The sequence below is a fragment of the Rhizobium sp. BK491 genome, assembly GCF_014194925.1.
Taxonomy (GTDB): Bacteria; Pseudomonadota; Alphaproteobacteria; order Rhizobiales; family Rhizobiaceae; genus Rhizobium.
Genome location: NZ_JACIAR010000002.1, coordinates 952,966 through 1,065,886, shown reverse-complemented (window position 1 = coordinate 1,065,886; position 112,921 = coordinate 952,966). Strand labels below are relative to the sequence as shown.

109 protein-coding genes and 1 tRNA gene (1 of these 110 cut by a window edge) are annotated in these 112,921 nt (G+C 60.2%); 65 read left to right on the top strand and 45 right to left on the bottom strand.

Annotated elements, in window-relative coordinates; genetic code table 11:
* Nucleotides 1–224: 224 nt before the first annotated feature.
* Both FHX05_RS13100 and FHX05_RS13095 read right to left on the bottom strand, forming a co-directional pair.
* Nucleotides 225–704 carry an SRPBCC family protein gene (locus tag FHX05_RS13100; RefSeq protein WP_112414729.1) on the bottom strand — a complete coding sequence of 160 codons (480 nt, stop codon included), beginning with the start codon at nt 702–704 and terminating at the stop codon, nt 225–227.
* A gap of 4 nt (nt 705–708) precedes the next feature.
* Nucleotides 709–1,044 carry a metalloregulator ArsR/SmtB family transcription factor gene (locus tag FHX05_RS13095; RefSeq protein ID WP_015339343.1) on the bottom strand — a complete coding sequence of 112 codons (336 nt, stop codon included), beginning with the start codon at nt 1,042–1,044 and terminating at the stop codon, nt 709–711.
* 148 nt (nt 1,045–1,192) lie between these two features.
* Between FHX05_RS13095 and FHX05_RS13090 the strand changes: the two genes are divergently transcribed.
* The 3 genes from FHX05_RS13090 to alr all read left to right on the top strand — a co-directional run bounded on the left by FHX05_RS13090 (nt 1,193) and on the right by alr (nt 4,039).
* Nucleotides 1,193–1,834 carry a dihydrofolate reductase family protein gene (locus FHX05_RS13090; RefSeq protein WP_183872117.1) on the top strand — a complete coding sequence of 214 codons (642 nt, stop codon included), beginning with the start codon at nt 1,193–1,195 and terminating at the stop codon, nt 1,832–1,834.
* A 221-nt stretch (nt 1,835–2,055) separates the two neighbouring features.
* Nucleotides 2,056–2,556, top strand: coding sequence for a GFA family protein (locus tag FHX05_RS13085; RefSeq protein ID WP_112337931.1), 501 nt, complete (start codon nt 2,056–2,058; stop codon nt 2,554–2,556).
* A gap of 319 nt (nt 2,557–2,875) precedes the next feature.
* On the top strand, nt 2,876–4,039 hold the full coding sequence (gene alr, locus FHX05_RS13080) for an alanine racemase (RefSeq protein WP_183872114.1): 1,164 nt from the start codon (nt 2,876–2,878) through the stop codon (nt 4,037–4,039).
* 21 nt (nt 4,040–4,060) lie between these two features.
* Here alr and FHX05_RS13075 read toward each other — a convergent pair whose 3' ends face one another.
* Nucleotides 4,061–4,696, bottom strand: a complete 636-nt coding sequence (locus tag FHX05_RS13075) for a LysE family translocator (protein WP_183872112.1) — start codon at nt 4,694–4,696, stop codon at nt 4,061–4,063.
* A gap of 153 nt (nt 4,697–4,849) precedes the next feature.
* Between FHX05_RS13075 and radA the strand changes: the two genes are divergently transcribed.
* The 10 genes from radA (at nt 4,850) to rarD (ending at nt 15,749) form a co-directional block, all read left to right on the top strand.
* The gene (gene radA, locus FHX05_RS13070; RefSeq protein ID WP_112337934.1) at nt 4,850–6,253 is read left to right on the top strand and encodes a DNA repair protein RadA; all 1,404 of its coding nucleotides are present in this window, start codon (nt 4,850–4,852) and stop codon (nt 6,251–6,253) included.
* Between the two features lie 91 nt (nt 6,254–6,344).
* Nucleotides 6,345–6,950, top strand: a complete 606-nt coding sequence (locus tag FHX05_RS13065; RefSeq protein ID WP_112337935.1) for a CvpA family protein — start codon at nt 6,345–6,347, stop codon at nt 6,948–6,950.
* 164 nt (nt 6,951–7,114) lie between these two features.
* Nucleotides 7,115–8,599 (top strand): amidophosphoribosyltransferase, encoded by a 1,485-nt coding sequence (gene purF, locus FHX05_RS13060; RefSeq protein ID WP_183872110.1) that lies wholly within the window; start codon nt 7,115–7,117, stop codon nt 8,597–8,599.
* 71 nt (nt 8,600–8,670) lie between these two features.
* On the top strand, nt 8,671–9,411 hold the full coding sequence (locus FHX05_RS13055; RefSeq protein ID WP_183872108.1) for an SDR family NAD(P)-dependent oxidoreductase: 741 nt from the start codon (nt 8,671–8,673) through the stop codon (nt 9,409–9,411).
* Between the two features lie 222 nt (nt 9,412–9,633).
* Nucleotides 9,634–11,025: a cysteine--tRNA ligase gene (cysS, locus tag FHX05_RS13050; protein WP_183872107.1), complete on the top strand. Its 1,392-nt coding sequence runs from the start codon at nt 9,634–9,636 to the stop codon at nt 11,023–11,025.
* Between the two features lie 2 nt (nt 11,026–11,027).
* Complete coding sequence (locus FHX05_RS13045; protein WP_183872456.1) at nt 11,028–11,504, top strand: GFA family protein; 477 nt, start codon at nt 11,028–11,030, stop codon at nt 11,502–11,504.
* On the top strand, nt 11,497–11,973 hold the full coding sequence (locus tag FHX05_RS13040) for a GFA family protein (RefSeq protein WP_183710516.1): 477 nt from the start codon (nt 11,497–11,499) through the stop codon (nt 11,971–11,973). Before FHX05_RS13045 ends, FHX05_RS13040 begins: the two co-directional genes overlap by 8 nt.
* Nucleotides 11,970–12,938 (top strand): prolyl aminopeptidase, encoded by a 969-nt coding sequence (gene pip, locus FHX05_RS13035; RefSeq protein WP_183710518.1) that lies wholly within the window; start codon nt 11,970–11,972, stop codon nt 12,936–12,938. Before FHX05_RS13040 ends, pip begins: the two co-directional genes overlap by 4 nt.
* Before the next feature lie 174 nt (nt 12,939–13,112).
* Complete coding sequence (gene cimA / locus FHX05_RS13030) at nt 13,113–14,729, top strand: citramalate synthase (RefSeq protein WP_183872105.1); 1,617 nt, start codon at nt 13,113–13,115, stop codon at nt 14,727–14,729.
* Nucleotides 14,730–14,837: 108 nt separating this feature from the next.
* Nucleotides 14,838–15,749 (top strand): EamA family transporter RarD, encoded by a 912-nt coding sequence (rarD, locus tag FHX05_RS13025; protein ID WP_183872103.1) that lies wholly within the window; start codon nt 14,838–14,840, stop codon nt 15,747–15,749.
* Nucleotides 15,750–15,777: 28 nt separating this feature from the next.
* Here rarD and FHX05_RS13020 read toward each other — a convergent pair whose 3' ends face one another.
* A complete protein-coding gene (locus FHX05_RS13020; protein ID WP_015339326.1) occupies nt 15,778–16,401 on the bottom strand; it encodes a TIGR00730 family Rossman fold protein in 624 nt (207 codons plus the stop codon).
* A 155-nt stretch (nt 16,402–16,556) separates the two neighbouring features.
* On the opposite strand from FHX05_RS13020, the gene FHX05_RS13015 reads away from it, so the two are divergent.
* The 7 genes from FHX05_RS13015 to FHX05_RS12985 all read left to right on the top strand — a co-directional run bounded on the left by FHX05_RS13015 (nt 16,557) and on the right by FHX05_RS12985 (nt 24,592).
* Complete coding sequence (locus tag FHX05_RS13015; RefSeq protein ID WP_183872101.1) at nt 16,557–18,602, top strand: LysM peptidoglycan-binding domain-containing protein; 2,046 nt, start codon at nt 16,557–16,559, stop codon at nt 18,600–18,602.
* A 203-nt stretch (nt 18,603–18,805) separates the two neighbouring features.
* Nucleotides 18,806–20,692 (top strand): ABC transporter ATP-binding protein/permease, encoded by a 1,887-nt coding sequence (locus FHX05_RS13010; RefSeq protein ID WP_183872099.1) that lies wholly within the window; start codon nt 18,806–18,808, stop codon nt 20,690–20,692.
* A 128-nt stretch (nt 20,693–20,820) separates the two neighbouring features.
* On the top strand, nt 20,821–21,519 hold the full coding sequence (locus tag FHX05_RS13005) for a phosphatase PAP2 family protein (RefSeq protein WP_112607353.1): 699 nt from the start codon (nt 20,821–20,823) through the stop codon (nt 21,517–21,519).
* A gap of 177 nt (nt 21,520–21,696) precedes the next feature.
* Nucleotides 21,697–22,242 carry an orotate phosphoribosyltransferase gene (gene pyrE, locus FHX05_RS13000; RefSeq protein WP_246698905.1) on the top strand — a complete coding sequence of 182 codons (546 nt, stop codon included), beginning with the start codon at nt 21,697–21,699 and terminating at the stop codon, nt 22,240–22,242.
* 203 nt (nt 22,243–22,445) lie between these two features.
* Nucleotides 22,446–23,144: a phosphatidylserine decarboxylase gene (locus FHX05_RS12995; protein WP_183872097.1), complete on the top strand. Its 699-nt coding sequence runs from the start codon at nt 22,446–22,448 to the stop codon at nt 23,142–23,144.
* A gap of 121 nt (nt 23,145–23,265) precedes the next feature.
* Nucleotides 23,266–24,126 carry a CDP-diacylglycerol--serine O-phosphatidyltransferase gene (gene pssA / locus FHX05_RS12990; RefSeq protein WP_112337946.1) on the top strand — a complete coding sequence of 287 codons (861 nt, stop codon included), beginning with the start codon at nt 23,266–23,268 and terminating at the stop codon, nt 24,124–24,126.
* Between the two features lie 325 nt (nt 24,127–24,451).
* Nucleotides 24,452–24,592, top strand: coding sequence for a hypothetical protein (locus FHX05_RS12985; protein WP_015339320.1), 141 nt, complete (start codon nt 24,452–24,454; stop codon nt 24,590–24,592).
* 75 nt (nt 24,593–24,667) lie between these two features.
* Here FHX05_RS12985 and FHX05_RS12980 read toward each other — a convergent pair whose 3' ends face one another.
* Both FHX05_RS12980 and FHX05_RS12975 read right to left on the bottom strand, forming a co-directional pair.
* Nucleotides 24,668–25,432 carry an SOS response-associated peptidase gene (locus FHX05_RS12980; RefSeq protein WP_183872095.1) on the bottom strand — a complete coding sequence of 255 codons (765 nt, stop codon included), beginning with the start codon at nt 25,430–25,432 and terminating at the stop codon, nt 24,668–24,670.
* Between the two features lie 43 nt (nt 25,433–25,475).
* On the bottom strand, nt 25,476–25,796 hold the full coding sequence (locus FHX05_RS12975; RefSeq protein WP_112414602.1) for a YnfA family protein: 321 nt from the start codon (nt 25,794–25,796) through the stop codon (nt 25,476–25,478).
* 164 nt (nt 25,797–25,960) lie between these two features.
* On the opposite strand from FHX05_RS12975, the gene FHX05_RS12970 reads away from it, so the two are divergent.
* The 7 genes from FHX05_RS12970 (at nt 25,961) to FHX05_RS12940 (ending at nt 30,192) form a co-directional block, all read left to right on the top strand.
* Nucleotides 25,961–26,380, top strand: coding sequence for an NUDIX domain-containing protein (locus tag FHX05_RS12970; RefSeq protein WP_183872093.1), 420 nt, complete (start codon nt 25,961–25,963; stop codon nt 26,378–26,380).
* A 94-nt stretch (nt 26,381–26,474) separates the two neighbouring features.
* Entirely contained in the window at nt 26,475–26,909 is a 435-nt protein-coding gene (locus tag FHX05_RS12965) for a TIGR02301 family protein (RefSeq protein ID WP_183872091.1), read from the top strand.
* Between the two features lie 104 nt (nt 26,910–27,013).
* Nucleotides 27,014–27,271 (top strand): hypothetical protein, encoded by a 258-nt coding sequence (locus FHX05_RS12960; protein ID WP_015339315.1) that lies wholly within the window; start codon nt 27,014–27,016, stop codon nt 27,269–27,271.
* A 16-nt stretch (nt 27,272–27,287) separates the two neighbouring features.
* The gene (locus FHX05_RS12955) at nt 27,288–28,046 is read left to right on the top strand and encodes a hypothetical protein (RefSeq protein WP_183872089.1); all 759 of its coding nucleotides are present in this window, start codon (nt 27,288–27,290) and stop codon (nt 28,044–28,046) included.
* 177 nt (nt 28,047–28,223) lie between these two features.
* Nucleotides 28,224–29,063: a folate-binding protein YgfZ gene (locus tag FHX05_RS12950; protein WP_183872087.1), complete on the top strand. Its 840-nt coding sequence runs from the start codon at nt 28,224–28,226 to the stop codon at nt 29,061–29,063.
* Nucleotides 29,060–29,677 (top strand): HD family hydrolase, encoded by a 618-nt coding sequence (locus FHX05_RS12945; protein ID WP_112337952.1) that lies wholly within the window; start codon nt 29,060–29,062, stop codon nt 29,675–29,677. Before FHX05_RS12950 ends, FHX05_RS12945 begins: the two co-directional genes overlap by 4 nt.
* A complete protein-coding gene (locus FHX05_RS12940; protein WP_183872085.1) occupies nt 29,674–30,192 on the top strand; it encodes a tyrosine phosphatase family protein in 519 nt (172 codons plus the stop codon). Before FHX05_RS12945 ends, FHX05_RS12940 begins: the two co-directional genes overlap by 4 nt.
* Before the next feature lie 115 nt (nt 30,193–30,307).
* Here the strand turns inward: FHX05_RS12940 and FHX05_RS12935 are convergent, their stop codons facing one another.
* Nucleotides 30,308–30,820: a superoxide dismutase family protein gene (locus FHX05_RS12935; RefSeq protein WP_015339310.1), complete on the bottom strand. Its 513-nt coding sequence runs from the start codon at nt 30,818–30,820 to the stop codon at nt 30,308–30,310.
* 149 nt (nt 30,821–30,969) lie between these two features.
* Entirely contained in the window at nt 30,970–31,308 is a 339-nt protein-coding gene (locus FHX05_RS12930) for a hypothetical protein (RefSeq protein ID WP_112414598.1), read from the bottom strand.
* A 291-nt stretch (nt 31,309–31,599) separates the two neighbouring features.
* Here FHX05_RS12930 and FHX05_RS12925 point away from each other — a divergent pair, with 291 nt between their 5' ends.
* The 3 genes from FHX05_RS12925 (at nt 31,600) to FHX05_RS12915 (ending at nt 35,929) form a co-directional block, all read left to right on the top strand.
* Nucleotides 31,600–34,347 (top strand): DUF2339 domain-containing protein, encoded by a 2,748-nt coding sequence (locus tag FHX05_RS12925; RefSeq protein ID WP_246698904.1) that lies wholly within the window; start codon nt 31,600–31,602, stop codon nt 34,345–34,347.
* An 85-nt stretch (nt 34,348–34,432) separates the two neighbouring features.
* Nucleotides 34,433–35,071, top strand: coding sequence for an HD domain-containing protein (locus tag FHX05_RS12920; RefSeq protein ID WP_183872450.1), 639 nt, complete (start codon nt 34,433–34,435; stop codon nt 35,069–35,071).
* A gap of 9 nt (nt 35,072–35,080) precedes the next feature.
* A complete protein-coding gene (locus tag FHX05_RS12915; protein WP_183872083.1) occupies nt 35,081–35,929 on the top strand; it encodes an MOSC domain-containing protein in 849 nt (282 codons plus the stop codon).
* 29 nt (nt 35,930–35,958) lie between these two features.
* Here the strand turns inward: FHX05_RS12915 and recO are convergent, their stop codons facing one another.
* The 11 genes from recO to rpoZ all read right to left on the bottom strand — a co-directional run bounded on the left by recO (nt 35,959) and on the right by rpoZ (nt 45,198).
* Complete coding sequence (gene recO / locus FHX05_RS12910; protein ID WP_183872081.1) at nt 35,959–36,738, bottom strand: DNA repair protein RecO; 780 nt, start codon at nt 36,736–36,738, stop codon at nt 35,959–35,961.
* A gap of 58 nt (nt 36,739–36,796) precedes the next feature.
* A complete protein-coding gene (locus FHX05_RS12905; protein ID WP_015339302.1) occupies nt 36,797–37,168 on the bottom strand; it encodes a response regulator in 372 nt (123 codons plus the stop codon).
* A 329-nt stretch (nt 37,169–37,497) separates the two neighbouring features.
* Nucleotides 37,498–38,253, bottom strand: coding sequence for a Crp/Fnr family transcriptional regulator (locus tag FHX05_RS12900; RefSeq protein ID WP_112607375.1), 756 nt, complete (start codon nt 38,251–38,253; stop codon nt 37,498–37,500).
* Nucleotides 38,254–38,338: 85 nt separating this feature from the next.
* Entirely contained in the window at nt 38,339–39,283 is a 945-nt protein-coding gene (era, locus tag FHX05_RS12895; RefSeq protein ID WP_183872079.1) for a GTPase Era, read from the bottom strand.
* Between the two features lie 20 nt (nt 39,284–39,303).
* Nucleotides 39,304–40,023 (bottom strand): ribonuclease III, encoded by a 720-nt coding sequence (gene rnc / locus FHX05_RS12890; protein WP_112337959.1) that lies wholly within the window; start codon nt 40,021–40,023, stop codon nt 39,304–39,306.
* A complete protein-coding gene (lepB, locus tag FHX05_RS12885; RefSeq protein WP_015339298.1) occupies nt 40,020–40,766 on the bottom strand; it encodes a signal peptidase I in 747 nt (248 codons plus the stop codon). The genes rnc and lepB overlap by 4 nt, the downstream gene beginning before the upstream one ends.
* A gap of 114 nt (nt 40,767–40,880) precedes the next feature.
* Nucleotides 40,881–41,285 carry a holo-ACP synthase gene (gene acpS / locus FHX05_RS12880; protein WP_183710543.1) on the bottom strand — a complete coding sequence of 135 codons (405 nt, stop codon included), beginning with the start codon at nt 41,283–41,285 and terminating at the stop codon, nt 40,881–40,883.
* 41 nt (nt 41,286–41,326) lie between these two features.
* Entirely contained in the window at nt 41,327–41,914 is a 588-nt protein-coding gene (locus FHX05_RS12875) for a DUF2062 domain-containing protein (RefSeq protein ID WP_183872077.1), read from the bottom strand.
* Nucleotides 41,915–42,136: 222 nt separating this feature from the next.
* Complete coding sequence (locus tag FHX05_RS12870) at nt 42,137–42,286, bottom strand: DUF3563 family protein (RefSeq protein WP_015339295.1); 150 nt, start codon at nt 42,284–42,286, stop codon at nt 42,137–42,139.
* Between the two features lie 181 nt (nt 42,287–42,467).
* Nucleotides 42,468–44,699 (bottom strand): bifunctional (p)ppGpp synthetase/guanosine-3',5'-bis(diphosphate) 3'-pyrophosphohydrolase, encoded by a 2,232-nt coding sequence (locus FHX05_RS12865; RefSeq protein ID WP_112337961.1) that lies wholly within the window; start codon nt 44,697–44,699, stop codon nt 42,468–42,470.
* Between the two features lie 100 nt (nt 44,700–44,799).
* A complete protein-coding gene (gene rpoZ / locus FHX05_RS12860; RefSeq protein ID WP_015339293.1) occupies nt 44,800–45,198 on the bottom strand; it encodes a DNA-directed RNA polymerase subunit omega in 399 nt (132 codons plus the stop codon).
* Between the two features lie 311 nt (nt 45,199–45,509).
* Here rpoZ and FHX05_RS12855 point away from each other — a divergent pair, with 311 nt between their 5' ends.
* Entirely contained in the window at nt 45,510–46,094 is a 585-nt protein-coding gene (locus FHX05_RS12855; protein ID WP_112607383.1) for an NYN domain-containing protein, read from the top strand.
* Nucleotides 46,095–46,370: 276 nt separating this feature from the next.
* Here FHX05_RS12855 and smpB read toward each other — a convergent pair whose 3' ends face one another.
* A complete protein-coding gene (gene smpB, locus FHX05_RS12850; RefSeq protein ID WP_015339291.1) occupies nt 46,371–46,850 on the bottom strand; it encodes an SsrA-binding protein SmpB in 480 nt (159 codons plus the stop codon).
* Between the two features lie 132 nt (nt 46,851–46,982).
* Nucleotides 46,983–47,867, bottom strand: a complete 885-nt coding sequence (gene dapA, locus FHX05_RS12845; RefSeq protein WP_183872075.1) for a 4-hydroxy-tetrahydrodipicolinate synthase — start codon at nt 47,865–47,867, stop codon at nt 46,983–46,985.
* A 216-nt stretch (nt 47,868–48,083) separates the two neighbouring features.
* On the opposite strand from dapA, the gene FHX05_RS12840 reads away from it, so the two are divergent.
* Nucleotides 48,084–50,135 (top strand): lytic transglycosylase domain-containing protein, encoded by a 2,052-nt coding sequence (locus tag FHX05_RS12840; protein WP_183872073.1) that lies wholly within the window; start codon nt 48,084–48,086, stop codon nt 50,133–50,135.
* 76 nt (nt 50,136–50,211) lie between these two features.
* Nucleotides 50,212–51,105, top strand: coding sequence for an alpha/beta fold hydrolase (locus tag FHX05_RS12835; protein WP_183872071.1), 894 nt, complete (start codon nt 50,212–50,214; stop codon nt 51,103–51,105).
* 121 nt (nt 51,106–51,226) lie between these two features.
* On the opposite strand, the gene FHX05_RS12830 is transcribed toward FHX05_RS12835, so the two are convergent.
* The 4 genes from FHX05_RS12830 to FHX05_RS12815 all read right to left on the bottom strand — a co-directional run bounded on the left by FHX05_RS12830 (nt 51,227) and on the right by FHX05_RS12815 (nt 55,390).
* Nucleotides 51,227–52,294: a porin gene (locus tag FHX05_RS12830; RefSeq protein WP_112337965.1), complete on the bottom strand. Its 1,068-nt coding sequence runs from the start codon at nt 52,292–52,294 to the stop codon at nt 51,227–51,229.
* A 460-nt stretch (nt 52,295–52,754) separates the two neighbouring features.
* Complete coding sequence (locus tag FHX05_RS12825; RefSeq protein WP_183872069.1) at nt 52,755–53,804, bottom strand: porin; 1,050 nt, start codon at nt 53,802–53,804, stop codon at nt 52,755–52,757.
* A gap of 540 nt (nt 53,805–54,344) precedes the next feature.
* A complete protein-coding gene (locus tag FHX05_RS12820; RefSeq protein ID WP_246698942.1) occupies nt 54,345–54,629 on the bottom strand; it encodes an Atu4866 domain-containing protein in 285 nt (94 codons plus the stop codon).
* 32 nt (nt 54,630–54,661) lie between these two features.
* Complete coding sequence (locus FHX05_RS12815) at nt 54,662–55,390, bottom strand: SDR family oxidoreductase (protein WP_183872065.1); 729 nt, start codon at nt 55,388–55,390, stop codon at nt 54,662–54,664.
* Nucleotides 55,391–55,509: 119 nt separating this feature from the next.
* Here FHX05_RS12815 and FHX05_RS12810 point away from each other — a divergent pair, with 119 nt between their 5' ends.
* A complete protein-coding gene (locus FHX05_RS12810; protein WP_183872063.1) occupies nt 55,510–56,424 on the top strand; it encodes a LysR family transcriptional regulator in 915 nt (304 codons plus the stop codon).
* Between the two features lie 74 nt (nt 56,425–56,498).
* Here FHX05_RS12810 and FHX05_RS12805 read toward each other — a convergent pair.
* From FHX05_RS12805 to FHX05_RS12795, 3 genes are all read right to left on the bottom strand, one after another.
* Nucleotides 56,499–56,588: transfer RNA gene (locus tag FHX05_RS12805), tRNA-Ser, on the bottom strand.
* Between the two features lie 129 nt (nt 56,589–56,717).
* On the bottom strand, nt 56,718–57,935 hold the full coding sequence (locus FHX05_RS12800; RefSeq protein ID WP_183872061.1) for an FAD-dependent oxidoreductase: 1,218 nt from the start codon (nt 57,933–57,935) through the stop codon (nt 56,718–56,720).
* 140 nt (nt 57,936–58,075) lie between these two features.
* On the bottom strand, nt 58,076–59,194 hold the full coding sequence (locus FHX05_RS12795) for a Gfo/Idh/MocA family oxidoreductase (RefSeq protein ID WP_183872059.1): 1,119 nt from the start codon (nt 59,192–59,194) through the stop codon (nt 58,076–58,078).
* A 232-nt stretch (nt 59,195–59,426) separates the two neighbouring features.
* On the opposite strand from FHX05_RS12795, the gene FHX05_RS12790 reads away from it, so the two are divergent.
* The 5 genes from FHX05_RS12790 to iolB all read left to right on the top strand — a co-directional run bounded on the left by FHX05_RS12790 (nt 59,427) and on the right by iolB (nt 66,141).
* Entirely contained in the window at nt 59,427–60,299 is an 873-nt protein-coding gene (locus FHX05_RS12790; RefSeq protein ID WP_183872057.1) for a MurR/RpiR family transcriptional regulator, read from the top strand.
* 179 nt (nt 60,300–60,478) lie between these two features.
* Nucleotides 60,479–62,413: a 5-dehydro-2-deoxygluconokinase gene (gene iolC, locus FHX05_RS12785; protein WP_183872055.1), complete on the top strand. Its 1,935-nt coding sequence runs from the start codon at nt 60,479–60,481 to the stop codon at nt 62,411–62,413.
* A 25-nt stretch (nt 62,414–62,438) separates the two neighbouring features.
* The gene (iolD, locus tag FHX05_RS12780) at nt 62,439–64,289 is read left to right on the top strand and encodes a 3D-(3,5/4)-trihydroxycyclohexane-1,2-dione acylhydrolase (decyclizing) (RefSeq protein ID WP_183872053.1); all 1,851 of its coding nucleotides are present in this window, start codon (nt 62,439–62,441) and stop codon (nt 64,287–64,289) included.
* A gap of 66 nt (nt 64,290–64,355) precedes the next feature.
* Entirely contained in the window at nt 64,356–65,273 is a 918-nt protein-coding gene (iolE, locus tag FHX05_RS12775; RefSeq protein ID WP_183872051.1) for a myo-inosose-2 dehydratase, read from the top strand.
* Between the two features lie 70 nt (nt 65,274–65,343).
* Nucleotides 65,344–66,141, top strand: a complete 798-nt coding sequence (iolB, locus tag FHX05_RS12770; RefSeq protein ID WP_183872049.1) for a 5-deoxy-glucuronate isomerase — start codon at nt 65,344–65,346, stop codon at nt 66,139–66,141.
* Nucleotides 66,142–66,203: 62 nt separating this feature from the next.
* Here the strand turns inward: iolB and FHX05_RS12765 are convergent, their stop codons facing one another.
* A complete protein-coding gene (locus FHX05_RS12765; protein ID WP_183872047.1) occupies nt 66,204–67,571 on the bottom strand; it encodes an MATE family efflux transporter in 1,368 nt (455 codons plus the stop codon).
* Nucleotides 67,572–67,636: 65 nt separating this feature from the next.
* Nucleotides 67,637–68,071, bottom strand: a complete 435-nt coding sequence (locus FHX05_RS12760) for a glyoxalase superfamily protein (RefSeq protein WP_112607435.1) — start codon at nt 68,069–68,071, stop codon at nt 67,637–67,639.
* Nucleotides 68,072–68,381: 310 nt separating this feature from the next.
* Here FHX05_RS12760 and FHX05_RS12755 point away from each other — a divergent pair, with 310 nt between their 5' ends.
* Nucleotides 68,382–68,780 carry a PilZ domain-containing protein gene (locus FHX05_RS12755; RefSeq protein ID WP_183710567.1) on the top strand — a complete coding sequence of 133 codons (399 nt, stop codon included), beginning with the start codon at nt 68,382–68,384 and terminating at the stop codon, nt 68,778–68,780.
* A gap of 16 nt (nt 68,781–68,796) precedes the next feature.
* Here FHX05_RS12755 and FHX05_RS12750 read toward each other — a convergent pair whose 3' ends face one another.
* Nucleotides 68,797–69,705, bottom strand: a complete 909-nt coding sequence (locus tag FHX05_RS12750) for an AraC family transcriptional regulator (RefSeq protein ID WP_183872045.1) — start codon at nt 69,703–69,705, stop codon at nt 68,797–68,799.
* 97 nt (nt 69,706–69,802) lie between these two features.
* Here FHX05_RS12750 and FHX05_RS12745 point away from each other — a divergent pair, with 97 nt between their 5' ends.
* Nucleotides 69,803–70,555, top strand: a complete 753-nt coding sequence (locus FHX05_RS12745) for an SDR family oxidoreductase (protein WP_183872043.1) — start codon at nt 69,803–69,805, stop codon at nt 70,553–70,555.
* Between the two features lie 128 nt (nt 70,556–70,683).
* Here the strand turns inward: FHX05_RS12745 and FHX05_RS12740 are convergent, their stop codons facing one another.
* Nucleotides 70,684–71,139, bottom strand: a complete 456-nt coding sequence (locus tag FHX05_RS12740; RefSeq protein ID WP_246698903.1) for a formyltransferase family protein — start codon at nt 71,137–71,139, stop codon at nt 70,684–70,686.
* Nucleotides 71,084–71,461, bottom strand: coding sequence for a hypothetical protein (locus FHX05_RS30340; RefSeq protein ID WP_246698902.1), 378 nt, complete (start codon nt 71,459–71,461; stop codon nt 71,084–71,086). The genes FHX05_RS12740 and FHX05_RS30340 overlap by 56 nt, the downstream gene beginning before the upstream one ends.
* Here FHX05_RS30340 and FHX05_RS12735 point away from each other — a divergent pair.
* Complete coding sequence (locus tag FHX05_RS12735) at nt 71,460–72,572, top strand: pyridoxal phosphate-dependent aminotransferase (protein WP_183872041.1); 1,113 nt, start codon at nt 71,460–71,462, stop codon at nt 72,570–72,572. The genes FHX05_RS30340 and FHX05_RS12735 overlap by 2 nt on opposite strands.
* A gap of 129 nt (nt 72,573–72,701) precedes the next feature.
* Here FHX05_RS12735 and FHX05_RS12730 read toward each other — a convergent pair whose 3' ends face one another.
* A complete protein-coding gene (locus tag FHX05_RS12730; protein ID WP_015339268.1) occupies nt 72,702–72,965 on the bottom strand; it encodes a sel1 repeat family protein in 264 nt (87 codons plus the stop codon).
* A 464-nt stretch (nt 72,966–73,429) separates the two neighbouring features.
* Here FHX05_RS12730 and FHX05_RS12725 point away from each other — a divergent pair, with 464 nt between their 5' ends.
* The 3 genes from FHX05_RS12725 to FHX05_RS12715 all read left to right on the top strand — a co-directional run bounded on the left by FHX05_RS12725 (nt 73,430) and on the right by FHX05_RS12715 (nt 75,772).
* Complete coding sequence (locus FHX05_RS12725) at nt 73,430–73,768, top strand: DUF2147 domain-containing protein (protein ID WP_112335671.1); 339 nt, start codon at nt 73,430–73,432, stop codon at nt 73,766–73,768.
* A 205-nt stretch (nt 73,769–73,973) separates the two neighbouring features.
* Nucleotides 73,974–74,150 carry a hypothetical protein gene (locus FHX05_RS12720; RefSeq protein ID WP_015339266.1) on the top strand — a complete coding sequence of 59 codons (177 nt, stop codon included), beginning with the start codon at nt 73,974–73,976 and terminating at the stop codon, nt 74,148–74,150.
* A 119-nt stretch (nt 74,151–74,269) separates the two neighbouring features.
* Entirely contained in the window at nt 74,270–75,772 is a 1,503-nt protein-coding gene (locus FHX05_RS12715; RefSeq protein WP_112335670.1) for an AMP nucleosidase, read from the top strand.
* Between the two features lie 32 nt (nt 75,773–75,804).
* Here the strand turns inward: FHX05_RS12715 and FHX05_RS12710 are convergent, their stop codons facing one another.
* Complete coding sequence (locus tag FHX05_RS12710) at nt 75,805–76,035, bottom strand: hypothetical protein (RefSeq protein ID WP_183872039.1); 231 nt, start codon at nt 76,033–76,035, stop codon at nt 75,805–75,807.
* A gap of 156 nt (nt 76,036–76,191) precedes the next feature.
* On the opposite strand from FHX05_RS12710, the gene FHX05_RS12705 reads away from it, so the two are divergent.
* From FHX05_RS12705 to FHX05_RS12690, 4 genes are read left to right on the top strand one after another with little or no spacing between them, the layout of a single operon-like run.
* Complete coding sequence (locus FHX05_RS12705; protein WP_183872037.1) at nt 76,192–76,551, top strand: YciI family protein; 360 nt, start codon at nt 76,192–76,194, stop codon at nt 76,549–76,551.
* A 10-nt stretch (nt 76,552–76,561) separates the two neighbouring features.
* The gene (locus FHX05_RS12700; protein WP_183872035.1) at nt 76,562–76,924 is read left to right on the top strand and encodes a YciI family protein; all 363 of its coding nucleotides are present in this window, start codon (nt 76,562–76,564) and stop codon (nt 76,922–76,924) included.
* A 17-nt stretch (nt 76,925–76,941) separates the two neighbouring features.
* Nucleotides 76,942–77,322, top strand: coding sequence for a YciI family protein (locus FHX05_RS12695; protein ID WP_183872033.1), 381 nt, complete (start codon nt 76,942–76,944; stop codon nt 77,320–77,322).
* A 10-nt stretch (nt 77,323–77,332) separates the two neighbouring features.
* Complete coding sequence (locus tag FHX05_RS12690; protein ID WP_183872448.1) at nt 77,333–78,574, top strand: RNA polymerase sigma factor; 1,242 nt, start codon at nt 77,333–77,335, stop codon at nt 78,572–78,574.
* Nucleotides 78,575–78,588: 14 nt separating this feature from the next.
* Here FHX05_RS12690 and FHX05_RS12685 read toward each other — a convergent pair whose 3' ends face one another.
* On the bottom strand, nt 78,589–79,557 hold the full coding sequence (locus tag FHX05_RS12685; RefSeq protein WP_183872031.1) for a lysylphosphatidylglycerol synthase domain-containing protein: 969 nt from the start codon (nt 79,555–79,557) through the stop codon (nt 78,589–78,591).
* Nucleotides 79,558–79,653: 96 nt separating this feature from the next.
* On the opposite strand from FHX05_RS12685, the gene FHX05_RS12680 reads away from it, so the two are divergent.
* The gene (locus FHX05_RS12680; protein ID WP_183872446.1) at nt 79,654–80,673 is read left to right on the top strand and encodes a glycosyltransferase family 2 protein; all 1,020 of its coding nucleotides are present in this window, start codon (nt 79,654–79,656) and stop codon (nt 80,671–80,673) included.
* Between the two features lie 49 nt (nt 80,674–80,722).
* A complete protein-coding gene (locus tag FHX05_RS12675; protein WP_183872029.1) occupies nt 80,723–81,337 on the top strand; it encodes an NUDIX hydrolase in 615 nt (204 codons plus the stop codon).
* Here the strand turns inward: FHX05_RS12675 and FHX05_RS12670 are convergent, their stop codons facing one another.
* Nucleotides 81,338–82,705: an aspartate aminotransferase family protein gene (locus tag FHX05_RS12670; RefSeq protein ID WP_183872027.1), complete on the bottom strand. Its 1,368-nt coding sequence runs from the start codon at nt 82,703–82,705 to the stop codon at nt 81,338–81,340.
* A gap of 128 nt (nt 82,706–82,833) precedes the next feature.
* Here FHX05_RS12670 and FHX05_RS12665 point away from each other — a divergent pair, with 128 nt between their 5' ends.
* Nucleotides 82,834–84,174 (top strand): glutamine synthetase family protein, encoded by a 1,341-nt coding sequence (locus FHX05_RS12665; protein WP_183872025.1) that lies wholly within the window; start codon nt 82,834–82,836, stop codon nt 84,172–84,174.
* Nucleotides 84,175–84,179: 5 nt separating this feature from the next.
* On the opposite strand, the gene FHX05_RS12660 is transcribed toward FHX05_RS12665, so the two are convergent.
* On the bottom strand, nt 84,180–85,127 hold the full coding sequence (locus FHX05_RS12660; RefSeq protein WP_183872023.1) for a diacylglycerol kinase family protein: 948 nt from the start codon (nt 85,125–85,127) through the stop codon (nt 84,180–84,182).
* A 319-nt stretch (nt 85,128–85,446) separates the two neighbouring features.
* Here FHX05_RS12660 and FHX05_RS12655 point away from each other — a divergent pair, with 319 nt between their 5' ends.
* Nucleotides 85,447–86,664: an MFS transporter gene (locus tag FHX05_RS12655; protein WP_183872021.1), complete on the top strand. Its 1,218-nt coding sequence runs from the start codon at nt 85,447–85,449 to the stop codon at nt 86,662–86,664.
* On the opposite strand, the gene FHX05_RS12650 is transcribed toward FHX05_RS12655, so the two are convergent.
* Complete coding sequence (locus FHX05_RS12650; RefSeq protein WP_183872019.1) at nt 86,629–87,033, bottom strand: helix-turn-helix domain-containing protein; 405 nt, start codon at nt 87,031–87,033, stop codon at nt 86,629–86,631. The two genes, FHX05_RS12655 and FHX05_RS12650, sit on opposite strands and share 36 nt — an antisense overlap.
* A gap of 104 nt (nt 87,034–87,137) precedes the next feature.
* Here FHX05_RS12650 and FHX05_RS12645 point away from each other — a divergent pair, with 104 nt between their 5' ends.
* Both FHX05_RS12645 and mgtE read left to right on the top strand, forming a co-directional pair.
* Nucleotides 87,138–88,151, top strand: coding sequence for a zinc-binding alcohol dehydrogenase family protein (locus tag FHX05_RS12645; protein ID WP_183872017.1), 1,014 nt, complete (start codon nt 87,138–87,140; stop codon nt 88,149–88,151).
* A gap of 354 nt (nt 88,152–88,505) precedes the next feature.
* Nucleotides 88,506–89,879 carry a magnesium transporter gene (gene mgtE / locus FHX05_RS12640; protein WP_183872015.1) on the top strand — a complete coding sequence of 458 codons (1,374 nt, stop codon included), beginning with the start codon at nt 88,506–88,508 and terminating at the stop codon, nt 89,877–89,879.
* A 50-nt stretch (nt 89,880–89,929) separates the two neighbouring features.
* Here the strand turns inward: mgtE and FHX05_RS12635 are convergent, their stop codons facing one another.
* Nucleotides 89,930–90,403 (bottom strand): Lrp/AsnC family transcriptional regulator, encoded by a 474-nt coding sequence (locus tag FHX05_RS12635; protein ID WP_112414572.1) that lies wholly within the window; start codon nt 90,401–90,403, stop codon nt 89,930–89,932.
* Between the two features lie 144 nt (nt 90,404–90,547).
* Between FHX05_RS12635 and FHX05_RS12630 the strand changes: the two genes are divergently transcribed.
* Nucleotides 90,548–91,462: a DMT family transporter gene (locus FHX05_RS12630; protein ID WP_183872010.1), complete on the top strand. Its 915-nt coding sequence runs from the start codon at nt 90,548–90,550 to the stop codon at nt 91,460–91,462.
* A gap of 84 nt (nt 91,463–91,546) precedes the next feature.
* Here the strand turns inward: FHX05_RS12630 and FHX05_RS12625 are convergent, their stop codons facing one another.
* Complete coding sequence (locus tag FHX05_RS12625) at nt 91,547–92,074, bottom strand: GNAT family N-acetyltransferase (RefSeq protein WP_112607475.1); 528 nt, start codon at nt 92,072–92,074, stop codon at nt 91,547–91,549.
* Nucleotides 92,075–92,080: 6 nt separating this feature from the next.
* Complete coding sequence (locus FHX05_RS12620; protein WP_183872008.1) at nt 92,081–93,745, bottom strand: electron transfer flavoprotein-ubiquinone oxidoreductase; 1,665 nt, start codon at nt 93,743–93,745, stop codon at nt 92,081–92,083.
* 291 nt (nt 93,746–94,036) lie between these two features.
* On the opposite strand from FHX05_RS12620, the gene FHX05_RS12615 reads away from it, so the two are divergent.
* The 7 genes from FHX05_RS12615 (at nt 94,037) to FHX05_RS12585 (ending at nt 102,598) form a co-directional block, all read left to right on the top strand.
* Entirely contained in the window at nt 94,037–94,825 is a 789-nt protein-coding gene (locus FHX05_RS12615) for an SDR family oxidoreductase (protein ID WP_183872006.1), read from the top strand.
* A gap of 424 nt (nt 94,826–95,249) precedes the next feature.
* Entirely contained in the window at nt 95,250–96,485 is a 1,236-nt protein-coding gene (locus FHX05_RS12610) for an efflux RND transporter periplasmic adaptor subunit (protein ID WP_112607479.1), read from the top strand.
* Entirely contained in the window at nt 96,482–99,601 is a 3,120-nt protein-coding gene (locus FHX05_RS12605; protein WP_183872004.1) for an efflux RND transporter permease subunit, read from the top strand. Before FHX05_RS12610 ends, FHX05_RS12605 begins: the two co-directional genes overlap by 4 nt.
* A 217-nt stretch (nt 99,602–99,818) precedes the next feature.
* Entirely contained in the window at nt 99,819–101,108 is a 1,290-nt protein-coding gene (locus FHX05_RS12600) for an Hsp70 family protein (protein ID WP_183872002.1), read from the top strand.
* Between the two features lie 54 nt (nt 101,109–101,162).
* Nucleotides 101,163–102,050, top strand: coding sequence for a uracil-DNA glycosylase (locus FHX05_RS12595; protein WP_183872001.1), 888 nt, complete (start codon nt 101,163–101,165; stop codon nt 102,048–102,050).
* Nucleotides 102,051–102,190: 140 nt separating this feature from the next.
* Nucleotides 102,191–102,382 (top strand): hypothetical protein, encoded by a 192-nt coding sequence (locus FHX05_RS12590; protein WP_041677312.1) that lies wholly within the window; start codon nt 102,191–102,193, stop codon nt 102,380–102,382.
* A 60-nt stretch (nt 102,383–102,442) separates the two neighbouring features.
* Nucleotides 102,443–102,598 (top strand): hypothetical protein, encoded by a 156-nt coding sequence (locus FHX05_RS12585; RefSeq protein WP_183710616.1) that lies wholly within the window; start codon nt 102,443–102,445, stop codon nt 102,596–102,598.
* A 9-nt stretch (nt 102,599–102,607) separates the two neighbouring features.
* Here the strand turns inward: FHX05_RS12585 and FHX05_RS12580 are convergent, their stop codons facing one another.
* The gene (locus FHX05_RS12580; RefSeq protein ID WP_112607488.1) at nt 102,608–103,465 is read right to left on the bottom strand and encodes a hypothetical protein; all 858 of its coding nucleotides are present in this window, start codon (nt 103,463–103,465) and stop codon (nt 102,608–102,610) included.
* 470 nt (nt 103,466–103,935) lie between these two features.
* Between FHX05_RS12580 and pepN the strand changes: the two genes are divergently transcribed.
* Nucleotides 103,936–106,584, top strand: coding sequence for an aminopeptidase N (gene pepN / locus FHX05_RS12575; RefSeq protein WP_183871999.1), 2,649 nt, complete (start codon nt 103,936–103,938; stop codon nt 106,582–106,584).
* A gap of 228 nt (nt 106,585–106,812) precedes the next feature.
* Nucleotides 106,813–109,128, top strand: a complete 2,316-nt coding sequence (locus FHX05_RS12570; protein ID WP_183871997.1) for a PAS domain-containing sensor histidine kinase — start codon at nt 106,813–106,815, stop codon at nt 109,126–109,128.
* On the opposite strand, the gene FHX05_RS12565 is transcribed toward FHX05_RS12570, so the two are convergent.
* Both FHX05_RS12565 and FHX05_RS12560 read right to left on the bottom strand, forming a co-directional pair.
* Nucleotides 109,129–112,089 (bottom strand): bifunctional [glutamine synthetase] adenylyltransferase/[glutamine synthetase]-adenylyl-L-tyrosine phosphorylase, encoded by a 2,961-nt coding sequence (locus FHX05_RS12565; protein ID WP_183710629.1) that lies wholly within the window; start codon nt 112,087–112,089, stop codon nt 109,129–109,131. It abuts the gene before it with no gap.
* A gap of 41 nt (nt 112,090–112,130) precedes the next feature.
* Nucleotides 112,131–112,921 carry the 3' portion of an ATP-binding protein gene (locus tag FHX05_RS12560; RefSeq protein WP_183710631.1) on the bottom strand. 625 nt of this gene lie beyond the right edge of the window, so the window shows 791 of its 1,416 coding nt (coding positions 626–1,416); its start codon lies off the right edge, out of view; its stop codon occupies nt 112,131–112,133.

Genomic DNA, 112,921 nt, shown 5'->3' with positions numbered 1-112,921 from the left:
TATGAGAAAGGCTGGTATCCAGCCTTTCCGCGCTTTCTCCTTGCAACAATCCTCTCTACAACTCGCTTCTCATCGCGGCGATTCATGACAGATTTTCCCTCCCCTCCTGAGGCGACGATGCCTTCACTTTCGCGGCCTGATCTCGACGCGCTCGCCGAAACCGGCGCAAGCATGGGCGGTGAAGATTTGCGTAGAGAGACCCCTCTGCTTTGATGGATCACACGTCAGCCGTCCAACCATGCTGCGAGGCCATCCAGCGTCTGTAGCCCGTATTCGACCGCGCCGAAGCCGATGACGAACCGGCGCCGCTCGGGGCTAGGGTGGAGTTGGCGCAGGGTAAGAACCGTCTTGCCGTCGGCTTGCTCATCGAAGGTCACTGTGACGCGGAAACGATCGGGGTCATTGGGCTCCGGCGTGCCATGGTCCATCACAATCCGCTCGTTCGGGACGATCTCCAGAAAGCGCATGAGGTTCGCAAAGCGCTGCTTCCGGCCCTCGAACACGCCCACCATGTCGAACCGCCAGATCCCGCCCTCGCGGATGTCGGCTTCGTGGTTCTCAATTTCAAATCCGGCCGGACCGTACCATTCGGCGAGGGCCTTGGGGTCCATCCACGCGGCAAAGACCTTGTCGCGCGGATGATTCAGCAGTTTCACCAGCACGATTTCCCTATCGAGCGCCCAAGTGTCGAACGGGTTTGCCATGTTCTCAATCATCCTCTTCCTTCTTGTCCAAGTAGACTTCCAGGCGATCCAATCGTTCGGTCCAGCGCCTGCGCTCTGCCTCCATCCAGTCCGCAGCCTCGTCGAAGCGCGCCTGCACCAGTCGGCACCAGCGGCTGCGCCCCCGCTTCTCGCTAGCGATCAGTCCGCAATCCTCCAGCACCTTGAGATGCTGGGCGAAGGAGGGCAGTGCCATGTCGAAAGGTTCGGCAAGGATGCTGACCGGCACCTCGCCCTCAGCCAGCCGCGATACCACCGCGCGGCGGGTCGGGTCGCTGAGAGCATGAAAGGCAAGATCGAGGGGCGTCGAATGGTAAGGCATATGACTCGGTAAAACGTCTTCAACCTTTAGTCAACAACAATAAGGTACTTGCCTTAGTGTCTGCATCTTATATAAAGGCACTTACCTTAGTATTTAGCTCCGGACTGCTGGAGCAGCTATGGTGCAACCACTCGCAAGGAGAGCTCCAGTGGCAATACGTGTCGATCTCATGATTTCGCTCGACGGGTTCGCAACGACGACGGATCAGACACCCGAAACCCCGTTTGGCGAGGACTGGCCGCGTCTCGTCGGCGCATATGTTGCAACGCGAACGTTTCGCGAGCGCGTCCTCAAGGATACCGGCGGAACCGGGACCACAGGTGTCGACGATAATTACGCTAGAGAATACTTCGAGAACGTGGGTGCCGAGATCATGGGCGCCGGCATGTTCGGGCTGCACAACTTCCCCGACGACCCGAATTGGCAGGGCTGGTGGGGCGAAGAACCGCCCTTCCGCGTCCCAGTCTTCGTCCTCACTCATACTCCCAGACCTTCCCTGGAGATGGCTGGCGGCACCGTCTTCCATTTCCTCAGCGCGGCGCCGACCGATGTGCTCCAGCAAGCCGTCAAGGCGGCGGACGGTAAAGACGTAAGGATCGGCGGTGGCCCTACGGTCGTTCGCGACTTTCTGAAGGCGGGCCTTGTCGATCGTCTTCATGTCGCGATCACGCCGATTCTGCTCGGACGAGGCATACGCCTGTGGGACGATCTGCGCGGCCTGGAAGCTGGCTATGCGGTCAAATCAGAAACCGCACCGAGCGGCACTATCCATCTCACCTTCCAACGCTAGCCGCCTGCCTCTGGCCTACCAGCGCGCACCAGAACTTCGCTGCCGCGAGGCCATCCAAACAGTCTCTGCGAACTTCGGCCGCCGCTTATAACCGGTGGCCGAAGCGAAAGTCATAGGTAGACGTCTGAAGGCGTGATCGGATCCGTCGTTCTGCTGGACGATCAAAAGATGAAAACCTAAAAAGCATTAAGCCCAAACCCGCCCTTGAAGGAGGAGAAAAATTGAAGCGCATCGAGATGAAGATAAGCGGCGGCTGCCAGTGTGGTGCTGTGCGCTACCACGCAAGCGCTATGCTCGATAATTCGCATCTCTGCCACTGCCGCATGTGCCAGAAAGCCTCTGGCAACATCTTTGCCGCGCTCGTCGCCGCGCCTAATGATGCGCTCACCTGGACACGCGGCAAGCCGAGCGTCTGGAAGAGCTCGGAGCTTGTCGAGCGCGGCTTCTGTGCCAATTGCGGCACGCCATTGTTTTTCCATCACCTCGAAAACGGCCGCACCAACCTGATGATCGGTTCGCTGGACGATCCGCACGCCTTCCCGCCGCATGCCAATACCTGCACCGAGAACATGGTGGCCTGGTTCAATACGATCACGGGCATAGAAAATACCGGTGCGACCGAAAATAACGGCGCCGATTGGGCTGCGGCGATCAAGACGAGCAACAACCAGCATCCTGATCGCGATACCGCCTCATGGCCGGTGAGATGGCGTGACGACTGAGTCCTATTCCGGCCTTTGCCGGCGGGGTACTGTCCGTTGCCGCTATTGCGAAATAGCCATCATCCCGGAAACTAAAGCCTACGACTGCCTACTTTCAAGATGATGCGCGCTGCGTGCATTAAGGTTGTTCTTCAGCTAATTTGAGCCTCGAAGCAGCCGGTGGTTTCAGGCGCTAAGCCGGAAGCGGTCGTCAGACATGTGGCGGCAGTTTTTGCCTAGTTCCGCATACATGCCTCGCAGCACTTTTTCTTTTCATCGACGACCGGTATCCTGGCTCAAGCCAAATCACCTCCGGCCACTTCCTTATTTAGGGCGCCCCATGACAGATAATTTCAATGACGACGATGCTTTCGCTTCCGCCGGCCTGCGGCTGACGGTGGATCTCGGCGCACTCGTCGAAAACTGGCGCGACCTCGCGCGCCGCTCGGGGAAAGCCCGCACGTCAGCCGTGGTCAAGGCCGATGCCTACGGGCTCGGGATCGAGGATGTAGGCGAAACGCTTTATGGCGCCGGCGCGCGCGATTTCTTCGTTGCGACAGCGGATGAGGGCGCGACCTTGCGGCTCTATGCCCCCGAGGCCCGCATCTTCGTCTTGAGCGGTATCTGGCCGGGCATGGAGCGGCGATTCTTCGAAAACGATCTCGTGCCCGTCATCGCTTCGGAGGAGCAACTGACCTTCTGGATGTCTGTTCTATCCGACTATGGCGACTATCCCTGTGCGCTGCAGGTCGACACTGGCTTCAACCGGCTCGGCCTGCCGATGGACGATGCGATGGCGCTTGCCGATGACGTCTCCCGCCCGGCAAGCTTTGCACCAGTGCTTGTCATGAGTCACCTCGCCTGCGGCGACGATCCTTCCAATGCAATGAACAGGCAGCAGCTCGAGGCCTTTCGCAAGGTCAGCGCTGCCTTCGAAGGCATCGACGCAAGCCTTGCCAATTCGGCCGGCATCTTTCTCGGCGCCGACTATCACTTCGATCTCACCCGTCCAGGCATCGCCACCTACGGCGGCGAGGCGGTGCCCGGCTTGGCCAATACGATGCGCCCGGTGGCAACGGCGGAGGCGCGGATCATCCAGACCCGCTCGGTCAAATCGGGCGAAACCGTAGGCTATGGCCGTGCGCTGCAACTGACCCGCGACAGCCGGCTAGCAATCGTCTCCGCCGGCTACGCCGATGGCTATATGCGCAGCCTATCGAGTGCCGGCGTGCCGCTGCGCGAGACCGGCATTGCAGGCGGTCATGGCTTCATTGCCGGTCATAAGGTGCCCGTTGCCGGCCGCATCACCATGGACTTGACCATCTTTGATATCACCGACCTGCCGGAAAACCTGGTCAGAGCCGGTGACTATGTCGAGCTTTTCGGCAGCAACATCTCGGTCGACGAGGCCGCAAGGGCGGCAGGCACGATCGGCTACGAGATGCTGACCAGCATGGGGCTGCGGCACGAGCGCCGGTATATCTCGGAAGAAACCGAGGAGTAGCCCGGCTACTCCTCAGAATATTTAGCGGGCGCTGATCGCCAACCGGACGCCAAGGGCGACGAACAGCGTGCCGAGACCGCGATCGAGCCACAGGCCGAGGCTCCGATTGCGCCGAAGCGCCTCGCCCAGACGGCCGCCGAGCAGGATGAGCGGCGGCTCGATGAAGGCGGCGACGACAATGATGAGGCTGCCATGCAGAAGAAGCTGCGCCCAGACCGGGCCGGCGCCTTCGACGACGAATTGCGGTAGGAAGGCCAGGAAGAAGATCGCGACCTTCGGATTGAGCAGCGAAACCATGATGCCCTGCCGATAGATGCGGCCAAAGGACAAGGCCTTTCCGGCCTCCTTGATCCATGCCCCCTCGCCCTTCGAGCGCAGGGCCTGGATGCCGAGGCAGATCAGATAGGCGGCACCGATCCATTTGACCGTCGAGAAGGCCAGCGCGGAGGCAGCAAGGATCGCCGAAAGTCCCGCAGCCGCCATCAGCACATGCAGGCACGCGCCGCTCCAGATGCCAAACAGCGCCGCAAAGCCCGAGCGCATGCCGCTTCTGATCGTATGGCCGAGAATGAAAGCGATATCCGGCCCCGGCGACAGATTGAGGAGGGTTGCAGCGGTGAGAAAGGCGATCCAGTGCGCAAGCGAATAGTCAAACATCGGTCATTGTCCATAAAAACCCAGCATAAAAGCTGACACGATCGCCATTGATACGGAAATCATTAGTTTTGATAGGCCGGGAAAGACATTATCTGTCAGCCGATCGCGATTCGTCGCAAAGAGCGAAGCATTTGAACTTGAGAACAGCATCCGATGGCTAAGGCCCGTACACAATTCATCTGCCAGAACTGCGGCACGGTCCACAATCGCTGGGTCGGCAAATGCGACAGTTGCGGCGCATGGAACACCATCGTCGAGGAAGATCCGATGGGCGGGATCGGCGGCGGACCGGCCAAGACACCCCGCAAGGGTAAGCCTGTCACGCTGACGACGCTTTCGGGCGAGATCGAAGAAGCGCCGCGCATCCATACCGGCATATCCGAGCTCGACCGCGCGACAGGCGGCGGTTTCGTGCGCGGCTCGGCCGTCCTTGTCGGCGGCGATCCCGGCATCGGCAAGTCGACTCTGCTGATGCAAGCCGCGGCCGCCCTCGCCCGGCAGGGGCACAAGATCGTCTATGTCTCCGGTGAAGAAGCCGTGGCGCAGGTTCGCCTGCGCGCCCAGAGGCTGAAGGCGGCTGATACGGAAGTGCTGCTGGCCGCAGAGACCAATGTCGAGGACATTCTCGCGACGCTGGCGGAAGGCAAGCGGCCGGATCTCGTCATCATCGATTCCATCCAGACGCTGTGGAGCGAGCTTGCCGAGTCCGCGCCCGGCACGGTGACGCAGGTGCGCACCGGCGTTCAGGCGATGATCCGCTTCGCCAAGCAGACCGGCACGGCGATGGTGCTGGTCGGCCACGTCACCAAGGATGGCCAGATTGCAGGGCCGCGCGTCGTCGAGCATATGGTCGATGCCGTCCTCTATTTCGAAGGCGATCGCGGGCATCATTACCGCATCCTGCGCACGGTGAAGAACCGCTTCGGCCCAACCGACGAGATCGGCGTGTTCGAAATGTCCGACGCCGGGCTTCGCGACGTGCCCAATCCGTCCGAGCTCTTTCTCGGCGAGCGCAACGAAAAATCGCCCGGTGCGGCTGTCTTCGCCGGCATCGAGGGGACACGTCCGGTGCTGGTCGAAGTGCAGGCGCTGGTCGCGCCAACATCGCTCGGCACTCCGCGCCGCGCCATCGTCGGCTGGGATTCTGCGCGCCTTTCTATGATTCTCGCCGTTCTGGAAGCGCATTGTGGCGTGCGGCTCGGCCAGCACGATGTTTACCTCAATATTGCCGGTGGCTACCGCATTTCCGAGCCGGCTGCGGACCTTGCAGTCGCTTCTGCACTGGTTTCCTCCCTAGCCGGTCTTGCTCTGCCCGCCGATTGCGTCTATTTCGGCGAAGTCAGCCTGTCGGGCGCCGTCCGGCCGGTTGCGCACACCGCCCAGCGCCTCAAGGAAGCCGAGAAGCTGGGATTTTCCGGGGCTGTTCTGCCTGCCGCTTCCGCCGATCTGCCGAAGGTCAACGGCGGACGCTGGAGCGAGATCGATAGCCTGCCGGATCTGGTGGCGCGCATTGCCGGATCGAAGGGCGCGCTGAAACGCGCGGAAGATGAAGACTGAGCCTTACTTCAGCCGTTCTTGGCGAAGAAGAGGCTCCTGATTGAGGCCGATGCCGACCAAAAGGTCTGGCAAGTCTTGAAGTGGATTATAAATGCCCATTACGATTTTCGACGGTATTGTTATCGGCGTTATTCTCTTCTCCGCCGTTCTGGCCATGGTCCGTGGCTTCTCGCGCGAAATCCTCTCGATCGTCAGCTGGGGCGGCTCCGCAGTCGCCGCTTATTATCTTTATCCGCTGCTCGTTCCCTATGCCCTGCAATACAAGGCCGACACCAAGATCGCGACGATCGCGTCAGCCGCCGTCATCTTCCTGCTGGCGCTCATCATCATTTCCTTCATTACCATCCGGATTGCCGATTTCATCATCGACAGCCGCATCGGCGCGCTCGACCGCACGCTCGGCTTCCTCTTCGGCGCGGCTCGCGGCCTGCTCCTGATGGTCGTCGTCGTGGCCTTCTGGAACTGGCTGGTGGCACCGGCCGCACGTCCGGACTGGGTCAACAACGCCAAGTCGAAGCCGTTCCTCGATTCGATGGTCGAGAAGCTGACCGCAGCGCTTCCGCAGGACATTCAAGCCAGGCTGCCGGCCGAGATCCTCAACAAGATCGCGCCGAAGCAGCAAGGAAATGGCGATAACGCCGCGCCGAACGACACCGCGCCCTCGGATGACGCGCCGGCGCCGCAGACAAACAATTGACGGTGCGTTTACAGGCTTGACCTGCCGCCCGAGAATCGCCATTTGAGCGGCGTGACAATAGAAGATCCGGCCCGATATTTTTTCCGGCCGGATTTTGAGCTATTTTAATGGTTACTCGTGACGCCGCCCCGATCCGCCCACGTTGAGAGCAAAGGCCCGCAGCCATGAATCATTCCCTTTCCTTCGAGGACGATATCGACGGCGACACGCTGCATGAAGAATGCGGCGTCTTCGGCATTCTGGGGCATCCGGATGCGGCGACGCTGACGGCGCTCGGTCTGCACGCCCTGCAGCATCGCGGCCAGGAAGCGGCCGGCATCGTCTCTTTCGATGGTCAACGCTTCCATTCGGAGCGGCGGATGGGTCTGGTTGGCGACCACTATACCGATCCTGCGACGCTCGCGCGGCTGCCTGGCGACCGTTCGATCGGCCATGTCCGCTATTCGACCACGGGCGAAACGATCCTGCGCAACGTCCAGCCGCTGTTTGCCGAGCTGGAAGTCGGTGGCATCGCCATCGCCCATAACGGCAATTTCACCAACGGCCTGACCATGCGCCGTCAGCTGATCGCCGACGGTGCCATCTGTCAGTCGACCTCGGATACCGAAGTCGTCCTGCATCTCATCGCCCGCTCCAAACAGGCTTCTTCTTCCGATCGCTTCATCGATGCTATCAGGCAGATGGAAGGCGGCTATTCGATGCTCGCCATGACGCGCACGAAGCTGATCGCCGCCCGCGACCCGATCGGCATCCGGCCGCTGGTTATGGGCGAACTCGACGGCAAGCCGATCTTCTGCTCGGAGACTTGTGCTCTCGACATCATCGGCGCGAAATATGTTCGCGACGTCGAAAATGGTGAAGTGATCATCTGCGAGATCCAGCCCGACGGCTCGATCACCATCGACGCCCGCAAGCCGGAAGTTTCGCAGCCCGAGCGTCTCTGCCTCTTCGAATATGTCTATTTCGCCCGTCCCGATTCCGTCGTCGGCGGCCGCAACGTCTATGTTGCCCGCAAGAACATGGGTATCAACCTTGCCAAGGAAGCGCCTGTCGCGGCCGACGTGGTCGTGCCGGTGCCGGACGGCGGCACGCCTGCTGCCATTGGCTTTGCCCAAGCGAGCGGCATTCCCTTCGAACTCGGCATCATCCGCAACCATTATGTCGGCCGCACCTTCATCGAGCCGACGCAGCAGATCCGCGCCTTCGGCGTGAAGCTCAAGCATTCCGCAAACCGCGAGATCATTGCCGGCAAGCGCGTGGTGCTCGTCGACGATTCCATCGTTCGCGGCACGACCTCGGTCAAGATCGTGCAGATGATCCGCGAGGCCGGCGCCAGCGAAGTGCATATCCGCGTCGCCAGCCCGATGATCTTCCATCCGGACTTCTACGGCATCGACACGCCGGACGCCGACAAGCTGCTCGCCAACCAGTATGGCAGCCTGAAGGCCATGTGCGATTTCATCGGCGCGGATTCGCTGGAATTCCTGTCGATCGACGGGCTCTACCGAGCCGTGGGCGGCGAGCCCCGCAACAATGCGCAGCCGCAGTTCACCGACCATTATTTCACCGGTGACTATCCGACGCGCCTGCTCGACAAGGAAAGCACCAGCAACGTGCGCAAGCTTTCCGTTCTCGCCAGCAACGGCTAACACGCCCAAGTAACGGCCGAGAGGGGCATTTCGCTCCTCTCCCTTCCCTTACATATCCGGATCCAGGCAGCATGAGCGTCAATCTCAAGGACAAGATCGCCCTCGTCACCGGCGCATCGCGCGGTATCGGCTATTTCACGGCACTGGAATTGGCCAAGGCTGGCGCGCACGTGATCGCCTGCGCCCGCACGGTTGGCGGGCTTGAAGAGCTTGACGATGCCATCAAGGCTGCCGGCGGCTCGGCAACTCTCGTTCCTTTCGACCTTGCCGACATGAATGCCATCGACGCGCTCGGCGCTTCCATCTACGAGCGGTGGGGCAAACTCGATATTCTGGTCGCCAATGCGGGTGTGCTCGGCGTGATCTCGCCGATCGGCCACGTCGAAGCCAAGGTGTTCGAGAAGGTGATGACGATCAATGTCACCGCCACATGGCGACTGATCCGCTCCGTCGAGCCGCTGCTGATGCGCTCCGATGCCGGTCGCGCCGTCATCCTCTCCTCGGCCGCCGCTCATCGCTGCCGGCCCTTCTGGGGCCCCTACTCTGCGTCCAAAGCCGCCGTCGAAGCACTGGCCCGGACCTGGGCCGGCGAAACGCAGAGCACACCGCTGCGGATTACCAGCGTCGATCCCGGCGCTACCCGCACCGCCATGCGCGCCCAGGCGATGCCCGGCGAAGATCCGGATACGCTGCCGCATCCGCGAGAGATCGCCCAGGCGATCGTCCCACTCACCGGCCCAGACGTCACTGAAACCGGCAAGCTTTTCGTCGTGCGCGAGAACAGGCTCGTCGACTATCGGATGCCGGAATAAAAACATCCCAGGCCTTTGCGCGAGACGCCTTATCCCTACTTGACCAAATTCATCCGGCGCGCGATAAAGCCGCCCATGAAAACGGTTATCTGCATTATCTGCCGGAAGATTATTCGCTAGCGTTTCGCTGGCCTGGCCGTTTTCGTCTCCCAAAATCCAAGATGACAAACGTCCGGCCTGCCGGTGACGGTATTTTTCGGATTTATGCCTTGGGAGAATGATATGGCCGCCGAGCCGCAATTGAAGTTCTACAACACGCTGACGCGCGAAAAGGTCGATTTCCAGCCGATCGACCGCAACAACGTCCGCATGTATGTCTGCGGCCCGACGGTCTATGATTTCGCCCATATCGGCAATGCCCGTCCGGCGATCGTTTTCGATGTGCTGTTCCGGCTGCTGCGGCATGTCTACGGCGAGAGCCGTGTCACCTATGTCCGCAATATCACCGATGTCGACGACAAGATCAACGCGCGAGCGCTACGCGACCATCCTGGCCTGCCGCTGAACGACGCGATCCGCCTGGTGACGGAAAAGACCGAACGGCAGTACCGCGAGGATACGACGGCGCTCGGCTGCCTGGAGCCATCTGTGCAGCCGCGGGCGACTGAAAACATCGCGCAGATGATCGCGATCATCGAAACGCTGATCGCCAAGGGCCATGCCTATCGGGCGGCCGGCGAGGTGCTGTTCGACACCAAGTCGATGGCCGATTACGGTCAGCTTTCGAAGCGCAATCTCGACGAGCAGCAGGCTGGCGCCCGCGTCGCAGTCGACGAACACAAGAAGAGCGCTGGCGATTTCGTGCTGTGGAAGCTCTCCGCTGAGAACGAGCCCGGCTGGGAAAGTCCCTGGGGCCGCGGCCGCCCGGGCTGGCATATCGAGTGCTCGGCCATGAGCGGGCGCTATCTCGGCGATGTCTTCGACATTCATGGCGGCGGGCTCGACCTGATCTTTCCTCATCATGAGAACGAAATCGCCCAATCTCGTTGCGCGCACGGTACGCATGCGATGGCGAACGTCTGGATGCATAACGGCTTCGTACAGGTCGAAGGCCGTAAGATGTCGAAATCGGAGGGTAATTTCGTCACCATCCACGAACTGCTGCAGACGGACAAACTCGGCGGCCGGACGTGGCCGGGTGAGGTGCTGAGGCTTGCGATGCTGATGACGCATTATCGCGAGCCGATCGACTTTTCCGTCAAGCGCCTCGAAGAAGCCGAACGGCTGATCGCCAAATGGCCGGCCGCCGACGTAAGCGGGGCGGCTCCGGATGAAACCGTGCTTGCCGCACTCGGCGACGATCTCAACACCGTCGCCGCCATCCAGGCACTGCATGCTCTGGCGCAAGCTGCCAATGCCGATGCCCGCCTCCTGTCGGTCTTCGCGGCCAGCGCCGATCTTCTCGGCCTGCTGCCGAAGAAGGCGGAGATCGACGAAGCTGTAGCCGCAGAGATCGATGCCAAGGTGCGCCAGCGTCTGGAATTGCTGAAGGCAAAGAACTTCGCCGAGGCTGACAGGCTTCGCGAGGAGCTGACGACAAGAGGTGTTCAGCTCAAGGATGGGAAGGATGCGGCGACGGGTGAGCGCATCACGACTTGGGAGATCAAGCGGTGAGCATGACCTACACCGGCGGCTGTCAGTGCGGCGCGGTTCGCTTTCGGGTGCGAGGCGAGCTGAAGGATGCCTCCATCTGTCATTGCCGCATGTGTCAGAAGGCATTCGGCGCCTATTATGCGCCGCTGGTTTCGGTGCGCGGCGCCGAGCTTACATGGACACGTGGCCAGCGGAAGGCGTTTCAATCCTCGAACTTCGTAAAGCGCGGCTTCTGCGGGAATTGCGGAACGCCGCTGACCTATGAGGCGCCCGATGGCATTGCAATTGCGGCCGGTGCCTTCGACGATCCCTCGCAACTGCCGCCTGTCGTCCAATATGGCACGGAAGCCAAGATCGGCTTCGTCGATCGGCTGCATCTGCTGCCTGGACACCGGACCGAAGAGGACGCCGAGCAGGCGCCTTTCGTGCTTGACATCGTATCCTACCAACATCCCGATTACGACACCCGAAGCTGGCCAGAGGAGAAGCACCATGAGTGAAGCCATCAGAAGCGGAGGATGCCAATGCGGTGCGGTGCGATTTCGCATTCGCGGCGAGCTTGGCCGTCCGTCGATCTGCCATTGCCGCATGTGCCAAAAGCAGTTCGGCAACTTCTTCTCCGCCCTCGTTACGGCACCTGAAGATGGCCTGGAATGGACACGCGGTGAACCGACCTATTTCCAGTCCTCCGTCAACATCGATCGCGGCTTCTGCAAGAATTGCGGCACGCCGCTGACATACCGTCATCCGGGCGGCGTCGAAATCGCCATCGGCGCCTTCGACGAACGCGACGATCTCGCCCCTCAGATCCAGGTCAACCACGCCTATCGTCTGCCCTGGGTGGAGACGATTTTCGAAAAGCCAGTCCATCAGGACCCGGATTTCTACTCGCGACAGGAGCAGATCATATCGTTCCAGCATCCCGACCATGATACGGATGTCTGGCCGGCGGAGGGACTAAAAATATGACCGAAGTCCTGCGCACATTCTATCCGGAAATCGAACCCTATGCTTCCGGTCACCTCGATGTCGGCGACGGGCATGTGATCTATTGGGAACGGGTGGGAACGCCCGGCGCGAAGCCCGCCGTCTTCCTGCATGGCGGTCCGGGCGGCGGCATCTCGCCCAGCCATCGCCGCGTATTCGATCCCAGGCTCTACGACGTGACCCTGTTCGATCAGCGTGGCTGCGGGCGCTCGACGCCGCATGCAGGCCTGGAAGCCAACACGACCTGGCATCTGGTCGATGATATCGAGCGGCTGCGGGTAATGGCCGGTGCGGAAAAATGGCTTGTTTTCGGCGGCTCCTGGGGCTCGACGCTGGCGCTCGCCTATGCCGAAACGCATCCGGAGCGGGTTTCCGAACTGGTCGTGCGCGGCATCTATACCCTGACGAAGGCCGAACTCGACTGGTATTATCAGTTCGGCGTCTCCGAAATGTTTCCCGACAAATGGGAGCGTTTCATCGCCCCTATCCCACCGGAAGAGCGTCATGAAATGATGGCCGCCTACCATCGGCTGCTGACGCACCCTGAAAAGGCTGCGCGCCTCGAGGCCGCCAAAGCGTGGTCGATCTGGGAGGGTGAGACGATCACGCTGCTGCCGGAGCCCACCGTCAGCGCCCAGTTCGAGGATGCGGAATATGCGCATGCCTTCGCCCGTATCGAGAACCATTTCTTCGTCAATGCCGGCTGGCTCGAAGAGGGCCAACTGCTGCGCGACGCCTACAAGCTGAAAGACATTCCCGGCGTCATCGTCCATGGCCGATACGACATGCCCTGCCCGGCCAAATATGCCTGGGCGCTGCACAAAGCCTGGCCGAAGGCGGAATTCCACCTGATCGAAGGCGCGGGCCATGCCTCGTCCGAGCCGGGCATTCTGGACCAGCTCATCCGCGCCACCGACAAGTTCGCAGGCAAGGTATCGGCCACGTAAGGCCCCTCACCCTAGCCCTCTCCCCGCGCGCGGGGAGAGGGAACGACCTCAAAAGCCCTTCGCCCCGTGCAAACGGGGAGAAGGTGGACTCAAACGGTTTAGCAAGGGCGAAACCGAGAGAGGACGGATGAGGGGCACGCCATTATCAAGAACCGGTCCGCCGGAGGAAACAGTATGACACGCGAAAAAATCTATCTCTTCGACACGACGCTCCGCGATGGCCAGCAGACGCCCGGCATCGATTTCTCGGTCGAGGACAAGATTGCGATTGCGACCATGCTGGATGAGTTCGGCCTGGACTACATCGAAGGCGGTTACCCCGGCGCCAATCCGACCGATACGGCCTTCTTCGATGAGAAGCGCACGAGATCGGCCAGCTTCGTCGCCTTTGGCATGACGAAGCGCGCCGGGATCTCCGCCTCCAACGATCCCGGCCTTGCGAGCCTGCTGCAGGCGAAATCCGACGCGATCTGTTTCGTCGCCAAGAGCTGGGATTACCACGTCAAGGTGGCACTCGGCTGTACCAACGAGGAGAACCTCGAAAGCATTGCCGAAAGCGTCAAGGCGGCCATCGCCGCGGGCAAGGAAGCCCTGGTCGATTGCGAGCACTTCTTTGACGGCTACAAGGCCAATCCGACCTATGCGCTGGCATGCGCCAAGACGGCCTATGATGCCGGAGCGCGCTGGGTCGTGCTCTGCGACACCAATGGCGGCACGCAGCCGCCTGAGGTGCGCGCCATCGTCGAGGCCGTCATTGCCTGCGGCGTTCCGGGGAACTGTCTTGGCATCCATGCCCATAACGACACCGGCCAGGCGGTTGCCAATTCGCTTGCCGCAGTCGAAGCCGGAGTGCGGCAGATCCAGGGCACGCTGAACGGCATCGGCGAACGCTGCGGCAATGCCAATCTCATCACGCTGATCCCGACCCTAGCGCTGAAAAGGGCCTATAGCGAACGTTTCGAGACGACGATCGATGCGGAGCGACTCGTCGGGCTGACCGGCCTTTCGCACGCCTTCGACGAGCTGCTGAACCGCTCGCCGGATCATCAGGCGCCTTATGTCGGCGCTTCGGCCTTTGCCACCAAGGCCGGCATCCACGCTTCGGCACTGCTGAAGGATCCGCGCACCTACGAGCATGTGCCGCCGGAAAGCGTCGGCAATTTCCGCAAGGTCATGGTCTCCGATCAGGGGGGCAAGTCGAATTTCATCAATGCGCTGAAACGGCGCGGCATCGAGGTCGGCAAGGATGATCCCAGGCTCGACCAGCTGATCCAGATCGTCAAGGAGCGTGAAGCGACGGGCTATGCTTACGAAGGCGCGGATGCGAGCTTCGAACTTTTGGCGCGCCGCACGCTCGGCACCATCCCGGAATTCTTCGCAATCGATGGTTTCCGCGTCATGGTCGAACGCCGCTTCGATTCCCACGGCCGGGTGAAAATCGTCTCGGAAGCGGTCGTGAAGATCATCATCGATGGCGAGACCATCATGTCGGTTGCCGAGGGCGACGGCCCGGTCAACGCGCTCGACCTGGCGCTGCGCAAGAATTTCGGCAAATACCAGCACGAGATCGACGACCTGGAACTGGCCGACTTCAAGGTGCGTATCCTCAATGGCGGTACGGAGGCCATAACTCGAGTCCTGATCGAATCTACGGATAGCGACGGCGTACGCTGGTGGACTGTCGGCGTGTCCGAGAACATCATCGACGCATCGTTCCAGGCCCTGATGGATTCCGTCATCTACAAGCTGATGAAAAACCGGCACATGGCCGGCAGGATCGCGGCGGAGTGATCCGCCGCCCATCAAAAAGCTTGACGATGCCGTCAATGAAATGAATTAGCCATGCCGCATGCATTGGGGTAATCCCGTCTTAAATAACAGAGAATGACGGGAAAATTCATGGCCACCGACGCGGTCAAACCTGAAATCAAGAACAACGATGCAGTCCGGGGCTTCGGCTTTGCGATGACGGCCTACCTCTTCTGGAGCATACTGCCGCTCTATATGAAGGCGCTGGCGCATATTCCGGCTTTCGAGGTCATCGCCCATCGTATCGTCTGGTCGGTTCCCGTCGCCGGCACAGTGCTTCTGGCGCTAGGACGCATGGGGGACGTGAAGGCGGCGTTTCGCAATCCACGCACAATCGCCATGGCGTCACTGACGGCGACGCTCGTCACCATCAACTGGGGAACCTATGTCTGGGCGATCGGCGCCGGCCATTCGCTCGATGCCGCCCTCGGTTACTTCATCAATCCGCTATTCAGCATTGCGCTCGGCGCCATCCTGCTCAAGGAAAAGCTGGCGCCGACGCAGATCGTCGCGATCTGCCTTGCAGCCGCCGCCGTCATCATTCTGACGGTGAAAGCCGGCACCCTGCCCTGGGTCGCGTTGTCGCTGACCTTCTCCTGGGGCTTCTATGCCTTTTTCCGCAAGACCCTGCCTGTGGGAGCCAATCAGGGCTTCTTCATCGAGGTGCTGCTGCTCTGCATCCCGGCAGCATTTTACATCCTCTATCTGGAAGCGCGCGGGGAGGGCCACTTTTACCAGACCGGCATTTCGGATACCGCGCTTCTGCTCGGCTGCGGGCTCGTGACGGCGCTGCCGCTGATGATCTTCGCCAATGGCGCGAAGCTTCTGAGAATGTCGACCATCGGCATCATGCAATACATCGTGCCGACCATGGTCTTCCTGATCGCCGTCTTTCTGTTCAAGGAACCCTTCGGCACGACGCAGCTCGTTGCATTTTCGCTGATCTGGGCCGGTCTCGTGCTCTACAGCTGGTCGATGCTGCGTCAGAGTAGAGGAGGTTAACCAGCGGGCCTGGTTAGCAGATCCCCAGTCAAAGCTTGGAAATGACGGCCTCTTCGCCGCCGCGATCTCCGGGAACCTCCGCAGCGTGCTTGCGGATAGCCGGGATAATATCGGCGATCTTGTCGATAACCAGCGGCTGGACGCGGTGGGCGGTATGGACGAAGCCCTCTTCCGTCATATGGCGGATGAGTTCCATCATCGGATCCCAGAAACCGTTGATATTGGCGAAGACCATCGGCTTTTCGTGACGGCCGAGCTGACCCCAGGTCATGATCTCCACGATCTCTTCCAAAGTGCCGATGCCGCCCGGCAATGCCACGAAAGCGTCGGCGCGTTCGAACATGCCGTGTTTGCGCGCATGCATGTCAGGCGTTATGATGAGCTCGTCGAGCTGACCGAGCGAATGGCGCGTCGCTTCCATATCGACGAGGAATTCCGGAATGATGCCGGTAACCTGACCGCCGTGCGATAGCACGCCGCTCGCGACAGCGCCCATGATGCCCTTCGTTCCGCCGCCATAGATCAGGCGCAGGCCGTTTTCGGCAATGCTTTTGCCCAGTTCGCGGCCGGCAGCCATGTGGGAGGGATCGCGCCCCGGCCGTGAGCCGCAATAGACGCAAATGGTTCGAATTGGCGTGGAATCGTCGGTCATGGATGCAAACAACTATGCTGCAGATGCTCAGTCAAGATTTTTCAAAGGAAAACTTGTGCCGGGACATGCGAAAATGGCTGAGAAAGCTTGTAAAAGCAGCCGAAATCGCTAGCAATTTCAGGAGTTGCGACGACTTCGCCGCGTGGAGATGAATGATGATGAAGAACCGTGCCGGGTGGCTGGCTCTGTTGGTGTTGGCAATTGCGACCCTCTTGATGGTCTTCTTCGTGATGCCGCGCATCAACGGCGACAAGACCCCGATCGGCGATGCGGTCAATCAAGCCAGCAACACGGTGAAGAACACTATCGACCAAAACGCGCAGAAGGCCGGCGAGACTGCACAGAACGCGACCAAAACCGCGCAGAATGCCGCCAACACCGCAGATCTCACCAAGAAACTGACCGAGCTTACGGGTGCGGCAACCACCTCGCTTGCCGATCTCAAGGCGCTGTTCAAGGATGGCAACACACCGTCCCAGGATACCTTCACGGCCGCAAAGACGAAGGCAACCAACGCCCTGCAATCGATCGTCGGCTTCGCGCTTCCTGAGGGAATCGACGCAGCGACCACGGGGCTTGTGAAGAAGGTACAGGACGGCGCTGGCAAGGCGCTCACCATCATCCAGTCTCTCCCCGACAATGCCGCCGAAGCGAGTGCAGCGATCGACAAGGCTTTCGCAGCGCTGACAGGCCAACAAGCGCCCGAGACCAACGCGGCTGCCAATCCTCGCGTACCCTCATTCGACGTGTTGCGCGTCGAGCCGGATGGCTCGACGGTTATCGCAGGCTCGGCGGAGCCGAATGCCAAGCTGGAAATCGTCGACGGCGAAAAGGTCGTCACCACCACCAATGCCGGCCCGAGCGGCGACTTTGCCGCCGTGCTCGACAATCCGCTGCCGCCTGGGGACCACGAACTGGTACTACGCGCTACCGGCAAGGACGGCAAGGCCGTCAATTCCGAGGAAGTCGCCACTGTCTCCGTGCCGAAAGACAATTCCACCCAGGTCCTCGCGATGGTGTCCAAGCCAGGCGCTGCAAGCCGCATCATCACCGCGCCTTCCGCCAAGCAGGGCCGGGTGACCGCCGGCGAACAGGACGCGTCCGCAGCAGACACTCAGGCCAAAGCGACGGACAAGCCAGCAGCCACGGCAGATGCCAAGCTGCAACAGGATGGTACGGCGATCGCATCCGCCAATCCGGCAGCCGGCACGGCAACGCCGCCGGCAGGAAAGACGGAAGCGGATCAGGACGTCATGGTCAATGCGGTGGAGATCGAAAACGACCATATCTTCGTTGCCGGCACCGCGAAGCCGAATGCCAAGGTCCGCGCCTATGCCGACGACAAGCTCATCGGTGAGAACGTCGCGGGTGCCGACGGCCACTTCGTCGTAGACGGCCCCATGCCTCTGGCCGTCGGCGATCACAAGATCCGCGTCGACGTGCTCGATGGCGCCGGCAAAGTCGTGGTGCGGACCAGCGTCAACTTCACGCGCCCCGAGGGCAATCAGGTGACGGTTGCGGCGCAGACGCCCGCCGCCAATGGTCAAGCGCAAGCGACCACGGCAAACCTGGTACCGCTCGACGAGGGCGAGCTTGCCAAGCTCAAGGAAGGCGCCGGCAAGGCTTTTGCGCTGCTGAAGGGCCTCTTTACCGACGGTAAGCAACCGAATACGGAACAGCTCGCAGCCGCCCGCTCCGGCACGGAAATCGCGTTGAAGTCGCTCTCCGAATTCCGGCCGACCATCAACGCCAGCGCCGCGCTCAAGAAGGCTGCGGCCGATGCCTCCAGCGTGGCCGGCAAGGCGCTAGCTGCTCTCGTCGCCTTGCCGAAGGACCCGAAGTCGGTCGGCGCCGCCCTGCCTGGACTCGAACAGATGATCGCCGTTATCACGGCGCCGGCGCAGACGGCGCCAGCACAGCCGAATGCCGAAGTCTCGTCCAACGAGCCGAAGACGCTCGAGCAGGCGCCGCTCTCGCAGGATAGCAATGCCGTCATCATCCGCCGCGGCGACACGCTGTGGCAGATCTCACGCCGCATATACGGTGCGGGTGTGCGCTATACGACAATCTATCTGGCCAATGAGGACAAGATCAACAATCCGGACCGGATCCTGCCGGGTCAGGTCTTCGGCCTCCCGAAGGATGCATTGCCGAATGCCGAGGAACTCCATCGCAAGCGGCTTTCGGGCGAGCATCTCTAGCAGTAACTATAGTGCATTGAGAACATTGATTGCCGCCAGGCGCATCAACGCCTGGCCGCTGCTTTTATGCGGCACGAAAATAGTATAAGCGTCGCCCAACCCCATAGCCTTCACGCAATGGCCATGTCTTGGCTTCGAAGGCTTGCCAGTCGGCTGTGCAATGCTGTCACACCCGGCTGCCCAATTATTCGCCGGAGACGGACATGGCAGGCCAGAAGAAAACCATATCGGCGGATTCCAGCAATCCGTTGAACACGATCGTCAATCTCTGGCCCTATATGTGGCCAAGCGGGCGCATGGATCTGAAGATGCGGGTGGTCTGGGCGACCGTCTTCCTGCTGGTCTCGAAATTCTTCCTGCTGCTGGTCCCCTACTTCTTCAAATGGTCCGTCGATGCGCTGAACGGCAAGCTCGACATGCAGGGCATTCTGCCTGCCTTCCTCGTCGGCGCTGTCGCCTTGATCATCGCCACGAACGCGACGCGCCTGATCCAGCTCGGCCTCAACCAGCTGCGCGACGCGCTGTTTGCGAGTGTCGGTCAGTATGCGGTGCGCCAGCTCGCCTACCGAACCTTCGTGCACATGCACGAGCTCTCGCTGCGTTTCCATTTGGAGCGCAAGACCGGCGGCCTCTCGCGCATCATCGAGCGCGGCACCAAGGGCATCGAGACGATCGTCCGCTTCACGATCCTCAACACGTTTCCGACCTTCATCGAATTCCTGCTGACCGCCATCATCTTCTGGCGCGGCTATGGCTTTTCCTATCTTGCAGTCACGGCCGTCACGGTCTGGCTCTACATTTGGTTCACCGTCAAGGCGAGCGACTGGCGCATCTCCATCCGCCGCACGATGAACAACAGTGATACCGACGCCAACACCAAGGCGATCGATTCGCTGCTGAATTTCGAGACGGTCAAATATTTCGGCAACGAGGAGATGGAAGCCAAACGCTTCGATCAATCGATGGAGCGATACGAAAAGGCAGCCACCAGCGTCTGGACGTCACTTGGCTGGCTGAACTTCGGTCAGGGACTGATCTTCGGCCTCGGCACGACCGTGATGATGGTCATGTCCGGCTTGTCGGTCCTGAACGGCCAACACACGGTCGGTGACTTCGTCTTCATCAATGCCATGCTGCTGCAGCTTTCCGTGCCGCTCAACTTCATCGGCTTCGTCTATCGCGAAATACGCCAGGGCCTGACCGATATCGAGGAGATGTTCGATCTGCTCGAGGTCGAGCCCGAGGTGGTCGATGCGCCTGACGCCAAGGAACTTGTCATCGGTAATGGCGCGATCGCGTTCAAGGACGTGCATTTCGCCTATGATCCGGCCCGGCCGATCCTGAAGGGCATTTCTTTCGAAGTTCCGGCAGGCAAGACCGTCGCCGTCGTCGGGCCTTCAGGCGCCGGAAAATCAACGTTGTCGCGCCTGCTTTATCGTTTCTACGATGTGCAAAGCGGCACGATCACCATCGACGGCCAGGATCTGCGGACCGTCACGCAGAAGAGCCTGCGTAAGGTCATCGGCATGGTGCCGCAGGATACCGTGCTTTTCAACGACACCATCGCCTACAACGTCCGCTATGGCCGGCCGGGCGCAAGCGAGGCGGACGTGACGGCGGCCGCGGAGATCGCGCAGATCGGTGAGTTCATCCGCAATCTGCCCGAAGGCTTCGAGACCAAGGTCGGCGAACGCGGTCTCAAATTGTCTGGCGGCGAGAAGCAGCGCGTGGCGATCGCGCGCACCGTTCTTAAATCGCCGCCCGTTCTGATCCTCGACGAGGCGACCTCTGCGCTCGATACGACGACCGAACGCGAAATACAGGCCGCCCTCGACGTCGTCTCCAAGAACCGCACGACCCTCGTTATCGCGCACCGCCTGTCGACCGTCATCGGCGCGGACGAGATCATCGTGCTCAAAAGCGGCGTGATCGCCGAGCGCGGCACCCATGCCGATCTGCTGGCTCGAAACGGGCTCTACGCCTCCATGTGGAATCGTCAGCGCGAGGCGACGCAGGCCGAGGAGCATCTGAAGCAGGTGCGCGAGAACGACGACCTGGGCGTTATCGACCGCCTGGCGCCGGCAAGGTGAAAAACTGCGGATGCATTGAATCCTTTCCCCATGGCAGCACCGAGGCGTAGCGGTTATGCACCGATTTTTGTCACGAGACTGAGATGACAGCTTGCTAGGTACGAGGGTCTTTTGAAGGGAGCCCCCAAATGCGTACTTTTGCCAAAGCTTTAAGCCTGTTGCTCGTCGTCGGCCTGGCCTCGCCGGTTTTCGCCGAAGATGCGAAGCCTTTCGCCGATGCCAAGGAGATCAACCTTCTCGATCTGCTGCCGCCGCCACCCGCCAATGATTCCGCGCAGATGAAGGCGGAGCTCGGCGAAATCCTGACGATCCAGGTGACCCGCACGCCGGAAATGGCGGCTCGCGCCGTGGCCGATGCCGAAGAGAACGTCTGGCGCTTCTCCGACGTCATCGACAATCCGAAATTCACCAAGGAAAACCTGCCGAAGTTTTCGGCCTTCTTCGATCGCGTCGTCGAGACCGAAGGCGCCGTCGTCGATCCCGCCAAGGATGTCTGGAAGCGCCCGCGCCCGCATCTCTACAGCGACCTCGTCAAGCCGATCGTTCCGCTCTCCAAGTCCGGCTCGTATCCGTCCGGCCATGCCACTGTCGGCACGCTGATGGGCATCGTGCTCGCGAATATGGTGCCGGAAAAGCGCGCCGCCATCATGGCGCGTGCCTGGGAATACGGCCATAATCGCATCGTCGGCGGCATCCACTACGCCTCCGATATCGAAGCCGCCCATATTGCGGGTACCGTCATCGCCGAAACCATCATGACGCATGACGACTACAAGACCGAGTATGAAGGCGCCAAGGCTGAGCTACGCGCTGCTCTCGGCCTCTGATTTCCAACCTGCAGCGAATGCACGAGCCGCCGGATAGTCTCCGGCGGCTTCCCTTTACTCAGTCCCCGAACCTCCCCAAATCTGCGCTTCACATCGCACCCGCCAAGGGCACTGTGTGGTTTGCGGTCGCACGATTCCCGGCTAATACACGGGAGGCGGTATGACGAAGGAGATTGAATGATGGCAGCTGCGTTAATTCAAACGAAAAGCGATCTTGCTCGGTGCATTGCCGAGGTGGCAATGTTGCAAGGCGAATTTGAACTCCGCTCGGGCCAGATCTCCAACCGATATTTCGACAAATACCGCTTTGAAGGCATGCCTTCACTGCTGAAGCCGCTTGCCAAGGCAATGGCTGAGCTCATCCCCGTTGAAACCGAAATCATTGCCGGCCTGGAACTCGGAGGCATCCCGCTCGTCACAGCGATCTCCCTGGAGACTGGAATTCCGGCCGCGTTCGTCCGCAAACAAGCAAAGGCTTATGGGACCTGTCAAGCAATCGAGGGACAAGACGTTTCCGGCCGCCGTGTAACCTTTATCGAAGATGTGATTTCGACAGGTGGCGCCGTAAAAGGTGCCTATCACCTGGCAATCAGCTCGCAGGCGGAGATTCTTGCCGTCATTTGTGCGATCTGGCGAGGAGATGGCGTACCCGCGGTCCAGGGCCTTCCCCACCTTTCCGTCTTGCCCGTCTTTACGAGAGCAGAGCTGGAAGATGCCCTGTAGGCATCCGCATCGGCCAAGAATAGGATTGCGTTGAAGACGAGCGTGCGAAAGCATTGCCCATGACAGAGTTTGCCTGTAGTCACGCTCGACTGGTATTCAGAGCAAGACCGCTTATCTTGTTCTCATTCTTTTGACTGGCATGATCTTGACGGAGAACCGGAGCCTGGTTCCTGGCGGGAATGCCCTAACGGAGTAGGCCATAGATGAGCTTGATGAACAGCGTACGCAATGTCATCGTTCCCGTACACAAGGAAGGCTATCCCTTCGTTGCAGGTTTCTTCGTCGCGTCGCTGGTGCTCGGTTGGATCTTCAAGCCGCTCTTCTGGATCGGCCTGATCCTGACGCTGTGGTGCGCCTATTTCTTCCGCGATCCCGAACGCATGACGCCCCAGGACGATGATCTGGCGATATCGCCGGCAGACGGCAAGGTTTCGAGCGTGCAGATGGTGACGCCACCGGCTGAGCTCAACCTCGGCAGCGCGCCGATGCTGCGTATCTCGATCTTCATGAACGTCTTCGATTGCCATGTGAACCGTTCGCCTATGCGCGGCCGCATCGCCAATGTCGCCTATCGCCAGGGCAGCTTCCTCAATGCCGAACTGGACAAGGCCAGCGAACAGAACGAGCGCAACGGCCTCGTGATCGAAACAAAGCATGGCGAAATCGGCGTCGTGCAGATTGCCGGCCTCGTTGCCCGGCGCATTCTTTGTTTCGTTCATCCGAACGAGCCGCTGGATGCCGGTGAGCGCATCGGCCTCATCCGCTTCGGCTCGCGCCTCGATGTCTTCCTGCCGGAAGGTGCTTCGTCGCGCGTTGCCGTCGGCCAGCGGGCGATCGCCGGCGAAACCGTTATTGCCGAATTCGGCTCGGCCAAGGGCGCAACCCTTAGCCGCCGCAGCTGAATCCGAGAGTATTTCCCCCTAAACTGAGGTACGGAAATACTCTACACCATTGTTTTCACGCAATTCCGGACACAAAACTGCTTCGCGCTTTTGCTGGAATTGCTCTAGGAACACGAGCGAGATGAAGACGCCTTTTCCGCCTTTCGAGCCACACGGGCCCAACGACGAAGCACGCGGACCGCGTCTCCGGGAAATTCCGTTGCGGCTGATCGTGCCGAACATGATCACCGTGCTGGCGATCTGCTCGGGCCTGACAGGCATTCGCCTCGCTTTTGAAAACCGATACGAGCTCGCCGTCGTGGCCGTGCTGGTCGCCGCTTTCCTCGACGGTATCGACGGGCGCGTCGCGCGGCTGATGAAGGCCACCTCGAAGTTCGGCGCGCAGATGGATTCGCTCGCCGACATCGTCAACTTCGGCGTTGCCCCGGCGCTCGTCGTCTACGTCTTCCTTCTCGATCAGGCCCGTTCGCTCGGCTGGATCGCCGCGTTGATCTACACGATCGCCGCCGGCCTGCGGCTCGCCCGCTTCAACGTCATGGCCGAGCGCGAGCACAAGGCCTCCTGGCAGTCGGAATATTTCGTCGGCGTACCCGCGCCTGCCGGCGCCATGCTGGTGCTGCTGCCTGTTTATCTCGGCTTTCTCGGCGTGACGCCGGACCGCACCTTCGCCTTATGGGGCGCAGCCTACACGGTTCTCATCGGCTTCCTGCTGGTCAGCCGACTGCCGGTATGGTCCGGCAAATCGGAAGGCAACGGCGTAAGGCGCGATCTGGTGCTGCCGATCATGCTCGGCCTTGTCGTCTATGTCGCGCTGCTGATGAGCTATACGTGGCATGTCATGGTCGTGACCGTCGTCATCTATTTGCTGTCCCTGCCCTTCGGTGCGCGCTCCTGGGCGAAGAAATACGGCACCTACACCATCAACGGCCCCGCCGATCCCAATGTCGACGATTCCAACGACGACATCGGCCGGCATATCTAATGACGGCATATTAAATCGCCGCGCGGCAGCCCTTCGGCAGCTTCGCTGCGCCGCAACCACAAGTCTGTAAGCCTTCCTTGTCAATCAGAGACATGGTGATCGCTCAGCGGCGCAATGGGGAGCTGGCGGCGCGATATTTCCGCAGATTCAAACATTGCGGCAGTGCGGATTCTACACGAGGTTTCGGGGCTAATCTCTCGAAATATGGTCGTTGTTTACAAAAGCTGATTGGAAAACGCCTTCGATTTGTCATGATTTACGACAAAAAGCACTACTCGACTGTGAATCGAAAAATGCTCCGGGGGAGCATGGTGAGGGGTGGGACATGACGCAGAAGAAAGACCAGCCGGCACAACCGCAGGCAAAGATCGACCCCAGCAAGCATTATCGTCCGCTGGGCCTGAAAGCCGTTCTTGCAGCCCATCTGATGCTGAAGACGAAGCCTCTCAAGAAGAAGATCGCCTGAGAATAGCTTTGCACCCGCCGCCGACCGATACCGGCAGGAAGCATTTCCGATCACTGGCCGCCGAATGGCGGCCGCTCAGAGAAGGCTTAGCTGGCCATCGTCCGGATCTGCCTTCTTCGGCAGTTTTCTGACCGGATCGAGCACTACGGGTGTCTGCACATCCGGCCCCATATTGGCAACCTTGTTGACGCGATCCGAAACCGGGATCGCCTCGAAAAAATCCTCCTGAACCGGCTTCATCAGATCAAGGACATCACGCGGCTCCTGCGTCTTGCAATCGAGCCAGCGAGCGAAATCCTCCGGTTTGATAACAACGGGCATGCGGTCATGGATGGATCGAATGGCGCTGTTTGCCGCCGTGGTCAGGATCGCCCCCGTATCGACCTCGGAACCGTCGGCCGACGACCAGGTTTCCATCAGCCCGGCAAAAGCGATGACGCCGCCGCTGCGAGGACGAATCCAATAGGCTTGCGACTTCTCGCCGCTTTCCTTCGGCGGTCGATGCCATTCGTAGAAACCGGATGCCGGGATGAGGATACGACGATGGCGCATGGCTGCGCGAAAGGAGGCCTTGCCGATGGCCGTTTCCGCTCGCGCATTGATCAGCAGCGGGAAATCCTTGGGGTCCTTCACCCAGTCGGGCATAAAGCCCCAGCGCACGAGCAGAGCACGGCGATCCGGCAGGTTACTGCCCGGTCGCTGCCTATCGCCCGATATGACGACAAGGATCGGCTGCGTCGGCGCAATATTATAGCGCGCGGGAAATGCCTCGTTCAGCAGGACGCCGAGCGCTTCGCCCACCTGGTCTGCCGTCGATGTCAAAGCGAAACGTCCGCACATGAAGCCTGTGTTGCACCCGAGAAGCGGAGGGTCAAGTCTGATGTCAGCCGCGCGGACCGAAGAGAATGATCCCCGCACCGGCAAGGCAGATGATGGCGCCTGAAATATCCCACCGGTCCGGCAGCCGCCCTTCGGCGAGCCAGAGCCAGAGAATGGAGGCAACGATATAGACGCCGCCATAGGCAGCAAAGGTGCGCCCCGCCGCCTCGCTCGGCACCAGTGCCAGCAGCCAGGCAAAGAGCGCCAGCGAGACAAGGCCGGGTGCGAGCCACCAGACCGGCTTCGAGAGACGCAGCCACGCCCAGAAGGCAAAGCAGCCTGCGATCTCGGCGAGAGCAGCCAAAGCATATAGCCCGTAAATCATCCCCGATCGTTCCCATATTCGATGCATTCAGAATCGCGGCTTCCGCCGGAAGCGAGTTAATGGGCTTTCCCGCGGGACAGCAAGCGGCGTTTCCTATAGAGATTGGTCGCCGATGACCTAGTATCCTTGCACACCGATCTTCCCATCCAAATGCAAAGCAATCTATGACTTACAATCCCCGCCCTGCCTCCTCTGCCATTCTCGAGCGCAACGGCCGCTTCCTGCTAGTCTTGCGCAGCAATCCGCCGTCCGCCGATATGTACGCCTTTCCGGGCGGGCGGGCCGAAGACGGAGAGACGCCGGCCGACGCGGCACTGCGCGAGTTCAAGGAGGAGACCGGCATCTCAGCCCGCAATCCCCGCTTGTTCGAGACTTACGACCTGCGCTCCCACGCGGCAGACGGGACCCTGACGAGCCACTTCCTGCTCTCGGTCTTCCTCGTGGACGCCGATGAGGATGCCGTCGCCGAGGCCGCCGACGATGCGGCTGCCATCGGCTGGTACACGGTGGAGGAGGTGCGCGCCCTGCCCGTTCCGGCCAGCGTGCTCGAATGCGTGGAACGGCTGGCTGCAGAAAACGCATAGCTCGGCCCCGAAATTAACGATGCTGAGCAATATCGGGGTGGAAACCACCTGCCACGCCTTGTTCCCGTCATGCTTGTCCGGTCAACATGGTTACATGATTCATAACAACCTTGGCCGACCGCTTCTGATCTGCATCGCGCTTGCCGCAGCCTTTCCCGCTGCCGCACAGCCGGCAGCAAGCGGGCCGCCGGCACAGGTGCCGGATAGCGGGAGTGCGGAGCAGCCGGTACCCTACGACGAACAGCTGTCGCGGCTCTCCGAAATCCTCGGCTCGATCGACTATCTGCGCAATCTCTGCAGTCCGACGCGCGAGGATGGTTGGCGGGGCGATATGCAGCAGTTGCTCGACACGGAAACTAAGAACGAGCCGAAACGAAGAGAAAGACTGACTGCGGCTTTCAACCGTGGGTATCGGTCCTTTGCGTCGGTTTACACGAATTGCACGCCGCAGGCCCGCACTGCGGAAGAGCGATACCGTAACGAAGGTGCAACACTGGCAACAGAAATCACCGCACGCTTTGGAAATTGACGATTTATTAACCTCTTTTGACAGCGAGCCGTGTCGTTTTGAGAAAAGGCTGATAAAGTTATTAAGCAAGTGGTAAGGACATGAACGTCTCGAGGAAAGAAACAATGGAAGCCAGCCTGAACGAAATCGACGACATGATCGTTCATGAAAAGATGCAGGCAGCGCTGGAATACCAGAACGAAGCCTGGGCAGACGGTATGGCTGACGGCATCGAGCCTGAAATCATCGCCGACGCCGCCATTGCCCATGCAATTCGCGAGACGATCAGGATTCAGGGGGAACAGGGCGCCGAAGCCTTGCTCGAATCGCTGCGTGAACGCATGCTCGCTGGTGAATTCTCTCCGAACCGGACCCTGCAATAACAACCAGAGATTGCTTATGCGTATCTTTCCAGGCAATGCGCTCATCTGTTCCATTGCCTCCTTCGCTGCCGTAAACCTGTTTTTGGGCAGCGTGGCTCTGCCCATTCCGGCTAGCGCCTTTTCTCAGCTCAATCCGCCAGCCCCCCAGGCGAGAGATACAGCAAAGTCCGCGCAACAAAAAAACGAGAAACCGATCGAGCAGGCGCTGGAAGCACCCGCCAACAATGCGCTGCCGGCGCCTGAGCCCTTGATCAACAAGCAGGCTGCACAGAGCAGCGGTGGCGCTTCCAGTACCGGCAAATCGGTCGAATTCCTCTTCGATATCGACAAGGCGCCCGAGCCGGTAAAGAAGCTCCGTACCGCGATCGTCGAGGCTGCCGCTTCCGGCGATCTTGAGCGTCTGCGCCCGCTGATGAACATCGGAGGAGGCCTGAAACAGACCCAGGTTACGGCCGACGATCCCGGCGAAGATCCGATAAAGACGCTGCATGACCTTTCGGGCGATCCCGACGGCATAGAAATCCAGTCCATTCTCCTCGATATCATGTCGTCAGGCTTTGCACATGTCGGCCAGGGAACCCCGGATGAGGTCTATGTCTGGCCCTATTTCGCCGAAAAGGACATCAAGACCCTCTCCACCCCGGAGAAGGTCGATCTGATGCGTATCGTGACGGCCGGCGACTATGCCGACATGCAGGAATTCGGCGGCTATAATTTCTATCGCGTCGGCATCACGCCGGACGGCCGCTGGAAATTCTTCACCTCGGGCGAATGATCCGACCGGAGAACTTGCGGTTCTTCGCTGAAGGCCCTACCTCTGCGTGATGAAGCATGTCGCGCAAAAGTGCACAGCGGTTTTGCGACAACGACATGCGCAAGAACAAAGACCTGAAGCGCCGGAAGCGAGTCTTAGAGATCGCGCCGTGCTTCAGGCCAAATCAGCGGAACCATCATGCCAGCCGTATTCCTCAGAGAGCGCTCCTTCATCCGCATCACCGGCGCGGAAGCAGAAGCGTTTCTGCACAATCTCATCACCACCGATCTCGTCTCGCTTGGCGCCGATGAGGCTCGCCCCGGCGCGTTGCTGGCGCCGCAGGGCAAGATCCTGTTCGACTTCATGATCTGGCGGGATGGTGCAGAGTTTTTACTCGAAACCGACACGGCACAGCGGGAAGGTCTGCTGAAGCGGCTCACCATGTATCGACTGCGCGCCAAGGTCGATTTCGTCGCAGAGGATACCCAGGGGGTCACGGTCGCATGGGGAGATAATGCGACGCACGGGCCAAAGGACAGCCGCTTCGCCAAGGCCGGGATTGTGCTGAGCCGGACGCCCGGCGAGCACGGCAGCGACCCCGATACGCTCTATGACGCGCTGCGGATCGCCAACGGTATTGCCGTTTCCGGCCGCGACTTCGCCTTGCAGGACGCGTTCCCGCATGATGTGCTGATGGATCTGAACGGCGGCCTCGGCTTCCGCAAGGGCTGCTATATCGGCCAGGAAGTGGTTTCGCGCATGCACCACCGCGGCACGGCGCGCAGGCGTGTCGTCATCGTCAGCGGCGGTGCCGAATTGCCCGCCTCCGGCACGGAATTGACCGTCGGCAGCAAGCCGATCGGAACTCTCGGCTCGACCGCCGGCAATATGGGCCTTGCAATCGTCCGTATCGACCGGGCCGGCGAAGCCATTGCCGAAGAGGCTCCGATAAGGGCGGGCGATATCGACGTTACCGTGTCTCTGCCGGCCTGGTCGGGCCTCTCCTTCCCCGCGCGCGCCGACGAGGCGTCGGCATGACATCGGCGACGACTGCGCGCGCCTGGCAGCGCATGTTATCCGGGCGCAGGCTCGACCTGCTGGACCCGTCGCCGCTCGATGTCGAGATCAGTGACATTGCGCATGGGCTTGCCCGTGTCGCGCGCTGGAACGGCCAGACCTCCGGCGACCATGCCTTTTCGGTGGCGCAGCATAGCCTTGTGGTGGAAGCGATCTTTCGTCATCTCAACCCGGCAACGCCGGACGAACTGCTTGCCGCCTTGCTGCATGATGCACCGGAATATGTGATCGGCGACATGATCTCACCGTTCAAGTCCGTCGTCGGCGGCGATTACAAGGTCGTGGAGAAACGGCTCGAAGCTGCCATCTACCGGCGCTTCGCCCTGCCTCCGCATTGCGCGCCGAAGCTCAAGGAAAAGATCAAGAAGGCCGACACGATCTCTGCCTATTTCGAGGCGACGCTGCTTGCAGGCTTCACGCCCGATGAAGCCCGCAAGTTCTTCGGCCAGCCGCGCGACATCACACGCGAGATGCTGCCGATCGAGCCGATGCCGGCAATCGAGGCGCAGCGGCTGTTTCTGAAGCGCTTCGAAGCGATCGAGGCGGAGCGCGCTGCCATGAGGGTTGGGGCGTGACCAGGATCGTCGTATCGCCGCTCGCCCGCATTGCCGAAATGGCCGTTCATCATGGCGCGCGCGAAATGATCAGCCTTATGGCCAAGGAGCACAGCTTCCACCGCCCAGCGGTCATCCAGGCGGATCGGCATCTGCTGCTCCATATGAACGACATCAGTTTTGCCGGGACAGGCGATCTCGTCGCTCCACAGGAGGCGCATGTTCGCGCGATTATCGATTTTGCCTCCGGCTGGGATCGAAGCGCGCCTTTGCTCATCCATTGCTGGATGGGCGTCTCCCGCTCGCCGGCGGCGGCGCTGATCGCGGCTTTGACCGTTCACCCCGAGCAAGACGATTTAGTGCTGGTGCGTCAGCTGCGGGTAAGCTCGCCATTCGTCACGCCGAACGCCCGACTGGTCGCCATCGGTGATGAGCTGCTGGGACGCCAGGGGCGCCTGATCGCCGCAGTCAAAGAGATCGGCCGCGGCGCGGATGCCGACGGCAATGCACCTTTCACACTGTCCTTGGACAGCTAGCGCGTCGACGGCCATCAAATCAGCGCCAGCAGGCACGCCCTCGGCAGAACAATCGCTGCCGGATGCCGACCGCGTCGATAGCTGGATTCACTCTCGATTGTCTGGCCGCCGGCCCCTATTGAATAACGGCACATGCCAGACGCTTGCCCGCACCGCCGACGGGCTGGCTGCGGTAATCGTCGGACTCCGCATGGATCATCAGCGTGCGGCCGCGAATGCCGTCTTTGCCGTTCAGCGATACCATGCCGTTGAAGACCTGGGCGCGCAGCTTGCCATCCTGATCGACATACTGGTTGGGCATATCGCCGGCATGCGGCCCGCTGGCGGCCAGAAAGCCATGTTCCGCCTTTGTGGGATTGAAATGCCCGCCGGCGGACTCGAAGCCGTGCGTATGCTCACACCGGCTATTCTCATGGATATGGAAGGCGACCCAGCGATTGGCGGGCATGCCGGACACTTCCAATTCGATCAGCACGCCCTTTTTACCTTCAGTCAACGTCGCTCGACCGGCCTGCTTACCGTCGAGGCCGACAAAATCGGCAGTAGCGGTATTTTGACTTTGGGTTTGTGCTGCCGCGGGCGCGGCTGCGGCAAGAGCGAGAATTGCAACGATCATTATCCGCTTCATGGACCACCCTCCCTGTTCTGCGTGGCTGTTGCCCAACGCATGGCAGGCATGACGGTTCCGGTAACTGGAAAAAATGATCCTACATCAAAATGATAAGGCAGCTTGCCGGTGCGCCGGCAGGCCGCCCTTTCATCGGATGAAAGTACGTATCAGGCCGCTACGCTATCGGCATCATATTGGCCGTAGGTACTGTTGTAGGCATCCATCGGCGACAGCAGATTAAGATCGTAGACGGCATTGGATTCCGGCGACTTTGCCGTAGAGGCAGCGTCGGCGCCCGGCAATTGCATGAGCTTAGCGATCAGGTTACCCAAAGCGCTGTTGGAACCATCGGCAGCGGCACCGGGATCGTCGGCTTCGAGAATGCCGGGGCGCTCGGCCGCCGCGCGCTCCCCTTCGCTCAAAAGACCGTCGTTATTCGCATCAAGGCGCGAGAGCGTGCCACGATACGGATAGGAGCTATTGGATATGGAAGAAACATGGGACATACAAACCTCCTAGGGTAGGAGCCGCCTCATGCGACGTCGTTTGTACTCAATACATTCAGAGCTAAACTAGGAACTGGTATTAAGCTGCTTCGCGCTGCCGGTAAAGACAAATTGTTAATGAGTATTAACCATAGTTCCCAAGCGGCAAATCCGGATTTTCTAATATTGGTTTTGTGATGCCTTGTCAGGCGACGGGGCATAATCCCCTGGAATCATAGGCTAATCCGGCTATCCAGCCTTACTCGATGAACAGTTTCGTATATGGTGCGACGGATTGCCCATGGAGGGGACATGATGGAATTGTTGCCGCTCGTCATCCTGATTGTCGGTATCGTGGTATTGCGGGGCCACAACCTAAGGATAAAGCAGCTTGAGGCGCGCGTTCAGGAGCTGCAAAATGCTCTCGAGGGCAAGGTGCTGACGCCGGATACGGGCGAATCGATTCCGGCGGCTTATGCCGTCGCGCAACCCATGGACGACGAACCGAAAGTCGCGACCGAAGATACTTCCGCGCCCGAAATCGAGGAGCCCGCTCTCGCTGCACGCAACATTGCGGATGCGGGCCAGGAAGAAGACACTCCTCTTGCGAGCCAGACCTCCACCCCACCGAAGGAAAGCCTGGAAAGCACTATCGGCGCACGCTGGGCCGTCTGGGTCGGCGGCATCGCCCTGGCACTCGGCGGCATCTTCATGGTCAAATATTCGATCGAGAGCGGCCTTCTCAGCCCCGGCGTGCGTCTGGCTCTTGCGGCACTCTTCGGCCTTGCCCTGATTGCTGCAGGCGAAGTGATCCGCCGCCGCACCGCGCCGGTTCTGAACAGCGCCTTTCAAAATGCGATGATCCCTGGCGTCTTGACGGCAGCCGGTGTCGTCGCCCTGTTCGGCTCGACCTATGCGGCGCATGCCATCTACGAATTCATCGGCCCCGCAACCGCCTTCATTCTTCTCGCGCTCATCTCGCTTGCCACGCTCGGACTATCGCTGTTGCATGGGCAGGCGCTTGCCGGCCTCGGCCTGCTGGCGTCGATGGCGACCCCTGCCCTCATCGCTTCTACCGCGCCACGTCCCTGGACACTCTTCGGCTATCTCGTTCTGACCTGGCTTGCGACCCTTTTGGCGTCGCGCCTGCGCCGCTGGTTGATCGCGCCGTCGCTCGCAAATGGGCTCCTGAGCCTGTGGCCGCTGCTCTACATTACCTTCAGCCCGGTCGTCGATCTCGCGCCGGTCACGCTTTCCATGCTGGCGATGATCGGCGGCACCATCTTCTTGTGGCCGGGACGCTATCCAGTCTCAGAAGCGGTGAAGGAAGACGCAACAACGGCACCGGCCGAAGACACGCCCCAGCGAGTAAGCTCCGGTATAGAATGGGCGGCATTTCTCGCCCGACAGCCCCTCGGCATGACGCTGACGGCCGCGATCGGTGCGCTCACGGTATCACTCTGCATCGTCGGCTTCAGCCTTCGATATGGATATCCAATCGTCGATGCGACATTCATGTTTGCGGCGATCGTCGCAGCGGTTGCGGCCTTCGGTGCCGGCCGCCTGCATGCAGCCTGGGCAACGATCCTGTCCGCGCTCGTCGCCGTGGTCGGCACGTCCGGCATTCTGACCAACTGGATCGCCGGGATCGAATCCACGGCGGATGGAACCGCCAGCCTGCAGAGCACGGTGCTCTATGAGGTCCTCGGCCTCGGCGCCCTCTTCGTAGTCATCGGCGCCTTCTTCCTCCGGCGCTTCGCCCAGGCGGAGAAGCCCTATGCCGCTCTCTGGAGCCTTGTCATGGCAGCCACGCCCTTGGCGATCGCGACGATCAGCTTCGTCAACTTCGGCAACTGGACGCTCGACTGGCTGCATGGGCTCTACGGCATCGGACTGGCGCTAGTTCTCATCGGGCTTGCGGAATGGCAGGATCGCAGCGACGGAGAAGAACTGAACCTGCCGACGAACATCCTCGCGGCCGGTTCGTTTGCCGCAGCAGTCTTCGCCCTGCATACGCTTGCGCATCATGCCACCGCGACGATCCTGCTGCCGGTTCTCGGCATCGCCTATCTTTTGGCGGGACGCCTGCGCAATTGGCCCGTTCTGCCATGGACCATGGTTGCCGCGCTTGTCATCACTATGGGGCGCATCGCCTGGCAACCGACGATCGTCGACCCCTCGGAGCTCGGCACGACACCGCTCTTTAACATGCTGCTTGCCGGCTACGGCATTCCGGCGGCTCTTGCCGTCCTTGCGGCGTTCATCACGCGTCATTCGCCGAGCCTGCGACTGCGCAACACTTTGCAGGCGCTCGCCTGCTTCCTCGTACTGTTAACGATCGCCATTCTCGTGCGCCACGCCATGAACGGCGGCGTTCTGAACGATGCGGCTCCAACGCTCGGGGAACAGTCGATCTATACGCTGCTGGCAATCGGTGCTTCCGCAACGCTGATGGCGCTCGATCTCAGCGCCGCGAGCCCTGTCTTCCGTTACGGCGGCATGGCTCTCGGCGTCATTTCGGTCGCAATGATCCTCACCCTGCATCTGCTGGGACTGAACCCGTTCATGACAGGCGAGAGCACGGGTCGCATCCCACTCTTCAACCTGTTGCTACTCGCCTATCTTCTGCCTGCCGCGGCCTATGGCGGATTGGCGCTCTTTGCTCGCAACCGGCGTCCTCTCCCCTATGTCGCAATGCTGGCTGTCGCGGCGGCCGTGATGGCCTTCGCATGGGCGACCTTGTCGGTGCGACGCTTCTGGCAGGGCGAGTACATTCCCTTCTGGAACGGCTTCATCCAGGGCGAGCTCTATTCCTACTCTGTCGTCTGGTTGCTGATCGGCATCGCACTTCTCGGGCTCGGCGCCCGCTTCGAGGCCCGGAGCCTACGCATCGCCTCGGCGGTGCTGGTCTTCATCGCCGTCGTCAAAGCCTTCCTCATGGACATGGCGAATCTCGAAGGCTTCCTGCGGGCACTGTCCTTCATCGGCCTCGGCGCTGTCCTGATCGGTATCGGCCTGTTCTACCAAAAAATCCTGACGCGTAAGAAGGCGACGGAATGATTGCGGCTGATACATTGACCCGATAGGACAATAAAACCTGCCGACTGATCATCCCGGAGCAAGTGCAGCTATGGACACCGACAAGATGGCGCGGGCTTTCGCCCCGTTCGAAGTGCTGGCTGCGGATCTCATTCCCCACGCCGCGGATGGCGATGACGGTTCGCACGATATTGCCCATATCCTGCGCGTCTTCCGCAATGCCATGGCCATCCAGGCCGAAGAAGGCGGCAATGCGCGCATTCTCGCCGCGGCCGTGCTGCTGCATGATTGCGTCGCCGTCGAAAAGAATTCGCCGCATCGCGCGCAGGCCTCGCGGCTTGCGGCCGAGAAAGCTTCGGGCATTCTGCGGCAACTTGGCTGGGCAGACGACGACATTGCCGCTGCTGCGCATGCGATCACCACACATAGTTTCTCTGCCAACCTGCCACCGGAAACATTGGAAGCGAAGATCCTGCAGGATGCCGACCGGCTGGATGCCATCGGCATGGTGGGCGCTGCGCGTTGTTTCTATATTGCCGGGCGTCTCGGCTCCGGCCTGTACGATCCCTTCGATCCGCTTGCGACAGAGCGGCCGCTTGATGACAAGCGCTTCGCCATTGACCATTTCGAGACAAAGCTGTTCAAACTGGCGGATGGATTCCAGACCGAGACCGGAGCCAAGTTTGCCGGAGCACGGCATGACCGGCTGAAGACCGTGCTGGCAATGTTCATAGACGAAATCTGAGGGCCACCCATGCGCGTCAGCGATCTTTTCATCTATCCCCTCAAGAGCGCCCGCGGCATCGCCATTCCGTCGGCAGCCGTCGATGCTTTCGGTCTCGCCGGCGACCGCCGCGCCATGCTGGTCGATCCCTCGGGCAACTTCATCACCCAACGCGAACTGCAGGCACTGGCCCGGATCGACATCCAGCCGACACCCTCTCATTTGCGCCTGAAGATGGAGGGCAAGCCCGACATCATCGTGCCGCCGCCGCATCCCGACAACCGTATGGACATCGTCGTCTGGAAATCAGCCGTCAACGCCTCCGTTGCCGACGAGGACACCAACAAGGCGCTGTCGGCATGGATGGGTCGTGAGGTCAGGATGGTGTTCTTCGACAGGCTTGCCAAGCGTATCGCCAATCCGGAATGGGCGGGACAGGATACGCCCGTCACCTTTACCGATGGCTATCAGATTCTCGTTACCACCACCGGCTCGCTGAAGGCGCTCAACGCCAATCTCGCCGCCCACGGCGAAGGCGCGGTCGGCATGGAGCGCTTCCGTCCGAATATCGTCATCGATATCGACGAGGAGTGGCCGGAAGATCGCTGGGCGGCAATCGAGATCGGCGGCATTCGTCTCGATCTCGTCAAGCCCTGCTCGCGCTGCATCATGACGACGCAGGACCAGCAGACCGGCTCGCGCGACGTGCCGAACCCGATGCCCGCCATGGGCCGCATCCGCATGTCAGCCGACCGGCGCGTGCCCGGCCCGCTCTTCGGCTGGAATGCCGTGCCGCGCGGCGAAGGCTCGGTGAAGATCGGCGATACGGTGACGGTGCTCGAGGAGCGCCCGGAGGGCTGGGCGCTCAAGCGGCGCTAAAACTGATCCTCTGGCAGGCCTTTTGCTGCTCAGCCTTTGGCGACAAGGCCCGGCGATACCAAGCCCTCGTTCAACGAAGCGACCGCAACCGCCTTCAGCGCGGCTTGCATGAAGCCGTCGCGCGCTGCGGCGATCTCGATGCCGCGCGGTTCGTAGACATGGCGATGCAGGAAGAAGCCGGTCAGGCGGAAGGCGGCGGAAAGGCTTTCCCGATCCGCGGCGACCGTCGATCCCGTCGAGAGAAATGGCGGCAACGCCAGCATCTTGTCCGCCCAGGGCATACCGGCTGCCCGGCAAACGGCACGCCCGGACTTCGGCGAAACGAAAGCCAGATCTTCACGTACGCCGGTTGCTGCGCATTCCGTCAAATCGAGACCGAAGCCGAGATCGTTCAACACGGCAAGTTCGAAGCGCACGAAGAGTTCGCCGGCATCGGCAGGGTTCTGCAGGTTTTCCAGAATGACATCGAGCGCATCGTAGAGATGTGGATGCGGATCACGCTCCGGCAAGAGCCGCAGCAATGCGGCCATTGCCTGCACGCCATAGACGGCAGTCGCGGTCTCCATCAGCCGCGCTGCCCGGAGTGTGACCGGCTCCATGCGAAACTCGCCGAGATGCTCATGCAGCCTGGCCCGCCAGGTCACCTCGACGAGATTGCCGGCCTGCAGCACCGGCTGCATGGCGCGCGAGCGACCGGATCGCACCAGCCCCATATGGCGGCCGCGGCCACGCGTCATCACCTCGGCGACGACACTGGTCTCGCCGAGACGTTTGACACCCAGAATGATCGCATGGTCCTGCCATTGCATCGGCCGGCTGCCCCGAAAAATTTCCGCGATTCGAGTTTAGGGCAAACGGCCGCGGCTGTCACATGGCAAGAGAGGAGCCGCCGGCCAGGGCCTCGACAAAGAGACGCATGGATTGCTCGTCGAAGGGCTTGTTCAAAAGCGGCACATGCCGCAGATCGGCCGGAAAATCGAGCGTATCGGAATAACCGCTGACGAAGCCGAAGGAAATGCCGCGTTCCATCAGCAATCTGGCAAAGCCGAAGCTCGTCGACTCTCCAAGATTCACGTCAAGCATCGCAAAATCATAATGTTCGGAATGGATCGCGTTGACCGCCTGTTCCAGATTCGAAGCAATCTCAATCTGCTGAATACCTACAAGACGAAGGATTTCCTCAGTCTCCATTGCAATAATGAGATTATCTTCCAGTATAAGCACGCGCTGAAACGTCATATCAGCGCCATCCCTGCACGTATGCGCCAGCTGGCGCAGCCCGTAAAAAGTCCCGCATCTATCCCTCCGGCGCCAATCATCGGCCCGTATTGAATGGATGGTTTGCCCCATCCGCCATGGCTCAGTCTCTTGTGACATGACTTTGCCTCCAACCCGCTTCGCACTTTTTGCACTGCGGCACTATGGGCTCGTCACCATGCTCCAATCGCTTTTGTCGCCGGGGTTAGTAAAAGGTGAAACTGGTAGAAAAGTGACGATAACAGTAATCTATGCTGATACAGTTATTGCCGGCATTTAAAAAAGACATGCGTTTGCTAAAAAGGCAGTGCCTAGATGAAGGGGCGCTTGCCCGAATCAAGACCGTCCCAGCCCGCAAGTTCTGCAAGCCCCTTCCCATCCAGAACCTCGCAGCCCCTCTCCTGCCAAAGGAGCAAACCTCGGGCCGCCAGCTTTTTCAAAGTCTTATTGGTATGGACGACGGAAAGGCCGAGTGTATCGGCGACATGCTGCTGCGTGATGGGGATAACCTTGCTGCCGTTGAAAAGGCGCAGAGTGCTGGCGCGCTGGTGCAGATATGCAATGAGATAAGCGGCCCGCTCCATCGCGGAGCGGCGGCCGATGCTCAGCAGATGCTCATCGAGAATCCGCTCCTCACGCGATGCGATCCAGGTCAGATCATAGGCCAGCGAAGCATGAGAATTATAGAGCGTCATCAACTCCGTGCGCTCGAAAACACAGAGTGATATCGGCGAGAGCGCTTCCGTCGAATGCTGCATCTCCCCCATGATCGACCCCTGCAATCCGATAAGATCGCCGGGCATCACGTAGTTCAGGATCTGGCGGCGGCCATCCTCCAGCGTCTTGTATCGAAAACCCCAGCCGGAGAGGATGGTGAAAAGGTGAGCGCTATGCGCGCCTTCGAGGAAGATCGTGGCACCGGCATCGACAAGAAGCTCACCCTTCTTGAAGCCGCTGATGAAATTCAGCTCGTCGCGCTCGAATTCCCGGAAATGCGGCAGTGATCTCAGCGGACATTGCTGGCAGGGCGTGCGTCGTCCATGCACCGTCGCTGCTGCCTTCGCCATGAAACACCCCTCAAGTTACAGCGGCAAACAGAATATGCCCAATAAGCCACTGTAATATTAAGCGTTGCAGGAACGCAAACTCTCGTCAATGCGGGAAGTCGAGGCCCATTTCCCGGAAGCGCTCGGGGTCGTCTCCCCAGTTTTCACGGACCTTCACGAAGAGGAAGAGGTGCACGGGCTGCTCCAGGATCGCGGAGAGTTCCTTGCGTGATGCGGTCGAGATCGATTTGATCGCTTCGCCGCCCTTGCCGAGAGCGATCTTCTTCTGGCTTTCGCGCTCGACATAGATCACCTGTTCGATGCGCACGGAGCCGTCCTTGCGCTCTTCCCACTTTTCCGTCTCGACATGCGAGGAATAGGGAAGCTCCTGATGCAGACGCAGAAACAGCTTTTCGCGGGTGATTTCGGCGGCAAGCTGGCGCATCGGCAGGTCGGAAATCTGGTCTTCCGGATAATACCAGGGACCTTCCGGCAAGGTCTTCGCCAGATAATCCATGACGTCCTCGCAGCCGGAGCCGCTTTCCGCCGAGATCATGAAGGTCTGCTCGAAGGCGATCTTCTCGTTGGCGGCGGCGGCAAGCGCCAGCAGGTCCTCACGGCGAACGCGGTCGATCTTGTTCAAGACGAGAATCTTCGGCTGGGAAACATCCTTCAGCCCTTCCAGGATGGCTTCGGCATCGCCGCGCAGACCACGCTCGCTGTCGATCAACAGCATGATGAGATCGGCGTCCTTGGCGCCACCCCAGGCGGACGTCACCATGGCGCGATCAAGACGGCGGCGCGGCTTGAAGATGCCGGGCGTGTCCATGAAAACGATCTGCGCATTGTTGTGAATGGCGATGCCGCGCACGATGGCGCGCGTCGTCTGCACCTTGTGGCTGACGATCGAGACCTTTGCGCCGACGAGCCGGTTGACGAGCGTCGACTTACCGGCATTGGTGGGGCCGATAAGGGCAACGAAGCCCGAATGCGTCGGGCCGATATGTTCAACCGCGCCGTCTTCGGCGGGCGTGTCCTGCTGATTGGTCATTTTCCACTATTCCCCGGCAGTCACTTCTCAGTCAACTGAGGCTGCCAAATACCTTCGCGTTCCAGGATCCGTGTCGCCGCCATCTGCTCGGCCGCACGCTTGGAGCGTTCTATTCCCGTTTCAGGCGCCGTTCCCTTGACTTCCACGGTCACCGTAAAGCGCGGATCATGATCCGGTCCGCTGCGATCATCAACCCTGTAGACCGGGGTGACGCCGAATTTCGCATGCGCCCACTCCTGCAGCTCCGTCTTGGCGTCGCGCCTTGCGCCCTCCGGCCGGATGGCGCGGCGCTCCCAGAAGCGCAGGATGAAGGCCCGGGCGACTTCAAGTCCGCCATCCAGGTAGAGTGCTGCAATAAGGCTTTCGACGACATCGGCGCGCACGTTGAGCATCCGCTTACCCGTCAGCTTCTTCACGTCGGCGCCGGTGCGGATATAGAGATGCAGCTCCATCTCATCGGCGACTTCGGCACAGGTTTCGGCGCTCACGAGCTGGTTGAGGCGAACCGAAAGCTCGCCTTCCGTTGCCGCACCGAAGGTCTTGAAAAGCAATTCCGCGATACAGAGGCCGAGAACACGGTCGCCGAGAAATTCCAGGCGCTCGTAATTGCCCGTCTTGTGCGTACGCGCGCTGGCATGGGTCAGCGCGCGGTCGAGACGCTCCTTCTCGGCGAATTCGTGGCCGATAACGACCTCAAGCCTGGCACGATCCGCCTGGGAGAGCGTCTGTGCCTTCGTCATTCGACAACCTTGAAAATACGGTCCCAACGCATATTGGTCGGCCATTTCCAGATTTCACGGAACGAGGTGTCGTGACCCAGCGAGAAGAAAATGACGCTGGCACGGCCGATCAGGTTCTCAGCGGGGACATAGCCGACATCGAAACGGCTATCGTCGGAATTGTCGCGATTGTCGCCCATCATGAAGTAATGGGCCGGCGGAACGACATATTCCTGGGTGTTGTCGCCACGCGAATTCGGCGAAAGATCCAGCGTGTCGAAGACCTTGCCAGTATCGGGCAGACGTTCGCTGTAGACGGCAATATGGTCACCCGGCTCCTGGCTGTAGTCGGACGAGAAGGTGCCATGCGGCTCGCGCGGAACGGCCTGGCCGTTGATATAGAGAATGTCGTTCTTGACCTGGATGCGGTCGCCCGGCAGGCCAATTACGCGCTTGATGTAATCGACATCCGGATTCGGCGGGAAGCGGAAGACCACGACATCGCCACGCTTCGGCTCGCTGCCCAAAATGCGGCCGCTGAACAGATCGGGCGAGAACGGCAGCGAGTACTTGGAGTAGCCGTAGGCGAACTTGTTGACGAAGATATAGTCCCCGACAAGAAGCGTCGGCATCATCGAGCCGGACGGAATGGTGAATGGCTGAAAGAGAACCGTGCGGATGATCATGGCCAGGACGAGCGCCTGAACGATGACCTTAATGTTCTCCCATAGGGCGTTCTGCTGTTTTACGGCTTTCTCGGACACGCAGTCTTGTTCCTTTTTCGCACCCCACCGGCGCACTTATATTCAGGCACTGTCTACTCGCTTCATATCATCGCGGCAATGGCGCGGGTGCCAAAAGCGACATACAGTCGTGATTCAAGCATCCACCGGCAGCGCTTCGATAATCACAAAGGCCTGAGCAAGAGGAAAATCATCCGTTATCGTCAAATGAATGGCAGCGCGGTGATTTGCCGGCAGCATGGAAACCAGCCTTTCTGCGGCACCGCCGGTCAATTGCATGGTCGGCTTTCCACTTGGCAGATTGACGACGCCCATGTCGCGCCAGAAGACGCCCTGCGCCAATCCCGTGCCCAAAGCCTTGGAGCAAGCTTCCTTGGCAGCAAAGCGCTTGGCATAGGAGGCCGCCCTGTTTTTGCGGCGTTCGGACTTTGCGCGCTCGATTTCGGTAAAGCAGCGATCGATGAACCGAGTGCCGAAGCGCTCGATCGTCTTTTCCACACGACGGATGTCGATGAGATCACTGCCTATGCCGATAATCATGGGAAGGCCCTCCTGGCGGCCCGGACAAGGTCAAGCCTGGGTCAGACGCTCGATGCGTTCTCGTCAAGCGCCAGCCGCTCGCGGGCGCGCTCCATAAGGCGCTCCTTGCGGCGGGTCTTGAAGGTCTTCACACCATAATAGGTCAGCGCGTAGACAATCACGCCCGTCACGATGGCAGGCGGAATGCCGCCGATCAGCATCGGCTTCAACACCGGGTCCCAGATTTGCGAGAGATCGCCCTTGTGCCAAAGCGCGGGCAGATCGATGCTGCCGCCCTGACCGCCGCTATCGCGTGACAGGATCAGATGGCCGATTTCCCAAGTCAGAGCCCAGATGAAGGGGTAGGTAATCGGATTACCGGCGGCCAGACAGCCTAGCGCCGAAGCGATGACATTGCCGCGTATCAGATATGCGATGATGATCGCCATGACGAAATGTACGCCAATGAACGGTGTCCAGGACACGACAATACCTGCGGCGAAGCCGGCCGCGACCGAATGCGGCGATGCGGCAAGGCGAACGAGGCGCTTGCCGAAATATTGGAACGAGCGGATGAAGCCCTTGCGGGGCCAAAGGTGCTCCCGCAGTTTTTCCTTGAATGTCAGTGGTTTTCGGCGGCGAAACAGCATGCGGCTTATCTAGTGCAACGGGGGCCGTCATGACAAGAGCGGCCAAGCGTATCATGCACCGATTAAGAACCGAAAGTACGGCTCTTTTTTGGAACGTCAGCTGCTATTGAAGCAGAAAATGGACGTTCCCCTTCAGCGGCAGGCAGCAATCCCGCAAGATCGGGATGCTCCAAGGGCGCAACAACGACGCGCCCCTCCTGGTCTTTCAAGTATTAACGGCTATTAACGCGTGCGGAACAGACCGCGGTCGACCTGACGCTGACGATATTCAAGGTCAAATCGGTCATGCGAACCATTCAGATAAGCCATTTCGCGTTCTTCAACACTCGGAACACGCAGGGCACGGGCGATTTTCTTGATCGGGCTAAACATTATCTTCTCTCATTTCAGCTTCGTTTCTTCGATGACCAGAAGATAGGCGCAACAAAGGTTAATTACCACCGCTTTGAAATATACGCAGCCATGCGCATAGCGCATATCTATCCCGAAATGCGCTCGAATCTGGTCATAAAATGATCACAAAATATGCAGCATGCTTTGAGATCGGCCGACATCATTCGTAGAGGCGCTTTACCGTCGCAATGCAATCGAGTTCCTTGAGCTGCACCAGAAGCTGATTGAGCTGACGCAAATCCCAGACTTCGACGTCGAGGGCCATTTCGGTGAAATCGGCCGCAACCCGAACGGTATTGAGCACGCGAATGTTGACGTCGACGTCCGCTACGGTCTGCGCCACCTTTGCAAGCGTGCCCGGCTCGTTGAGAGCATTGATCAGGATTCGGGCGGCAAAGCGGGACTTGTTGGCTTCGTCCAGATCCCAGCGCACATCGATCCAGCGCTCGGGCTCGTCGTCGAACCGCTGCAGGACCGGGGACTGGATGGGATATATGGTGATGCCCTTGCCCTTTTCCATGATGCCGACGATGCGGTCGCCAGGAACCGCGCCGGTCGGCGCGAAATGCACCTCGACGTTCGAGGAAATGCCGCGGATCGGCGGCGCATCGATATCGGCGCCATCGGAAACCTCGGCCTTGTTCTTGCCGGGGATCTTGAAGATCATGCCCGAGGCGCTGCGAACGTTGAACCAGCCCTCGTCGCCGGCAGGCTTGACCGTCACGCGTTCGTCTTGATGATCCGGGTAGACCGCCCGCAAGACATCGAGCGACGACATCTCCCCTCGCCCGACAGCGGCGATCGCATCCTCGACATCCTTCTGGCCGAGGCGATGCAGGGCAGGCTTCAGGGCATCGCGCGAGAAGACCTTGCCGGCACGCTCGAAAGTGCGCTCCAGAATGCGGTGGCCGAGGCCGGCATATTGCTTGCGGATGGCAAGCCGGGTTGCGCGGCGAATGGCGGCACGTGCCTTGCCGGTGACCACGATTTCTTCCCAGGCGGCCGGCGGCACCTGCACGCCCGAGCGGATGATCTCGACTTCATCGCCGTTGTTCAGCCGCGTAACGAGCGGCATGATGCGGCCATTGATCTTGGCGCCGACCGTGGTGTCACCGATATTCGTATGGACGGCATAGGCAAAGTCGATCGGCGTCGCGCCGCGCGGCAGGGCGATCAGCTTGCCCTTGGGCGTGAAGCAGAAGACCTGGTCCTGGAACAGCTCAAGCTTCGTGTGCTCGAGGAACTCTTCCGGGCTGTCGCCCTCGGCCAAAGCCTCGATCGTATGGCGCAGCCAGGAATAGGCGTTGCTTTCCCGCGACAGGAGCTCACCATCCGCACCATTGCCGTTGCTATTCGTGCCGTCCTTGTAGAGCGTATGGGCGGCGATGCCGAATTCGGCGATCTCATGCATGCGCTTCGTGCGGATCTGCAACTCGATGCGCTGGCTGGAAGGGCCGACGATCGTCGTGTGCAGCGAGCGATAATCGTTCTGCTTCGGCGTCGAGATATAGTCCTTGAAGCGGCCGGGAACGACGCGCCAGCGGGTGTGGACGATGCCGAGCGCCCGATAGCAGGACGGAATATCGTCGACGAGAAGACGGAAGCCGTAGATATCGGAAAGCTGCTCGAAAGAGAGCGACTTCGACTGCATCTTGCGGAAGACCGAATAGGGCTTCTTCAGCCGGCCCTTGACCATGGCGTTGGCCAAGCCGTTGGCAACAAGCAGATCGCGCAGTTCGGTCTCGATCTTCTTGACCAGCCCTTCATTACGACGCGACAGCTCCTCCAGGCGCTTGGTGACGGTATCATGCGCTTCCGGATTGATATGGCGGAAGGAGAGCTCCTCCAGCTCCTCGCGCATGTCCTGCATACCCATGCGGCCGGCGAGCGGCGCATAGATTTCCATCGTCTCCTCAGAAATGCGCGCGCGCTTTTCCGGCGACATGTGATCGAGCGTGCGCATATTGTGCAGGCGGTCGGCAAGCTTGACCAGAAGCACGCGTACGTCGTCGGAAATGGCAAGCAGCAGCTTGCGCAGGTTTTCGGCCTGCTTGGCCTTCTTGGTGACGAGATCCAGCTTCTTGATCTTCGTCAGGCCCTCGACCAGGCGACCGATGTCCTCGCCGAACATCTCGTCGATTTCGGCGCGCGTCGCCGTTGTATCCTCGATCGTATCGTGGAGAAGAGCGACTGCGATGGTCGATTCATCCAGACGCATATCCGTCAGGATCGCAGCAACTTCGAGAGGATGGGAAATATAGGGATCGCCGCTGGCACGTTTCTGCTGGCCATGCTTCTGCATCGCATAAACATAGGCTTTGTTGAGAAGAGCTTCGTTGGCATCGGGCTTGTATTTCTGCACGCGCTCAACAAGCTCGTATTGCCGCATCATTCCGAAGCTACTCCCGCAAAAACAAAAGCGCGCCAGTCATCCGACCGGCGCACGCATCTTGCCATCATATCGCTCCTGCCCGGAGCATCAAGATCGACGATCAGTAATCGTCGCTTTTTTCCGGCGGAACCAGACCTTCGATGCCGGCCAGAAGTTCTTCTTCCGACATCTGGTCGAAAGTAACGGCTTCAGGAGCGTCTTCTTCCTCTTCGCTGGTGGTGGAAGCACCTGCTGCCAGGAGGCTTGCCGGATCGGGCTCAGGCTCATCCACTTCGACATGCTTCTGCAGCGAATGGATCAGGTCTTCCTTGAGATCATCAGGCGACAGGGTCTCGTCGGCGATTTCGCGCAGCGCGACGACCGGGTTCTTGTCGTTATCGCGGTCGATGGTGATCGAGGATCCCTGCGAGATCAGGCGGGCGCGGTGGCTGGCGAGCAGCACGAGCTCGAACCGGTTCTCTACTTTATCAATGCAATCTTCTACTGTGACACGGGCCATTGCCTGTCCTTTGCGGTCGTGATGTCGTCATCATGTCTCGGAGTAGCACGCCGATACAAGCAAACGATGGCAAATTCAAGTTTTTCCTGTTTCAGCGCCTTTGCAGCCCCCGGGAAAGTGCTAAAATTCCCCTAGACAAACGGCGATTTCCACCGGAAGTTGCTTGGAATATCCCATTGCGTGCCCTAAATCTCGGTTATATGAATAATTCATAAAGTAATACGAATTATTCTGCAACGCCTTACAAGGCATTGTTTTAGCTAGCGTTTGAATGAAGTGATTACGTTTTTATAACAGTGGATAAGTAAGCAATGTTTGACCCACGCGAAAAAATTGCACTCTTTATAGATGGCGCCAATCTCTACGCTGCGTCCAAGAGCCTCGGCTTCGATATCGATTACCGCAAGCTGCTGAAGGCATTTCAGAAACGCGGCTATCTGCTGCGGGCCTATTATTACACCGCTCTCATCGAAGATCAGGAATATTCCTCCATCCGCCCGCTGATCGATTGGCTCGACTATAACGGCTACAAGGTCGTCACCAAGCCGGCCAAGGAATTCACGGATTCCATGGGACGCCGCAAGATCAAGGGCAACATGGACATCGAGCTGGCGATCGACGCCATGGAGCAATCCGAGACCGTCGACCATCTGGTGATCTTTTCCGGCGACGGCGACTTCACGACCCTCGTGGAAGCCCTCCAGCGCCGCGGACGCAAGGTTTCTGTGATCTCGACCATGTCGACCCAGCCGCCGATGATCGCCGACGATCTGCGCCGCCAGGCCGACCATTTCATCGACCTTGTCTCGCTGAAGGCCGAGATCGGCCGTGAAGCCTCGGAACGGCCCCCGCGCGCGCACGAGGGAGGTCACGCCGCTGCGGAATCCGAGGAATAGTTAGGGACTGTATTAGACGGGTTCGCTGCACGCGGCAGAAAGCGTTTCGCGTTTGCCGCGGCAAGCCGCCCTTCGCTAGGGCATCCTGAGCCTGCCGAAGGGGCGTTCGTCGCTGCAATCGTTTCATGCGCAGCTGTCTTTGCCCAGGGATTGCGCGCGGTAGAAGCATTTTGCGTTTGCCGCGACAGCCGGCCCTTCGCTAGGGCTCAGGGCGTTCGTCGCTGCAATCGATTCACTGGATCGATTGCTCGGGCGTTGCCCGATCGCTCCTCACCCTCACCCATTGTCCTTGAGCAGCCGGCTCTTCTGCCTGTTCCAATCGCGTTCCTTCTCGGATTCGCGCTTGTCATGCAGCTTCTTGCCCTTGGCGAGAGCCAATTCCAGCTTGGCGCGGCCCCGGTCGTTGAAATAGATTTTCAACGGCACCAAGGTCATGCCTTCACGGTTGATCGCCGAACGCAGCCGGCCAATTTCGCGGCTGGAAAGCAGCAGCTTGCGGCGACGGCGCGGCTCGTGATTGAAGCGGTTCGCCTGCAGGTATTCCGGCAGATACGAGTTGATCAGCCAGATTTCGTCGCCTTCATCCGAAGCGTAGGATTCGGCGATATTGGCCTTGCCTTCACGCAGCGACTTGACCTCGGTGCCCATCAGCACGAGACCAGCCTCATAGGTATCGATGATCTCGTAGTTGAAGCGGGCCTTGCGGTTTTCCGCCACGACCTTGTTCACCACGCGCTGGCTGCCTTTGGGTGCCATAATTCTTCTTCTTTTCCTGCGTCGTTCCGGCAGCAACCAGAGGTGCGCCACATCCTGGTTCCTAAATAAGCGAGACCGCCCTCCTTGTGAAGAGAGCGGTCCGGCAGAGTTTGGCAATGGCCTCGAATAGCGTCAGTTCAAGAGGCCGGCGTGGCGCAGGGCCGCATCGATCGCAGCCTCCGTGCTCGGCTCCAGGGTCGAAAGCAGCGGTGAGCGCACATTGCGGCTCATGCGGCCAAGCCGGGAGAGGCCGTATTTGGCGCCACAAAGGCCTGGCTCGAGGAAGATCGCCTTGTGCAGCGGCATCAATCGATCCTGATAGTCCAGAGCCCTGGCATAGTCACCGGCGAGTGTCGCCGCCTGGAATTCGGCGCAAAGACGCGGTGCGACGTTGGCGGTGACCGAGATGCAGCCGACGCCGCCATGGGCGTTGAAGCCGAGCGCCGTGGCATCCTCGCCGGAAAGCTGGCGGAAATCGCGGCCGCAGCTAATACGCTGTTCGGAGACGCGTTCGATCTTGCCGGTTGCATCCTTGACACCAACAATATTGGAATAGGACTTGGCAAGCGCGCCCATCGTCTCCGGCGTCATGTCGACAACCGAACGGCCGGGAATGTTATAAATATAGATCGGCAGCTTTACTGCCTCCGCGATCGCAGCGAAATGCGCGTAAAGCCCCTTCTGGGTCGGCTTGTTGTAGTAGGGCGTGACGACAAGAACCGCATTGGCGCCAACCTTTTCGGCATGCTGCGCCAGCTCGATGGCCTCGCGGGTATTGTTCGAACCCGCGCCCGCCATGACAGGAACCCGCTTATTGGCGATCTCGATGCAGAGCTCGACGACGCGCTTGTGCTCGTCATGCGACAGGGTCGGCGATTCACCCGTCGTACCCACGGGCACCAGTCCCTTGCTGCCCTCTTTTATCTGCCAGTCGACATGCGAGGCGAAGGAAGCCTCATCCACCTTGCCGGCGTCAGTAAAGGGCGTAACGAGAGCGGGAATGGATCCCTGGAACATGCAAGTCTCCTAGCGGTGCGGCATTCATGCTTCAGCCGCAATCCATGGTTATGAATCCGCGCACCATAAAGCGCAGGCTTGACGGCGACAAGCACGCTTTGAATGGTAAAGGGCAGTTTCCGATATCATAATTGATTGAAATTCGGACCACCGGTAAGGTTTCGTTAATATTGCATTTGGCAAATGGAAGGGGCCTTTTGTTTTGTGAGTAGCCGGATGAAGAGACCTGTCATGATCTGGACCGCCGCGGGCTTGGCGGTCGCCTGGGGCGCCGTCGCCTCGCAACTTCCCGGCCAGCAGATACCGACGAGCGCCAACGCCTATGTCGCCATGGCGCCGGATCCCATGAGCACGGCCGCGATCCCGCGCAGCGGCGCTATCGCCCCCATCAGCGGCGACCTGAAGGCAGGCCTAGACGCGCTTTCCAACAAGAATCCGATGCAGGCGCTCGCCATTCGCAATGGCATGGGGGAAGGCACGCTCGACCGCCATATCCTGACCTGGGCAATCGCCACTTCAGGCCAGCCCGGTATTCCCTCCGGCGAGATTGCCGCCGCCGCGCGTGAGCTTGTCGGCTGGCCGGGGCTTGGTAGCCTGCGCGCCAATTCCGAGCGGGCGCTTTACACGGAAAATCCGGCGACGGATCAGGTCCTGGCCGCCTTCGGCAACTCGCAGCCGGAGACCGTAGAAGGCAGCATCGTCCTCTCACGTGCTCTTATGGCGCGCGGCGCGTCGGCGCAGGCCGGAAGGCTGATCCGCAAGATCTGGCGCGATGAGCCATTGGACAAGCCTCTTGAGGACAAGATCCTTGCGGAATTCGCCAGCCTGCTTTCGCCTGCCGATCACAAGGCCCGCATGGATTATCTGCTTTACCGCGACCGGACGGCACAGGCCAAACGCTTCGGCGACCTCGGCAAGGCGCAATCGCTCTACAAGGCGTGGGCGGCCGTCAATGACCGCTCGCCGAAAGCCGATGCGCTGATTGCGGGCGTCGATGCGCAATCGCGCAAGGACCCTGCCTATCTCTTCATGCGGATCGAGCACCTGCGCCGCCAGAACAAATATGACGATGCCGCCAGTCTTCTGGCGCAGATGCCGAAAGACCGCAGCGTGCTTGTCAGCCCCGGCGCATGGTGGGCCGAGCAGCGCATCGTCAGCCGCGGACTGGTGGATCAGGGTGAATTCAAGGCTGCCTATCGCATCGTCGACGCCAGCGTTGCGGAAAGCCCGCAGGATATCGGCGAGGCCGAATTCCATGCCGGCTGGTACGCTCTGCGCGGCTTGCAGGACGGCGCAAACGCGTCAGCCCATTTCCGCAAGATCCTGCAGGTCTCGAACGGCCCGATCTCGCAATCGCGCGGCTGGTATTGGCTCGGCCGGGCAGCAGAGGCGGGCGGACCGGGTAAGGCTGCCGATTTCTATGCGAAGGCCGCCTCCTATCCGAGCACTTTCTACGGCCAGCTTGCCGCTGAGAAGCTTGGCCGCCGGACCCTTGATGTCACCTATCCCTCGCCCTCGGCTACGGATCGCCAGCGCTTCCAGACACGCGAGGCGGTGCAGGCGATTTCCAGGCTTGAGGCGGCCGGGCACGGATGGCGTGCCGACTCACTCTATCGCGCTCTCGCCAAACAGCTGGATAGCCCCGGCGAAGTCGCCATGCTGACAGCCCGCGCCGAGCGTTCCGGCAATCACCAGCTTTCGCTGCAGATCGGCAAGATCGCCTATGGGCGCGGCATCGACGTCGCAGCCCTCGCCTTCCCGATCGGCGTCATTCCGGACAACGCCAATATTTCGGGCTCGGGCAAGGCACTCGCCTATGCCATCGCCCGGCAGGAAAGCGCCTTTAATCCGGCCGCCGTTTCCTCTGCCAATGCCCGCGGCCTGCTGCAGTTGCTGCCGAAGACGGCAAAGGCCGTTGCCGGGCGGCACGGCATAACCTATTCCGCCGACAAGCTGACGCAGGATGCCGGCTATAACGCCACGCTCGGCGCCCATTATCTCGGCGAGCAGATCGACACCTTCGGCGGATCTTACATCCTGACCTTCATCGCCTACAATGCCGGGCCGAACAAGGTGCCGGAATGGATCAGCCGCTATGGCGATCCGCGCGGCAAGTCGCTCGACGACGTGATCGACTGGATCGAGCGCATTCCCTTCCCGGAGACCCGCAACTACGTGCAGCGCGTGATGGAAAACTATCAGGTCTACAAGGCGCGACTGGGGCAGAAAGCCGACATCGTACACGATCTGATAAGCGGTCGCGGCTAGCCGGTAACCCCAGTTGTGCGTGCTGCGGAAATGCCGTTACATCCCTCGCGATATCCGAAACTTGAGGGAGTGATACATGCGCAGCGACGATGAAAGCGGCTTCCTTGCCAGAACGATCGCGGCCGAGGACGGTTTGAAGCTTTATGTGCGGGATTATGCCTGCAGCGAAGCGACGGCGCACAACCGGCCGCCTGTCTTCTGCCTGCCGGGACTAACACGCAACTCGCGCGATTTTCACCAGTTGGCGCTGCTTCTATCGGAGGATTCCTTACGCCCACACAGGGTGATTACACTCGACGCCCGCGGACGTGGCCTATCCGAACGAGATCCCGACAAGTCCCACTACAATCTCGCCGTCGAAGCGCAGGACGTCCTGACAGTTTGCGCCGCTCTCGATATCTCGCAAGCCATCTTCATCGGCACCTCGCGCGGCGGGCTGGTTCTGCATATCCTCGCGGCCAGCCGACCGGACATCCTGAAAGCGGTCGTTCTCAACGATATTGGCCCTGTGCTGGAGAAGACGGGGCTCGCAGATATTCGCGACTATCTAAATCGCGACCGCAAGCCCGCCAGTTGGAGCGAGGCGGTCGAGATCCTGCGGGAGAACCATGGCAATGCCTTTATCGCGCTTGGCGAAGAAGACTGGCAGGACATGGCGCGAGCAATCTACGCGATAGCCGACGATAAACCCGTCGCCGATTACGATCCCGCTATTGCCGCGCAAATGCAGGCGCTCGACTTGGAATCGCCGATTCCCGATCTATGGACGCAGTTCCAAGGATTTCAGGGCATTCCGCTGATGGTGATTCGCGGCGAGAATTCGAAGCTGCTGACGCAATCCACGACCGATGAAATGGCAAAGCGCCATCCGGGCATCGTCGTTAAAATCGCCGGCGGACAAGGACACGCTCCTATCCTGCACCTCGGCGACATTCCGGAAGCGATCGGCGCTTTCATCTCGGAGCTTTGAGGACGAAGCCCGAAATCGTTCAGTCCTCATGAAACAAGAAGGCCCGGTGGGAAACCGGGCCTTCCCTCTTCCGATCGGAGGTCTGATCGGAAGATCTGTCAAATTCGATTCGGCGACCGAATTAGAAGGTGCGCTGGAAGCGCAGGATACCAGCCCAGGTGTCCTTGTTGACGGCGTCATAGTTGACGTAGGTCACTTCCGGCTCGATCAGCAGGTCCTTGACGGGGTTGAACTTGACGTTCGTCGTTGCAGCGAAAGTCTTCAGATCGTCGTAGGAAAGCTGCAGGTTCCACTTCAGCTTGTCGTTGATCGGAACGCCAACGCCGCCCCATACGGCCCAGTCACCCCAGCCGAGGCCAGCACCGCCAGCACCGGCATACTTGTTGAGCTTGTCGCCATCGGTGTTCCAGCCGCCCATAACGAAAGCGGTGAGAACGCCAAAGTCGGCATCGACGCGAGCCTTGACAGCGCCTTCTTCGACGATGGAGTCATAACCACCGACAACGCGGAACTGCCAGGCGCCGGCCTTGTAGCCAACACCGGCAACAACGTCAGGCAGGTAGTGGTTCGTGCTGTCTTCGCCGTTTGCACCGGTCGCGCCAGTGCCCGAATTGCTGTCTTCAACCGAGATCACAGCCGTGAAACCGTTGCCGGCGTCGTACTTGTAGGTGATCTGGTTCAGTTCGTCGGTGCCGTTGATGCCGTATTCGATCACGTCGTCGTTGATGACGTCGCCGGCGTAGCCGGTGAAGGTCGAGTAGACCGAATCAGCCTTACCGACGAGGAAGCCGCCGAGGCTGATGTTAGCCCAAAGCAGCTTGGTCGTGGTCGCGTTGCCGTCATTCCAGTCCCAACGAACAACGGTATTGGTCTTCAGCGGGCCGTATTCGGTATCGGTCGCGGTGTCGAGAGAGAGTTCAGCGCGGGTATGCCAGTAGGTACCGCGGCCGCCAGCGTCCTGGCCAGCCTTGTAGGCATTGTACCAGCCGCCTTCGGTACGGACGCGGCCGCCGACCTTGAGGCAGGTTTCGGTGCCCGGGATGAAGAAGTAGCCTGCACCGTAAGCGTCGCAGATGCGGACGTATTCCAGCGGCTCTGGCTCGGCAGCGACGATCGCGTCAGCCGCATGAGCACCGGATACTGCTGCCAGCGCAGCAGCGGAGCCGAGAAGAAGGCTCTTGATGTTCATAGTAACTCCAGTTTCAATATCAATTAGGTATGAGAAATCACATCGCAAAAAACGACGCGCCCTACCCCACCTAGCTTTAAAAGTTGACCCCTGATCTGGGAGAACCAAGACGCTAAGTCTTGCTTCCGATTTGGAACCTACAGATCGTTTTTTTCAGAGCAATATCAGAGACAAACTATGAACAATTGTGACAGCTGTTTCAAAAGAGTGCGTTGCACAAAAATCACGTCGCAAATCTGTCATACTTCCGAAGCACCCGGAGCGAACTCTAAAATTGCATGAAAAGAACTTTCGCGCGATAGGCAATATCCGCAGAGAAAAATGCGCCATACCAAGATGGTCGCGTCTATCTTCACGATCAGAAAGAAATGCCGCTGCCGAGAACGCAAAAAGCCCGGCCTTTCGACCGGGCTTTTCCTCACCGAAGTGAGAAATCTCATATGACCGAAGTCAAATCAGATTAGAACGAGCGCTCGAAGCGAAGGATACCAGCCCACTGGTCCTTGTTGATGGAGTCCCAGTTGGTGTAGGAGACTTCCGGCTCGATGAGCAGGTTCTTGACCGGGTTCCACTTGACGTTCGTGGTAGCGGCGAAGACCTTGGAGTCCGTGTAAGCGAGCTGCAGGTTCCACTTCAGCTTTTCGTTGACCGGTACGCCAACGCCGCCCCAGACAGCCCAGTCGCCCCAGCCGATGCCTTCACTGCCTGCACCAGCGTACTTGTTGAGCTTGTCGCCGTCGGTGTTCCAGCCGCCCATCAAGAAGGCCGAGAATACGCCGAAGTCAGCGTCTACGCGAGCCTTGATGGCGCCTTCTTCGACGATCGAATCGTAACCGCCAACGACCTTGAAGGCCCATGCGCCAGCCTTGTAGCCAACACCGGCAACAACGTCAGGCAGGTAGTGGTTGGTGCTGTCTTCGCCGTTTGCGCCAGTTGCGCCCTTACCGGAGTTCGAGTCTTCAACCGAGATCACAGCCGTGAAGCCGTTGCCGGCATCGTAGTTGTAGGTGATCTGGTTGAGTTCGTACGGACCGTCATAGACCACGTCGTCGTTGATGACGTCGCCGGCGTAGCCGGTGAAGACGTTGAACTGCGAGTCTTCCTTACCAACGGTGAAGCCGCCGAGGCTGATGCTGGCATGCAGCAGGTTGGTCGACGTCGCGTTGCCGTCATTCCAGTCCCAACGCATTTCGGTGTTGGTCTTCAGCGGGCCGTATTCGGTGTCGGTTGCCGTCTGCAGCTGCAGCTCAGCACGCGTGTGCCAGAGAGTGCCATTGTGGCTGTCTGCGTCGTAAGCATCGTACCACTTGCCTTCGGTACGAACCTTACCGCCGATCTTGAGGCAGGTTTCGGTGCCCGGGATGAAGAAGTAACCAGCACCGTATGCGTCGCAGATGCGAACGTATTCCAGCGGCTCGGGCTCAGCAGCGACGATCGCGTCAGCCGCATGGGCGCCAGAAACTGCTGCCAGCGCAGCAGCGGAGCCGAGAAGAAGGCTCTTGATGTTCATATTGACCTCCAGTCAAAGTTTTATCTCGAGAATGAGAACTACCCGAAGGCATTCCCTGCCCCATCCTCGTGTTTCAAGAAGTGGACGATCAATCGCCCTCGCTTCCGAGAGTGAAAATACAAGACGCGGCCTGTCACGCAATCGACATCTTCTCCGAAAGGGGGATTTGGGTAAGCCTTCCGCAATTCCTGTTGCTGAAAGGACACAAGTCGGCGACACGGTGGCCGCATTTATTTAGACTTCGTTAAGAAACGTCTTAATCTACGGGTACTTACGCCAACGGCTGGAATAGCTTCAGTCAGCTGGAAAAAGGCGGGGAAATGGCCATTCCATGGCTAACCGGCGGATTTTTGCGCGGTCCGGCAAGCTCTTTGCGGCACTGGCCTCGCTTCGTCGCCGGACCAATAGCCACTTGTGACTTCCACCCGCGTCCCAAAACGAAGCAAGGACGCGGGTGATTCCAGGATGAGCGATTCGGACAAGTGCAGGCAGCCATTGGAAAAGGAAGGGCCGCTGAGTACCAAACGCCGCTCCGAACCATCATTTCCTTCGATAGAGGATCATCCCGGCGTGATGGAGCACGGCATTGATAAAGTCACCATCTGCGGTGAAACCGGTGTCGTCCCAGTAGTCGATATGATCCCCAGTCAACACGTAGCGCCCCTGATAGGCACGCTCACGGCTGCCCCGCGCCTCGATATAGCGGCCGTTCGGCAGGAGTTCATGGCGGATATGACCGTCTGCGGTCACCCACATGCCGGCGTAAGCGCGAGTCGGTTTCTTCATTTGGATTCGATCCTCGGAAAGTGCCGGCGAAGCGAACAGGATGCCTGCCAGGATGAGAGCAAGGGAGCGGATCAATGCGCCGCCCGCGTCGGGCGAACGACGATTTCATTGACATCGACATCATCGGGCTGCTCGACGGCGAAGCGCACCGCCCGACCGATGGCATCGGGAGTCAGCGCAACGGCTCGATAGGATTTCATCGCTTCGGCTGCCACCGGATCGGTGATCGTATCGGCCAGCTCACTCTCGACGACGCCCGGATGGATGCAGGTGACCCGGATGTCGCGGCATTCCTGCCGCAGCCCATCGGAGATCGCCCGAACGGCATACTTGGTCGCGCAATAGACGGCGGCGGTCGGAGAGACGGCCAACGCCCCGATCGAGGCGATATTGATGATGTGGCCGGAACCACGCGCCGTCATTTCCGGCAGGACCGCCGCAATGCCATGAAGCACGCCCTTGATGTTAACGTCGACCATTCTGTCCCATTCCTCGACCTTCATCGAGGCCATTAGGGAAAGCGGCATGATGCCGGCATTATTGACGATCACATCGACGCCGCCCCAGGCAAGGCGTGCCGCCTCTGCAAAGGCAGCTACGTCAGCCCTGTCGGTGACATCGAGCCGGCGGGTCATGACCGTGCCGCCCTTTTCTCGTATCTCGGCCGCCAATGCTTCCAATCTGTCGATGCGCCTGGCGCCCAGCATGACCCTTGCGCCGGCAGAAGCGAGTTCGCGGGCGATGCCCGCGCCGATACCACTGGAGGCACCGGTAATGAGGATCACTTTGTCGATGGGCATTCAATCACTCCTTCTTATGTGAACGGTTCTCTTCCAGAACCGGATACGAGAAGGATACAGTGCTTCATTGTCGTGATAAGACATCCATTCAGTGACAGCTTGGAAAGTAAAAGTTACCAATGTGGCCTGATCTCAATGCCCTCTCCGTCTTCATCCTGGTCGCTCAAGAGCGCAATTTTCGCGCCGCTGCCGATAGGCTCGGCGTCACTCGCTCGGCAGTCAGCCAGACGATCCGGCGATTGGAGGAGAGCATGGGCATCGCGCTGCTGCAGCGCACAACCCGCAGCGTCAGCCTGACCGAGGCTGGCGAACGGCTTTATGCGGACGTAGAGCCGGCAGTCTCGGACATACGCACCGCTATGGAAAAGACGGAGACTTTGCGCACCCAACCTCGCGGTCAATTACGGCTTGCCGTCTCGTCGATCGCGGAGCGTTTTCTCGCCGGCGACTTTCTCGCAGGCTTTGCGGAGGCCAATCCCGAAATTCAGCTCGACATCACCGTCACGGACGAGGAATTCGACATCGTATCGGAAGGCTATGACGCGGGCGTCCGGCTTGGTGAAGTCATCGAGCAGGACATGATTGCCGTACCGGTCGCCGGTGACGAGCGGCAACTGGCCGTCTGTTCCCCGGCCTATCGCGACCGATTCGGCATCCCCCGGCATCCGAAAGAACTCTCGATGCATCGATGCATAGGCTGGCGATCCTCACCGACGGCTGTCCCCTACCGCTGGGAGTTTGCGGAGGAAAGCAAGGAATTCCGGGTGGAGGTCGCGCCGGAGGTGACGACGAATGACATGGCCGTGATGATCAGGCTGGCTATCGCCGGAGCGGGAATCACATTCGGGATGGAAGAAAGCTTCCGCACCTTCATCGGCAGAAACGAACTGGTGCCGATCCTGGAGGAATATTGCCCCTATTTTCCGGGCTTCTACCTCTACTATCCCAACCGACGGAACATGGCTCCCAAGCTGCGCGCGCTCATAGCATATCTGAAGCGCTACGAAGGCTTTGCAGGCCGAAATTCCCGATAATAGCTGGCCTTGATCGGCTTGGCGCAGCGCCAAGATCGCGGGCCGTCGCATGCAGGGTAGGATAATCGGGAAAATGGCGGAGAAGATGGGATTCGAACCCACGATACCATTTCTGGTATACTCCCTTAGCAGGGGAGCGCCTTCGACCACTCGGCCACCTCTCCGGTGCGGCCCTGATAGGGCCATTCATTTATCGACGCAAGCGCTTTTTCGCGCTTGTGTACGTTCTTTCCATGATTCAGCAACAGGCGATTGTCGGCCGAACCATGCTCCGGCGGGCTCGAAAATTCACATCAAGCCAGCAGCTGCTTCAAATCCGCGGCCGGGTCGGCAAGGATCTCCCTGGATGGATTGGCGCCGGTTTCCAGCAGCTTCTTGCCGGTCACATAGGCCTTCGCGTCGTTTATCGCGTCGACGGCGATGAAGCGGCCCTGCTTGAAATACCAGACGGAAGCTGCGCCCTCGCGGAGGCCCGGACGCAGAAGGGTCTCGTCGTAACCCAGGTTGAAGCCAGCGATCTGCAGCTTGACGTCATATTGATCCGACCAGAACCACGGCTTTGGATCATAGGCTTTTTCGCCGCCGGCTATGATTCCCGCCACGGCCTCAGCCTGATCGACGGCGTTCTGCACCGATTCGAGCCGGATGCGGCCGCCCTCCCAGGGCAACTCCACGCAATCGCCCACGGCGAAGATGGCGGGATCGGAGGTGCGGGCGAACGAATCGACGACGATGCCGTTGCCGACCTCGAGACCGGCCTCCTTGGCGAGCCTGTCATTCGGGGCGACGCCGATGCCGACGACGACGAAATCGACGTCGATGGTAGACCCGTCGGACAATTCGGCGGCGGTGACGTGATCGTTACGCCCGATGAGCTGCTTCAGGCCGGTCTTCTCGCGAATGACGACATCGTGCTTTTGATGAATGGCTCTGAAAATATCGGCCGTTTCCTTGGCCGCCACGCGCTGCAAGATCCGGTCGCCCATCTCGATGAGCGTGACCTCAAGGCCGCGATGACGTGCGACAGCAGCAGCCTCAAGCCCGATATAGCCGCCGCCGATGATGAGCACCCGGCGGCCTGGGCGCATTTCGCCAGCAAGAAGATCGGCGTCTCGCTTGTCACGGGCGAGATAGACGCCTTCGAGCGCGCCGCCGACGGAGGGCGGCAGGCGGCGGGGCGTCGAGCCCGTCGCAAGCGCTAGGGTCTCGTAATCCAGCCTGGAGCCGTCCTGCATGACGATCTGCTTTGCGGCACGATCGATCTGTTCGACCCAGGTGGACACACGAATCTCAACATTATTGTCGGTGTACCAATGTTCGGGCCGGAACAGCAGGCGATCGAAAGCCATCTCGCCCAGCAGGTACTTCTTGGTCAAAGGTGGGCGCTGGTAGGGAAGGTTTTCCTCGGCACCGACGATGGTGATCGGCCGCGAATCACCCAACCCGCGCAATTTGGCTGCAAGCGCAAAACCCGCCTGCCCGGCCCCGACAATGACCAATCTGCCCGTCACGATCCGTACTCCATGTTATTGGCGCTCCTTCCGCGTTGCGCGGAAGGCTGCCTATGGACTTCAGGGGTAACGCCTGCATCCGCAAGCGTCAATCACGGCTGACCCTGCGCCCCGGATCGGGAGAAAATTAGGCCAAACGCTCAGCTTGATATTTCGACCCAGCGGCGTTCGTGGAAGGATTGGGCCATGGCGTGTACCGATTTTTCGATGCGCAGGCCGTCTTTGAAAGCCACGACTGACGCAGCCTCGCCCGCTATGGAGCGGATCAGCTCTCGGCACTCGATGATCTTCAGATCGTTGAAGCCGAGACCATGACCGGGCGCCGGGATAAAGCGGTCATAGGGTTTGTGCGCCGGTGCGGCCAGCACCTTGCGGAAGCCCTGCTCGCTGTCCCTGCCCTCGGCCTGATAAAGCTCGAATTCGTTCATGCGCTCCTGGTCATAGGAGATCGAGCCCTTGGAGCCGAAGATCTGCAGGGCGATCCGGCCCTTGCGGCCCCAGGCAGAACGGTTGGCCATGAGCACGGCGGAAATGCCGCCGCCAAACCGCATCAGCACATTGGCGAGATCGTGGTTTTCGACGGCGCGGGTGCCGCCGTCCTTTAGGGGACGTTCGGCATAGGGCTTCACCATATCGGTGATCACAGCTTCCACGTGGCCGAACAGGAACCAGAGAAGCGAAAGCGGATGCACGGCGAAATCATCCAAAGCGCCGTAACCGGAAGCAAGTTCGCTCTTCCAATAGAAGAGACCGTTCGGATCGGCCATGAAATCCTCGTCCATCTCGACACGGACGTGATTGACCGCGCCGATCGCCCCTTCTGCGATCAGCGCCTTGATGTGACGCATCACCGGGTTCTGGATATAATTATAACCGAGGATGGCGACCTTGCCGGAGGCCTTGGCTGCGGCCAGCATGCGCTCGGCATCGCCATAGGACGGCGCCATCGGCTTTTCGCACCAAACGTGCTTGCCAGCTTCAAGGGCTGCGATCGCCATTTCCGGGTGGAACTGGTTGGGGGTCGTGACCGAGACGACGTCGACATCGGGATCGGCGATGAGAACGCGCCAGTCGGCCGTTGCCTTTTCGAAGCCGAATTCGTCACCACGCGTCTTTGCCAGATCGGCATTGGCCTCGGCGAGATGCACCAGGCGCGGCCGCGCGACATCACCGAATACTGTTTTGACCGCATTCCAGGCTAGCGCATGGCATTTGCCCATATAACCGGTGCCGATCAATCCAACGCCCAATGGCTTCATTTGCCTTTCCTCCTCACATATTCTCCCGAAGTGGACGATTTTTGGAATATTTAGACCGTTTTGACAAGCGCACTCATGGTATCGACTTCAATCCGAAATGACGAAAACCGTATTTATATATGTAAATTCATTAGCTTAAAATTATTCGTGCCGAACGATTCAAAATCCGGTATCGTTGCGAATATGGAATATCTGTTTCATTGCGGGCATGTGGGGAGCTGAAGGACGGCGCATGGACAACAATGTCGAGACGCAAACCAGGGTGCCGCGCGACTTCGAAAGCCTGCGCAGCATCATCATCGAGCGCAAGAGCGCCATGCCAAAGCGCCTCGCGCAGGTTGCCGCCTTCGCGCTCGGCAATCCCGATGAGATCGCCTTCGGCACGACGGCGAGCATCGCCACTGCCGCCGAAGTTCAACCCTCCACGCTGGTGCGCCTTGCCCATCACCTCGGCTATGAGGGCTTTTCCGATCTTCAGAGCATCTTTCGCGAACGGCTGCGCGACCGGACGCTGAGTTATGAGGAGCGGTTGGTAACGCTCGAACGCTCCGGCGTAGAGAACGAAGAGGCCAGTATTCTCTCGGGCTTCCTCTCTGCGGCGAGCCAATCCGTCAACAAGCTCGCCGCAACCATCGAGACCGACACCTTCGCCAAAGCCATCGACGTGCTTGCAGCGGCCGAGACAATCTATCTGATCGCCAAGCGCCGCTCCTATCCGCTGACGGCACATATGACCTATGCCTTTTCCAAGCTCAACATACGTCACCAGATCGTCGCCTCGCCGAACGGCATCGACGGCGAGATCACCCGCTTCGCCACGGAGAAGGACGCTGCGATCGCCGCGAGCTTTTCGCCCTATGCCGCCGACAGCTTGGCGCAGACGCAGGATCTTGCTGCGCGCAACGTGCCCGTCATCGCCATTACCGATTCGGCCTTCTCGCCGCTTACCGCCTGCGCGGATTACTGGTTTGAAGTGGCGGAAGCCGATTTTGCCGGTTTCCGCTCGCTGTCGGCGTCGATGGCGCTGATCATGGCCTTTCCGGTTGCCATTGCCGAGCGCCGGCGAAAAGCTGCGACAAAAGCCGATAAAACGAAAATGGAATAAACATTCCGAATTGACAAAATCTCGGAACCAATGTTTCACTACAACCAAGATCACGGCCGCGGGAGATGGCCGCCAGATCCATAGCAGCCGGGACGAAACGAGCACCGGCACTTTCAATAACGCATGATCTCGGCGCATGCTGAAAAGCAGAAGAGGTCATGCCCCGACGGGAGGACATCATGGCACACGACAATCCTGGCACACAGCCGGAGACAAAACTCGATGTGATCACTATCGGCCGCTCCTCCGTCGACCTTTACGGCCAGCAGATCGGCTCGCGCCTGGAAGACATAGCCTCTTTTGCCAAGTCGGTTGGCGGCTGCCCGGCCAATATCGCCATCGGCACCGCACGACTCGGCTTGAAATCGGGTCTGATCACCCGCGTCGGCGACGAGCAGATGGGCCGCTTCATCCGCGAACAGGCGGCGCGCGAGGGCGTGGCGGTCGATGGGATCGCGACGGACAAGGAGCGGCTGACGGCGCTGGTGCTGCTGGCGGTCGAGGCAGAAGGCGTCTCGCCGATGATCTTCTATCGTTCAGACTGCGCCGACATGGCGCTGAATGAAGACGATATCGACGAAGGCTTCATCAAGTCCTCGGGCGCAGTGCTGGTATCCGGCACGCATTTCTCCAAGCCCAATACCGAAGCGGCGCAGCGCAAGGCGATCCGCATTGCCAAGGCGAACGGCCGCAAGGTGATCTTCGACATCGACTACCGGCCAAATCTATGGGGTCTTGCCGGTCATGCCGAGGGTTTCGAGCGCTATGTGAAATCAGATCGCGTTTCCTCGAAGATGAAGGAGACGCTGCCGGATTGCGACCTGATCGTCGGCACGGAAGAAGAGATCATGATCGGCTCGGGCGTCGACAACGTGCTCGGCGCGCTCAAGGAAATCCGCCGCCTCTCTCCAGCGACCATCGTGCTCAAGCGCGGTGCAATGGGCTGCATTGTCTATGACGGCCCGATCTCCGACGATCTCGAAGCCGGCATCGTCGGCCAGGGTTTTCCGATCGAGGTATTCAATGTTCTCGGCGCGGGCGATGCCTTCATGTCCGGTTTCTTGCGCGGCTATCTGCGTGGCGAGCCGCTGAAGACCTGCGCCACCTGGGCGAATGCCTGCGGCGCCTTCGCCGTCTCCCGCCTGCTCTGCTCACCGGAATATCCGACCTGGACGGAACTCGACTTCTTCCTGAAGACGGGCAGCAAGCACAGGGCGCTGCGCAAGGACGAGGCGATCAATCACATTCATTGGGCAACGACCCGTCGCGGCGACGAAATCCCGCTGCTGATGGCGCTTGCGATCGACCATCGTTCGCAGCTCGTCAGCGTCTGCGATGAGCTAAGCGTCGGTTACGACAAGATCGTCGCCTTCAAGCGGCTCGCGGTCGAGGCTGCGGCGCGTGTGGCCGACGGCCGCCAGGGCTATGGCATGCTGATCGATGAACGCTTCGGGCGCGACGCCTTCTTCGATGCGGCAACCAAGAATTTCTCCTGGATCGGCCGCCCCGTCGAGCTGCCGGGATCGAAGCCGCTGAAATTCGAGTTCAGCCAGGATATCGGCTCGCAGCTCGTTGAATGGCCGCTCAATCACTGCATCAAATGCCTGTGCTTCTACCATCCAGACGATCCGAAGGAGCTGAAGGCGGAGCAGCAGGAGAAGCTGCGGACGCTGTTCGAAGCCGCGCGCAAGGTTGGCCGCGAGCTTCTGGTCGAAATCATTGCCAGCAAGAACGGACCGCTGACCGACGATACGATCCCAACGGCGATGGAAGAGCTCTACGCGCTCGGCATCAAGCCGGATTGGTGGAAGCTGGAACCGCAGGAATCGACGGCTGCCTGGAAAAAAATCGATGCCGTAATCGCCAAAAATGATCCATGGTGCCGCGGTATCGTGCTGCTTGGCCTAGAGGCACCGGCGGAGGAACTGATCCGCAGTTTCGAGGCGACGCTGGCGGCCCCTTCGGTCAAGGGTTTCGCCGTCGGGCGGACCATCTTCTCCGATGCGGCCCGCGCGTGGCTGTCGGGCGGCATGAACGACGAGGAAGCGATTGCCGATATGGCCGGCCGCTTCCGGCAATTGACGCAAGCGTGGCTTAAAACCCGCGGCCTGTAAGAAACAAGCATTTGGGAGGCGCCCGATGGGCAAGACGATCCGATTGACGATGGCACAGGCCGTCACGCATTTCCTTAAGAAGCAGATGACCGTCATCGACGGGCAGAAGCAGCCGATTTTCGGCGGCGTCTGGGCGATCTTCGGTCACGGCAACGTCGCCGGCATCGGCGAGGCGCTCTATCAGGTCCGCGAGGAGCTGCCGACCTTCCGTGCCCACAACGAGCAGGGCATGGCCCATGCCGCGATCGCCTACGCCAAAGCGAGCTTCCGTCAACGCTTCATGGCCTGCACGACCTCCATTGGCCCCGGCGCGCTCAACATGGTGACAGCAGCCGGCGTTGCACACGTCAACCGCATCCCGGTCCTGTTCCTGCCCGGCGACGTCTTTGCCAACCGCGCGCCCGATCCGGTGCTGCAGCAGATCGAGGATTTCGGCGACGGCACCGTTTCCGCCAACGATGCTTTCCGCCCCGTCTCGCGCTATTTCGACCGCATCACGCGGCCGGAACAAATCATATCGGCGCTGAAGCGCGCCATGCAGGTGCTGACCGATCCCCTCGATTGCGGTCCTGTGACGCTATCGCTGTGTCAGGACGTGCAGGCCGAAGCCTTCGATTATCCGGAAAGCTTCTTCGAGGAGCATGTCTGGGTGCCGCGCCGTCCGCAGCCGGATGCAGACGAACTCGCCAATGCCATTGCATTGATCCGCCGCTCCGAAAAGCCCGTCATTCTTGCCGGCGGCGGTGTGCTCTATTCGCGGGCGACGAAGGAACTGGCCGCTTTTGCCGAAGCTCATGGTATTCCCGTCGTCGTCACACAGGCCGGCAAATCGGCCATCGACGAGACGCATCCCCTGGCGCTTGGCTCCGTCGGCGTGACGGGCACATCGGCGGCCAATGCCATTGCTGAAGACACGGATCTGGTGATCGCTGTGGGAACCCGCTGCCAGGATTTCACCACCGGCTCCTGGGCGCTGTTCAAGAATGAGAAGCTGGCCATGATCGGCCTCAATATCGCGGCCTACGACGCTCTCAAGCACAATAGTCACCCGCTGGTGACGGATGCGCGCGAGGGGCTGAAGGCGCTTTCCGCCGGCCTGGCGAATTGGCGCGCTCCGGCGTCGCTGGCCGAAAAGGCGACGAAAGAAAAGCAGGTCTGGATGGAGGCTGCCGCCAAGGCTATGGCGACGACCAATGCCGCTCTGCCCTCCGACGCCCAGGTCATCGGCGCTGTTACGCGGACGCTCGGCGGCAAGGACAGCATTCTCGTTTGCGCGGCGGGCGGCCTGCCCGGCGAGCTGCACAAGCTCTGGCCGGCGACCGCACCCGGCAGCTATCACATGGAATATGGCTTCTCTTGCATGGGCTATGAGATTGCCGGCGGCCTCGGCGTGAAGATGGCGCGGCCGGAGAAGGATGTCGTCGTCATGGTCGGCGACGGCTCCTACATGATGATGAATTCCGAACTGGCGACCTCTGTCATGCTCGGCCTGAAGATCACCGTCGTGCTGCTCGACAACCGCGGCTATGGCTGCATCAACCGCCTGCAAATGGCGACCGGTGGCGCAAACTTCAACAACCTCTTGAAGGACTCGCGGTTCGAAGTGATGCCGGAGATCGACTTCCGGGCGCATGCTGCCAGCATGGGTGCGATTGCCGTGAAGGTCGCTTCCATCGCTGAGCTGGAACAGGCCATCGAAGCATCGAAGAAGAACGATCGCAGCTCGGTCATCGTCATCGACACCGACCCGCTGATCACGACGGACGAAGGCGGTCATTGGTGGGATGTCGCCGTTCCCGAGGTCAGCCCGCGCGCCGAGGTCAACAAGGCCCGCGCTGCTTACGAACAAGCCCGCGCCGCCCAGTGCATCGGCTGATTGATTTCTGTCCTATTTCTGGAGGAGCGTTTCAGCTCCTCCAACCATGTTTCAAGGAGACCATTGATGAAGGCCAAACTCGGCATGTCGCCCATCGCCTGGTGGAACGACGATCTTCCTGAGCTCAGCGACGACGTATCCCTTGAGGAATGCCTTCGCCAGTCGCGCGGCGCGGGCTTCACCGGCATGGAACAGGGCCGGCGCTTCCCCAGCAACCCTGATGAGATGCTGCCAATCCTGCGCGCCGCCGACGTGACGCTCTGCGGCGGCTGGTTCTCGGGCACGCTCGTCAACGAGGAGCTTGCGGCAAACAAGGACCGCATCGCGCCGATGATCGAGCTATTCAAGGCGGTCAACGCGCCTTGCATCGTCTATGGCGAAGTCGGCCGCTCCATTCAGGGCGACCGCTCCAAGCCGCTCGCCACCAAGCCGCGCCTTTCGGATGACGAGATGAAGGCCTATGCCCGCCGCGTCACCGAGTTCGGCGAATGGTGTGCCGACCAAGGCATGCCGCTTTCGTATCACCATCACATGGCGGCCGTGGTCGAAACCGAGCCGGAACTCGATGCCTTCATGCGCAATTCCGGTGCAGGTATTCCGCTGCTGCTCGATGCCGGCCATCTCGCCTTTGCCGGCGGCGACGTGCTGCGCGCCATCGACAATCATCACGCCCGCATCAACCACGTTCACGTCAAGGATATCCGCAAGTCCGTTGTCGATGGGCTGGATCGCAGCCGACAGTCCTTCCTCGATGCTGTCGCGCTCGGCGCGTTCACGGTGCCGGGGGATGGTTCGCTCGATTTCGGAGCGATCGTCCAGCGCTTCGCCGATTACGGCTATGAGGGCTGGTTCGTGGTCGAGGCCGAACAGGACCCGCGCAAGGCGCCCCCGCAGAACATGGCCGAGATCGGCCATGCCGAGCTGATGCGCGTCATGACGGCCGCAGGCTACACGGTGGAAACCGAAGGCTTTCCCAAGGGATAACGGAAGACGAGCACCCCTCTCCTCCGTCACAGGTTGGCGAGGGGCACTCTCCAAGCAATGGAGCAAGACCATGCCCAATCTGAAGGTGAAACCTAGCGGCTCGCATGGCCGCGTCACCCATGTCACACCAGAAAGCGCCGGCTGGACCTATGTCGGCTTCGACCTGCATCGCCTGAAGCCGGGCGAAACCGCTTCGGCCGAAACCGGCGATCGCGAAGTCTGCCTCGTCTGGGTCAGCGGCAAGGGAAGCGCCAAGGCGGGGACGAAGGATTTCGGCTTGCTCGGCGGGCGCATGAGCCCCTTCGAGGGCGCCCCCCACGCGCTCTATATTCCAGCAGGCTCGAGCTGGTCGGTGACTGCCGAGACCGATCTGGAACTGGCCGTCTGCTCGGCCCCGGGCGGCGGCCCCTATGAAGCTCGCGCCATTCCGCCCGGCACGCATCCGGCGCTGACGCGCGGCAAGGGCACCAATGTCCGCCACGTCAACAACATCATGCCGGAAGATGATGGCGCGGCGCATTCGCTGCTCGTCGTGGAAGTGATCACGCCGGGCGGACACACCTCGTCCTACCCTCCGCACAAGCACGATCAGGACAATCTCCCAAACGAGAGCTTCCTGGAGGAGACCTACTATCACCGCCTCAATCCGCCACAGGGTTTCGGCTTCCAGCGTGTCTATACCGACGACCGATCGCTGGACGAAGTCATGGTGCTGGAGGATGGCGACGTGACGCTGGTGCCTAGGGGATATCACCCCTGCGCCGCCTGCCACGGCTACGACCTCTATTACTTGAATGTCATGGCCGGGCCTAAGCGGATCTGGAAATTCCACAATGCCGTGGAACATGAATGGCTGCTCAAGTCCTGAATGACGCCTGATATAGGCTCATAGCGAAAAGGCCGTGCTCGAAAGCGCGGCCTTTTCCATTCTCATGCCGGCAACAAGCCATAGCGCCATTTGCGATCCCTTGCATTGCGCGACAATACCAGCCAGGTGAGCAGGATCATTCCCATCTCAGCGAAGATCGGCGTCATCCAGATCCCGCGTTCGCCGAAGACGAGCGGCAGGAGGAATGTCAGCGGCAAGGTGAACAGATAGGACCGTGACAGACCGAAGATCGCGCCGCGCTTCGCATCGCCGATGGACTGGAAATAAGATGAGAGGATGATCGCCTGACCGAAGAGGAAGTAGGCGCCGATCGTCCAGGGCAGGATGCGGCCGACTTCCGCGACGATCAGGGGATCGGCGACGAAGATTGAGCCCAGATGTCTCGCTAGCAGCTCGACGATGAGTTCGACGGCGCCGCAATAGACCAGAGCCGAAATCAGGGCGATCAGGACGCTATGACCGACGCGGGCTGGAAGGGCGGCGCCATGATTATGGCCTGATATGGTCTGCAACGCGATGCTCAAGCCCAGCAGCGGCAGATAGGCGAAGGTCATTACTCTTGTGACGATTCCGTATGCGCCGACGGTCGCGACATAATCCCCCTCATGCCAGATCGACACGTTGAAGAGGATCGCCGCCGAGCTCAGCGAAATACCGATGAAACCGAGGCTCATCGGAGCGCCGAAGGCGAAGATGCCGCGCCACTCGCGAACATGCAGCGCCATGTCGACCCAAAGCCCGTTCGGCCGACGCAGGCGATAGATGATGACGATCATTAGGCAGATGAATTGCGCCAGGACCGAGCCGCCGGCGGAGCCGACGACGCCCCACTGAAAGACCGCCATCAGCAGCCAGTTTGCCAGAATGTTCAGCAGCGTCGAGGCAAGCGTCACCAGCGTCATGAAGCCGAGCTTTCCTTCGCAACGCAGCCCGTCGAGATGGATCGAAAGAAAGAAGCTGATCGGCGCGAAGGCGACCATGACGCCCATGAAGGCCTCGGCGCTGCTGATAACATCGGCGTTTCCCGCCGCTGCCACGGCAATGAACTGCCGGCCTGCGAGCCAGTAGACGAGGTTGATCGCCACCACGACGGCAAGCGCCAGCGTATGGGCGCCGGTAAACACGGACTTCGCGGCGTCACGATTTCCGGCGCCGAGACGGCGGGCGAGAATGCTCGCCATGCCGTTTGAAACCAGCGTCTGCAGCGCGATCAGCAGCATCAGCGCGGGAAAGATGAGGCTGACGGCGGAGAGCGCCTCGGCGCCGACATAGACGCCGAGGAAATAGGCGTCGACGACGGCAAAGAGGCCGCTGACTGTCGTGATGATGATGATCGGCGTGGCTGTCTTGGCAAAGACGCCCGGCAGCCAGCCGGTGAGAAACATATTGTTTTCGAGGGTGTGCGTCATGGTGGTATCCGGACGGAATCGCTCGCGAGCGGCAAAGATAGCGGCGTGACAAGCAGGGATGAAGATTAAAGGTCGAGAACCAGATGCGGCACGCCGTTCGATGTCCTGCGCGGCGAAATGCCGTCGGCATCGACTTGGGCATTTATGCGCTGGCGGAATGCCGAGAAGCTCTCGAACTCCACTACATCGACCGGTTCGTCGAAGTGGATGGTGATCCTGTAGAGCCCGCCGGATTTCGCGGACATCGCGAGAACCTTGCCGGTGAACGGCTTGTTCAGATAGCGCCCGCGAACGGCGGAGCCGACATCGAGGGGCGCATCCGGCCCGTCATTCGGTTTTGCCGCAAGCGCCGAGAGCGTGTTCCAATCGCGCAGCCCGTGTTGCTTCGCGATCAGCTCCAGCGCTGTCGAGTGGCTCATGTCGTCGCCGCGCTCGGCCATCGCCTGACGCAGACGCCGGGCCTGAGCCTTCAATTCATCTATGGACGGATACGTCGTCATAGGATTAGCCTTTGCTAAGGCACGCATTTACGACTGTGGAACGGAGCTCGCATTACCGTCAGTCAGCATGCCCTGAATGGCCGTGACCTAAAACAGCGAGGACTTCACCTTGGATTTTCATCCGCGAGCGGCAGGCGCCTCGAACCGCTCGTTCGTATGATCGAAGCCGATGCTCCTGTCAAGATGCGCCCAAATCGGTACAAAAGACGAACCCGTTAAAATTCTACCAATGCAATTGACGCTTCTGCAAAATCTCCGTGCAAGGTTCATGCTGTAACCGAGATGAATTCGGTCTGTTTTCCAACAGGGAATGACAATGATTCGCGCAACCCATCTGGCGAAAGTCAAATCCGAAGTCTACGAACGCAGCTGGGAACGTTTCTACGTCCAGCGGCCGGCGCGTCTCGTGGCTGTTCGTCCCTGTCTCAACGGCATTTCGGTGCGCAGCGCCGAGATTACCGACATCTCGCGCGGTGGCGCGAGCTTCACCGTCGCCACGACGGTCGGCCTGCCGACCCACTACTATCTGAACATCCTCGGTCTCGCCTACCGCATAGCCTGCGCCGAGGTCAGCCGCATCGACAACCGCGTCCATGTCCGCTTCATCAACCTGATCGAACCGGAGACGCTTCGCCGCGTCGTGCGCGCCGATTTCATGATCGGCAACGTCGAAGCGCTGGCTGCGCGCGGCAGAAGGCGGCCGGTTTAAATTCGGCTTCACGTCCTCAATCGCTTCGCACGTCGCCGCGGGCATATCGTGCAGGCGGCATGCCTGCGTATCGCGCGAAGGCGACGCTGAAAGTGCTTGCCGATCCGTAGCCAACGCGTTCAGCTACCTGATCCATCCCCAATTCGCGGCTGCGCAATAGCTGCTTTGCAAGAGCCATGCGCCAAGCCAATAGATATTCCATTGGCGGCAGGCCAACGACGCGGCGGAAACGCGCAAAGAAAGCCGATCGGGACAGGGCCGCTTCGGTCGCAAGATCCGCGACAGTCCAAGGATGGGCAGGACGCGCATGCATCGCGTGAAGTACTGCGGCTAGGCGTTCATCGGCAAGGCCGCGACTCAAGCTCGACGTGACGGTTGTTTCTGTGCCGGATCGCAATGCCTCGATCAACAACACCTCCAGCAGCCGCTCCAGCACGAGTTCGCGTGCCGGCCGGCGCTCGCGCGTTTCCTCACCGACCAATTGCATCAGCGTCGCGAGTCGGGGCTCGCCGCGAACGACAACGACATCAGGCAAGAGGGAAACGAGCAAGGCCGCATCCGGCGCGCCGAAGCTGCAATGCCCTATGCGCATGCGCAGGTCCGGCGGCCCTTCGAGGCGGCCGACGCGGAAATGACCGCCACTCAACTGCGTCGGAACCATGGCGGACAAAGTGGCCGGTGCGTCAACACTCTCACTGACGATGTCGCGCATAGCCGGCGCGAGCACGAAATCGCCGGCTCGGAGGATGAAAGGCTGATGTCCTCCGAACGTTACGCGGCAATGCCCCTCGAGGATTGCGCAGTAGAATGGCTCACCTGTGGCCTCGCGATGAATTCGCCAGGCGCCGGCGCATTCCACCAGCTTCGAAAAGCGTGCGGCCGGCTGCAGCAGCGTGACGATTTCGGCAAGGGGATCGACGGTCATAATCAGGACTAACGCTAAAGAAATGGAGACTATAGCATATATAAAGTCTCTCGCCCGGTCACTACCATGGCATCATTCCTTTTGTTTGGAGAGACTCATGTCCACGATATTGATTACTGGTTGCTCGTCTGGCTTCGGCCTGGAGACTGCGAAACTGTTTTTTGAACGAGGGTGGGATGTCATCGCGACAATGCGCACGCCCAAACCCGAGCTGCTACCGGTTTCCGAACGCTTGCGTATTCTCGCGCTCGACGTCACCAATCCGGCAAGCATCGCGGACGCCGTGAAGGCCGCCGGTCCGATAGACGTATTGGTCAACAATGCCGGTTTCGGAGCGCCCTCGCCGATCGAGCTGACTGCGCCGGAGACGGTGCAGTCGCTGTTCCAGACAAATACGATCGGCACATTGGCGATGGTTCAGGCCGTATTGCCCCAGATGCGTCAACGTCGGGCCGGAGTCATCGTCAACATCACCTCTACGGTGACGGTCAAGACTCTGCCGGTGATTGGGATCTACCGGGCGAGCAAGGCAGCGGTGAACGCCTTCACCGAATCCTTATCGGTGGAGATGGAGCCATTTGGCGTGCGGGTGCATATTGTCCTGCCAGGCCGGTCGCCGGAAACTCGCTTTGGGGAGAATGCGCGTCCACATTTGCGTGGTCTGGACGATCCTGATTATGCGCCGCTCATTCAGCAATTCGTCAAGAATGTTCAGGACGGTACCGGTCCTGTAACCCACGCGCCCGACGTGGCGAAGGCAGTGTGGCGGGCAGCCACCGATTCATCCGCCCCGCTGCGAATTCCGGGCGGTGTGGATGCTGAACTCTGGATGGCTGAAGCAGGCTTGTAACCCGAATCGGTGGCAGCCCAAAAGCTGCTGCCGCTCCGACTTCGACGGTGCAGCAAGATGGAACGCGCAGCCGTCGATCCTGGGAGTGCGTCCGGCGACTGCGTTCGGCCATTTGCGAACGTCTCATTTCATAACGGCAGGCGCAGTCCGCCTGTTGATATGCGGCGGATGAGATCGGTGAAAAGATCGCACTCTGCAACCATGACCCGTTGTTCCAGCGAAAGTACGCTATCGTCGGGATGGATCTGAACGGTCGTCGTGGCCACAGTTCTTCCGTGGTCATACTCTCCGTCTACGAGGTGGATCGTTGCGCCTGTTTCGGTCTCGCGATTATCGAGCACGGCCTGGTGAACTCTTCGCCCGTACATCCCCAATCCGCCGTATTTGGGTAGCAGCCCCGGATGAACATTCAATATTCGCCCATCAAACGCGGCTAGCGTAAGCGGGCCAAGTTTCTTGAGATAGCCGGATAAGATAACGAGTTCAGCTCCATAGGCGACAAGCGTGTCGCGAAGCTGTTTGTCCGCCTCAGCTTCCCTGTCCTTGGTCGGAATGAAACGAGGGAATACCGTTGGCCTCAGCATAGGCTAGTGCTGCGGACGACGCCCTATTGCTAACCAGCACGACAGCGGCAGCATTCACTGTGTTCGCTCGGATGGCTTCGTTGACCGTCCGAAATGAGGTTCCATTGTTTGATGCAAGGAACGCTATTGCGAGCTTATCCATCAGCGCCTCGTTGATCGATGCTATCGCGATGACCGAGACTCCCTTTAATGGCAACTGATACGGATTTTCAATGAGTGCGACGACGCGATCCGAAGGCCGCATCTTTCCGCCCTTGCAACCACCCGCCAAGCGCCTATTCTGCCGCACCCAGCAACCGAATTCGGGAAACAAAGCCAGCATGTCCGCCTTCTCGCGCTTCACGCCGCTGATCAGCGCCCTTCCCTCCACCGTTCCTTTCGTCGGCCCAGAAGCGCTGGAGCGTCAGCGCGGGCTGACGGTCAAGGCCCGTATCGGCGCCAATGAGAACGGCTTTGGACCAGCGCCCTCCGTCATCGCGGCCATGCGCGAGCGGGCCGGCGATATCTGGATGTATAACGATCCGGAAAATTTCGAGCTGAAGCAGGCGCTTGCGGCCCATCTCGGCGTTCAATCCGCCAATATCGCCGTCGGCGAAGGGATCGACAGCCTGCTTGGCCTGATCGCGCGTATGGTGATCGAACCGGGCACACCCGTCGTCACCTCGCTTGGCGGCTATCCGACCTTCAATTTCCATGTCGCCGGCTTCGGCGGTCGCCTCGTTACTGTGCCCTACGTCAATGATCGCGAGGATCTCGATGGATTGCTCGAAGCGGTGAAGCGCGAGAATGCGCCGCTCGTCTATTTCGCCAATCCCGACAATCCGATGGGAAGCTGGTGGGATGCCGACAAGATCGTCGCCTTTGCCCATGCATTGCCGGAAAACTGCCTGCTGATCCTCGATGAAGCCTATAGCGAAACGGGGCCTGCCAGCTCACTTCCTGATATCACGGCCCTGATCGACCTGCCGAATGTCTTGCGCACCCGCACCTTCTCCAAGGCCTATGGCCTTGCCGGCGCCCGCGTCGGCTATGTCATCGGCGCACCGGAGACCGTGCTGGCCTTCGACAAGATCCGCAATCATTTCGGCATGAACAGGCTCGCGACTGTAGCGGCGCTCGCCGCGCTGAAGGATCAGGCCTATCTTGCCGAAGTAATCGGCAAGATCCGGGCTGCGCGCGAGGAGATCGGCACGATCGCCCGCGTCAACGGGCTGCTGCCTCTCGCCTCCGCCACCAATTTCGTTGCCATCGATTGCGGCCGCGACGGCACCTATGCCCGCGCCATCGTCGATGGGCTGATCCAGCACGGCGTCTTCATCCGCATGCCGGGGGTTGCGCCGCTCAACCGCTGCATCCGCGTCAGCGTCGGCCCGAAGCAAGATCTGGATCTCTTGGCTGAAGCGCTGCCCCAGGTGCTGAAGGCGATCAGCTAAGTCTTAAACGACGAAACCGCGCCAGCCTTGTTCCGGCCGGTCGCGGTTTTCATCATTCGGCTGGCATCTCCGTCGGCCGCCGACATCCCCTCTTTCGAGATCAGGAAGTCTTATTGCCTATAGCACGCCTCAGTGCGTGGTCATCCATTCGCGGGCGGCACGCAGCGCTGCCGCGAGCTGCATTTTGGTCAAGGTCGCGGCAACGTCGGCGCGAAGCTCGGCGGCGCGCTCGCTGCCACGAATGGCGGCGATATTCAACCATTTGTGGGCGGCGACGAGGTCTGCATTGCAGCCCCTGCCGGTCGCGTAGTTCACGCCCAGTTCGCAAAGGGCATCGGCGCTGTTACCACCCATCATGGCATTTCCAGACATCGGCGTTTCAAAGCGTGCCATTGCAATTATCCCTGTTTGACTTCTGTTCGTATCTGCCCTGTTTTCCGTCCGAACCTTGCCGTCATTCGCGGCTTTCCGGTTCTTCCGGCCGGCGGGTTTGCCCCGCTCGTTTGATGGCTTCACTATCGCAGATGGCTTTCAAAAAACGCCTAAAATGCATGATTAATTCGATGCAAACAAAGTGCAAATGCTTGGTAAACTTGGGATTTTGTTAAACATCGCTTCCCTTGCAAATTAAGGATTTTCGGGCGAGTTTAACCTTCCGTTAAGATTTGGATTTAAACTCTTTCTTCACCACAAAAAGAGCGCAGTTGAATTCGATGTCGTGTTTCGACGGCGCTCAAATACCCGCCGAAATGGGTATTTGAGCTCCGAAAACCGTATTTACCTTTACGTTCGCGTTAGATAATCTCAATGCATTCCCGGTCACAGAACCGGATGCGCCTTGGGGGAGGAATGACACCATGATCCGCACGACCGTTCTTGCGATCGCATTGCTGATGAGTGCGAGTGCCGCTCTTGCCGAAGAGCCGATCGTCGGCAATTGGAAAACGGTTGCTGGCGACACGGCTGCCATCGCTCCCTGCGGCGACAGTTATTGCGTGACCCTGAAGACAGGCAAATATGCCGGCAAGCAGATCGGCAAGATGCAGGGCACAGGTAACAGCTATACGGGCGAGCTTACCGACCCCTCCGAAGACAAAACCTATAGCGGCTCCGGCACGGTCAGCGGCAACAAGATCAAGATGCAGGGCTGCGTGCTAAAGGTATTCTGCAAGTCGCAGACCTGGACGAAGCTCTAAAACAGCACCTGCCTGTCTCAGAAAGCACTCGACGTGGCTGCCGCCTGACGTCGGTGGGGCTCTTGTTATTTGCCTGCGAGGAGAGGCCGGCGACCATTCGAAACTGGTAATATTTCTGAACGCCGGATGAACCGGTATCTCAGCACGTGTTCAGCCTGACCATGGCAAAACAGTGTCCAGTATAGGGCACGGGTAGGCCAGGAATATGGACTCGATCATCATCGCACGGCGCTTCGTTGTTATCATGCTGTTTGCTGCCGTCTTCGCATTCAGCTTCTCGGTTGCGGTCGAACACGCCGGCCGCAGCGGCGCACAATCGCACTTCGGCGCAAGCTTCACCTGCGTGCAGACCGGCGCGCCTTACTGCACGACGGTACAATAACAAACATCTGCGCGTAATCCTCGCGCAGGCCAGTGGGCGGCTCTAAAAATAGCTGCGAGAATCCGGGCCGCCTGTTGCAACGTCGTTTGCTTGTAACCAACGACACTCTATAATGGCGCATGAGCAACAGAATCTCTCCCTTTTCACCCCTCGACATTTCCTCTCCCAGCCCGTTCCAGCCGCGGACCTTCGATGATCCGGGCAAGGCCGTCGAAGCGCTGACGGAGCTTTACGATCGCAATACGGCGTTTCTGATCGACAATTTCACCAAGCTTGCCAAAGGCGCGCCGATCACTGCGCGCTATCGCGCTTTCTACCCGCAGGTCAGCATCGAGACGACGAGCTTCGGCCATGTCGATTCGCGCCTCTCCTACGGCCATGTCACCGCGCCAGGCGTCTATACGACGACGATCACCCGCCCGCAGCTCTTCAAGCATTATCTCAAGGAGCAGCTGACGCTCCTGATGCGCAGCCATAATGTTCCGGTGGTCGTGTCGGAATCGACGACACCTATCCCGATTCATTTCGCCTTCGGCGAAGGCGCTCACGTCGAAGCAACCGCCAGTATTTTCGAAGATATTCCGCTGCGTGACCTCTTCGACACACCGGACTTGAACACCACGGACGACGAAATCGCCAACGGCGAATATATCCCGCCGCCGGGCGAGCCATCACCGCTTGCGCCGTTTACCGCGCAGCGCATCGATTATTCGCTGGCCCGCCTCGTCCACTATACGGCGACCAGTGCGGCGCATTTCCAGAATTTCGTGCTGTTCACGAACTATCAGTTCTATATCGACGAGTTCTGCAAATGGGCGCGCGACCTGATGGCGAGCGGCGGCGACGGCTATACCGAGTTCGTCGAACCGGGCAACATCATCACGAAGGCTGGCTCCAGCCAGCCCGAGGGCGATGTGACCGCGCCGCGGCTGCCGCAGATGCCGGCCTACCATCTGAAGAAGAAGGGCCATGCCGGGATCACCATGATCAATATCGGCGTCGGCCCATCCAACGCCAAGACGATCACCGACCACGTCGCCGTGCTTCGCCCGCATGCATGGCTGATGCTCGGCCATTGCGCGGGCTTGCGCAACAGCCAGCGGCTCGGCGACTATGTGCTTGCCCATGCCTATATGCGCGAAGACCACGTTCTTGACGACGACCTGCCGGTCTGGGTGCCGATTCCGGCTCTCGCCGAAGTGCAGGTCGCGCTTGAGGCCGCGGTTGCCGAGATCACCGGCTATGAGGGCTTCGAACTGAAGCGCATCATGCGCACCGGCACGGTCGGCACCATCGACAACCGCAACTGGGAACTGCGGGATCAGGCAGGCCCGGTGAAGCGCCTGTCGCAGGCCCGCGCCGTCGCGCTCGATATGGAATCGGCAACGATCGCTGCCAACGGCTTCCGCTTCCGCGTTCCCTACGGCACGCTGCTCTGCGTTTCAGACAAGCCTTTGCATGGCGAACTGAAGCTGCCGGGCATGGCGACGGCCTTCTATCGCACCCAGGTGAACCAGCATCTACAGATCGGCATCCGCGCGATCCAGAAACTGGCCGCCATGCCGCCGGAAGCGCTGCATTCGCGCAAGCTGCGCAGCTTCTTCGAAACGGCATTTCAGTAAGCCACGAGCCAACAAGGCAATGGAGCTTCACCCTATTGCTTTTCTGCCGACACCGATTGCACCTGGTAAGCGGCCGCGACTTGCGGCCGTTGGTCGTTGGGCGTCGCCCACAAATTTAGACCAAGGATCATCACGGCAAAAATGGCAAATCCGATCACTGTGCGAGCAATCACTTCGCCCGGATTTGACATTTGCAATAACTCCTCGTCCGACAGGGTCTTCTTCTGCCAATGGTAGATAAGGGCTGCTTCAAGATTGTACATGTCCGTTTCTCCTTTTTGAGATGACGGAACTGGTCGACCGGGCTTAGGCTTTTTCGACAGCACCAAAAATTTTTGTCATGCTGTGGATCGGGATGTCGATTTGCTTGGCGGCCACTCGTCTATGGCTGTCAGCAAATTGAAAGAGGAGACGCTGCAATGAAATATCTCTGCCAGGTCTGGTTCGATGGCACGACGCTCGACGTCATGACCAAGGATGAAAAGCACAAGCTCGATTCGGATTCGCTCGGCTATGACCGCGACCTGATGGCGAGCGGCAATATGATCCATGCCGAAGCGCTGCAATCGCCGAAATCTGCGGTGACGGTAAGGGTCCGCAACGGCGAGATGGCGGTTACCGACGGCCCCTTCATCGAAACCAAGGAATATCTCGGCGGCTTCATCCTGATCGAGGCGAAGGATCTGAACGATGCGATCCGGATTGCCGCCGGCATTCCGCTCGCCAAGCTCGGCGCCATCGAGGTGCGGCCGATCTGTAATTTCGGCCCGGATGCTTGAGGAGGTTCAGATGAAGTTTCTTTGCCAGGTCTGGTTCGAGAGCGCAGAAATCGCCAAGATTTCCGAAGAGGAAGGACGAAAGCTGACGCAGGATTCGGTCGACAATGACAACCGGCTGCGCGAGAGCGGCCACCTCATCGTCGCCAATGCCCTGCGCGAACCGGAGACCGCGAAAACCGTTCGCGTGCGCCAGGGCGAAACCGCCGTTACCGACGGCCCGTTCGCGGAGATCAAGGAACACCTCGGCGGCTTCGTGCTGATCGAGGCCCGGGATATGGAGGAAGCGACTAAAATTGCCGCTACCTTCCCCGTTGCCCGATACGGCATGATCGAGGTTCGCGCCGCCTTCGACATCCGCTTTCCGAACGAATAGCAACGAGAGGAGAAGACATGCGGTTTCTATGCCTGATCTACACAACAGTCGATGTTGACGGACGATTGTCGCCGAACGAGATGAACCATCTGATTGGCGAGCACTTCGTCTTCGACGAGGGCTTGCGGCGGGACGGCACCATGATCGTTTCCGATGCACTGGCGCTGCGAGACAAATCGATCGTCATCCGGCCGAACGGCGGCGACGGATTTTCGGTCACGGACGGCCCCTTCGCTGAGACCAAGGAGCACCTGGCCGGCTTCTATCTCATCGAGGCCGCTGACCTCGATGGCGCTGTCGATATCGCCAAACGCATTCCCTCGGCGCGCTATGGCGCCGTCGAAATCCGTCCGGTTCGTATCTTGACCCTTCGGGGAGACCTGGCCGAGGAAGGCTGACGCCGTGTCGCTGAACCAAACCATTGAAGGCGTCTATCGCAGCCATTCACGCCGCGTGCTGGCAACGCTGATCCGTCTGCTTGGCGATTTCGACCGAGCGGAGGAAGCCCTTCATGATGCCTTTGCAGCAGCGTCGCAGCAATGGACGGAGGAGACCATCCCGGCCAATCCCTATGCCTGGCTCGTCTCCGCCGGACGTTTTCGCGCCATCGACAATATAAGGCGGCGCACGCGTTTCGACGCTGCCCAGGCCGACATTGCCGACAGCCTCTATCCGGAGGGCGAGATAATGGAGACATCGCAAAGCGAGGAGATCGAGGACGACATGCTGCGACTGATCTTCACCTGCTGTCACCCACTTATTCCTGCCGAGGCGCGGATGGCGATGGCCTTGCGGGAGGTCTGCGGCCTGACGACGGAAGAGATTGCTCATGCCTTTCTGATTCCGGCCCCGACAGTCGCGCAGCGCATCGTCCGCGCCAAGAATCGCATCCGCACCGCCAATATTCCCTATGAAGTACCCGGCAAGGCCGAACTGCCGGAGCGTCTGGCGCAGGTGCTGCATGTCATCTACCTCGTCTTCAACGAGGGCTATTCGGCATCCTCCGGCTCTGCGATCGTGCGCGCCGATCTCGCCGCGGAGGCCATACGGCTCGGCAGGCTTTTGCTGCAGCTATTGCCGGATTCGGAAGTCGAGGGGTTGCTGGCCATCATGCTGCTGCAGGATTCGCGGCGGCATGCGCGCACCGATACCTTCGGCGATCTCGTTCTGCTCGTCGATCAGGATCGTGCGCTGTGGGATCATGGTCAGATCCGCGAAGGTTTGGCGCTGGCAGCAAGAGCGATGGCGGCAGATAGCGTCGGCAGCTATGCACTGCAGGCGGCGATCGCCGCGGAACATGCTCGCGCCATGACCGCAGAGGATACCGACTGGCGAAAGCTGGTGATGCTCTATGACCTGCTGCTGACGGCGAGCCCCTCCCCTGTGATCGAGCTTAATCGGGCGGTGGCAGTCTCCATGTGCGATGGTCCGGTGGCAGCGCTTTCCATCGTCGATGGGCTGCTGCAAGAGGAACGGATGGCGCGATATCACCTCACCCACGCCGCAAAAGCCGATTTTCTACGCCAGCTTGGCCGGACGGATGAGGCGCGACAATCCTATCAAACGGCGCTTTCGCTATGCCAGCAGGCGCCGGAGCAGGCATTCCTGCGCAAGCGATTGGTCGAGCTCGGCGATCAGATCCGGCACTAAAGATGCTGCGATTTTTAAGCCATGGGTACGCGTTTGCGCGAGATCAGCAATCCGATCGCAGTCCCCGTCAACGCAGAAACCACGATCAGCAGGTGAGCGTTGATGCTCGCCTGTGCGAGATTTTCGATTGCCTCCTTGGCGCTCGAAGCACCAAAAGCCATGGCGCCGGCGGTGATACCGGCCGGATAGGTGCCGACGCCTCCGGGCGCATGCACGGGCAGGACTGATGACAGTTCGCCGCCGAGAGCGCCGCCGAAGCTTGCCGAAAGCGGCGTGACGTTCATGAGGCCAAGCGCCCAAGCGAGCACCACGACCTTGACGAGCCAGTTGACGATCGTCGTCAGCCAGGCGCGCGCAAAGGCGCTGGCATCAACCGGCAGGCCGCGCTCCAGCTCATGCACCAGCCCTTGCGCCTTCTTCGGCAGGGCGCGGGCGGCAAGGCGGATCAGCGGCCGGCGGGAGGCAAAGCCTACGACCGGCAGCAGAAGGAAAAGCGCCCATACGATCCAGGCCAAGACATGATAGGGCGAAGCAAGCGCAAGGCCGACGCCGGCTGCGGCCAGCAGCGCATGCAGGTCGAGCAGCCGCATGACGAACAGCGCCGAAGTTCCCCGCGCCAGAGGAATGCCGAATTCGGAGCGCATCAGCACCGGGAAGCTGGTTTCCCCCGTTCGGAAGGGCATCATGATATTCAGCAGATTATGGACCTGCGTCACACGGAACAGCGCCGCGAAATGGCCCGAGGTTTCCTTCGGGAAGTAATCGTAGATGCGCCAGGTGCGCAGGAAATAGGTGCTCGTCAGGAGCGCCAGCGCCAGAAGGATCGGCCAGGCGCCGACCTTGCCCCATTGCGCCAGGATCGAGGTCCAGCCCCAGAACCATTCGATGAAGGCGGCATAGGCAAGGACGACTGCGAGCGTCAGCAGTGTCATTCGGTTGCGAATAAACCAATTCTGTCGGCTGGCAACCGTCGGAGTCTTCATGTAGTTAGGGCACCCAAATGCGAGCGGAAGGCTGAAACCGGACTTTTCGCTCGTTTCGTCCGGCAAGTACTGCCGGTCTTTTAGGAGAAAGAAGTGTTGCAGACAACGGCAGAGTCGACCCTCCCCCAGGCCGATCGGGAAAGCCCTCTCGAGCTTTCGCTGGTCGTGCCCGTCTTCAACGAGGAAGAAAGTGTTGGACCGCTCATCGAGCGTATTTGCGCCGCCATGAGCGGATTTGCCAAATCCTGGGAACTGATCCTGGTCGACGACGGCAGCACGGACGCCACGCTCGTCAATGCCCGCCGGTCACTTTCGCAGGAAGGCTTGACGCTGCGCATCGTCGAGCTTCAGCGCAATTTCGGGCAGACCGCGGCGATGCAGGCCGGTATCGATGCGGCGAACGGCCGCCTGATCGCCACTATGGACGGCGATCTGCAGAACGACCCGAAGGATATCCCTTCGATGGTCGACGAACTGGAGCGGCGCCAGCTCGACCTGCTCGTCGGCTGGCGCAAGAACCGCCAGGACGGCCTCCTGCTGCGCAAGATCCCCTCCTGGTGCGCCAATTACCTGATCGGCCGCATCACCGGCGTCAAGCTGCACGATTATGGCTGCAGCCTGAAGATCTATCGCGCCTCCATCATCAAGCAGGTGAAGCTAATGGGCGAGATGCACCGCTTCATTCCCGCCTGGGTCGCCGGCGTCGTGCCGAGCTCGCGCATCGGCGAAGTGCCGGTCACCCACCATGCCCGCCAGCACGGCACATCGAAATACGGGATCTCACGCACCTTCCGCGTCATCCTTGATCTGCTGTCGGTGATGTTCTTCATGCGCTACAAGGCGCGGCCGGGGCACTTCTTCGGCTCGCTCGGCCTCGGCCTCGGCGCGCTTGCCGGCGTGATCCTGCTGTGGCTCTTCATCGACAAGTTCATCTTCGGCGACGATATCGGCAGCCGCCCACTGCTGATGGTCGGCGTCGTGTTGCTCCTGTCGTCGGTACAGATGATCACGACAGGCATCCTCGCCGAAATGATCGCCCGTATCTATTATCGCGACGATCTCTCGCCGAACTATATCGTGCGCAAGATCTTCGATCGCGATCATCAGGACGCCTAGCCTATCGTGCTTAGGCCCGCGCCTATCGGCAACAGGAGCTGAGCCGCGCATGAGCTCGAAAGACGACATCAACAGCCAGCTATCGGACACGGCAGACCTGCCACCATGGCGGACAACAAGCTCGACACGCCTTGTTCATGATCGCTGGCTGAAGGTTCGTGCGGATAACTGCGTGACGGCGGAGGGTGTGGAGATCGCGCCCTACTACGTGCTGGAATATCCCGATTGGGTCGGGATCATCGCGCTCGATGCCGAGGATCATATCTATCTCGTTCAGCAGTATCGTCACGGTCTCGGCGTCGTAGCGCTCGAGCTCCCTGGCGGAGCCGTGGATGCGAATGATGCAAGTCCGGTCGAAGCGGCCGCGCGCGAGCTGCGCGAGGAAACCGGCCTTTCATCCACCGAATGGGATTATGTCGGCAAGCTTGCGCCCAACCCGGCCACGCATAGCAACCACTCGCATATCGTCATTGCCCGCAATGTCGCGCTTGCAAGCAGGCCGGCGGACGACCCGACCGAGCGCATCCGCCTGATCCGCATGCCGATCCGCCAGGCGATAGAACTGGCGCTGGAAGGCAAGATGATCCAGGTCATCCACGTTGCGGCGCTGACGCTTGCCCTTCACAAGGCGGGCAAGTGGGACGTGCCGAAACCCAAGCCCTGACTACGATTTGCTTTCCGCCCAGACGGCATCGAGCGCGCTACGCGCGATCCGTACCATGGTATCTACTTCCTCATGGCTGATGACGAGCGGCGGCGAGGCCAGCATGCGGTCGCCCGTGGCGCGCAGGACCAGGCTGTTGGCGAGCGCATGATTGCGCACGGCTGATCCGATTGCATCCGGCTTTTCGAAGCGCCGACGCGCGGATTTATCGGCGGCGAGTTGCAGGCCGCCCATCAAGCCGATGCTGACGGCTTCGCCGACCATGTCATGATCGGCAAGGCTGCCCCAAGCCTTGGCGAAGTAAGGGCCGATATCGTCGCGCACGCGCTCGACCAGCCCTTCCTCCTCGATGATCCGGAGGTTTTCAAGGGCGGCGGCCGCGCAGACCGGGTGGCCGGAATAGGTGAAGCCGTGGTTGAATTCGCCGACTTCATTGATGAGCACATCGGCGATGCGGTCGCTGACGAGCACGCCGCCAATCGGAAGATAGCCCGACGACAGTCCCTTGGCGATCGGGGCGAGATCCGGCTCGACACCGAAATGCTGATAGCCGAACCATGCGCCGAGGCGGCCGAAGCCGCAGATCACCTCGTCGCAGACGAGCAGGATGTTCCTCGCCTTGCAGATACGCGCGATCTCAGGCCAATAGGTCGACGGCGGAATGATGACGCCACCGGCACCCTGAACCGGCTCGGCGACGAAGACTGCGACATTGTCTTCACCCAGCTCGTCGATCTTGGCTTCGAGTTCGCGAGCGACCGTGAGACCAAATTCCTCCGGCGAGAGATCGCCACCCTCGGCATACCAATAGGGTTGGCCGATATGGACGACGCCAGGGATCGGCAGATCGCCCTGCTCGTGCATGTATTTCATGCCGCCCATGCTGGCGCCAGCGACCGTCGAGCCGTGATAGCCGTTCTTGCGGGCGATGATGGTCTTCTTCGTCGGCTTGCCGACTGCAGCCCAATAAACCCTCGCCATGCGAAACCAGGTATCGTTGGCCTCTGAGCCGGAATTGGTGAAGAAGACATGGTTGAACTGCGGTCCGGCATGGGCGCAGACCGTCTCGGCAAGAAGTGTCGCCGGCGTGGTCGTGGTACCGAAGAAGGTGTTGTAGTAGGGCAGCTCGTTCATCTGCCTGGCGACAGCGTCGGCGATTTCGGTGCGGCCGTAGCCGATATTTACGCACCAGAGGCCGGCAAAACCGTCGAGATACTTCCGTCCTTCCGCATCGAAGATATAGACACCCTCGCCGCGCTGGATGATGCGCGCGCCATCGGCGTTGAGCTTGCGCATATCGGCAAAGGGATGGAGGTGATGGGCGGCATCGAGGGCGGCGAGATTGGAGCGGCTGGACGTATCGGACATGGCTTATTCGAACCCTCTTTGAATTGGCATTTGTCAGGCAAGTCCACCGACGCCGCGACGCAGCCGGACTTGACTGCAAGCAATCTTGGTTTACGACCATGCCGTGAGCATCGGGGATTTACAAGAGCATGACGGCCGACAACGCAACCGAAGGTAACGCGCGCATCGAGGTGCTGATCTCGGACATGAACGGCCGGCTGCGCGGCAAGCAGATCCCGATTTCAGCCGAAAAGAAGGTTTGGTCCGACGCCGTGCGGCTGCCGACCTCGACGCAATCGCTCGATATCTGGGGTTACGACAATGACGAGATCACCGGGCTTTCGATGACGATCGGAGATCCGGACGGGACCTGCGTCGCCGATCAGCGCACGCTCGCCGACATGCCCTGGGCGCCAGCGGGATCGAAGCAGGTGCTCGCCACCATGCATGAGCTTGACGGCAGCCCGAGCTTTCAGGATCCGCGCGCCATTCTTTCGGCCGTGGTCGATCGCTACAAGACGCTCGGCCTGACACCCGTCATCGCGACCGAGCTGGAATTCTATCTGCTTGCCGGAGACTGGCGCGACAGAGGCATCCCCTCGCCACCGGCTGCCCTGACCTATCAGGGCGAGCCCACCGGCTTTCAGCTCTACGACATGGATGCCGTCGATCTCCTTGACGATTATCTCGAAACGCTGCGCGCCTACGCGCGGGCGCAGGGCCTGCCGGCAGACGCAACGACGGCGGAATTCGGCCCTGGCCAGTTCGAAGTCAACCTGCTGCATCGCCCGGACGCGCTGGCGGCCGCGGATGACTGCATCATGCTGAAACGTGTGGCCGAGCAAGCCGCCCGCAAGCATGGCCTGAAATCGACCTGCATGGCCAAGCCCTATACCGATCATGCCGGCTCAGGGCTGCATGTGCATGCCAGTATCATCGACGCTCAAGGGCGCAATGTCCTTGATGCTGCGGGCAGCGAGCCGAAGAGACTGAAGTCGATCTGCGCGGGGCTGCTACAGACCTTGCAGGATGTGCAGCTGATCTTTGCACCCTATGCCAATTCCTACCGCCGCTTCCAGCCGGGCTCGTTTGCCCCCGTCGATCTCACCTGGGGCTTCGGCCATCGCGGAACGGCCGTGCGCATCCCCGAAAAGGACGGGCCGGGCGCGCGCATCGAGCACCGCGTCGCCGGCGCCGATGCCAATCCGTATCTGATGCTGGCGGCGATCCTGGGCGGTATGTTGCTGGGCCTTGAGAACGACCTCGATCCCGGTGAGGAGACGACGCCGGCTTACGTGCCGGCCGATGCGCCCAAGCTGACGCATGATTTCCTGACGGCCGTCGAACGCTTCCGCGCCTCGGCCTTCATCGCCGACATTTTCAGCGAGCGGTATCAGAAGCTCTATGGCGAGACGAAGCATAAGGAAGCGCTCAGCCACCTGCGCACGGTTTCCGATTTCGATTACAGGACCTACCTACCCCGCCTCTGAATCCATCAGATGGCGACGCTGTCGACTGCGCCTTCGCGCGCAACGCTGGCGGCCGTCCCTTCCCGCACCATCACCTTGAGTTCGCCCGGATGCACCTTGAGCGTCACATCACGCTCGAGGGGCAGCAACTCGCCATCCATGACGCAATTGGCAAGCTGGCGCAGCTTCGGGAAGTGCAAATGCACCTCCGGCGCGTGCATGACCATGACATCGGCATTCTCGCGAACCCGGCCGCGCAGCATATCGATGGCAAGTCGTGCGACGCCGAGCGGGCGCAGCGGCTTTGCCATGTAGAAGCCCAGCTCACCGCTGCGCAGGCTATCGGCATACAGCAGCGCATTTGCGCCGAAGGGATTGTTGGAGACGGAGATTGCCGAAACATGCCGGCGTTCGCGAATGCCGCCGGCTTCGAAGTCGACGTCGAATTCCGGCGGATTGGCGATGACGCCGAAGGCCGCGCGCGTGCTGGCCGACATCTTTCCGATGCGCGAGCGATAAGTATAGCCATTGCGATAGCGGACCATGCGCGCATGCAAGCCCGCTGAAAACTGATGAATGAAAGCGCGACCGTTGGCGCTACCGATATCGACATTGTCGACCTCACCCGTCGCAAGAACGTTCAGCGTCTGCCATATGTCGAGCGGCAGGCGCAAAGAACGGGCGAAGAGGTTCATGGTACCGGCCGGAATGACGCCGAGAGCGACTCCGTTTTTCCAGGCAATGGCCGCAGCCGCCGAAATGGTGCCATCGCCGCCACCCGCGACAATCCCGTCAATATCATCACGACGCGCAGCACGCTCCATCGCCGAGACGACATTGCGCCCCTCGACGACAATAGCTTCGAAATCGTGACCGGCGTCGCGGAAGACCTGTTCCGCTTTCTTTTCATAGGCAGCCATGTCAGTCGTGCGGAACGTTCCGCCATCGCGATTGAAAAAGCCGATCAACTTCATTGGGGGCTCTCGGTCTTTCCGCAAATTGTATCAGGGGCTGAGGCCCCGCGCGCTTCTTCTCAGATGGTTTTGGATGGAACGATTTCAAGCGTTATAGCCGTTTCGCCGATATCGACTGCAGCACACTTATGCGCGATCCGACATGCTGCACTGCAAAAAACGCACGCGACAGATGCGCTCCGGTCATTGATAGTATCAACGAGGCATGTCCGTGCCTCGCCAGTCCCATATTCCAGTTTGATGCACTGAACGCCGCACAACCGGAGTTTACCGTCTGATTCGCAGCATGTGATCTTCGTATGGCGCCCAAGGAGTTTTCGTGAGCGATATTGCCGTCGAGGCCCTCGACACCCAAACCGCCCTGGAAGCGCCGTCGCGCACCGCGATCGCGCTGGTGACTTTGGCGTTGGCCGTCGGCAGTTTCGGTATCGGCACGGGTGAATTCGTCATCATGGGACTTCTGCCGAATGTGGCCGACACCTTTGGCGTTACAACCCCGGAAGCGGGCCATGTCATCAGCGCCTATGCGCTCGGCGTCGTCGTCGGTGCGCCCATCATTGCCGTGCTTGCCGCCAAGATGGCGCGCCGCACGCTGCTCCTCTTGATGATGGCGATCTTTGCCGCCGGCAATATTTCCAGCGCCTTTGCGCCGACCTTCGAAAGCTTCACGGCGCTGCGCTTCATCACCGGCCTGCCGCATGGCGCCTATTTCGGCGTCGCGGCACTCGTTGCCGCCTCGATGGTGCCGGTGCATCGCCGCGTGCGCGCCGTCGGCCAGGTCATGCTTGGCCTAACGATCGCGACGCTGATCGGCACGCCGATCGCCACCTTCCTCGGACAGCTTCTGAATTGGCGCGCGGCCTTCATGATGGTCGGGGCCATCGGCCTCGCCACCATGCTGCTGATCGCCCTCTTCCTTCCCAAGGACAGGGTCGAGGAAGGCGCCAGCATTGCCCGTGAACTCGGTGCGCTGAAGCGCATCCAGGTCTGGCTTTCGCTCGGCGTCGCTGCCGTCGGCTTCGGCGGCATGTTCTCGATCTTCAGCTATGTCGCCACGACGACGACCGAGGTCGCCGGCCTAGGCTCCGCCATGGTGCCGGTCGTGCTGGCTCTCTTCGGCATCGGCATGAATGTCGGTAACATCGTCGGTTCGCGCCTTGGCGACATCTCAATCAAGGGCACGATCGGCGGCATGATGATCTTCAATATCGTCATCATGACGCTCTTTTCGCTGACGGCGGCTAACCCGATCATGCTCTGCATCTGCGTCTTCCTGATCGGCTGCGGCTTTGCCGCCTGCCCGGCAGTGCAGACCCGCCTGATGGATGTTGCCGCGGATGCCCAGACGCTGGCCGCCGCCTCCAATCACTCCGCCTTCAACATCGCCAATGCGCTCGGCGCCTGGCTGGGCGGGCTGGTGATCTCCTGGGGTTTCACGGCTGCGGCCACCGGCTATGTCGGCGCAGTACTTTCCGTTGCCGGTCTTGCCGTCTTTGCCGTTTCAGTTGGCCTGGAGCGCCACACCGGGCGCGCATGACATGCCTGGGACGCCCAGCTGCTGGCGCCCGTCATGGCAAAATACATTCTCCTCACCCCACACGGCCATCGCCTTGATGATCGGCCCCAAGCTGGCGCCAAGCGGCGTCAGCGCATACTCGACGCGAGGCGGCACCACCGGAAAGACGGTGCGTGACAGCAGCCCGGATTCTTCCAGTTCCCGCAGTTGCTTGGTCAGCATGCGCTGCGTCACCGATGGCAGCTTGCGGCGGATTTCGTTGAAGCGCAGCGTTCCCTCCATGAGGTGAAACAGAATCACGCCTTTCCATTTGCCGTCGAGCACGCTCAGCGTCGCCTCGACCGGGCAACCTGGAAAATTTCCGACGAGCTTGGAGCGGGGAACCGACATCGACAGTATCCTTTTTGTACCTACGTACAGAAATTGTGCATTCTTGCGCCTCTTAAGGATAATGCGCATCTAGCCTCTGTGCAACCAACCCAGGAGCTTCTCCCATGCGCGCAGTCGCCTACAAGCAGCCACAACCCATTTCCGCAGAGACATCGCTGATCGACATCGAGCTGCCGACACCCGAGGCAAAAGGCCGGGACCTGCTGGTCGAAGTGAAGGCGGTTTCGGTCAATCCGGTCGATATCAAGGTCCGTGCCAACGTTGCCCCGCCAGAGGGAGAGTACAAGATCATTGGCTGGGACGCCGCGGGCATCGTCAGGGCGGTCGGGTCCGAGGTCACCATGTTCAAGCGTGGAGACGAAGTCTTCTATGCGGGCGCCATCAATCGCGGCGGCTCTAACGCTGAATTCCATCTGGTCGACGAGCGCATCGTCGGCGCCAAACCGAAAAGCCTGAATTTTCCGGCCGCTGCCGCTTTACCGCTGACCTCGATCACGGCCTATGAAACGCTGTTCGACCGGCTGAAGGTGCAGGATCCGGTTCCCGGCGCGGCCAATGCCATTCTCATCATCGGCGGCGCCGGCGGCGTCGGATCGATCGCCATCCAGATCGCCCGCGCGCTGACCGATCTCACCATCATCGCGACAGCATCCCGCCCGGAAACGCAGGCCTGGGTAAAGGAATTGGGCGCCCATTACGTCATCGATCATTCGAAGCCGCTTGCGCCGCAGATCGAGGCGCTCGGCATCGGCGCCCCCGCCTTCGTCTTCTCGACGACCAACACCTTGGATCATATCGCCTCGATCGCGGAGGCCATCGCGCCCCAGGGCCGGTTCGCCCTCATCGACGACCCGAAAACGCTCGATGTCGTGCCCTTCAAGTGGAAGGCGGTATCGATCCATTGGGAGATGATGTTCACTCGCCCCCTCTACAACACTGCCGACATCATCGAGCAGCACAAGCTGTTGACGAAGATCGCCGAACTGGTGGATGCCGGCAAGATCAGGTCGACGCTGACCGAGACCGCGGGCACGATCAATGCCGCCAATCTCAAGAAGGCGCATGCCCTCGTCGAGACCGGCAAGATGAAGGGAAAGGTCGTTCTGGCCGGTTTCTGAGTGACCAATATTCGCGACAGATCAGGCCGGGCGAATGTCGTCCGGCCGCATTGTTTTAACGCATTGGCACGAGGTTTTGTTGCATCGCAAAAATTTGCAGCCGCCTAAACAAATTTTTATCGCAGGATCGAGCGTTTAGGCACATCCGCCTCTTGACTTTTTATGCCTTCGGCGCGACTTCTCCGCACATGGGGAACAGCGTTTTCCATACCGATTAACCGGAGCCATCTTTCGATGCCTAGCGACAGTAGTAGTCGATTGCCTTTGCCGTCAGTAGCATTCGTGCACTAACCGACTCCTGTCGGCTCGCCACGATCCGCTACGACGGCGGATCGACAGGAAAGGCGAGCTATAATGAACATAAACAGCTTTCCCGCGCGGGCCGGCCATGCCGCTCGTGCATTCATCAATAACAATCGCGCCGTCACCATTGCGGAACGCGTCGAGGCTCTGAACGCAACAGACGTGGCAGAGGCTGCCCGCATTCTCGCCAAAATGCCGGAAGAGCGCGCCGTGCGCATTCTCGACCGGCCGGAACTGCGCAACGCACCCGCCATTCTCGAAGTCATGGGCAATGCGGATGCCGCACGCCTGCTGCATGGCATGTCAAACGACCGCGTCGCCGACGTGCTGCTCGAAATGGATGTCGACACGCGCGCCCGTCTCTTCGCAACGTTCGACGAGCATGCAAGGCAGGCGATTCAGAGCCTGATGGGCTATCCGCCGCGCACGGCCGGCGGCATCATGACGACGGAATTTGTCAGCGTTTTCGCGAGCTGGACCGTGGCCCAGACGCTCGACCACGTTCGCCAGGTCGAGCGTTCCCGCGAAACGGTCTATGCCATCTATGTGCTCGATGACGAGACGCATGTGCTGCTGCATGTCGTGACGCTGCGTCGCCTCATCACCGGTGAGCCGGATGCATGCATCCTGACCGTGGCCCAGAAGGGCGTGCCCGTCACGGCACCGCCGCTGATGAAGCAGGAGGATGTCGCCCGCCTGATCCGCCGCCACGATCTGCTGGCGCTTCCTGTTGTCGACGACAAGGGCCACATGCTCGGCATCGTCACGGTCGACGACGTCATCGATACGATGATCGCCGATACCACCGAGGACGCCCAGAAATTCGGCGGTATGGAAGCCCTCGGCCAGCCCTATATGAAGATCAGCTTTGCGGGCATGATCCGCAAGCGCGCCGGCTGGCTCGCAGCCCTCTTCCTGGGCGAAATGCTGACGGCAAGCGCCATGCAGCACTTCGAAGGCGAATTGGAAAAGGCTGTCGTGCTGACGCTCTTCATCCCGCTCATCATGAGCTCGGGCGGCAATTCCGGCTCGCAGGCGACATCGCTCATCATCCGGGCGCTGGCGCTCGGCGAACTCAAGCTCTCGGACTGGTGGCGTGTGGCCTTCCGCGAGCTGCCGACGGGCATCGTGCTCGGAGCGATCCTTGGCCTTGTCGGCTTTGCCCGCATCGTGCTCTGGCAGAATATCGGCCTCTTCGACTACGGCCCGCATTGGCAGCTGGTCGCCCTTACGGTTTTCGCTGCCCTCATCGGCATCGTCACCTTCGGCTCGCTCGCCGGCTCGATGCTGCCATTCGTCTTGCAGAAGCTGCGGCTCGATCCGGCCAGCGCATCGGCTCCGTTTGTCGCGACGCTGGTCGATGTCACGGGCCTAGTGATCTATTTCTCCGTGGCATTGCTGATCCTCAGCGGCACGATGCTCTGAGGATAATCAAACTCTCATCGTAAAGGGGCTGGCGACGGCCCCTTTTTTATTTATTCCGGCACTGGCAGCTTCAACGCACCATTGGTTTTGATGGTGCGAATGGCGAAGTTCGAACGCAGGTCGACCACGCCGGGAAGAACAAGCAGCTTTTCCGACATCACCTTTTCATAAGCCGCAAGATCCTCCACCACGACTTCAGCCAGGAAATCGGCCGTGCCCGAAATTAGATGGCAGGCCACGACTTCCGGAATGGCGAGCAATGCTGCCTGCTGCGTCTCGGAATTCTCCTTTGAATGATGACCGACCTTGAGTTCCACGAAGACCGTGAGGCCGAGGCCGGCCTGCTTGCGGTCGATATCTGCGCGGTAGCCGCGCAAGAGCCCGGATTTTTCCAGATTTCGGATGCGCCTGAGGCAGGGAGACGGCGAGAGATTTACGCGCTCGGCAATCTCGACATTGGTGGCGCGCGCATCCTCCTGCAGGCAGTTGAGGATCGCAATATCGAATTTATCCAGTTTTGGCATTTCCGGGAAACTCAATCATGAATTTTGGCAGATCATTGCTCATAGCATGATTTTTAAGCCATAACTAGCAAGGACATGCCTCGGCCTTCGGAGCTATCTTCTCTTCATTCGAAAGATAACCGGATCGTTGGAAAGGATATGTCGATGACCGCTTTGTCTCTCTCCACCCGCAAGGCAACCCCCACCATGGTCGGCTATGCAGGTGCCATCGTGACCGTCTTGATCTGGGCAAACTGGATTCTTGCCACCCGTCATACAGCCGAAACGCAGATGGGCACGATCGATCTCGGCCTGATCCGCTACGGCGTGCCGGCCTTGGTGCTGGCTCCTGTCTGGTGGCGGACAGGCCTGCTGCCGAAGGGCGTACCTTTGAAGCTGCTGGCGCTGATGGTCTGCGGCTCCGGCGCCCTCTTCTTCCAGCTCACCACCTTCGCCATCCAGTTCACGCCGGCATCGTCGGCCGGCATTCTGCTCGGCGGTTCCATGCCGCTGGCAGCAGCCCTGATCGGTATGGCTTTGTTCCGCGAACGGCTCGACATCACGCGCTGGCTCGGTCTTGGCGGCATCGTCGCCGGCGTCGTCATCCTGCTTGCCCGCAGCCTCTATGGCGCGCAGATTTCCTGGGAGGGCTTTACGCTGCTGCCGCTTGCCGCCCTGCTCTGGGCAACCTATACCCACGCCTTCCGCCGCTCCGGGCTGAGCGCCGTGCAGTCGAGCGCCATCATCGCCGTCTGGTCGTTCCTGATCCATGTCGCACTGGCCGCCATCTTCGGCAGCTCGCTTGCCTCGGTGCCGCTACCGGAAATCGGTCTGCAGATCGTCAGCCAAGGGCTGCTGTCAGGTCTTGCCGCCACGCTTGCCTATGGTCTTGCTGTCCAGGCTCTCGGTGGCACGCAGGCCGCAGCCTTCACCGCCATCACCCCCGTTCTTGCCACGATCGGCGGCGGCTTTCTGCTCGGTGAGGAAATCGGAATGGGTGGCATTGCAGCCGCAATCGTGACCGGCATCGGCGTTGCCCTTTCCACAGGCCTGCTCGCTCGGAAGGCCATTCAGCACTGAATCGCATCTTGCGGAGATATGGAGCGGTTCAGCGAAGTGCTGCGCCGCTCTTTCTATTTGCCCCTGCAATTTACGAAACAAGAGTCAAAATCGAAGCGCCATGGCCACACGCCTCGCCGGATCGGCACCGTGGGCAATCTCATTCTCAAGGATCTGCGTGAGAACGGCCGGCCTGTCATCGTCATTCAGTATGCGAAACCCCATCGAGGCATAGAACGGCGCGTTGAAGGCCGCTTGCCGATCTGTCGTCAGAGTGACGCCTGCGGCATTTTGAGCCCTGGCCGCTTCAATCGCAGCCTCCATCAGCCGACGTCCCACACCTCGCTTCTGCCAACGCCTGACAACATCGAGTTCAGCAATATGAACCGAGCCATCTTTCATAATGCCGGCCAGAAAGCCGAAGGGTTGATCTTCATCGTCGACGGCAACCAACAGCAAGCCTTCCGCAAGGGATTGCTCCAACACGTCGAGAGGCAGCGATGTCGGCTCGCAGGCGACCGCGCCGGCCCCATGCAGAGCCCAGAAGGCATCGATCTCGATGGCAGCGAGCAGATGCAGTTCGTCGTCCCTGGCCGAGCGGATCGTCCAGGCGCCTTGTTCGATCTCCGTCATCGCATCTCACATATTCGGATAGACCGGTCCCTCACCACCCTGCGGTGGAACCCAGTTGATGTTCTGGTTCGGGTCCTTGATGTCGCAGGTCTTGCAGTGGACGCAGTTCTGGGCGTTGATGACAAAGGTTTCCTTGCCGTCTTTTTCGACCCATTCATAGACGCCGGCCGGACAGTAGCGCGTCGACGGACCGGCGAAGACATCGTGCTCCGACGATACCTGCAACGCCATGTCCCTGACCTGCAGATGCACCGGCTGATCTTCCTCGTGGTTGGTGTTCGACAGGAACACCGAGGAGAGACGGTCGAAGGTCAGGACGCCATCCGGCTTCGGATAGTCGATCTTCTGGTGCTGGGCGGCAGGCTCCAGCGAGGCGGCATCCGTCTTGCCATGCTTCAGCGTGCCGAAGAAGGAGAAGCCGAACAGCTGGTTCGTCCACATGTCCAGGCCGCCGAGCGCCACGCCGACTGCCGTGCCGAACTTCGACCAGAGCGGCTTGACGTTCCTGACGCGCTTCAGGTCCTTGCCGATATCCGACTGGCGCCATTCGTTCTCGATCTCGATCACTTCGTCATTGCCGCGACCGGCAGCAATCGCCTCAGCGATCCTGTCCGCCGCCAGCATGCCTGATAGTACCGCATTGTGGCTGCCCTTGATGCGAGGCACGTTGACGAAGCCGGCCGAGCAGCCGATCAGCGCGCCGCCGGGGAAGGTGAGCTTCGGCACCGACTGGTATCCGCCCTCCGTGATGGCGCGGGCGCCATAGGAGATGCGCTTGCCGCCTTCGAAAGTGCCGCGGATCGCCGGATGCGTCTTGAAGCGCTGGAACTCCTCGAAGGGATAGAGATAAGGGTTCTTGTAGTTGAGGTGCACGACGAAGCCGACGGCGACAAGATTGTCCTCCAGATGATAGAGGAACGAACCGCCGCCGGTCTTCATGCCGAGCGGCCAGCCGAAGGAGTGCTGCACGAGGCCTTGTCTGTGGTTCTCCGGCTTGACCTGCCAGAGTTCCTTGATGCCGATGCCGAACTTCGGCACATCGCTATCCCGCGCCAGATCGAACTTGGCAATGAGCTGCTTGGCGAGCGAGCCGCGTACGCCTTCGCCGATCAGCACATATTTGCCGAGAAGCGCCATGCCGCGTGTATAGTTCGGGCCGGGCTCGCCATGCTTCTCGATCCCCATATCACCGGTGGCAACGCCGATGACGGCACCCTCGTCATTATAGAGCACTTCGGTCGCGGCAAAGCCGGGATAGATCTCGACGCCGAGGGCTTCAGCCTTTTCGGCCAGCCAGCGACAGACGTTACCGAGCGAGACGATATAGTTGCCGTGATTGTTCATCAGCGGTGGCATCAGAAAATTCGGCAGGCGGACGGAGCCGGCGGGGCCTAAGAACAGGAAGTGGTCCGATGTCACCTCGGTCTTGAAGGGATGCCCCTGCTCCTCGCGCCAACCCGGCAGCAGCCGGTCAATGCCGATCGGATCGACGACGGCCCCCGACAGGATATGCGCGCCGACCTCGGCTCCCTTCTCGAGCACGACGACGGTCAGATCCGGATTGATCTGCTTCAGCCGGATCGCAGCCGACAGGCCCGCAGGACCTGCGCCGACAATCACAACGTCGAATTCCATGCTCTCGCGTTCCGGCAGCTCGCTGGCGTCTGTCATTCATCTTCTCCGCTTGGCCGGCGTCCGATGATCTCGGACCACGGCCTCATCCCCTTTGGGCGTCTTCCCCGTTTCGGTTATCTCTTGTCAAAATGGGAGGGGATTGTCGAGCCGGGAAGCGACAGGCAATCCTCCAATTCGCCCAACACGTAAAACAAGTTAAATTACTCTTACGTTAACGTCAATATTCCGCTGGTATTTGCGACCACCTGCGAAGTGCGCCTTCCATAGTCCTCCGATGGCTCTATAAATGCCGATCAGACAATCCGAATGGCATGAAGGGTGATCAGGATGGATCTTGGTATTGGCGGAAAGCGCGCACTGGTGCTCGCGTCGTCGAAGGGGCTGGGCCATGGCATTGCAGTGGCGCTCGCCCGCGAGGGCGCGAATGTCTTGCTCTGTGGCCGAAGCGGCGACAGGCTCGAGAACAATTGCAAGGCCATCAATGCTGAAGGCAAGGGTCGGGCAGACTGGATCTGGGCCGACCTCAATGACGAGAACTTCGTGGGTGTCGTCACCAAGGCAGCCATAGAGAAGCTGGCCGGCATCGATATCCTCGTCAACAATAGCGGCGGCCCCACTCCGGGGATGACGGAAGATATGACCGCCGAACGGCTGGAGACCTATTTCATCTCGATGGTGTCACGGATCATCACCCTGACCAATGCGCTCTTACCAGGCATGAAAACACAAGGCTGGGGACGTATTCTCACCGTCGCCTCATCCGGTGTCATCGAGCCCATTCCCAATCTCGCGCTTTCCAACACGCTGCGCCCGGCGCTTGCCGGCTGGAGCAAGACGCTGGCCAGCGAAGTGGCCGCGCATGGCGTCACGGTCAACATGCTGCTGCCGGGCAGCATTGCGACCGACCGGCTGGCGGAGCTCGATACCGCGACGGCCAAGCGCGGAGGCAGGAGCCTGGAAGATGTCAGCGCCGAACGCCAGCAGCGCATCCCGGCCGGCCGCTACGGACGCGTCGAGGAGTTCGCCGCTACAGCAGCATTCCTCTGCAGCCAACCGGCAAGCTACGTCACGGGCACCATGGTTCGCTGCGATGGGGGAGCTGCTCGCTCACTATAAGGTCGCCACCGGCGAACAGTGCAGGCCCTTGCAATAGGGCCTGACAACACAATTCCGTGAGCGGCGCGACGCTTCTTTACACGCTGCAGCACGTCTGCGGAGTATAAATGCTGCTTCAGGCTGTTTTTCCTGCCGAATATTACGCAATGGCAATCAAAAAATAGTCATTTGACTGTTTGCTGCATTGCACAAACAGAACCTATTCCAAAGCTTTCCAAGCTTTAATTTTTCGCCCTCCGGAACTGTGATAAATTGCACGGCATCAGCGTTCATGAATTCGCGTAAAAAGGGACAGAATTACCGAACGTTAGCGGCGACGGCTATGTGATGAACTGCAGCGAGGCGCGTCTTTGTTGTGCGGCGCAGCAGATACACTTCACCGTCACCGCGCTTCCTGCAACAAGCCCCGACCGGTTCTTTAAATATGAAAAAACTTTGGCTTCCCCTCGGCCTTCTTGTCGTCGCAGCCCTTGCAGCATGGAGCTATCGCGACCGTATTCCTTTCCTTTCCGCCTTTGTCGATCAAGCCTCCGCAGAAACCAAAGATGCCGGAAAGGCGGCAGGCAATCAAAAGCACAAGGCGCTGTCTTCCGTCGTCAAGACGGCCGCGGTTGAGAAGAGAACTCTGCCCAACGATATTACAGCAACAGGCTCGGCTGTTGCGCAGAATACGACGACCATCGCCGCGCAGGAATCCGGGATCATTACCTCGATCGAAGCGCAGGACGGCGTGATGGTGAAGGCCGGCGACCTGATCGCCAAGCTCGATGCGCGAACCGCGCAGGCCGCCGTCGACAAGGACCAGGCGACCATAGTCAAGGATCAGGCGACGCTCGTGGCGGCGGAAGCCGCGCTCACCCGAGCCAAGAGCCTGCTCAACAATGCCGGAACGCAGCAGACCGTCGATCAGGCCGTGGCGGCCCGCGATACCGCGGCGGCCGACGTCAATGCCGACAAGGCCCAGCTCGCATCCGACCAGGTTCTCCTGGAAAACACTGAGATCCGCGCCCCTTATGACGGACGTCTCGGCAATGTCGTTCCGAGCCCCGGTGCCTATGTGACGCCGGGTACTGCCATCGTGACCATTACGCAATACAATCCGATCTACGTGCAATTCCACATGCAGGAGAATCAGCTGCGGGAATTGGAGGAAGCGATGAAGGCCGGCACCGTGCCGGTCAGCACCGTTCCTAATTCGAGCAAGGGCAAATCCCGCCAGGGCGCAGTCAGCTTCTTCGACAATTCCGTGGATACCGCCTCCGGCACCATCCTCGTCAAGGCAAAGTTCGACAATGCCAATGGCGCGATCTGGCCTGGCAGATCGGTCAACGTCGTCGTTCATCTGACCGACAACGAGCCCGTGATCGTCGCTCCGACGGTTGCGATCAGCCCCGGCCCGGATGGCTTCTATGCCTATGTCGTCAAGGACAACAAGGTTCATTTGACGCCCGTCACCGTGGAACGGCAGAACGGCAGCTTCACCGCAGTCGCCAAGGGACTTTCGCAAGGCGATCATGTCGTCACTGAAGGACAGGTGCAGCTGATCGACGGACAGACGGTCGTCGAGCAGTTCAATGATGAAAAACCTGAGAAGGTGGCCGCCGCCAACGATCAATCGAGCCAGAAGAGTGAAACGATTTCCGTTGGAGCACAGCAATGATCCCACAATTCTGTATCCAGCGACCGGTCGCGACCACACTTCTGGCGTTGGGTGTAGTCATGGCCGGCCTCGCCGGCTATCAGCTCCTGCCCGTCGCAGCCCTGCCGCAGGTGGATTTTCCCACCATCAACGTTTCGGCACAGCTGACCGGCGCTTCGCCGCAGACAATGGCGACTTCAGTCTCCACGCCGCTGATCAAGCAGTTCGAGACTATCCCCGGCATCAGTGAAATCTCGGCCACGAACTCGCTCGGCAATACGAGCATCGTGCTGCAGTTCGATCTCAACCGCAGCATCGATGCCGCCGCGGCCGACGTTCAGGCCGCGATCTCGAATGCGACGCGTCAATTGCCCAACAATCTGACGACACCGCCGGGCTACAGGAAGACGAATCCGGCCGACGCGCCGATCATGCTGCTTGCTGTGCAGAGCGATACCATGCCGCGCAGCAAGCTGGACGAAATTGCCGAAGATATCATTTCACCGTCGCTGTCGACGCTTCCGGGCGTTGCCGAAGTGACAGTCTATGGTGCCCAGACCTATGCCGTGCGTGTCGAAGTCGATCCGGACAAGCTCTTGGCGCGCGGTATCGGGATCGATACTGTCAACACCGCCATCGTCAATGCCAACAGCCAGGTTCCGGTCGGCACTCTGCAGAACAACAAGCAGAGCATGACGCTCAATGCCAACACGCAGAATACCAATGCCGCGCAGTTCAAGTCGCTGGTCATCGCCAATCCCAATGGCGCGCCGATCCATCTGAGCGATGTCGCCAACGTTCAGGACAGCGTGCAGAACACCAATGCCGGCTCCTGGTATGACGGCAAGCAGGCGATCATTCTCGCCATCCAGCGCCAGCCGGACGCCAATACGGTCGATGTGGTCGATGCGATCAACGCCAAGCTGCCGCAGCTCCATGCGGAAATTCCGGCTTCGGTGCAGACGCATATCATGAATGACTCGGCTCAGCCGATCCGCGACGCGATCAAGGATGTCAAGTTTACCTTGATGCTGACCATCGGCCTCGTCGTGCTGGTAATCTATCTGTTCACCGGTCACGTCACGGCCACGATCATCCCCGGCCTTGCCGTGCCGTTGTCGCTGATTTCGACCTTCGGCATGATGTATATGCTCGGCTATAGCATCGACAACATATCACTGCTGGGATTGACGCTCGCTGTCGGCCTTGTAGTGGACGACGCGATCGTCATGCTGGAAAACATATTGCGGCATGTCGAAGACGGGATGCCGGTGCTGCAGGCGGCGATCAAGGGATCGGCCGAAGTCAGCTACACCATCATTTCCATGTCCATCTCGCTGATCGCGGTGTTCATCCCGATCCTGCTGATGGGCGGCGTAGTCGGCCGTATCTTCAACGAGTTCGGTATGGTGGTTGCCATCGCTATCGTGTCTTCAGCGGTCGTGTCGCTCACGGTCACGCCGATGCTCAGCTCGCGTCTTTCGGCGGGCCATAACCAGCCCCCCTATCCGGTACGCCTGTTCAACCGCGGCTTCGACTGGACGCAGCGCGGCTATGACAAGGGCGTCGCCTGGTGCCTGCGCAATCGCGGTTTCGTTCTCCTGAGCTTCCTCGGTTCGGTCGCGCTTTCCGTCTATCTCTTCATGGTGCTGCCGGCCAGCTTCTTTCCGACCGAGGATATCGGCCGCCTGCAGATTTCCACCCAAGCGCGTCAGGACATCTCCTATCCGGCGATGCGCGACCTACAGAACCAGGCCGCAGCACTCGTCAGGCAGAACCCAGCCGTCGACCATGTCATGTCCATCGTCGGCGGCAGTGTGCGCCAGCCGCTGAACAACGGCACCATGTTTGTCCAGCTGAAGCCGAAGGAGCAGCGGGCACCGCTCGATCAGACGCTGCGTGAATTGCGGTCCAGCATCGGCACCATCGCCGGCCTGAAGGCCTATATTACGCCCCAGCAAAGCCTGCGCTTCGGCGGCCGGCAGACCGCCAGCCAATATCAGCTCATTATCCAGGCGCTGAGTGCCGACCAGACCAACCTCTGGGCCAACAAGATGCTGGATGCGATGCGCCGCGATCCGAGCTTTACCGACGTCGCCTCGGACGAGCAGAACAACGCTTTGCAGGCCAACATCGTCATCGACACCGAAAAGGCAGCACAATACGGAATCAACAACAATCAGCTGCGCACCACGCTGGAAGAAGCGTTCGGCGGCTATGACGCCGCACAGATCCAGACGACGGGCGACAGCTATGACGTTATGGTCGAATTCGACACCAGCAAGCCCTGGGACGACCAAAGGCTCCAGGATATCCACGTTGCTTCATCAAAAGGCGCGCTGGTTCCCCTGTCCGCTTTCGCTCATGTCCAGCGCACCACCGGTCCGGTCACCATCAACCAGACGGGCCAGCTCGTGTCGACGACGGTTTCCTTCAACCTGCCGGCCGGCGAAGCGCTTGGCGATGCCACGGCGAAGATCGATCAGATCAAGAAGGACATCAACATGCCGGCGGACATCTTCACGTCCTACGGCGGTACAGCACAGATCTTCCAGCAGTCGCAGGGCAGCACGCCTTACCTGATCCTGGCTGCCGTGCTGACGATCTACGTGGTCCTTGGCGTTCTCTATGAAAGCTTCATCCATCCGCTGACCATTCTTTCCGGCCTGCCGGCTGCTGCTCTCGGCGCCCTTCTCGCCTTGAAGGTGTTCGGCTTCGATCTCTCGATCATCGCGCTCATCGGCTTGCTGATGCTGATCGGCATCGTGAAGAAGAATGCGATCATGATGATCGACGTCGCGCTGGAAACGCTGCGCTCGACAACAGACATATCGCCCGCAGAGGCCATCCATGAGGCCTGCGTGCGCCGCTTCCGCCCGATCATGATGACGACCTTCTGCGCGCTGCTCGGCGCCCTGCCGATCGCGGTCGGCGGCGGTGCGAGCTCCGAACTCCGGCAGCCGCTTGGTATCGCCGTTGTCGGCGGCCTGGTGGTCTCCCAGCTTCTCACGCTGTTCATCACACCCGTCATCTTCCTGGAGATGAATCGCCTCAACGACTTCCTTGCCCGTCTCACCAAGCGCAAGGAGGCGGACCCGCATCACAAGGATCCGCCAGCGGCCATCGCCGCCGAATAAGGTCAGCGGGCGCCAAAAGGCGCCCGTTCTTTTGCCAGTTAACCGGGTGCGGAAGGGCTGCCGGCTGACGTCGCTGCGGGCAAAAATAAAAGCATCACCCCGGCTTGAAGTTGAAGCTTAGCCATGTCATGACGCGCCCTCTTTGCGACAGGGCGCGTCAGCGTCTCATAGGGGCTTGGCCCCAATCCAGACAATTTGGACGGAAGGGAGTGCGGGCATGGCTCGGGCGCTTGGTTTCGACTTCGGCACGACGAATACGGTTCTGGCGATGGCCGATGGACCCGCGACACAATCGGTCGCCTTCAACAGCGCTGCCGGCACGGCGGACAGCATGCGTACGGCGCTCTCTTTCATGAAGGATCCGGGATTGGGCGCGGCCGCACTCAAGGTCGAAGCCGGGCACGCGGCCATCCAACAGTTCATCGACAATCCCGGTGACTGTCGCTTCCTGCAGTCGATCAAGACCTTTGCGGCGAGCGCCCTCTTCCAGGGCACGCTGATCTTCGCCAAGCGCCACAGCTTCGAAGACCTGATGGAAATCTTCGTGCGCCGTCTGCGCGCCTATGCCGGAGAGGAGTGGCCGGAGAATGTTTCGCGCATCGTTACCGGCCGGCCGGTGCATTTTGCCGGCGCCAATCCGAACCCTGCCCTTGCGACGGAGCGCTACAATGCCGCGCTCGCCCGGTTCGGCTTTCCGGAAATCCACTACGTCTACGAACCGGTAGCGGCAGCCTTCTACTTCGCCCAACACCTGAAGAAGGATGCGACCGTGCTGGTGGCCGACTTCGGCGGCGGCACGACCGACTATTCGCTGATCCGCTTCGAGACCCACGCCGGAAAGCTGACGGCGACGCCGATCGGCCATTCAGGCGTCGGCATCGCAGGCGATCATTTCGATTTCCGGATGATCGACAACGTCGTCTCGCCGGCCATCGGCAAGGGCAGCTTCTTCAAGAGCTTCGACAAGCTTTTGGAAGTGCCGACCTCATACTACGCCAATTTCGGCCGCTGGAACCAGCTCTCGATCTTCAAGACCTCGCGCGAATATGCCGACCTGAAGACGCTGGTGCGCAGCAGCCTGGAGCCGGAGAAGCTGGAGACCTTCATCGAGCTCGTCGAGCATGACGAAGGCTATCCGCTCTATCAGGCCGTATCGGCGACGAAGATGGCGCTTTCGAGCGAGGAAGAGGCCGAATTCAACTTCCCGCCGCTCGGCAAGGCCGGCCGCAAGCACGTTCGCCGCGCCGACTTCGAAAGCTGGATCGCCGACGATCTCGCCCGCATCGAAGGGGCGCTGGACGACGTGCTGACAACGACGAACACATCACCCGATGCGATCGACAAAGTGTTTCTGACGGGAGGCACCTCCTTCGTGCCGGCCGTTCGGCGCATCTTCACGGAACGCTTCGGCCAGGAGCGGATCGAGACGGGCGGCGAACTGCTGTCCATCGCCCATGGTTTGGCCTTGATCGGCGAGCGCGACGATATCGCCCAGTGGACGGCCTGACATAGCGCCCACCCTGCCCTTTCGCTCGTGCGCCGCATTGGATAGAGTTCGCGCATGATTTCCGCCAGCGACCTCACACCGGCCGAGCTTGCCGCCCTTCTGCATTTCCATGCGGATGCCGGAGTCGACTGGCTGCTGGAAGATCAGCCGGTGGATCGGTTTGCCGAATTCGAGGCCATGCGCGCGGCTAGACAGGGCGCGCGGGCAGCGCAGCCTCGTCCTGAAGCTACAGCACCTGCGGCGCGGCCCCAAACCGAGCGCCGCCCGGCAGCTAAGCCAGCGGCATCTCCCGCAGCAGCGCCGCCGCGTGCGACGCCCGCCATTCCTGACGAGCAAGCTGTAGAGCAGGCCCGATTCGCCGCCGAAAGCGCGCGGTCACTCAGCGAGTTGAAAACTGCACTCGAAGCTTTCAACGGCTGCAATCTCAAGAACAGCGCACGCTCGACGATCTTTGCCAGCGGTACACCAGAGGGCCGCATCATGGTAATCGGGCCGATGCCGAGCGCCGACGACGATCGTGAGGGGGCGCCGTTTGCCGGCCGTGCGGGACAGTTGCTCGACAGAATGCTTGCCGCCATCGGCCTGAAGCGCGATGAGATCCTGCTGACCAACGTCATTCCGTGGCGGCCGCCGGGCAACCGAGCCCCTTCCCCACCCGAAATCGAGATATGCCGTCCGTTCATAGAAAGGCAGATTGCTCTGGCCGAGCCCAAGGCGGTGCTTCTGCTTGGCAATTTCACCGCCCGGCATTTTTTCGGAAGTACTGAAACCATCCATGGATTGCGTGGAGAGTGGCGGGAAATAAGCGTTTCCGGTCGAACAATACCGGCCATCGCCAGCCTTCATCCCCAGGAATTACTGACCGCGCCGGTCAACAAGCGGCTGGCCTGGAGCGATCTTCTTACCTTCAAGAATTATATCGCCGCTGAAATATTAGGCTGATTCTCCCAATTACTAACGAAATATGATCATGGTCATGCATTTTTCGCATGGCAGTTCTCCTCTGTTGTGCATTGCGGAATCAATGTTGCATTGCAATATATGCTGGTGTCTTGGGAGGAATCTCGAAAGGAACCAAGGCCATGACTGCACGTTTTCGTCCTATCCACTGCGGGTTTGATACCCTGCGCCGCGCGCTGGAGCCTGTGCGCGCGTCAAATGGACATCGCAACCTCGGCATCGCTGCCAATGAGCAGATGACCGCGCGAGGCACCGGGCTGTCGGCTCGTGTGAGCCGCCCGACGACGATCTTCGCCGATTTCCGCGCCTGCTAACCGACAGGCGCGACTAGGCCAGCAATCCAGCTAAAAAGTTTGAGTATCAGGAACGACACCATGTCTTCGGGTTTGCGTCCATTCATCGCCCTGTTCGATTCCGTCGGCCATATCGGCGCGGCGGTTCGCGCCGCCGAAGAATTCGAGCGTGCGCGCAACGTCAGCAAAGACGGCACCTTCCACGCACGAAGTGCGGCAGCCAGCATCCCACTTTAAGGATCGGGATCAGCTTCGGGAGGCTGATTGCGCCCAGGCAAAGGCCTCATCGACCGCCGCCAATTTTATGGCCTGCCAGCCGCAATATTGATCGAGAAAATTGCGCGAGATCCACATCTGGGTCTTCTTGGATTCGTACCAGCCGACATCGCCGCGATCAGCCGACTTGCGCAAGATACGTTGCAGATGCGTTCGCGATATCATGAAATGGGTCGCCAAAGCGCGCGCATCGACGTGACCGATATCGATCCGATCGCCCGCCTTCCCGTCGAGTTCGAGCCTCGACATGATGTAATCGACGACCAGACCTCCGGATTCCGTCCAAAGAAACAGACCGACACTCTCCGGCGGTTCGCGCCAAAGATCGGCTGCCAGGCAGGTGCGCGCCATACGCGGCTGCGCTAGGTCCAGGAGCATGGGTGAGGCAACGAGCGCGGCTGCGCGGCTGCCGTCGTCAATCAGATCGAGCGCCGCCAAATTGGCGAGATACCAACCGAACATTCCCGAATAGGCGGTTTCAGTCGGCACGTAACGCCGCGGGCGGCGAGCCGGCCCAGGTGCCAACTCCAGAAAGCGATAGGTCAACAACTCCTCGATAAAACTCAAGACCGTATTGCGGCTGGCAATGCGATAATGAGTGATGAGGTCACGCAGCGCGACGACAGTCAGCCCGGAGCGGGGATGCTCCGGATCATGTTCAAGATGGAGCGCATAGGCGGATTGGCTTAGCAGCCAGCGCTGATGTGAGGCGAGCATACGCGCAATCCTCGGACCGTTGTCGTAACGGTTACGCAATGTCTCGGAGAGAAAGCGCAAGGACGCTACGAACTTGGGATGGCGAGCAAGTTGCTCGATGGGAAAACTCAATCGGGCCTCCCTGGGCGCCCTTCTTAAAAAGCAGCAGAAAGTTGATGTTTCATTTTTATGAACAAACTTGCCGGAATCGATCATAATTCCGATATCTAATAGCATGCTATAGTTATGCAAGCTTGCCGATATCGCAAGAGGTTAAACGATAATTTACTTTAAATTATCGTTTCCTTACCGTAACGGTCAACATTTGACGGTAATGCAACCATGATGTTTAACCTAAACATTATGTTAGCAATTCTACTGTTGACCTGCAAATGCAGCTTCAGATTTTCTGTTTTTCATTCGAATAGCTGAAACGGGAGCGGCACATCGAGCAAATACTTACCGTGCCATAACAAAACAAATTGATGTTGCGATATGACTTTAACTTTGGTTCAGATTTCGATGTAATGATGCGGCCACTTTCGGTTCGAAGGAAAGCTTCGGACCGTGCCCGCCAAAGCATAGCCTGATCAGGATAGACCATGCGCACAGACACCGGCCAGATCATCAATCTGGCAGACTATCGCCCCACCGACTTCGTTCTGGAGCGCGTGGATCTCACCTTCGATCTCCATCCGACAGAAACTAAGGTAGAGACGCGGCTGATATTCCATCGGCGCGAGGGTGTCGATGCGAATGCGCCGCTCGTGCTTGATGGCGACGAGCTGGTTCTCTCCGGCCTGCTGCTCGATCAGAGCGAACTTCCGGCCACGCAATATGATGCAACGCCAGAAAGCCTGACCGTTCGCAACCTGCCGGAAAGCGCCCCTTTCGAACTGACGATCACGACCGTCATCAATCCGGAAGCCAACACCCAGTTGATGGGCCTCTACCGCACCGGCGGCATCTATTGCACGCAGTGCGAAGCCGAGGGCTTTCGCCGCATCACCTATTTCCCCGACAGGCCGGATGTGCTCGCCCCTTATACGGTCAATATCATCGCCGACAAGGAAGCAAACCCGCTGCTGCTGTCGAACGGCAATTTCCTCGGTGGCGCCGGCTATGGCGAAGGCAAGCATTTTGCTGCCTGGTTCGATCCGCATCCAAAGCCGAGTTATCTTTTCGCACTCGTCGCCGGCGACCTCGGCGTTGTGGAGGACACGTTCACCACAATGTCCGGCCGTGAGGTCGCACTGAAAATCTATGTCGAGCACGGCAAGGAACCGCGCGCGACTTACGCCATGGACGCGCTGAAGCGCTCGATGAAGTGGGATGAAGAGCGGTTCGGCCGCGAATACGATCTCGACATCTTCATGATCGTCGCCGTGTCGGACTTCAACATGGGAGCGATGGAAAACAAAGGCCTCAACGTCTTCAACGACAAGTACGTCCTGGCCGATCCCGAGACGGCAACTGACGCCGACTACGCCAATATCGAAGCCATCATCGCGCATGAATACTTCCATAACTGGACGGGCAACCGCATCACCTGCCGCGACTGGTTCCAGCTCTGCCTCAAGGAAGGCCTGACAGTCTATCGCGATCACGAGTTTTCCGCCGACCAGCGCTCGCGTCCCGTCAAGCGGATTGCCGAAGTCCGCCATCTGAAATCGGAACAGTTTCCGGAGGACAGTGGCCCGCTTGCCCATCCGGTGCGGCCGACCACATACCGTGAAATCAATAACTTCTATACGACGACCGTCTATGAGAAGGGCAGCGAGGTCACCCGCATGATCGCGACGCTGCTTGGCCGCGATCTGTTCAAGAAAGGCATGGATCTCTATTTCGATCGGCACGACGGACAGGCGGTGACGATCGAAGATTTCGTCAGGTGTTTCGAGGATGTCAGCGGCCGTGATCTCACGCAGTTTTCGCTGTGGTACCATCAGGCCGGTACGCCGCTCGTCACCGCATCGGGCTCTTATGATGCCAATGCCAAGACATTCACCCTGTCGCTCGAACAGATGGTGCCGGCAACGCCGGGCCAGACCGTCAAAAAGCCGATGCACGTTCCGCTGCGCATGGGCTTGCTTGCCGAAGACGGCACCGCCATCACGCCGACATCCGTCAGCGGAGCGGAGCTGACCGACGACGTATTGCATCTGACGAAGCAGACGCAGACGGTGACGTTCCACGGTATTCCCCAGCGGCCGGTCCTCTCGCTCAATCGCAGCTTCTCGACGCCGATCAATCTGCAGTTCAGCCAGAGCACTGAGGATCTCGCATTGATCGCCCGCTATGAGACCGATCATTTCGCCCGCTGGCAGGCGCTGATCGATCTCGGCCTGCCCAACCTCTTGCAGGCGGCGCGAGATGCCCGCCAGGGTGCCGACATAACATGCGGCTCGGCCTTCACCGACGCCTTGCTGGCTGCCGCAGCCGATGAAAGTCTGGAACCGGCCTTCCGCGCTCAGGCGCTCGCCTTGCCGAGTGAATCCGACATTGCCCGCGAGCTTGGCGGCAACAATGATCCTGATGCCATCCATGCAGCGCGCCAGACAATCATTAAGCGCATCGCCGAAGCCGGAGAGGACATCTTCACCGTGCTTTATGATGGCATGCAGACGCCGGGACCGTTCAGCCCCGACGCGGCAAGCGCCGGCCGCCGCGCCCTGCGCAATGCGGCACTGGGCTATCTGTCGCAACTGGATGAAACGCCGGCAAGGACTAAGGCCGCCTATGATGCGGCAAACAACATGACCGATCTTAGCGCCGCGCTGACCATTCTCGCTCAGCGGTTCCCCGACACAGTGGAGACGGCGGCAGCGCTTGCGCATTTCCGTGACCGCTTCGCGGACAATGCGCTCGTCATCGACAAATGGTTCGCGATTCAGGCGGCAATCCCGGGCGCTGGGGCGCTGGAGCGCATCCGACTGCTCATGGAAACCCCACTCTTCAAACGGACCAACCCCAATCGCGTCCGCTCGCTTATTGGCACTTTTGTCTTTACGAATCCCACGGGTTTCGGCCGGGCGGACGGCGCCGGATACCATTTCCTCGCCGACGAAATCCTCGAGATCGATCAGCGCAATCCGCAGCTTGCGGCCCGCATCCTGACCTCGATGCGCTCGTGGCGGTTGCTCGAACCCGTGCGCGCCGATCATGCCCGCTCGGCGCTGATGCGGATCGAGCGTGCGGCCGGCCTTTCGACCGACGTGCGTGACATCGTCGAGCGTATCCTTAAGGAGTGATTTCGATCACCGGCGCACTGATTTCAAAGGCTGATTTGCGTCGGCCTTTTCAGCTTCAACGAGTCCCAAACGCGTGCAACTTACCGCTGCGTGTGTAAAATATGCTGAAATCGCAGATGGTTAAGAAAGTTTTACCGCACCCTCTGGACAAGCCGAATCACGAATGATTCATTAAGGCAGATTCGGGCGAGCGGCGCAGCGAATCACACGAGGGACAAGGCTAAAGCGATGGTGGACGTGCGGCGGGCAACCGCGGCCGATGGACGGCTGCGTGTTAATTTCGACGGTCTGAAATCCTGGCATAGCGGCGTTACTGATCGAACCGGAGTGCGGATGGAGACGATTTCGCGTCGTTTTCCGCAGACGGAACATATTCTCAAGCGCATCATCCCCGTCCTCATCGTTTCCTTCCTGATGGTCGTTGCCGCCTCGCATTTCTTCGGCATGATCACGGAACATAGCCGCATGGCGGCTTCCGCCCGCCGAACGACCTCGCTTTCCATCGCAGCAGCTGCCGCCGCCTTTTCGAACGATGCTAGCCTGTTTCAAGCTGGCGACCGTCGTGGCGCGGAGCGAAAACTCGCCTCCTACCTGCCGCAGGATCGGCTGGACAGCGGCGCCTTCGTCCTGCTGGTGCAGTCGAGCGGCCGTGTATTCGGCTCGTCGGCCGCCGGCTCCGGCTATATCGGCATGCTGGTCTCCGACTTCTTTCCCGAAGTGACGGCCATCCGCAGTTTCGGCGATCATGCCGGCGTGATCGAAACCATGATCGGCGGCGAGCCTTATTATGCCGCGATTTCCCTGATCGGCGACAAAGGCGATTTCATTCTGTCGGCCGCATCGATGGATGAGATCGAAAAGCTCTGGCGCGACGAGCTGACCCTGAACGTCACGCTCTTTGCCGGCATATCCTCCATCCTGCTCGTCATTCTCTATGCCTACTACACCCAGGTGAAGCGCGCCCGGGATGCGGATGAAATCTTTCTCGAATCCAACCTGCGGGTCGAAACGGCACTGTCGCGCGGGCGCTGCGGCCTCTGGGATTTCGATTTCACCAGCCGCCAGTTCTTCTGGTCGCGGTCGATGTACGACATGCTCGGGCTACCGGTCGCCGACAGGCCGCTCGCCTTCACGGACGCGGCGCGGCTGATGCACCCGGACGACAACAGCTTGCATATGCTCGCCCGCACCGTCACCCGCGGCAATGCCGGCCAGGTGGACCAAATCCTGCGCATCCGCCATGCCAAGGGACATTATGTCTGGATGCGCGCCCGCGCCCAGGTGATCCGGACCAATTCCGGCCGTGTCCACATGATCGGCATCGCCATGGACGTGACTGAGCAGCACAGGCTGGCGCAGCGCTATGCAGAGGCCGATCAGCGCCTGGCCGACGCCATCGAATGCACCTCCGAAGCCTTCGTGCTGTGGGACAAGAACGATCGCCTGGTCATGTGCAACGCCCATTTCCAGCAGGCATACGGCCTGCCGGACAATGTGCTCGTGCCGGGCACCGAGCGCGCCGTCGTCAATGCCGCTGCCGCACGGCCGGTCATCGAGCGCCGTATCGTCGATCCCGGCCGCTCCAATCACTCGCAGACGACGGAAGTGCAGCTTGCCGACGAGCGCTGGCTGCAGATCAACGAGCGCCGCACCCGCGACGGCGGCCTCGTCTCGGTCGGCACCGATATTACCCAGCTCAAGCGTAATCAGGAGCGGCTTCGCGAATCGGAACGCCGGCTTATGGCGACCATCAACGACCTTTCGGCATCACGGCGGATTCTGGAAAAGCAGAAGGCGGAGCTTTCGACTGCCAACACCAATTATCTTGCGGAGAAGGAACGTGCCGAAGCGGCCAACAAGGCCAAGTCGGAATTTCTGGCCAACATGTCGCATGAGCTGCGCACGCCGCTCAATGCCATTCTCGGCTTCTCGGAGATCCTGCAGGACCAGATGTTTGGTCCGCTCGGCTCGGCCCGCTACAATGAATATGCCAAGGACATTCACGACAGCGGCAAGCATCTGCTTAACGTCATCAACGACATCCTCGATATGTCGAAGATCGAAGCGGGGCATATGAAACTCAGCTGCGAGCGGATCAATCTCGCGCCGCTTATCGAGGAATGCCTACGGTTCACCCGCATTCCGGCAGCGCAGAAGAACATTCTCGTCGAGCAGCGAATTTCTTCCGATATCAAGCTGAGCGCCGATCGTCGGGCGATGAAGCAGATCGTGCTCAACCTGCTATCCAACGCGGTGAAATTCACCAACGACGGTGGCCGTATCTCGGTTCGCACGCGCAGGATCGGGGATGCCGTCATGCTCGTTATCGCCGATACAGGCATCGGCATTCCGAAATCGGCCATGAGCAAGATCGGCCAGCCCTTCGAGCAGGTGCAGAGCCAATATGCGAAGAGCAAGGGAGGCTCCGGCCTCGGCCTCGCCATTTCGCGCTCACTGACCGCTTTGCATCACGGCCGCATGCGCATCCGCTCCCGCGAGGGCATCGGCACAGTGATCGCAATCCGCATCCCGGATCAGAGCTGATCAGCTTCCCACCGTCGCCTGGAATACTTTCCGTACCGCTTTCGACAGGCGCTTCAGCTCGGCTTCCAGCGTGCGGAGATCCGGGCAATCCCCGGCGCGGCAGACCAGTTCGATCAGGCCGGAAGGCGTGTTTTTCGGATCGAACGTACCGTCGATGCAAAGCCGGATAAGCTGCGACACTTCCGTATAGAGCTGCAGAGCCTCCAGGCAGACGTCCAGATCGTTGCGATCCATCAGGCTGCCGCCGAGCAGTTTCAGCGCTTCGGCCGTGCTAAGGCCGTTTGCATCGATGCCAACGCCGTGAACCGACGCGATCAGCCGCAGATATTGCGCGATGAATTCGATATCGATCAGCCCGCCAGGGATAAGCTTCAGATCCCAAATGCTCTCCGGCGGCTTTTCCTGTTCGATCATGCCGCGCATCTCGCGAACATCCCTAGCGATCTTGGCGACATCTCTCTTTGTCGAAAGAACCTCGCCGATGACGCGCTCCGCATCGTTCACCAGCTCCTCGTCGCCGCAGATCAGCCGTGCCCGCGAAAGCGCCATATGCTCCCAGGTCCAGGCTTCCTCGCGCTGGTACTTCTCGAAGGAATTGATGCGCGTAGCGACCGGCCCCTTGTTGCCGGAAGGACGCAAACGCATGTCCACCTCGTAGAGTACGCCCTCGGCCGTCGGCGCCGAAAGGGCCGCGATCAGGCGCTGCGTGATGCGGGTGAAATAGCGCGTGGCATCGAGCGGCTTCGGGCCATCGGATTCACTGGCCGCGTCGTCGTAATCGTAAAGCAGGATGATATCGATGTCGGAACCGGCCGAGAGCTCGAAACTGCCGAGCTTGCCCATTCCGACGACCGCGACACGGCCGCCGGGATATTCCCCATGCGCCGCTCGGATTTCCTTCATGACAGCATCCAGCGCCGCCTCGACGATCAGATCGGCAAGGTAGGTGAAGGCGCGCGCCGCCATCGTTCCGCCAATTGCGCCCGTCAGCAGGCGAATGCCGATCAGAAAGCGCTGTTCGGAGGCGAAGATGCGCAGCAGGTCGAGGGTCTCCTCATAATGTCGCGCCGGGGCAAGGAAGCTTTTCAGCCGTACGGCGAGATAATCGCGTGTCGGCAGCTCGGCCATGAGCCTTGGGTCAAGCATGCCGTCGAAGACATGCGGCTTAGCCGCGATGATTTCGGCAAGCCTAGGTGCCGACGACATGATGTTGACAATGAGCGAGAGAAGCGCCGGATTGGTTCCGAGCAACGAGAAGAGCTGGATACCGGCCGGCAGGCCGGAGATGAAGCTGTCGAAGCGCAACAAAGCCTTGTCGGCCCGCTTGCTTTCGCCGAAGACGCGCAACAGCTCCGGCGTCAGTTCCGTCAGCCGCTCGCGCGCTTCGACGGATTGCGTGGCGCGATACCGGCCGTAGTGCCAAGTTCGGATGACATTGGCGATGTCGGACGGTCGCTCGAAGCCGAGGCGCCGCAGCGTCTCCAACGTATCCGGATCGTCGCCCTGGCCGGTGAAAACGAGGTTGCCGGTTTCGCTCGACAGCTTGGTTTCCTGTTCGAAGAGGCGCGCATAGCGGCGCTCAACCGTCTTCAATGTCGTCACCAGCGCTTCGGAGAAAGCCGACACATCGGCAAAGCCCATCATATAGGCGATGCGCCTCAGCTCGGCATCGGTTTCCGGCAGCAGATGCGTCTGCTCGTCCCGCACCATCTGGATACGATGCTCGACATCGCGCAGGAACCAGTAGGCCGATGTCAGCTCGTCGCGGGTTTCCGCATCGATCCACTTCGCCTCGGTCAATTCGGCAAGCGTCTGCTCCGTCGATCGGCTGCGCAAGGCCGGCATTCTCCCGCCGGCAATCAACTGCTGCGTCTGCACGAAGAACTCGATCTCGCGAATGCCGCCGCGGCCGAGCTTGACGTTGTGACCTTTGACCGCGATCGCGCCATGTCCCTTATGCGCGTGAATCTGCCGCTTGATGGAGTGGATGTCCGATATCGCTGCATAATCCAGATATTTGCGGAAGACGAAGGGCACGAGATCGCGGATGAAGGCCTGACCGGCGGCGATATCGCCACCGACGGGCCGCGCCTTGATGAAGGCAGCGCGTTCCCAGTTCTGCCCCCTACCCTCGTAATAGATCATCGCCGCGTCCACAGGGATAGCGAGCGGCGTCGAGCCGGGATCGGGGCGCAGACGAAGATCGGTGCGGAAGACATAGCCATCTGCCGTGCGCTCCTGCAGGATCCGCACCAGCCGCCGCATCAGCCGTGGAAAAATGTCGATGGCATCGTCGGGATCGGGAACGATGCCCGCGGTCTCATCGAAGAAGACGACCAGATCGATATCGGAGGAATAGTTAAGTTCTTCCGCTCCGAGCTTACCCATGCCGAGCACGATTAGGCCGGAATTTTCGCTCGGAATGGCGGGATCGGGAACCGTGATCTTGCCGGCCTCATGCGACGACAGCAGCAGATGGTCGATGGCCGCTGAAATAGAGGCCTCGGCGAGCCGGCTCAGCCAACGGGTGGTCTGCTTGCCATCATAAATGCGAGCGAGATCGGCGAGTGCGATGAGAAAGGCAGCGCGGCGCTTGGCGATGCGCAGGCGGCTCATCACCTCGGATTCGGAAGGCGAAACTCCCCCGTCCTCCCCCGGCAGCCAGGCTTGCCGAGCTTCTTGGACCAATGCTTCGATCTGCGGCGACAGCGGCTTCTCGATGGCGGCGACCAGAAGAGACGGTTCGAGATTGGCGGTTTCCCGCAGATGAGGAGAGAGAGTGAGGGCAGCGACGACAAAATCCCGCAACGCGCTTTCGCCCCCAAGCAGATCGGCAATGACGGGCTCGCCTCCCGCGATCTGCTTGAGATCCGCCAGTACAGACTTCGTTTCCGTCTGGTTCAACGCCCGCAGCCGCCCGGCAGAAACCTCCCGCAGCAAATCGCTTTGCGTCGTCGTCATGCAGTTCTCCCCAAACAGCAAGCGGATACCGCAGGATTAACCTATTGTTTCTGCATGGGGAAGATCATGGTGACCGTTAATCCCTTGGCGGCTGGATTTTCGGGATCGGTATCGGAAAGCTCCAGCCGGCCGCCATGCAACTCCATCACGGCTTCCACCAGCGCAAGGCCAAGCCCGGTTCCCGGCTTGGAGCGGCTTTCGTCCAGCCGAAAGAAACGCTTGACCACATCGGCACGCTGATGGGCAGGAATGCCCGGCCCATGATCGGCAACGGCGAGCGTCACAGCGTCACTCGCGCGCGCCAGCTTGAACGTGATCGCCGGTTTTCCGTTGCAGCCCGACGCATATTTAAGGGCATTGTCGATGAGATTGAACAGCGCCTGGCCGATCAGCTCGCGGTTTCCTTGCACTTCGACTTCCGGCTCTATCTCGGCGGTGAGCGCCAGGCCCGCCTCTTCCGCCACCGGCTCGTAAAGTTCGGCCGTATCGGCGACGATGGAGGAAAGATCGACCGCGGTCATTTCTGCGGCCACGGAACCCGCCTCGACGCGGGAAATCATCAGGAGCGCATTGAAGGTGCGGATCAGCTGATCGGATTCGCCGATGATGCCCTCAAGCGCTGTGCGGCGGCCTTCGCTGTCGGCATTGTCGAGCGCATCGGCCGCCTTGTTGCGCAGGCGCGTCAACGGGGTCTTGAGGTCGTGGGCGATATTGTCGGAGACCTGCCGCAGCCCTTCGTTCAGCTTCTCGATGCGCTCGAGCATGGCATTCAGCGACGCCGACATCCGGTCGAACTCGTCGCCGGAACCGCCGACTGGCAGGCGCTGCGAGA

Bases quoted from the DNA above. Each gene is read 5' to 3' on its own strand.
- FHX05_RS12625 (WP_112607475.1), bottom strand. From the start codon at position 92,074: ATGACGGAGATCGAACAAGGCGCCTGGACGATCCGCTCGGCCAGGGAC.
- FHX05_RS12985 (WP_015339320.1), top strand. From the start codon at position 24,452: ATGACGCAGAAGAAAGACCAGCCGGCACAACCGCAGGCAAAGATCGAC.
- rarD (WP_183872103.1), top strand. From the start codon at position 14,838: ATGGCCACCGACGCGGTCAAACCTGAAATCAAGAACAACGATGCAGTC.
- purF (WP_183872110.1), top strand. From the start codon at position 7,115: ATGAATCATTCCCTTTCCTTCGAGGACGATATCGACGGCGACACGCTG.
- FHX05_RS12900 (WP_112607375.1), bottom strand. From the start codon at position 38,253: ATGGCGAAGGCAGCAGCGACGGTGCATGGACGACGCACGCCCTGCCAG.
- FHX05_RS12765 (WP_183872047.1), bottom strand. From the start codon at position 67,571: ATGACGCACACCCTCGAAAACAATATGTTTCTCACCGGCTGGCTGCCG.
- FHX05_RS12715 (WP_112335670.1), top strand. From the start codon at position 74,270: ATGAGCAACAGAATCTCTCCCTTTTCACCCCTCGACATTTCCTCTCCC.
- FHX05_RS12960 (WP_015339315.1), top strand. From the start codon at position 27,014: ATGGAAGCCAGCCTGAACGAAATCGACGACATGATCGTTCATGAAAAG.
- FHX05_RS12965 (WP_183872091.1), top strand. From the start codon at position 26,475: ATGATTCATAACAACCTTGGCCGACCGCTTCTGATCTGCATCGCGCTT.
- dapA (WP_183872075.1), bottom strand. From the start codon at position 47,867: ATGTTCCAGGGATCCATTCCCGCTCTCGTTACGCCCTTTACTGACGCC.
- FHX05_RS12870 (WP_015339295.1), bottom strand. From the start codon at position 42,286: ATGTTTAGCCCGATCAAGAAAATCGCCCGTGCCCTGCGTGTTCCGAGT.
- FHX05_RS12920 (WP_183872450.1), top strand. From the start codon at position 34,433: ATGGCGCGGGCTTTCGCCCCGTTCGAAGTGCTGGCTGCGGATCTCATT.
- FHX05_RS12945 (WP_112337952.1), top strand. From the start codon at position 29,060: ATGACATCGGCGACGACTGCGCGCGCCTGGCAGCGCATGTTATCCGGG.
- FHX05_RS13010 (WP_183872099.1), top strand. From the start codon at position 18,806: ATGGCAGGCCAGAAGAAAACCATATCGGCGGATTCCAGCAATCCGTTG.
- FHX05_RS12610 (WP_112607479.1), top strand. From the start codon at position 95,250: ATGAAAAAACTTTGGCTTCCCCTCGGCCTTCTTGTCGTCGCAGCCCTT.
- rpoZ (WP_015339293.1), bottom strand. From the start codon at position 45,198: ATGGCCCGTGTCACAGTAGAAGATTGCATTGATAAAGTAGAGAACCGG.
- FHX05_RS12975 (WP_112414602.1), bottom strand. From the start codon at position 25,796: ATGATTTACGGGCTATATGCTTTGGCTGCTCTCGCCGAGATCGCAGGC.
- FHX05_RS12685 (WP_183872031.1), bottom strand. From the start codon at position 79,557: ATGAAGACTCCGACGGTTGCCAGCCGACAGAATTGGTTTATTCGCAAC.
- radA (WP_112337934.1), top strand. From the start codon at position 4,850: ATGGCTAAGGCCCGTACACAATTCATCTGCCAGAACTGCGGCACGGTC.
- FHX05_RS12970 (WP_183872093.1), top strand. From the start codon at position 25,961: ATGACTTACAATCCCCGCCCTGCCTCCTCTGCCATTCTCGAGCGCAAC.
- recO (WP_183872081.1), bottom strand. From the start codon at position 36,738: ATGCAATGGCAGGACCATGCGATCATTCTGGGTGTCAAACGTCTCGGC.
- iolB (WP_183872049.1), top strand. From the start codon at position 65,344: ATGCCCAATCTGAAGGTGAAACCTAGCGGCTCGCATGGCCGCGTCACC.
- acpS (WP_183710543.1), bottom strand. From the start codon at position 41,285: ATGATTATCGGCATAGGCAGTGATCTCATCGACATCCGTCGTGTGGAA.
- FHX05_RS12740 (WP_246698903.1), bottom strand. From the start codon at position 71,139: ATGCTGAGGCCAACGGTATTCCCTCGTTTCATTCCGACCAAGGACAGG.
- FHX05_RS12675 (WP_183872029.1), top strand. From the start codon at position 80,723: ATGAGCTCGAAAGACGACATCAACAGCCAGCTATCGGACACGGCAGAC.
- FHX05_RS12605 (WP_183872004.1), top strand. From the start codon at position 96,482: ATGATCCCACAATTCTGTATCCAGCGACCGGTCGCGACCACACTTCTG.
- FHX05_RS12720 (WP_015339266.1), top strand. From the start codon at position 73,974: ATGGACTCGATCATCATCGCACGGCGCTTCGTTGTTATCATGCTGTTT.
- FHX05_RS12815 (WP_183872065.1), bottom strand. From the start codon at position 55,390: ATGCCCATCGACAAAGTGATCCTCATTACCGGTGCCTCCAGTGGTATC.
- FHX05_RS12615 (WP_183872006.1), top strand. From the start codon at position 94,037: ATGGATCTTGGTATTGGCGGAAAGCGCGCACTGGTGCTCGCGTCGTCG.
- FHX05_RS12790 (WP_183872057.1), top strand. From the start codon at position 59,427: ATGGACAACAATGTCGAGACGCAAACCAGGGTGCCGCGCGACTTCGAA.
- FHX05_RS12650 (WP_183872019.1), bottom strand. From the start codon at position 87,033: ATGTCGGTTCCCCGCTCCAAGCTCGTCGGAAATTTTCCAGGTTGCCCG.
- FHX05_RS12570 (WP_183871997.1), top strand. From the start codon at position 106,813: ATGGTGGACGTGCGGCGGGCAACCGCGGCCGATGGACGGCTGCGTGTT.
- FHX05_RS12755 (WP_183710567.1), top strand. From the start codon at position 68,382: ATGACAATGATTCGCGCAACCCATCTGGCGAAAGTCAAATCCGAAGTC.
- FHX05_RS13045 (WP_183872456.1), top strand. From the start codon at position 11,028: ATGACCTACACCGGCGGCTGTCAGTGCGGCGCGGTTCGCTTTCGGGTG.
- rnc (WP_112337959.1), bottom strand. From the start codon at position 40,023: ATGACGAAGGCACAGACGCTCTCCCAGGCGGATCGTGCCAGGCTTGAG.
- cysS (WP_183872107.1), top strand. From the start codon at position 9,634: ATGGCCGCCGAGCCGCAATTGAAGTTCTACAACACGCTGACGCGCGAA.
- FHX05_RS12590 (WP_041677312.1), top strand. From the start codon at position 102,191: ATGACTGCACGTTTTCGTCCTATCCACTGCGGGTTTGATACCCTGCGC.
- FHX05_RS12865 (WP_112337961.1), bottom strand. From the start codon at position 44,699: ATGATGCGGCAATACGAGCTTGTTGAGCGCGTGCAGAAATACAAGCCC.
- FHX05_RS12620 (WP_183872008.1), bottom strand. From the start codon at position 93,745: ATGACAGACGCCAGCGAGCTGCCGGAACGCGAGAGCATGGAATTCGAC.
- FHX05_RS12735 (WP_183872041.1), top strand. From the start codon at position 71,460: ATGTCCGCCTTCTCGCGCTTCACGCCGCTGATCAGCGCCCTTCCCTCC.
- iolC (WP_183872055.1), top strand. From the start codon at position 60,479: ATGGCACACGACAATCCTGGCACACAGCCGGAGACAAAACTCGATGTG.
- FHX05_RS13040 (WP_183710516.1), top strand. From the start codon at position 11,497: ATGAGTGAAGCCATCAGAAGCGGAGGATGCCAATGCGGTGCGGTGCGA.
- FHX05_RS12830 (WP_112337965.1), bottom strand. From the start codon at position 52,294: ATGAACATCAAGAGCCTTCTTCTCGGCTCCGCTGCTGCGCTGGCAGCA.
- iolD (WP_183872053.1), top strand. From the start codon at position 62,439: ATGGGCAAGACGATCCGATTGACGATGGCACAGGCCGTCACGCATTTC.
- FHX05_RS12700 (WP_183872035.1), top strand. From the start codon at position 76,562: ATGAAGTTTCTTTGCCAGGTCTGGTTCGAGAGCGCAGAAATCGCCAAG.
- FHX05_RS13095 (WP_015339343.1), bottom strand. From the start codon at position 1,044: ATGCCTTACCATTCGACGCCCCTCGATCTTGCCTTTCATGCTCTCAGC.
- FHX05_RS12930 (WP_112414598.1), bottom strand. From the start codon at position 31,308: ATGTCCCATGTTTCTTCCATATCCAATAGCTCCTATCCGTATCGTGGC.
- cimA (WP_183872105.1), top strand. From the start codon at position 13,113: ATGACACGCGAAAAAATCTATCTCTTCGACACGACGCTCCGCGATGGC.
- FHX05_RS12645 (WP_183872017.1), top strand. From the start codon at position 87,138: ATGCGCGCAGTCGCCTACAAGCAGCCACAACCCATTTCCGCAGAGACA.
- iolE (WP_183872051.1), top strand. From the start codon at position 64,356: ATGAAGGCCAAACTCGGCATGTCGCCCATCGCCTGGTGGAACGACGAT.
- FHX05_RS12600 (WP_183872002.1), top strand. From the start codon at position 99,819: ATGGCTCGGGCGCTTGGTTTCGACTTCGGCACGACGAATACGGTTCTG.
- FHX05_RS13020 (WP_015339326.1), bottom strand. From the start codon at position 16,401: ATGACCGACGATTCCACGCCAATTCGAACCATTTGCGTCTATTGCGGC.
- FHX05_RS12855 (WP_112607383.1), top strand. From the start codon at position 45,510: ATGTTTGACCCACGCGAAAAAATTGCACTCTTTATAGATGGCGCCAAT.
- pssA (WP_112337946.1), top strand. From the start codon at position 23,266: ATGAAGACGCCTTTTCCGCCTTTCGAGCCACACGGGCCCAACGACGAA.
- FHX05_RS13100 (WP_112414729.1), bottom strand. From the start codon at position 704: ATGGCAAACCCGTTCGACACTTGGGCGCTCGATAGGGAAATCGTGCTG.
- FHX05_RS12980 (WP_183872095.1), bottom strand. From the start codon at position 25,432: ATGTGCGGACGTTTCGCTTTGACATCGACGGCAGACCAGGTGGGCGAA.
- FHX05_RS13015 (WP_183872101.1), top strand. From the start codon at position 16,557: ATGATGAAGAACCGTGCCGGGTGGCTGGCTCTGTTGGTGTTGGCAATT.
- smpB (WP_015339291.1), bottom strand. From the start codon at position 46,850: ATGGCACCCAAAGGCAGCCAGCGCGTGGTGAACAAGGTCGTGGCGGAA.
- FHX05_RS12725 (WP_112335671.1), top strand. From the start codon at position 73,430: ATGATCCGCACGACCGTTCTTGCGATCGCATTGCTGATGAGTGCGAGT.
- FHX05_RS12950 (WP_183872087.1), top strand. From the start codon at position 28,224: ATGCCAGCCGTATTCCTCAGAGAGCGCTCCTTCATCCGCATCACCGGC.
- FHX05_RS13075 (WP_183872112.1), bottom strand. From the start codon at position 4,696: ATGTTTGACTATTCGCTTGCGCACTGGATCGCCTTTCTCACCGCTGCA.
- FHX05_RS12660 (WP_183872023.1), bottom strand. From the start codon at position 85,127: ATGAAGTTGATCGGCTTTTTCAATCGCGATGGCGGAACGTTCCGCACG.
- alr (WP_183872114.1), top strand. From the start codon at position 2,876: ATGACAGATAATTTCAATGACGACGATGCTTTCGCTTCCGCCGGCCTG.
- FHX05_RS12595 (WP_183872001.1), top strand. From the start codon at position 101,163: ATGATTTCCGCCAGCGACCTCACACCGGCCGAGCTTGCCGCCCTTCTG.
- FHX05_RS13065 (WP_112337935.1), top strand. From the start codon at position 6,345: ATGCCCATTACGATTTTCGACGGTATTGTTATCGGCGTTATTCTCTTC.
- FHX05_RS12905 (WP_015339302.1), bottom strand. From the start codon at position 37,168: ATGACGTTTCAGCGCGTGCTTATACTGGAAGATAATCTCATTATTGCA.
- FHX05_RS12925 (WP_246698904.1), top strand. From the start codon at position 31,600: ATGATGGAATTGTTGCCGCTCGTCATCCTGATTGTCGGTATCGTGGTA.
- FHX05_RS13055 (WP_183872108.1), top strand. From the start codon at position 8,671: ATGAGCGTCAATCTCAAGGACAAGATCGCCCTCGTCACCGGCGCATCG.
- FHX05_RS12760 (WP_112607435.1), bottom strand. From the start codon at position 68,071: ATGACGACGTATCCGTCCATAGATGAATTGAAGGCTCAGGCCCGGCGT.
- FHX05_RS30340 (WP_246698902.1), bottom strand. From the start codon at position 71,461: ATGCTGGCTTTGTTTCCCGAATTCGGTTGCTGGGTGCGGCAGAATAGG.
- FHX05_RS12710 (WP_183872039.1), bottom strand. From the start codon at position 76,035: ATGTACAATCTTGAAGCAGCCCTTATCTACCATTGGCAGAAGAAGACC.
- FHX05_RS12955 (WP_183872089.1), top strand. From the start codon at position 27,288: ATGCGTATCTTTCCAGGCAATGCGCTCATCTGTTCCATTGCCTCCTTC.
- FHX05_RS12730 (WP_015339268.1), bottom strand. From the start codon at position 72,965: ATGGCACGCTTTGAAACGCCGATGTCTGGAAATGCCATGATGGGTGGT.
- pip (WP_183710518.1), top strand. From the start codon at position 11,970: ATGACCGAAGTCCTGCGCACATTCTATCCGGAAATCGAACCCTATGCT.
- FHX05_RS12840 (WP_183872073.1), top strand. From the start codon at position 48,084: ATGAAGAGACCTGTCATGATCTGGACCGCCGCGGGCTTGGCGGTCGCC.
- pepN (WP_183871999.1), top strand. From the start codon at position 103,936: ATGCGCACAGACACCGGCCAGATCATCAATCTGGCAGACTATCGCCCC.
- FHX05_RS12585 (WP_183710616.1), top strand. From the start codon at position 102,443: ATGTCTTCGGGTTTGCGTCCATTCATCGCCCTGTTCGATTCCGTCGGC.
- FHX05_RS12745 (WP_183872043.1), top strand. From the start codon at position 69,803: ATGTCCACGATATTGATTACTGGTTGCTCGTCTGGCTTCGGCCTGGAG.
- FHX05_RS12875 (WP_183872077.1), bottom strand. From the start codon at position 41,914: ATGCTGTTTCGCCGCCGAAAACCACTGACATTCAAGGAAAAACTGCGG.
- pyrE (WP_246698905.1), top strand. From the start codon at position 21,697: ATGATGGCAGCTGCGTTAATTCAAACGAAAAGCGATCTTGCTCGGTGC.
- FHX05_RS12915 (WP_183872083.1), top strand. From the start codon at position 35,081: ATGCGCGTCAGCGATCTTTTCATCTATCCCCTCAAGAGCGCCCGCGGC.
- FHX05_RS12695 (WP_183872033.1), top strand. From the start codon at position 76,942: ATGCGGTTTCTATGCCTGATCTACACAACAGTCGATGTTGACGGACGA.
- FHX05_RS12825 (WP_183872069.1), bottom strand. From the start codon at position 53,804: ATGAACATCAAGAGCCTTCTTCTCGGCTCCGCTGCTGCGCTGGCAGCA.
- FHX05_RS12630 (WP_183872010.1), top strand. From the start codon at position 90,548: ATGACCGCTTTGTCTCTCTCCACCCGCAAGGCAACCCCCACCATGGTC.
- FHX05_RS13005 (WP_112607353.1), top strand. From the start codon at position 20,821: ATGCGTACTTTTGCCAAAGCTTTAAGCCTGTTGCTCGTCGTCGGCCTG.
- FHX05_RS12565 (WP_183710629.1), bottom strand. From the start codon at position 112,089: ATGACGACGACGCAAAGCGATTTGCTGCGGGAGGTTTCTGCCGGGCGG.
- FHX05_RS12995 (WP_183872097.1), top strand. From the start codon at position 22,446: ATGAGCTTGATGAACAGCGTACGCAATGTCATCGTTCCCGTACACAAG.
- FHX05_RS12670 (WP_183872027.1), bottom strand. From the start codon at position 82,705: ATGTCCGATACGTCCAGCCGCTCCAATCTCGCCGCCCTCGATGCCGCC.
- FHX05_RS12750 (WP_183872045.1), bottom strand. From the start codon at position 69,705: ATGACCGTCGATCCCCTTGCCGAAATCGTCACGCTGCTGCAGCCGGCC.
- era (WP_183872079.1), bottom strand. From the start codon at position 39,283: ATGACCAATCAGCAGGACACGCCCGCCGAAGACGGCGCGGTTGAACAT.
- FHX05_RS12935 (WP_015339310.1), bottom strand. From the start codon at position 30,820: ATGAAGCGGATAATGATCGTTGCAATTCTCGCTCTTGCCGCAGCCGCG.
- FHX05_RS12665 (WP_183872025.1), top strand. From the start codon at position 82,834: ATGACGGCCGACAACGCAACCGAAGGTAACGCGCGCATCGAGGTGCTG.
- FHX05_RS12705 (WP_183872037.1), top strand. From the start codon at position 76,192: ATGAAATATCTCTGCCAGGTCTGGTTCGATGGCACGACGCTCGACGTC.
- FHX05_RS12835 (WP_183872071.1), top strand. From the start codon at position 50,212: ATGCGCAGCGACGATGAAAGCGGCTTCCTTGCCAGAACGATCGCGGCC.
- mgtE (WP_183872015.1), top strand. From the start codon at position 88,506: ATGAACATAAACAGCTTTCCCGCGCGGGCCGGCCATGCCGCTCGTGCA.
- FHX05_RS12810 (WP_183872063.1), top strand. From the start codon at position 55,510: ATGTGGCCTGATCTCAATGCCCTCTCCGTCTTCATCCTGGTCGCTCAA.
- FHX05_RS12795 (WP_183872059.1), bottom strand. From the start codon at position 59,194: ATGAAGCCATTGGGCGTTGGATTGATCGGCACCGGTTATATGGGCAAA.
- FHX05_RS12635 (WP_112414572.1), bottom strand. From the start codon at position 90,403: ATGCCAAAACTGGATAAATTCGATATTGCGATCCTCAACTGCCTGCAG.